The following is a 99,237-nucleotide window of genomic DNA, read 5'->3' as shown; positions in this document are numbered from 1 at the left end:
CGCCGCGTTCGGCGGGTACAAGAAGTCCGGCGTCGGCCGTGAAACCCACAAGATGATGCTTGATCACTATCAGCAGACCAAAAACCTGCTGGTGAGCTACGACATCAATCCGTTGGGCTTCTTCTAAGCAGCGGGGCGATGCACTTAACACTGCATCGCCCTTTCGATAGCCATCGCGAGCAGGCTCGCTCCCACAGTGGATCCGGGCCGGCTCCTCAATAGTGATTTCACCCCATAACCCTGTGGGAGCGAGCCTGCTCGCGATGGCGTCCTAAATGGCACAACACAAGTCCTGGCCGCTCTGGCACGGCCCTTGCGTACCCGTCATTCAGCGTTTCACCCAACCCGTCACACCCGAAAGTCCAAAAGATCGAACAATAAAAAATAGAGAGGACTTATGACTACTTCTTCCACACAGCTCAAACCCACACTCGGCACCCTGCATCTATGGGGCATTGCCGTCGGCCTGGTGATTTCCGGCGAATACTTCGGCTGGAGCTACGGCTGGGGCACCGCAGGTACCCTGGGTTTTCTCGTCACCGCATTGATGGTGGCGACGATGTACACCTGCTTCATTTTCAGCTTCACCGAACTGACGACGGCGATTCCCCACGCCGGCGGGCCATTTGCCTATAGTCGTCGGGCCTTTGGTGAAAAAGGCGGATTGATCGCCGGTATCGCTACCCTGATCGAGTTCGTCTTTGCCCCACCGGCCATCGCCATGGCCATCGGCGCCTACCTCAACGTGCAATACCCGGAACTGGACCCGAAGATCGCCGCCGTTGGCGCCTATTTCGTGTTCATGGGCCTGAATATCCTCGGCGTTAGCATCGCGGCCACCTTCGAACTTGTGGTCACCGTGCTGGCCGTCGCTGAATTGCTGGTGTTCATGGGCGTGGTCGCCCCGGGCTTCAGTTTCAGTAATTTCGTACTGAACGGCTGGTCGGGTGCCAATGAGTTCACGATGGGCTCGATTCCTGGCATCTTCGCCGCCATTCCCTTCGCGATCTGGTTCTTTCTCGCTATCGAAGGCGCAGCCATGGCCGCCGAGGAAGCCAAGGACCCGAAACGCACCATCCCCAGGGCCTACGTCAGCGGCATTCTGACCCTGGTGTTCCTCGCCATTGGTGTGATGGTGATGGCGGGCGGCGTCGGCGACTGGCGCCAACTGTCGAACATCAACGATCCGCTGCCCCAGGCAATGAAGGCCGTGGTCGGCAATAATTCGACCTGGATGCACATGCTGGTGTGGATCGGTCTGTTCGGCCTGGTGGCGAGTTTCCACGGGATCATTCTTGGCTATTCACGCCAGTTCTTCGCCCTGGCTCGCGCTGGCTACTTGCCCAAAGGCCTGGCCAAACTCTCGCGCTTCCAGACGCCGCACCGGGCCATTCTGGCCGGTGGCGTGATCGGCATTGCGGCCATCTACAGCGATGGCCTGGTCAATCTGCAAGGCATGACCCTGACGGCGGCGATGATCACCATGTCGGTATTCGGCGCCATCGTGATGTACATCATCAGTATGCTGAGCCTGTTCAGACTGCGTAAAACCGAGCCGAACCTGGAACGCACCTTCCGTGCGCCAGGCTATCCGATCGTACCGGGGATCGCGCTGTTCCTGGCAGTGGTGTGCCTGGTGGCGATGGCGTGGTTCAACACCTTGATCGGCCTGATCTTCCTCGGGTTCATGATCGCCGGTTACCTGTACTTCCAGTTGACCGCCCGGCAGCGCTCCGAAGCACCGGCGGACGCTATGCTCGAAGGTATCTAGATGCACCGGTGCCGGGCCCGCTGCCCGGCGCCTGCATGATTGAAGTGCACGCAGCTCCCACAGAAAGAGCAGATTGCAGTAATTATTGGAGGACACCGCCCCATGGCCACATTCGCCCATACCGTCGGCGCCCAGACTTACCGCTTCGACAGCCTCAAGGACGTGATGGCCAAGGCCAGCCCGGCCCGCTCCGGAGATTTTCTGGCCGGCGTCGCCGCGCTCAACGATGGCGAGCGGGTGGCCGCACAGATGGCTTTGGCCGACACTCCGCTAAGCCACTTTCTGCAGGAAGCACTGATCCCCTACGAATCCGATGAAGTCACCCGACTGATCATCGACACCCACGACAAAAATGCCTTCGCGGTCATCAGCCACCTCACCGTCGGCGGTTTTCGCGACTGGCTGCTCAGTGACGCCGCCGATGAACAGGTCCTGCGCGCCCTGGCACCCGGTCTGACGCCGGAAATGGCCGCTGCCGTATCAAAGATCATGCGTGTGCAGGATCTGGTGCTGGTGGCGCAAAAAATCCGCGTGGTCACGCAGTTTCGCGGCACCCTGGGCCTGCGCGGGCGCCTGTCCACGCGACTGCAACCGAACCACCCCACCGACGAACCGGCCGGCATCGCCGCGAGCATTCTCGACGGCCTGCTGCACGGCAATGGCGACGCGATGATCGGCATCAACCCGGCCACCGACAGTATCGCCTCGATTTGCGCGATGCTGGAGATGCTTGACGCAATCATCCAGCGCTACGAAATCCCGACCCAGGCTTGTGTTCTGACCCATGTCACCACGTCGATCGAAGCGGTCAATCGCGGCGTCCCATTGGACCTGGTGTTCCAGTCGATCGCCGGCACCGAAGCGGCCAATGCCAGTTTTGGCATCAACCTGAGTGTGTTGAAGGAAGGCTATGACGCCGGATTGAGTCTGAATCGCGGCACCCTGGGCCAGAACCTGATGTACTTCGAAACCGGCCAGGGCAGCGCTCTGTCGGCCAACGCTCACCATGGCGTCGATCAACAAACCTGCGAAACCCGCGCCTATGCTGTCGCGCGTCACTTCAACCCGTTTCTGGTCAACACCGTTGTCGGCTTTATCGGCCCGGAATACCTGTACAACGGCAAACAGATCATCCGCGCCGGCCTGGAGGACCACTTCTGCGGCAAATTGCTCGGTGTGCCCATGGGTTGCGACATCTGCTACACCAACCACGCCGAAGCTGACCAGGACGATATGGACACCCTGCTGACCCTGCTGGGTGTCGCCGGGATCAACTTCATCATGGGTATCCCGGGTTCCGACGACATCATGCTCAACTACCAGACCACCTCGTTCCACGATGCGCTCTACGCCAGGCAGACCCTGGGGTTGAAGCCCGCACCGGAGTTCGAGCAGTGGCTGGCGAAAATGGGCATCTTCACTCAATCGGACGGCAGGATTCTCTTCGGTGACAGCCTGCCGCCGGCCTTTCGGCAGGCCTTGGCGCAATTGGGATGAGTAATGACATGGATAAACTACCCTTCGATCCCCACAACCCATGGCTGGAACTGCGACGCCTGACACCGGCGCGAATTGCCCTGGGCCGAACCGGCACCAGCATTCCCACCCGCGCGCAACTGGACTTCCAGTACGCTCACGCCCAGGCACGGGATGCGGTGCACTTGCCGTTCGATCATGCGGCACTCAACTCACAACTGGCCAAACGCGGACACGAAAGCCTTTTGCTGCACAGCGCAGCGATCGACCGCAACAGTTACCTGCAACGCCCGGACCTGGGACGAAAGCTGAGTGACGCGTCGGCAAAGACCCTGCGTGATTACGCTGCGGCGCATCCTGGCGGGATCGATCTGGTGATTGTGATCGCCGACGGCCTGTCGGCACTGGCCGTTCATCGCCACACCCTGCCCTTTCTGGCACGCCTCGAAGAACAGATTGCAGCCGAAGGCTGGACTCTTGCGCCAGTGATATTGGTCGAACAGGGGCGCGTGGCGGTCGCTGACGAAATCGGTGAGTTGCTGGGTGCGAAAATGACCGTCATCCTCATCGGCGAACGCCCTGGCCTCAGCTCTCCGGACAGCCTGGGATTATATTTCACCTACAATCCCAAGGTCGGCCTTACCGATGCCTACCGTAATTGCATCTCCAACGTGCGGCTCGAAGGCCTGAGTTATGGCATGGCGGCACACCGTTTGCTGTATTTGATGCGCGAAGCCTGCCGACGGCAGTTGTCAGGGGTCAATCTGAAGGATGAAGCACAGGTTCAGACCCTGGAGTCGGATGCGGGAGCCGACATGAAAGATAATTTCCTGCTTGGGCCGCCGAATGCCTGAACCGCTTCCGCATTGCACATTCGTACCAGTTTAAGGCAGGATCGTGGCACGGCCGCCAAGGGTTTCCCATCGCCGTCAGAGACGTAAGACAGCCACTTGAAGACGAGACCTACCATGCGGATTATTCAAGCGACCCTCGAACACCTGGACCTGCTGACCCCGTTGTTCGTCAAATATCGCGAGTTTTATGGCTCCCTGCCGTATCCGGACTCGTCCCGGGCGTTCCTCGAAAAACGCCTGCGTCGCAAGGAGTCAGTGATCTACCTGGCGCTGTCCGATGACGACAGCAACAAGCTGATGGGCTTCTGTCAGCTTTATCCGAGCTTCTCCTCGCTGTCACTCAAACGCGTGTGGATCCTCAACGATATTTATGTCGCCGAGGACGCCCGCCGCCAGTTGGTGGCCGACAACCTGATCCGTACCGCGAAAAAAATGGCCAAGGAGACCAATGCCGTACGCATGCGCGTTTCCACCAGCAGCAACAACGAAATCGCGCAGAAAACCTACGAGTCCATCGGATTCAAGGTAGACACCGAATTCAAGAACTATGTGCTGCCGATCAGCGACGAGCTCTGAATCACCTGCACCCTGCTCGCGATGGCATCGCGAGCAGGCTCCCCCCGTTCGTTATCAAACATCAGCCCTGTCATGACATTCCCCGGTACAATCTCGACGCGATTTTCACCAGTCGCCTCGTATAATTCCGATATTCCCGGCTTGTAAGAAAAACTACCCCTATCCGTAGTCTTACGCGAAGTCATCCGCACAGGCCTGTAGAGTCGGGCCAATACCACAGGTGCTATCCATGGATTTCAACCCGATCGACATTGTCCTGCATCTCGACGTCTACCTCGACATGCTTGTAGCCAACTACGGGGCATGGATCTACGCCATTCTGTTCCTGGTGATCTTTTGTGAAACCGGCCTGGTGGTCATGCCCTTCCTGCCGGGCGACTCCCTGCTGTTCATCGCCGGCGCCGTGGCGGCCGGTGGCGGCATGGATCCGGTACTGCTCGGCGGCCTGCTGATGCTGGCGGCGATTCTGGGCGACAGCACCAACTACATCATCGGACGAACGGCGGGTGAAAAACTGTTCAGCAATCCAAACTCGAAGATCTTCCGCCGCGACTACCTGCAACAAACCCACGACTTCTACGACAAGCATGGCGGCAAAACCGTGACCCTGGCGCGCTTCCTGCCCATCATCCGGACCTTTGCCCCCTTCGTCGCCGGTGTGGGGAAAATGCCCTATCCGCGCTTCTTCGCCTTCAGCGTGCTGGGCACCATCCTGTGGGTCGGTGGCCTGGTGACCCTAGGTTATTTCTTCGGCAACGTACCGTTCATCAAGAAAAACCTGTCGCTGCTGATTGTGGGCATCATCCTGTTGTCGCTGGTGCCGATGATCATCGGCATGGTGCGTAGCCGCCTCGCCGGCTCGAGCTCCAAAGCCGAATCGCGCTGACACGATGTGGTCCCTGAGCGCCTGGCGTCGCCGACGCACCCTGGCCAGGCACCCGATTGCCGATGACATGTGGCAACGGGTGCGCCATCACCTGAGCTTTCTCGATGGCATCAGTGCCGCCGAAGACCAATGGCTGCGCGAAGCCTGCGTGCTGTTCCTCGAAGACAAGCACCTGAGCGCCCTGCCCGGCGTTGAACTGCATCAGGAGCAACGCTTGCTGCTCGCTGCCCAGGCGCAACTGCCGCTGCTTCACCTCGGCGACCTGAACTGGTATCAGGGCTTCCACGAAATCATTCTCTACCCCGATGACTTCCTCAGCCCCCAGCGCCATCGCGACGCCAGCGGCGTCGAGCATGAATGGGACGGTGAGCACAGCGGTGAAGCCTGGCAGCAAGGCCCGATCATCCTCGCTTGGCCCGGCGTTTTGGCCAGCGGAGGCTGGGAAGGCTACAACCTGGTGATCCACGAACTGGCGCACAAACTCGACATGCTCAATGGTGACGCCAACGGCCTGCCGCCATTGCATCCCGACATGCGGGTCAGCGACTGGGCCAAGGTCATGCAAGAGGCCTACGACGACCTTGACCGGCAACTGGAACACAATCCCGACGCTGAAACCGCCATCGACCCGTACGCCGCCGAAAACCCTGCCGAGTTCTTCGCCGTCACCAGCGAATACTTCTTTAGCGCCCCGGATTTGCTGCACGAGGCTTATCCACGGGTGTACCAGCAGCTGAAGCTGTTCTATCGCCAGGACCCGCTGGCGAGGTTGAAGCAACTTCAGGCGCATGACCCTGTCTATCAGGCACACCAGTGAGCGCCATACGACTTCTGGTACATGGCGTCGACACAGGAATATGCCTATAATCGCCGCCACTTTTTGGTCAATCCGGCCAAGTGTTTCTGGTCAACTAACGGGGGCAACGCCCAATGAGCTACAGCAAGATTCCGGCTGGCAAAGACCTGCCGAACGACATCTACGTCGCGATCGAGATTCCGGCCAACCACGCGCCGATCAAATACGAAATCGACAAAGACAGCGATTGCCTGTTCGTTGACCGTTTCATGGCCACCCCAATGTTCTACCCGGCCAACTACGGTTACATCCCGAACACCCTGGCTGACGACGGTGATCCCCTCGACGTGCTGGTCGTGACCCCTTACCCGGTTGCTCCTGGTTCGGTGATCCGCGCTCGCCCGGTCGGCATCCTGAACATGACCGACGACGGTGGCGGCGATGCCAAAGTCATCGCTGTTCCGCACGACAAGCTGTCCCAGCTGTACGTCGACGTCAAGGAATACACCGACCTGCCAGCACTGCTGATCCAGCAGATCGAGCACTTCTTCGCGAACTACAAAGATCTCGAAAAAGGCAAATGGGTGAAAATCGAAGGCTGGGCCGGTGCAGACGCCGCCCGCGACGCGATCACCAAGTCGGTTGCTGCCTATAAAGGTTAAGAGAAGCCGCGAGCTTCCAGCGACAGGCTGCAAGAAAAACCCCGGGTGATCCGGGGTTTTTTTTGGGCGCTTGATAAGGGCTTTAAACAGGACGTTTAGTTTGTCCGACCTTGGTTTTTGCCTGTTTAAAATTCCTCAAGAACGTCTTACATCCGGTCGTAAATTTCCCGCTAAATTTGAACGAGGCGTTTATTCAAACCCTTACCAGCCGCCAGTAGACTCGCGTTCATGAAAAAGAACACTAGCGGCCCACGCTTTAAAGCGCTCCTCGAAGCAGCGAACATCACGACCACCGGATTTGCCGACTTTCTGGGTACGGCTCCGCAAAATGTACATAACTGGTACACCCGCGGCGTGCCTGCCCATTGCATGGAAGAAGTCGCCAGAAAACTCTCCGTCAGCAGCGACTGGCTGAAAACCGGCGAAGGCTCGAAAGACGCCCGGCACCTGCGCCTGCTCGAGGAGTCCGGCAACACCTTCGATGCCCAGACCATCCGCGGCGTCTACACGGTCATCGAGCCTGTTGACGTCGAACTGCCTTTCTACAAAGAAGTTGTCATCGCCCCGGGATCCAACAAAACCCACGTCATAGAAGATCCCGAGACATCCATCCGCCTGCCCCGCAACCATCTCGACTCACTGGAAATCAACCACGCCGACGCCATCTGCGCCTTCATGAGCGGCAACAGCATGGGGGAGAAAATTGAAGACGGTTCGACCCTGGCGATTGATCGTGGCCTGACCCAGATTATCGATGGCGAGATTTACGCCATCGAACATGACGGCATGCTGCGCATCAAGTACCTGCACCGACTACCGGGCAACTCCCTGCGACTGCGCAGCCACAACCGCGCCGAGTACCCGGATGAAATCTTCCGGGCGGCACAAATCGAGGAACAGAACATCAGGGTACTGGGTTGGGTGTTCTGGTGGTCGACCCTGAACAAGCGGCGGCCGGCGGTGCCCTTTCTTTAATCGCTCCACAACGCCCATCGGCCACCCACCCAGGTGGCCGAACGGCTCTGCGCGGCACTTCCCGCTGGGAATTTCCGTCAAACCTGCGTATGCTGCGCCCCACATTTACGCATCGACCCGCCCTGCGGCTCAGATGCGCTGACCTGACAGATGACTTTCTCACCAGGTCCCACAGCCGGACGCAAGATCCGGGTGTACGTTTTGAAGGCTGGCGCGGTTTACCAAAAATGATCCAAGCCAGTCCCCGAGAAGCCGGCCACAAGCCGGCTTTTTAATGCCTGAAAGAAAGTGAACTGCTCAGCACATGAATTTGTAGCAGCACTGCTGCGACAAGTAAAACGAATAGTGTCAGCACTGCTATCACTATCCCCCCTCACGGATAGCTAAACGCTTTCACCAACGTCAACTCCCCCACCGCCCGCATCGGTACCAGGAACGTCTCCATCTTTTCACTCGGCGTCCCTTCCTCGGTAATCACCGTTACCTGCGCGGTGGTCAGCGCTTGCACCGTGTCTTCCTGCCCCTGTTCATCACTGCTGTAGCCGCCACCGAAGTAGTTCACATACACCAGATACTGGCCCTTGATCGGTGCGGGCATGGCGAAGATTTCCGGGCCGTAGCCGGTCGTGACGTCGACGTCGAGCGCTGCGCCGTTGGGGGCGACGCGGTCGCCGTACCAGATGTGCGCGCCGTCGGGGGTGATGAGGTGCAGGTCGAGGTCGGTGTTGTCGCTGTCCCATGCCAGTAATACACGTAACTTGGCCGGGGTCGCACCGCCGCTGCGGTTAAGGAATTGCGTGCGGTGACGGAGCTGGCCATCGGGGTTGCGAACTTCGACGCTGTTGCTGCCGTTGGGGAATGAGAACGGGCGATCGAAGCGGCCGGCCGGGTCGATTTTCAGCGGCATGCTCACCCCGTTGACGATCAGCCGGCCGGGCTCTGTGGATTTCGCTGTGGCTTTGATCTGGCCGCTGATGCGTGCGGTGTTGGCCTGCCCTACCGGGGTGTTGACCGACGAAGCCGGGTAGTTGACGACCTGCCGGAAGCTTTCTCCCTCGCCCTCGGGCGCGCCGGTGCGCCAGCCGCCTGCGGGGGTATCGAGTTTAACGCTGTCCACCGCCATCACTGATGGCAACGCCAGCAGCGAGCAGATACACAGCAAGACCTGTGGATAACGGAGTTTCATGGTCTATTCCAGCAAGAGGTGGCGGGCGAGCCCTTCGATGTAGGTTTCATCCTGGCCGTTGGGGTGTGCCTCGAAGGCCAGGTGCAGGTATTCGTGGGCCAGGTCGAGGCGGTCTTGCAGCGTCAGCACGCCACGCACGTAGATACGCTGGCGTTCGCGGTCGACATAGGGGCGTCCGAAGGTCAGGCGGCATACGGCGAAGGTGCTGACTTCGTTGTAGCCGACCTCGCCTTCCAACCGCACACGCCAGCCGCGCCGTTGTTTTTGCAGCCAGTCTTGTGCGGCGGGCAACGCTTCGCAGGACGCGACCAGGTTGTCCCAGCGACTGAGACTGGCGCGTGGGTAGGCGTGCAGCAGAATGGCGTCGTAGCGCTGGCCGGCACGGGCCTGTTCGACGGCTTGCTGCCAGGACAGTTTGTCCGGGCCGGGTTGATCGGAATGATAGGTGACGGTGCTGCCGGCCAGGACCAGGTCGCTGGTCCACGCGGCGATGTCGCGTGACCCGGACGATGCCGGACGCGGCGCGACCCGCTGACGGCTGCTGCTGTCGTCGATGCTCAGGCAATCACCACTGCGCGTGGCGTTTTGCAGCAGGTACGTGCGGATGGCCACCGCGAGGGCTTTGGCGGCCTCGACCGGCTCGGCAGTGGCTTCGCGCTGGAGCACACGGGCGACGTACTCTTCGCGATCCAGCCGGGCGACGAGCTTGTCGTCCAGCAGAAAGAGTTCGCCATCGCTGTGGATATCCAGCACATTGCCGTTGGCGAATTCGACGCGGTAGTCACCCTGTAACGCTCCGGAAGTCACCGCAGCGCCTCCTGACAAGACACGCCGAAGTGGATAGCGGGAGAACAGGTCGACCTCCACACATTTCCCTGCATCCGCAGGCCAGGCAACAGGAATCACCGTGGACAACGCCTGGGCGTAATCACGCAGTACCCGCTGACTGGTGCCCCGCCCCCCGGCCCAAACCGGTGCACCATCCGCCGTCCAGCCGGCAAACCCACCCTGGCGTGACGTGGCATCCTTATCCGCCAACCAGCTCCAGGTCTTCACCCGCAGGCGGCTGCCGAGTTCGCCGACGACTTGGCCATCAGCGGCATTGAGCACCACATCGAGCAATACACGTCGGGCTTGATCCTGTGCCGGCAGCACGGCCAACACCTTCAACAGCTGCGCCACCGAAACCCGGGTAGCCGGTTGCAGCGAAGGCAAATCCAGCAGCCATGGCGGCGCCTGCCGTGTCTGCCAATAGGCTCGCCAGTCGGCCTCGCGGATGCCCAGTCGCGCGGGTTCGAAATACAGACCGCATGACTTCACCAACGCCTGATCGCGCTCGATCCTGCCGCCCGCCGTGCAGCAATAGACTTCTTCCTTCGACTGGCCGCGACATTCGTAAGCCGGCTCACGCGCACCGGTATCGACCAGCCAGGCGTAGACGAACAACTTCCACACACTGCCCAGTGGTGTCTGCAAGGTCTGCGGCAGTGGCTCGCGGGCGATCACCTGAGTTCGGCTCAACGACAGTAAATCGCCCTTGAAGGCCAGGCGCAGCGGTTCGTCCTGTGCTGTCGCCAGCACAGGGATCAAACACAGCAGCCACCCCAGCAGCAACCTGTGCACGTCAGTGAACCGTGACCTGGCCAAGGGCTGCCTTTTGCTCCATCGCCTGATGCTGCGGCGCATACACCTGGGTGAATCGCACCGGCGGCAGGTTGAACTGCCCCTTCTGCGAGAAACGCACCAGATGCCGCAGGCGCAATTCACCACTCAAGGCATCGACCGGAACGGCATAAGCCATTTGCCCCGGCTCGAAACGCGCCTTCTCCAGCGATGTCGGTTCGGTACCAGCCTTACCCATGAGCTTGATGCCCCAGGTCGTGCGCTCGACATCGGCACCCGGTGGCAGCGGCACTTCCAGCAGGCCGTAGCGCAGCGGTTTGGCGGCTTTGCTGGTGAGGATCACCTCGTCGAGATAGAGGCTGTCGCTGGACAGCGGCGCGTTGCCGACCGCTTCGAGTTTGAAGGTAAACGCCTCATCCCCCGGCACCAATCGCGACAGGCGACGGGTGATGGTCACGGCCATCGGATCGACCGTCGGCTGCTGGCTCCGGTAGCTCAATGCAGCGCGCAGCGGACGCTCCTGCACCCCGCTCAGCGTCAATACCGTCGGCACTGGCGCAGGCCCCTGCCACGTCCAATACATCTCACCAGAAACCCCGTACTGTTTCTTCCAGCCTTCACCCGGGGCCAATGCAATGGTGGGCGATGCCTGCTCGATGCTGCGTTGCAGCCAGGTGAGCGCCAATGCCCGTTCCAGGGTCGATTGCTGCGGCAACAGGCGTTGCAGCAACGCCTGTGCGTGAGCCTGATCGAAGGGTTGCAGCGACAGGTTCAGCGCTTCGGCAAACGGCTGGGAACTGACCGCCAGACGTTGCTGCGCGTCGGCCAGTTGCCGGTTGAACGCATCCGGCAAAGCGACCTTCGCCTGCCTGGCCAGCGAGGCCGTCAGCACTCGCGCGGCAGCCAGCCCCAAGGCTGAGTCAGGATCGCTCATGACGAGGCTGTCTTCACCGCCTTCCATCAGATTCGCGGCACTGCCCTCGCCCGCTTTCGCCAGATCATCCATCAGGCCACTGAGCAAGGTGTTGACCGGCAACTGCATCTGTTTGGCGAACGACAGGATCAGCGCCCGCTGCAACAGCGGCGTGTTGTTCGCCTGTTTGGCGTAGACCTCCAGCACCCGCTGCCAGTGTTCCGGCGGCAGGCTCAAGTCCAGCACCCGGCTGGCGTGCCAGTCGGCGTAATAGGCGTAGGCGGTGAGGAACGCGTCCGGCTCGCCGTCCATGCCCCACCAGGTGAAGCTCGCCGAAGGACCGGCCATTTGTACCAGGCGCAGGCGACTGTTTTGCATGATCAGGCGCAAGCGATCGCGGATCTGCGGATTCGCCGCCAGCGTCGGGTAGGCAATGCTCAACGGCAACAGGCGGCTGGCAGTCTGCTCGACACCACCGTAGGGGTAGCTCAACAGGTCGTCGAGGGCCGAACGGAACAACGCTTGCGGACTGTCATCCAGGCGCAGGCGTATATCGGTCGCGTCTGCCGGCAGAGTCAGCGGTGTATCGCCGCTGCTCACATCGAGACTCTGGGATTGCGTTACCCGCCAGCCTTCACCGGTCGCGCTCAGGTGCACCGTCAACGCGTCAGCGGTTTTGCCGTCCTGCACCAGCTCGGCGCTCCACTCGCCATTGACCAGTTCGAACGCCGGCAACGGGATGTAATTGATGCCACTGTTCAGGGTGACAGGTACGCGCTGTTCGTTGCCGGCGTAACGGGTCACCAGTTCGGCCTTGAGCGGTTTCTCGGCCTGACTGAAGGCGAACACACCAAGGTCCGGTTTGTCGCCGGTACGGAATCGGCTCGGCCCGCTCCACTTCAGGTACAGCGGTTTTTCCGAGCGAACGAATTGCTTCTTCTGTCCGACCTGACCGTCATCGGCGATGGCCCTGGCGGTGATGCGCCAGCGGGTCAGGGAGTCGGGCATCTTGAAGGTGAAACGGGTTTTGCCGTTGGCGTCGGTCAGCAGTTCTGGCTGCCACGTCGCCGTGTCGACATCCTCGCGACGCGGCCGCTCCAGCACCTTCACGCCGCGCTCACTGCGATTGGCTTTGCCAGGTGCACCGGGGCTGCCCGGCAAGGCGACGTCATAACTGATGAACGACAAACTGGCGCTGGTGCGCACGTTGTTGCGCCGCGGGTGATAGAAGAACTGGTCGATGCTCGGCGCCACTTCCGGTTGCAGGGCGTAGACCATTTCATCGACCACGCTGACCGTCAGGTGCGCCGGGATCGGCTTACCGGCAAATTGAGTCGTCAGGTCCACCGAGACGGTTTCGCCCGGCTGGTAGGTGTCTTTATCGGTGGCAATGACCACATCGATCTGAGGTGTTACCACCTTGATGCCGGCGTTCTGGAAGCTGTACTGACCGCCCTTGGTGTACAGCACCGAGAAGGTCAGGTTCGGCGCGAAGCCGTCCTTCACCGGGATGCGCGCGCGGTATTGGGTATCGCTGAGTTTTTCCGTCTTCAGCCAGTCACCGCCTTTGGACAGCAGCGCGGTCGCCTCGACCTTGTCCCGCTCCAGCGACAAAAAGGCATCGTTGACCGGTTCCGGAAAAGTGATCAGCGCCAGCGCTTCATCGCCGGTGATGTACTCGGGCTTGTCGAGGACGATTTCCACGGTGCCGGGTACGGCTTTGACACCTTCACCGGTGACCGAATGCCCGGTGGCGCCGACCACGCGACCGTGATCATCCTTGAGTGTCAGGTTGTAGGTGCCTGGCCGGTCAAAAGCCAGGGTGAAACTTTTGTCGCTTGCCGCGAGTTTGCCTTCGCCGGTGCTCTGGTCTTCCAGACGCACCCAGCCGTAGCTGCCCGGTGTAACGGCCTGGGCCTGCTCGCCTTCGCGGGTGTAGCTGAACGCAACCTTGTCGCCCACCGCGCTGAAGCGTCGGGGCGCGCTCAAGCGGAAGTTCGCCGCGCCACGGTCGATGAGGATTTCCTTGGTGGTCTTGACGCGATACGCCGCGCCGTCGCTGGCGAACACGGTGAGCATGTAGCGACTCGGCTTGTCGGCGGCGGGCAGGTCGAGCGTTGCGTTGCCCTTGGCGTCGGTGCTCAGTTCGGTACTGGTCAGCTCCACCGGAAATTGCCCGAGGTATTGCAGTTCGTTGTCGACCATCGACAGCTGTTGGGCGCGCAGGCTCAGGCTCAATTTCGCATTGACCACCGGTTTGCCGTCCGGGTACAGCAGCACCAGGTTGCCCTTGACCGGCTCGCCGGTGCGGTAATCCTGCTTGGCCAGATTGAGCGAAATCTCGAAGTGCGGCTTGATATATTCAGCGACGCGGAAGGCGCTGCTGTAGGTCTGCTCCTTGTAGGTGAAGCGCAGTTCATAACCACCGGCCACGGCATTGTCCGGCAACTGGAAGCGGCCCTGGGTGCCAGCCTTGGAATCAAGCTTCAGATCGAGGGATTGCAGCGCCGTGCCGGTGGCATCGAGCACGCTCACATTGACGTCGGCAGCGCTTGGCTGCACCGAGTCCCGCGCGTTCTTGAATTCACGTCCGACGATTTTCAGCGACACCCAATCCCCCGGCCGATACAGCGGCCGGTCGGTGAAGGCATAGAGTTTGGTGTCGTAGATTTCGCTGTCGTAATAGAAATTCTCGGAGACGAACACCCCGCCCTCTTCGTCTTCACCGATCACGAAGGAGCGCTCGGGGCTGACGTGTTTCAGGCGCAGCAAGCCGTCGCTATCGGTGGCGCCGCTGCTCATCACACCCAGGCCGTCGGTCCACAGCACATTGACCTTCGGCACCGAGCTGCCTTCGTGTTTGCGCGCGGCCCACACCAGCAATTCGTCACCGGCAATCTTGCTCACCGCCACGGTGTTGGAGACGAACACCATGGTAGTTGCGCGGTACTTGCCGATCAGCGCTTCCACCAGATAAAGACCCGGTTTGAGAGTGCCCAACGGGATGTACACATTGCCCGGTGCGACACTGACAAACTCGCTGGAGGATCCGGCCAGGTTCACCCCCGCCGGTGGCTGGATCGGCTTGGCCTGCCACAACGGATAACGGAACTGGCTGACCACCGGCAAACCCGGTATCAACGCGAATTGCGGCTGCGCATCGTAGGGCGTTGGCGCGGCCATCGCATTGCCCATCTTCAGTTCCGGCACTTCCTCGGTGACTTGTTTACGCGACTCGTAAGAAAACGCCCGCTGCATCACCCGGCGGGATTTGCGATACCAGTTGTCCCACAGGTATGCGAGGGTGTTGGACAGACCTTCACCCTTGAACTGGCCATCGCTGACCACCCGATGCAGATTCTTCTGGCGTTTGAGGAAGTCCAGCGGCTTGTCGATGCGATACACCCGAATGTCCGCGCCGCCATAGGGTTCCATGCGAAACCGGCGATAGTCGCGACCCGGCGCTTCAAGGCGCACCATCGCCGGCTCATCGCTGGCGAAACTGCTGTCGGCCAGCAGGAAAAAACTCTCGCCGGCCACCGGCGCATAGCCGCTGGCCGGGACCGAGTCATCGGCGTTAACCACCGAGAGTGGCAGCATCCACACCAACATCAGAGACAGAAAACGCAGCATGCGGGCACCGGTCATTGGGAGAGAAAATTCAGTCGATAGACGCCGATGAAGTTGGGGTTGGCTGCGTCGGGTATCCATCGGGTGTCCTTCCATGTCATGAGTTGCTGCAGGCTTGCCGAACGCATGCCGTTGTCGGTGGGTGTGGTGGTGCCGGTGTGATAGGCGATGTAGCGGTCCATCCAGATCATCAGGTGCTGGTCGTCGCCCTGATCGAAAAACATCAGGTCGCCGGGGCGTGCCTGTGACACATCGCGGCTGACCAGATGGCTGTTGAACTGGATCAATTTGATCGCGTTGACGTACGGCCCGACCTTGCCGCCGCCCTGCTGCCACTGCTGGGCGAGACCGCGCTGGGCGTCGCTCAATTGCAGCTCCGGCGGCAGGTAGCGATTGGACAGGCCATTGCTGCGCAGCCATTTGTCGTCATGGACTTTCAGCGCTTCATTGGCGGCAAAGCGCACCAGCCCGGCGCAATCCTGCTGATACCAGCGAGGGCTCGGGCCCTGGCTCAGTTGCTCCTGGGCGATGCGCACGAACCAGGCACGAAACACCTGGGATTGCTGCGGATCGAGCGATGGTGTCTCGACAGCGCGGACACCTGCGCTCAGCAACAACGCCAGCAGACCGAGACTGCGGATCAATGCCGTCACAGCGCTTTCCACTCCAGCGGCAGCCACTGCCAGTGGCCGTCTGGCTCGCTGCCTTCAGGTAAGGTCAGAGCGTATTTGCCATAGCCACCGAGCGTGCGCAGTTTCGGAATCAGGAAGGTTTGCGCGGCGTTGTAGAACACCGGTTCCATGTCCTGGGGCAGGCTGTCGAGGGTTTCCTGCTGCATCAGTTGCGCCATGGAATCGGGACCGAAATAGACTGGCATCAGCAAATCCTTGGGCACAACGTCGGCCATCGGCGGGAAGCGTTTGTCGAGGGTGCCGAGGGCCTTGTCCACCAGCTTGTCGTCGAGGGAAAACAGCAACGTAGAACCATGGCGCGCCAGGCTGACTTTCATGAACGCCTTGCCGGTGATGGCATCGGGATCTTGAGCTTCCTTGGCCGCATAAGGTCCGAAACTGGAGCTGACCTGACGTTGCCATTGGTGGCTCTTGCCTTCCTGTTTTTCCACCACCGGGAAGGCACCGTCCTTGACATTGCTCTCGTGCGCACCGACCATCGAGCCGAACAGCTTGCCCAGATCCCCATCGAGCTTGCCGCCGTCGTCATCGTTGAGGCTGGCCACCAGCAGGGGCGTGTACAACCGCGAATCGGCATACCAGCACAGCCCCGCCGCGCCGGCCATGTGCTCGGTCAATGCCTGGGCAACCTTCTCCTCGGCACCGAGTTTCTCCAGCAGCGGTTGCTGTTGTTCGGCAGCCAGCGGCAACGCCACGCAAGCGCTGGCCCCCATGGGCATGGCTTGCCAGATCGGTTTGAAATCGAAATCCGGCTGATTCTCCAGTTCATCCATGGCCAGGAAGCTGTGCCAGCCATTGTCGTCCATGTCGAAACGCAGGCCGGCGAAGTTCGGAATGAAACGCTGGTAACCCATGGCCAGCACGCTGGCATTCACCGACAGGCGTTGTTTCACCTGCGGCGCACGAGGTGGCAGGCCGAAGGCTTCGGGAAACAGTTTTTCGCCATTGAGCAGCGCAGCAACCGCCGTGGTCGATACGCTGCCCGGTTCCTCCGTTGCACCGCTTTGCGGATCGTAGAGTTTCGCCGGATTGGACAGCACCACCAGTTTGTCGCCATGGGACGCGAACAGCAGCGCCTTGCTGGCGTTGTAATTGAGCTGATAAAGCGGCACGTCTTCGCTGCCGACCTTCACGTCAGCGACCTTGCTCAACTGCGAGTCGTCCAACGCGACTTTGGCCAGCGGTTCCAGCACCTTGGCCAGACCGCCGCGATCCATCACCAGCAGGAAATCCTTGAGCCGCCCGTCCGCCCCGCGCCACAACGCTACGTCGGCAGGCTGATCGAACAGTTGCTCGATCAGGGTGTCCTGCAACTTCAGGTCATGCTCGTAGATGATCCGCCGCAGACTGCCGATCAGGCCGAGGCGATCGGCGTGGGTTTCGTAGTAGAAGACGAAATCTTCGGTCAGGGTTTCCTTGAGGAAGGGCACCGCGAGCAGGTCTTTGGGCAATTGGCTCAAGGAATGGGTTTCCAGCAAACCATCCGGGCGACCCATACCCAGTTTGTCACTGGCCAACGCAGGCGCCGGCGCCTTGGGTTTGTGCATGAGCCATCCCAACCCACCGGCCACGCCAGCGACCAGGCATATTCCGATCAGCAGCGTCGGCCAATGCAGGGAAGGTTTGGCCGCGGATGCGCCAGCGGCCGGAGTAACAGTGCTATCACTCATGTTCACAAAACCCGATGTTCATCCGTGGAGCGGGATGCTTAATAGTTGAAAGTCTTGACCAGCAACAGGTCGCCGATTGCGCGCAGGGGCACGATGAAGGTCTCGCGTTTTTCATCGACGGTGTTTTCGTTGAGCACCAGGTTGATCTGCGAGGTAATTACCTCATTCTGGTTGCCGGTCTCATCGAAGTTATAGCCCCCGCTGCCGAAGTTGCCCCAATAGTTCACGTAAACCAGATAGGTGCCGCGCAGCGGCGCGGTCATGGTGAACATCTCCGGACCCGGGCCATCGACGCCGTCAGGGTCGAGGCCGCCGCCATTGGTCAGCGCCGAGTGCGCCCAGAAAGCGTGCTGGCCGTCGGGGGTAATGATGTGCAAATCGAGTTCGGCCTTCGGGTCGTCCCAGCCCAGCACCACACGAATCCGCGCCGGGGTCCGCAGATTGTTGGCTTCATAGAATTGAACGCGCTTGAGCGACTGGCCTTCAACGCTACGCACTTCGACGCTGTTGGAACCGGCGCCGAACGCATAGGGCCGGGCGAAACGGCCCTGGTCGTCGGTGTACAGATTCAAGGGATTGCCGTTGACCGCCAGCGTGTGCGGCCCACGCTGAGTGCCGAGGGCCTTGAGTTGGCCTTCGATCATCGTGCGATTGCGCTGCACGCCCCGGTCGATGGGCGGCGTGGGATAGGCGACTTGCGGGTTTTCCGTGCGATCCAGCAAACCGTTGTAGCGCCAGCCGCCCACCGGTTCCGACAACCCGGCATTCGGCGCGGCCAGAATCGAGGGCGCGATAGACAGCCCGATCAGCAGCAAAAGAAATAAGCGCATGCGACGCCTCCTGCCATGCATGACGAAACCTTGCGCCTGATCCTGGGCGCGTTACAGATGGGAATACTGCGTTTCGTCTGAAAGACCCCGTGACTGCCAGGTCGTATAGGGCTCGAAGGTTAGCCATTCGGGTGTTTTTTAACAATCGGATGGCCCCGAAATTGCGGTGGGAATCACGATAACGGGTGGACGGTGAGCCGAATACGCGCCATATTCGGCTCACTATATGAGCCGAATAGCCCATCTAATCGGCTCAACCCTACATAGAGCATCAAGTTCATGACACCTCAATGGATATGGCAGCAGCCTGATTGGCCGGGGTTCACCTGGAGTGCCGAACGACTGGCGCCCTTGTTACGCGAGTGCGTTCAAGCACAAGGTCGGCTAATGGGCATGGCCAGTTCCGTGGGCAGTTCGCTGAGCGCGCAAAGTGAGCTGGATACGTTGTTGCAAAACATCGTCACCTCATCGGCTATTGAAGGAGAACAGCTGAATGTCGGTTCAGTTCGCTCTTCATTGGCGCGGCGATTGGGGTTGGAGCTCAATGATGGCGACAACATCAGCAAGCGCAGTGAAGGGCTCGCGCAATTAATACTCGATGCTACCCGGCATTTCGCCGAGCCGCTGACACTTGAACGATTGCTGGATTGGCATGAGTGGCTGTTTCCGGAACAGGAAATCGGCTTGGCCGCGCAAAGCATTCGTGTAGGTGCTTTGCGCGGCGATGATCCAATGCAAGTGGTTTCCGGTCGTCTCGACAGACCGACCGTGCACTTCGAAGCACCGCCTCGCCTGGGCCTTGAGCGCCAACTCAATGCCTTCCTCGAATGGTTTGAAACCAGCCGAAGTCAGTTCGGGCCCGACCCTTTGCTTCGAGCTGGCATCGCACACATCTGGTTTGTCACACTCCACCCGTTTGACGACGGCAACGGTCGCCTGACCAGGACGATCACCGACCTTGCATTGGCTCAAGGCGAAGCTCAGGCGATCCGTTTTTATGCCATGTCGGCGAGTATTCTCGAGGATCGATCCGGCTATTATCGGGTGCTGGAAACCTGCCAGAAATCCAACATGGACATTACGGTTTGGCTCGAATGGTTCCTGCAAACTCTATTGCGCAGCCTGCAACAGGCCATGGCACGGATCGAATCCGTGCTGGGCAAAGCGCGCTTCTGGCAGGCGCACCGGGAGTCCGAGCTGTCGACCGAGCAGACCAAAGTACTGAATCGTTTGCTGGACGGCGGGGAGCGCGGATTCGAAGGCGGGATCAGTGCGGCGCAGTATCAAGCCGTTGCGAAAGTCTCCAAAGCGACCGCGACCCGGCATCTGGCCGAACTGCTGGATAAGGATTGCCTGCAACGCCTGCCGGGTGGCGGGCGCAGTACTCGCTACCAGATCAAATATCCCGACCAAGCGCATCCTGAGCGCTGAAACCCTTGCACCAAACACCCCGCTCATTTGCCCATAAACCCCCTATCTGCTAGTGTCGCGCCGGTTTAACGTCAACCGGAAATCGCCGCCATGGCCCGCAAAAAAGCTGCACTGGATTTCGAACAGTCCCTCGCCGACCTGCAAACGCTGGTGGAGCGTCTGGAGAATGGCGAATTGTCGCTGGAGGACTCGCTGGCCGCTTTCGAGCAAGGCATCGGTCTGACCCGCGATTGCCAGGCGGCGCTGGCCCAGGCCGAGCAAAAGGTTCAGGTGCTGCTCGAGCGTGATGGCGAGTTGGCCGAGGAACCCTTCGACGCGGATCAGCCAGAATGATTGCAGCGTACTCGGCCACCAGCCAGGCCCGCGTCAATGCGGCGCTGGAAACCCTGTTCACGGCACCAGGCCCCGAGTTGGCGCGGCTGTACGAAGCCATGCGCTACAGCGTGATGAATGGCGGCAAACGCGTGCGTCCCCTGCTGGCCTACGCCGCGTGTGAAGCGTTGGGCGGCAAGCCTGAGCAAGCCAACGGTGCCGCCTGTGCGGTGGAGCTGATCCACGCCTATTCACTGGTGCATGACGATTTGCCGGCCATGGACGATGACGATCTTCGCCGCGGCCAGCCCACCACCCACAAGAAATTCGATGAAGCCTGCGCGATCCTCGCCGGTGACGGCTTGCAGAGCCTGGCCTTCAGCGCCCTGCTAGACCCGCGCCTGAGCGCGTCGGATGCCGAAATCCGCCTGCAAATGGTCAGCGCCCTGGCACTGGCGGCGGGCCCGGCAGGCATGGTCGGCGGTCAGGCCATCGACCTCGGTTCGGTCGGCCTGAAGCTTGACCAGAAAGCCCTGGAATACATGCACCGGCACAAGACCGGTGCGCTGATCGAAGCCAGCGTCAAACTCGGCGCCCTGGCCAGCGGTCGTGCCGAGAAAGACGAACTCAAGTCCCTGCAGACTTATGCACAGGCCATCGGCCTGGCATTCCAGGTCCAGGACGACATTCTCGACGTCGAAAGCGATACCGCCACCCTCGGCAAACGCCAGGGCGCGGACATTGCCCGGGACAAGCCGACCTACCCGGCCCTGCTCGGCCTCGACGCCGCCAAGGCCTATGCCCTGGAGTTGCGCGACCAGGCCCTGCATGCCCTGCGACCGTTTGACGCGGCGGCCGAGCCGTTGCGGGATCTGGCCCGGTATATCGTCGATCGCCGCAGTTGAAGGCGAATCCACCAAAAAAGACCAACGCGTGGGCAGGGGGCGAAGCATCAGGTAAACTGCCGCATCTTTTATACCTATAACGATTCGCCTGATGCCCACGACGTTTCATGAGATTCCCCGCAAGCGCCCGACCACGCCCCTGCTCGACCGCGCGAACACGCCGGACGGCCTGCGCCGGTTAGGCGAAGCCGAGCTGGAAACCCTGGCCGATGAGTTGCGCCTGGAATTGCTCTACACGGTCGGCCAGACCGGTGGGCATTTCGGTGCAGGCCTGGGCGTGATCGAGCTGACCATCGCGCTGCATTACGTCTTCGACACCCCGGACGACCGGCTGGTGTGGGACGTGGGTCATCAGGCTTATCCACACAAGATCCTCACCGGTCGTCGCGAGCGCATGAGCACCCTGCGCCAGAAGGACGGTGTCGCTGCGTTCCCGCGCCGTTCCGAGAGCGAGTACGACACCTTTGGCGTCGGCCACTCCAGCACCTCGATCAGTGCCGCGCTGGGCATGGCGATTGCCGCCCGCCTGCAAAACAGCGAGCGCAAGGCGATCGCGGTGATCGGCGACGGCGCGTTGACCGCGGGCATGGCGTTCGAGGCGCTGAACCATGCGCCGGAAGTGGACGCCAACATGCTGGTGATCCTCAACGACAACGACATGTCGATCTCGCGCAACGTCGGCGGTTTGTCGAACTACCTGGCGAAGATCCTTTCCAGCCGCACCTACGCGAGCATGCGCGAAGGCAGCAAGAAAGTGCTGTCGCGCCTGCCCGGTGCCTGGGAAATCGCTCGCCGCACCGAAGAATATGCCAAAGGCATGCTGGTTCCCGGCACGCTGTTCGAAGAATTGGGCTGGAACTACATCGGCCCGATCGATGGCCACGACCTGCCGACCCTGATCGCCACCCTGCGCAACATGCGCGACCTGAAAGGTCCGCAGTTCCTGCACGTCGTCACCAAGAAAGGCAAAGGCTTCGCTCCGGCGGAAGTCGACCCGATCGGTTACCACGCCATAACCAAACTCGAACCGCTGGACGCTCCGGCCGCCGCGCCGAAGAAGGCCAGCGGACCTAAGTACTCCGGTGTGTTCGGCGAATGGCTGTGCGACATGGCGGCTGCCGATCCGCGCCTGGTCGGGATTACCCCGGCGATGAAGGAAGGCTCGGACCTGGTCGCTTTCAGCGAACGCTTCCCGCTGCGCTACTTCGACGTGGCCATTGCCGAGCAGCACGCCGTGACCCTCGCCGCCGGTATGGCCTGCGAAGGCGCCAAACCCGTAGTGGCCATCTATTCGACCTTCCTGCAGCGCGGCTACGACCAGCTTGTCCACGATGTGGCGGTGCAGAATCTCGACGTGCTGTTCGCCATCGACCGTGCAGGTCTGGTGGGCGAAGACGGTCCGACCCACGCCGGCAGCTTCGATTTGTCGTTCCTGCGCTGCATCCCCGGCATGCTGGTGATGACCCCGAGCGATGAAAACGAGCTGCGCAAGATGCTCACCACCGGTCACCTGTACGAAGGCCCGGCGGCTGTGCGTTATCCACGCGGTAATGGCCCGAACGCGACCATCGAGAAAGACCTCGAGCCGATCGAGATCGGCAAGGGCATAGTTCGCCGCCAAGGCAGCAAAGTCGCCTTGCTGGTGTTCGGCGTGCAACTGGCCGAAGCCCTGAAAGTCGCCGAGACGCTGGACGCGACCGTGGTCGACATGCGCTTCGTCAAGCCGCTGGATGAAGCGCTGGTTCGCGAAATCGCCGGCAGCCACGAGCTGCTGGTGACCGTCGAGGAAAACGCAATCATGGGCGGCGCCGGTGGCGCGGTTAGCGAATTCCTCGCCCGGGAAAACATCCTCAAGTCGATGCTGCACCTGGGCTTGCCGGACATCTACGTCGAGCACGCCAAGCCTGCGCAAATGCTGGCCGAGTGCGGGCTGGATGAAGCCGGGATCGAGGCATCGATCCGCGAGCGCCTGCAACTGCTCAACATCTAAACGCAAAACCCTGTGGGAGCGGGCTTGCCCGCGAAGAGGCCGGTATATCCAACATCAATGTTGGCTGTACCGACGCCTTCGCGAGCAAGCCCGCTCCCACATTTGATTTGTGTGCACCACGAAACACCAACGGACTACCCATGAAACTCTCTCCCCTCGCCCTGGCGCTGACCCTGCTGCCGGCTGGTCAACTGCTGGCCGACACCTTCGAACGCGATCAAGCGCTGAAGCTGCCCGACGTGCTGATCAGCGCCAACCGCCAGGTCGAAGCGCGCAACGACAGCAGCGCCGCCAACACCGTGTTCACCCGCGACGACATCGATCGCCTGCAACCCGATAGCGTCACCGACCTGCTGCGCCGCGTACCGGGCGTGCAAATCGTGCAGGCCGGCGGGCGCGGCAGTGTGCCGGGTGTCTACATCCGCGGCACGCAATCAGCCCAGAGCCTGGTACTGGTGGACGGTCAGCGCATCGGCAGCTCGACCTCCGGCGACAGCAACCTGCAGCACATCAACATCGATCAGGTCGAGCGCGTGGAAGTGCTGCGCGGCTCCCGTTCGGTGATTTATGGCAGCGATGCGATTGGCGGGGTAATCCAGATCTTCACCCGCCGTGGCGGCGAACAGGGCCTGCAACCACGCCTGCACACGGCGTTTGGCAGCAACCAGACCTGGGAGCGCAGCCTTGGCTTGTCCGGCGGGGACGAACGAACCCGTTTCAATCTCGGCGCCAGCCTCGACGAAAGCGCCGGGATCAATCGCACCCACCAGTCATACCCCAGCGACGGCGACCATGACGAGTACCGAAACCAGTCGTTCAGCCTGAGTGTTAGCCACGCACTCAGCGATGACATCGAGATCGGCGCCAACGCGCTGGATAATCGCGGCAAAAGCGAATTCGACAACCCGTTCGGGGCAGTCCAACAGCAGCCATACAACGAATTCGATGTGAGCAGTGTCAGCAGTTACATCGACGCGCGTATCAATGAAGCATGGAAAACCCGTGTTGAACTCGGCCACAGCGAAAACCGCGAGAAGACCCTCGACAAACTCAGTGACGAACGCAGCGTGTTCAACACCTACCGGGATTCGGTGAACTGGCAGAACGACCTGACGCTCAACGAGCGCAACAGTCTGCTGCTGGGAGGTGACTGGTATGAAGACCGGATCAACAGCAGCACCGCGTTCGATGAAGACAGTCGCTGGAACCGTGCGGCGTACATCCAGCATCGCTATCGGGCCGAGCGTTTCTCCACGGAGCTGGGTTTGCGTCACGACGACAACCAGCAATTTGGCAGCCAGAACACCTGGAGCGGCACCTTCACCCTGCCGCTGAACCCGAACAACGAAGTGCTGTTCACCTACAGCGAAGGCTTCCGCGCACCGACGTTCAACGATCTGTACTACCCCGACTTCAGCAACCCGGACCTCAAGCCTGAAACCTCGAAAAGCTATGAGCTGCAATGGCGCAGCCAATTGACCGAGAGCAGTCGTCTGGAAACGTCGCTGTATCGCACCGACCTTGAAGACGCGATCATCTTCGGCAGCAACTCGCGCCCCGAGAACGTTGCCTCGGCGCGGATCAACGGCTTCGAAGCAACGCTGAAGCAGGAACTGTTCGACTGGCAGAGCAATCTCGGCGTGGCGATCATCGATCCGCGCGACCGTGACACGGGCCACACCCTGGCCCGTCGCGCGCGGCGTACCTTGAGTTGGGATCTGGACCGACAGTTCGATCGCCTGGGCCTCGGCGCCAGTTGGCAAGCGGTCAGCAGCAGCTATGACGACCAGAACAATCAACAGCCCCTCGGCGGCTATGCCTTGCTGGGGCTGCGCAGCAGTTGGGAGCTCAATCGTGAAGTCCGGCTGGAACTGAAGGTCGACAACCTGCTGGACAAGGGTTACAGCCGGGCGTTGTACAGCTACCAAGGCAGCCAGTACGGGTATCGCGAGGAAGGTCGGGCGTGGATGTTCGGGGTGACATGGACGCCGGAGATCTAAAAGCTCAACTCGATCATTTGTGGCGAGGGGGCTTGCCCCCGTTGGGCTGCGAAGCGGCCCCAAAATCCTATACCCGTATTTCTCAGATACATCGCATTAATCTTATTGCGTGTGCTGCGCACCCGAACGGGGGCAAGCCCCCTCGCCACAGGGTGTGATCAATTGGCACAACTTTGCAGTCGCCTCGATCATCTGCCCACTCGGTCGCTCCAGGCCTTTGTCCGTCACCAGGCGCAATTGCCCCTGTGCTACCGCCGCCACCTGCGGCCAGGCTTTCCACGCGTCAAGCTGCGCCTGATCGCTGGCCAGAATCACCTCGGGATTACGCTGCAACACGGCTTCCACGCTGATCTGCGGTGCCGGCAGCTTCAGGTCGGCGAACACGTTTTGGGCTCCGCAGACCTCCAGCGCGTCGCTGATGATCTGCTCGCCACCAACCGTATACAGCGGCCGATCCCAGACCTGATAGAACACCTGTAGCGGCTTGTCCCGTCGATAGCGTTGGCGCAGTTCGCCCAGTCGTCGGCGCAAGTCGCTGGCCAATGAAACGCCGCGTTCGGGCCGATCGAGCCGAGCGGCAATGGCCTCGATTTGCGCGGTGAGTTGCTCCAGGCTGTGGGGTTCGGCGACGTAGGTGGGAATGTTCAGGTGCTTGAGCTGGTCGCGCTGGGCCGGGCCGATACTACCGGGCCATAGCAGCAACAGATCGGGCTTCAGGCTGAGCAGCCGCTCCATGTCCAACTGGCCATAGCGGCCAACGGAGGGCAGGTTCTTGAGTTCAGCCGGTCGCTCACCGGCGTCCAGCACACCGACCAGGAGGTCGGCAGAACCCAGTTCAACAACGATTTCAGAGAGTGACGGTGCAAGGCTGACGACCCGCTCGACCGCGATGGTCGATCGGCTGGCGGCCAGCAGCAAAACCGCCAGCCAGAGCGCGCGCATCAACCGAGCTGACGCGGAATACGGTAGAGGTAGAACAGCACGGCGGTCGACAGCGCCAACAGCATCAGCGGCACCGCTTCGAGTCCGACGAACACCGCCAGGGCACCGATCCACGCTGGCAGGCCGGCGGCAAGGAACGCTGTACGGCGTTTCGCCGCCAGGTTGATCCACGCGCCAGGTTCTTCAGGGGTATCGAGGGCTTTCTGGGTGGCGATCAGCGCGTGCTTGTAGGCGCCGAAAAACTTCAGGCTGACAAACATCGAGGCGACACCGGCGATGAACAACGGCATCGCCAGCATTGGCAGAATGGCTTCGCTCTGGCCGAACACCGCGTTGATCACAAACAGCGGCAACAGGGCCAGAGCCAGGTATTGCCACCAGTTGACGGACAGTCGCCGCCGAACCTGACCGCGGGTCACGCCCGGTCTACCTCGCCCTGATGTTCATTGCCCATCATGTGGTCGAGCTTGCTGGCCTTGGTCGCCAGGTAGAGTCGATTATGCGGGTTGTGGCCCGTGTGCAACGGCACGCGCTCGGCGACCGCGATCCCCATGTCGGTCAAGGCCTTGACCTTGCGCGGGTTGTTGGTCATCAGGCGCAATGACTTCACGCCCAGGTGCTCCAGCATCGGCAAGCACATGGCGTAGTCACGCTGGTCAGCGGCAAAGCCCAGACGCTCGTTGGCTTCGACGGTATCGGCGCCACCGTCCTGCAGCTCATAGGCGCGGATCTTGTTCAGCAGGCCAATGCCACGACCTTCCTGGCGCAAGTACAGCAACACGCCACGACCTTCGCGGGCGATGGCCTGCAAAGCGGCCTCCAGTTGCGACCCGCAGTCGCAACGCTGGCTGAACAGCGCATCGCCAGTCAGGCATTCGGAGTGCAACCGGCCGAGTACAGGGGCACCGTCGTCGAACTCACCCAGGCTCAGCACAACGTGCTCGCGGCCAGTGCCTTCATCGAGAAAGCCGTGCATGGTGAATTGCGCAAAAGGCGTTGGCAGCTTGGAAGCGGCGACAAAAACGACAGGCACCGGTGTGCTCCTGATCTAAAAGTTCTGAAGATTCGCAGAGCCGGCATTGTAACAGCAGGTTCCGAGCGACGCTTAGGCTGAATTATCGGCGATAACCATCAAAAAGTTTGATATGCGCCCCACAGGGCTCTGTGTCAGCCCTTCAGTTCGAATCAAACGGATAAGGCTGTTTCCAGCGCTCGAAGATCGGTTTGAGCTCACCGCTTTTTACCAACGTCTCCATACGGTGATCGAACAGGGTCATCAGGCTACGCGCCTTTGGGGTCTTGGCAAAGCAAAGGTACAACGGCAACTCGGCGATATGGGTATTGCGCAACCGGGAGGGATCTTTGGCCACGCTCGGCCAGGCCCAGCGAACGCAGGTAGGGCTCGGTGCGGATGTGCACTTTGACACCTGCCGGCTCGAACACTTGTCGCAGCACGTCCCAGCCCAGGCCATGACCGTCGGCGGCGGTGTAGTCTTCCCAGTCGTCGCTGGCCAGATGAATCACCGACAGCGGCGTAGCAGCTCCTCCTCCCGCTGGGGCGAAAGAGCAAAACATCGCGAAGCACTATCAATCCGCGTAGAACCATCCCTGCTCCCCCGATTAACGCCTGGCACCCCTTGATCAGGCGAAAAACCACACCAGTCCCTGCATCGCCAACCATGCGAACACCCCGGCCAGGACATCATCGAGCATGATGCCAACGCCGCCATGCACGTGCCGGTCGATCCAGCGAATCGGCCATGGCTTGAGGATATCGAAGAAGCGGAACATCAAGAAGCCTGCCAGCAACCACTGCCAACCTTCCGGCACCAGCCACAGGGTGATCCACATCCCGACCATTTCGTCCCAGACGATGCCTTCATGGTCGTGTACCCGCAAATCGTCGGCCACTTTGCCGCACAGCCAGAAGCCGAACAGCATGGTGATGCCAAGCATCAGCCAGTAACCCCAGTCGGGCAACATCTGCCACAACGGAATAAAAGGGAGCGCAACTAACGATCCCCAAGTGCCGGGCGCCTTTGGCAAGGTGCCCGAGCCGAAGCCGAACGCCAGGAAATGCCATGGATTACGCCAGACCGACGGCGGTACGAATTCCGCCGGGACCTGCTTGGGATGATCTGTCACGGTGACTCCCGAAAATGTTGATAACCCCGGGTTTGCGGGGTGATGTCCTGGCCATCGGCGTCCAGCAGCGTCACGCCTTGCCCCGTCACCACCCGCCCAATCACATGGATCGGCCAGCCGTCGGCCAGCAATAGCGGCAACTCGACGGACGGTAGGGTGAACGCCAGCACGTAATCGTCGCCACCGCTCAGGGCCGCCACCTGGGCGTCCGATCGGCCGAGAAAGTCGACCAGGCTCTGCGACAGCGGTAAACGCTCCCGCTCGACTTCGATACCGACCTTCGAGGCCAGAGCGATATGCCCGCAATCAGCGAGCAGGCCGTCGGAGATGTCCATCGCCGAAGTGGCCTTGCCCCGCAGCGCCTGCCCCAGGCCAAGCTGCGGTTGCGGCGACCAGTAGTGGGCCAGCAACGGCTCGGCAACGCTCGTCTCGGCCGTGCGTTGGCCGAGCACCAATGGCAAGGCACCGGCGGCATTGCCCAGATCGCCGCCGACACACAGCAGATCGCCCGGCTGCGCACCGCTGCGGGTCAGCGCCTGGCCACTCGGCACGCGACCGAATACGGTCATGGTCAGGCTGAGCGGCCCACGGGTGGTGTCACCGCCCACCAGTGCCACGCCGCAGCTTTGCGCCATGGTGTTCAACCCACGGGCATAGGCTTGCAGCCAATCGGCGGTCACCGTCGGCAAGGTCAGGGCAAGGGTAAAGGCGATTGGTGTGGCGCCCATGGCGGCCAGGTCGCTGACGGCCACGGCCAGCGAGCGCTGACCGAGCAGAAAGGGATCGCAGGGATCGGCGAAATGCACGCCGGCCACCAGCGTATCGGTAGAAATCGCCAACTGCTCCCCAGGAGGAACAGCCAGCAAGGCGCAGTCATCGCCGATCCCGAGGGCAACGCCTTCGCCGCCCTGCGCACAAGGCGCGGCGGCGAAGAAATTGCGGATCAGCTCAAACTCGCCCATGGCTTCGTGTCGACATTCCAAGCGCCAATCAGCGCTTGAACGCCTTCACTTCAGCTTCACGCAGACGCGGGGCCAGCTTGTCGAGCACACCGTTGACGAACTTGTGGCCGTCGGTGGAACCGAAGACCTTGGCCAGTTCGATACCTTCGTTGATCACAACGCGGTACGGCACGTCGACGCGCTTGAGCAGTTCCCAGGTGGACAGGCGCAGAACCGCCAGTTCAACCGGGTCCAGCTCTTCGATGGTCAGATCGAGGCAAGGCTTGAGTGCGGTGTCGATTTCGGTCTTGAACTGCGGAACCCCGTGCAGGATTTCGCGGAAGTACGCGCCGTCGACATCGCTGAAATCGTTATCGACCCGGAACTGCGCTTCGATCTCGTTCAGCGACTGCTTGGCCATGTGCCATTGGTACAGCGCCTGAGTCGCGAGCTGACGGGCTTCGCGGCGCTTGGCGCTTTTCGATGGCTTGCCGGCATCCGCAGGCTTTGGATCGCGCGGGTTGAAACGATCGCTATCGTCGCTAATCACTTGGCCTCCAACTGCGCCAGCAGGCTGACCATTTCCAGAGCGGACAGGGCAGCTTCAGCACCTTTGTTGCCGGCCTTGGTGCCGGAACGCTCGATGGCTTGCTCGATGGAGTCAACGGTCAGCACGCCGAATGCAACCGGTACGCCGAACTCCATGGACACCTGGGCCAGGCCCTTGGTGCATTCGCCAGCCACGTATTCGAAATGCGGAGTGCCGCCACGAATGACTGCGCCCAGGGCGATGATTGCCGCGAACTCGCCCTTTTGAGCGACTTTCTGTGCAACCAGCGGAATTTCGAAGGCGCCAGGTGCGCGGATGATGGTGATGTCGCTTTCGCTCACGCCGTGGCGAACCAGGGCATCAACGGCACCGCTGACCAGGCTTTCAACGACGAAGCTGTTGAAACGGCCCACTACCAGAGCGTAGCGGCCTTTAGGGGCGATGAAGGTACCTTCGATGGTCTTCAGGGTCATTCGTTAGATCTCTTAAAGAGCCGGGACGCGTCTCGTACGCGTCCCTCAGTGATATTTGAACCGCGAATTCAAGGCCGGGAACAACCGGTCATTATTCGGAGGGCACGTATTCTACAACTTCCAGATCGAAACCGGATATCGCATTAAATTTCATTGGTGCCGACATCAGGCGCATTTTGCGTACGCCCAGGTCACGCAGGATCTGCGAACCGGCACCGACAGTGCTGTAGGTGGTCGGTTTTTTCACCGCGGCGTGATCGGCGGTTTCGCGGATATGCGCCAGCAACACGTCGCCATCGAGCGGGTGACCGAGCAACAGCACCACGCCGCTTCCAGCCTCGGCAACCGCTGACATGGCGGCGCGCAGGCTCCAGCGGCCCGGCTGCTTGACCATCAGCAGGTCGCGCAGCGGGTCCATGTTGTGCACCCGAACCAGGGTCGGTTCTTCGGCACACACGTTGCCCAGGGTCAGTGCCATGTGCACGTCGCCTTCCACCGAATCACGATAGGTCACCAGGTTGAATTGGCCCAGTTCGCTGTCCAGCGGCTGCTCGGCAATCCGCTGAACGGTACGTTCGTGGATCATCCGGTAGTGAATCAGGTCGGCGATGGTGCCGATCTTGATGTCGTGTTCGGCAGCAAAAGCTTCCAGCTCGGCACGACGGGACATGGTGCCGTCGTCGTTCATCACTTCGCAGATCACGCCGCTCGGCTCGAAACCGGCCATGCGCGCCAGGTCGCAGGCCGCTTCGGTGTGGCCGGCACGGGCCAGGGTGCCGCCGGCCTGGGCCATCAGCGGGAAGATGTGGCCCGGGCTGACGATGTCTTCAGCCTTGGCATCACGGGCAGCAGCCGCTTGCACGGTACGCGCGCGGTCGGCGGCGGAGATGCCGGTGGTCACGCCGGTAGCGGCTTCAATGGAGACGGTGAACTTGGTGCCGAAACCGGAACCGTTGCGCGGTGCCATCAACGGCAGCTTGAGCAGTTCGCAGCGCTCGCGGCTCATCGGCATGCAGATCAGGCCACGGGCGTGCTTGGCCATGAAGTTGATGTGCTCGGGCTTGCAGCACTCGGCGGCCATGATCAGGTCGCCTTCGTTCTCGCGGTCTTCGTCATCCATGAGGATGACCATCTTGCCTTGGCGGATGTCTTCAACCAGTTCTTCGATGCTATTGAGCGCCACAAGGCACCCCCTTGAGTCAGGATTTGAGGTAGCCGTTGGCGGCCAGAAAGCTTTCGGTAATGGTGCTGCCGGCAGTCGGCTCTGCGGCCTTGTCGCCCAAAAGCAGACGCTCCAGGTAACGGGCCAGCAAGTCCACTTCCAGGTTCACCCGGCGACCAGGCTGATACGACGCCATGATGGTTTCGCTCAGGGTGTGCGGAATGATGGTCAGCAGGAACTCGGCGCCATCGACCGCGTTCACGGTCAGGCTGGTGCCATCGACGGTGATCGAGCCTTTATGGGCGATGTACTTGGCCAGGTCCTTGGGTGCGCGAATGCGGAATTCCACGGCGCGCGCGTTTTCGGTACGGGCAACCACTTCACCCACGCCATCGACGTGACCGCTCACCAGATGCCCGCCAAGGCGAGTGGTCGGGGTCAGGGCTTTTTCCAGGTTGACCGGGCTGCCGCTTTTCAGGTCGTTCATGGCGGTGCAATCGAGGGTTTCGCGACTGACGTCCGCCGCAAAACCATTGCCCGGTAATTCAACGGCAGTCAGGCACACGCCGTTGACCGCGATGCTGTCGCCCAGCTTGACGTCGCTCAGGTCGAGCTTGCCGGTTTCGACGTGTACCCGCACATCACCGCCCTTTGGGGTCAATGCACGAATACTGCCGATGGATTCGATGATGCCGGTAAACATGAGGTTCTCCTCGAGAACAAAGCCAGCGCTATAGCGATGGCCGGAAATTATACGCTCGCTGCTGGCACTGGGATGGCGATGACTCGCCAGTCATCGCCAACTGCACGAATTTCGGTGATTTTGAGTGCCGGCGCATCCTTCATTTGCGCGAGCGGCCAGTCCAGCAGCGGTCGCGCCGAAGAACCCATGAACTTGCCGGCGATGAATATCTGGAATTCGTCCACCAACCCAAGCTGAGCGAAAGCACCCGCCAGCCGTGGACCGGCCTCGACCAGCACCTCGTTGACACCACGGTTGGCGAGTTCGACCAGCAGCTGACGCAGGTCGACCTGGCCATCGTAGCCGGGCACGATCAGGCATTCCGGGCCGTTGGCGTACTGCTCTTCCACCGCCACGCAGGTGGCAACCAGCGCCGGGCCGGCCTTGAAGAACGGCGCATCCAGCGGTACGCGCAGGCGGCCATCGACCAGCACACGCAGCGGCGGCCGGCTCATGGCCAGTGCGGTTTGTTCGGCGTCCAGTCCGAGCTCATCGGCACGCACGGTCAACCGCGCGTTGTCCGCCAGCACCGTGTCGGCGCCGGTCAGCACCACGCTGGCCTGGGCGCGCAGGCGTTGCACCGCCGAGCGTGCTGCCGGACCGGTAATCCACTGGCTTTCGCCGTTTTCCATCGCCGTGCGACCGTCGAGGCTCATGGCCAGCTTGACCCGCACGAACGGCAAGCCGTGCTCCATGCGTTTGAGGAAGCCTTGGTTGAGCTTTCGCGCTTCGCCCTCCAGCACACCACTTTCGGTGGCGATACCGGCCTGGGCCAGGCGTTGCAAACCGCGACCGGCGACTTCCGGGTTCGGATCCTGCATCGCCGCGACCACGCGGGCCACACCGGCATTCACCAGCGCATCGGCACAGGGCGGCGTGCGGCCGTGGTGGCTGCACGGTTCAAGCGTCACATAAGCGGTAGCGCCACGCGCCTGCTCACCGGCCGCGCGCAAGGCGTGGACCTCGGCGTGAGGCTCGCCGGCGCGCTCGTGCCAGCCTTCGCCGACAATCTGCCCACCCTGCACGATCACGCAACCTACACGTGGGTTGGGGTGCGTTGTGTAATGCCCCTTGCGCGCCAGTTCCAGGGCACGGGCCATGAAATGGGCGTCGAGGATGGCAAGTTCTGCGGGCGTGGTCATTCTTTCACCGGTTCACGGGCCAGGCGATCGATCTCTTCGCGGAACTCATTGAGGTCCTGGAAGCGGCGATACACCGAAGCAAAGCGGATGTAGGCGACTTCGTCGAGCTTCTGCAGCTCGGCCATCACCAGCTCGCCGACCACGAGGGATTTGACCTCGCGCTCGCCCGTGGCTCGCAGTTTGTGTTTGATGTGCACCAGTGACGATTCGAGGCGCTCGACGCTCACCGGGCGCTTCTCCAGCGCACGCTGCATGCCGGCGCGGAGTTTTTCTTCGTCGAACGGCTGGCGGCTGCCGTCGGTTTTGATCAGGCGCGGCAACACCAGTTCAGCCGTCTCGAACGTCGTGAAACGCTCGCCGCAGGCCAGGCATTCACGCCGGCGGCGCACCTGTTCGCCCTCGGCGACCAGACGCGAGTCGATGACCTTGGTGTCGTTGGCACCGCAGAAGGGACAGTGCATGGTGGCAGGCAACAAAAAAAGGGAGGGCCATGGTAGCGCATCCCGGTGGCAAGACAAGCCATAGGGTTTGCGGTATACAGACGGGATGATCACTTGATCCATGGAATTCAGCTTTATGGAGCCACCAATGTCGTTACGTCCGCTCATTTTGCTCAGTGTTTTCAGCCTGCTGGTGGCTTGCAGCAGCGATGCCCCCAAACCCCAGCCGCCAACACCTGGCCCGGCGCCGCAGCAAGCGCAGAAGAAAGCCCGGGAGGCCGCCGCCCTCGGCCCCTTGCCTGCCTATCAGCGTGAGCTGAGCGGCACCCTGCAAGGCGTGCCGGCAGGCGCCGAAGTCGAGCTGGCATTGCTGGTAATCGACGAAAAAGACCGCCCGCAACAATTGCTAGCCAGTTCCAGCCTGATCGGCAACAACCAGGTATTGCCGTTTCACCTGCGCTTCAATCCGGAGTCCTTCCCGACCGGCGCCCGTGTGGAACTGCGAGGCCGCGCCAGCCAGTCCGGCCAGTTGATCCTGCACTTGCCATCGCAACTGATTACCCAGCCGACCACCCAGGCCCTGGGCCAATTGCAATTCGTCAAAGCCCCATGAGTGCACCGCTCGACCTGCAACAGGCCCTGGCTGAATTGCTCGGTGATGCACAACTGGTGGCCTGCCCGTTGCCGGAAACCGATTTGAAGCTGTGGCTGATCGACGGCGACAACATGGACCGCGCCTTCAGCCCCGAGGAAACCCGGCGCATCCTGCATGAACCACCGTACTGGAGTTTCTGCTGGGCCAGCGGCCTGGCCGTGGCCCGCTATCTGGCCGCCAACCCGCACTGGGTCGAAGGCAAGCGGGTCCTGGATTTCGGCGCGGGTTCCGGGGTGGCGGGGATCGCCGCCGCCAGGGCCGGCGCACTGGAAGTACTGGCCTGCGACCTCGACCCACTGGCGATTGTCGCGTGTCAGGCGAATGCCGAGCTCAACGACGTGCAGCTCAACTACTCGACGGATTTTTTCGCCGAGGCTGATCGCTTCGATCTGATCCTGGTGGCGGACGTGCTGTACGACCGGGCGAACCTGCCGCTGCTCGACCAGTTCCTCAGTCGCGGCCGAGAGGCGCTGGTGGCGGATTCCCGGGTACGGGATTTTCGCCATCCGTTGTACCGGCGCATCGAAATGCTCGAGGCCATGACCCTGCCGGATCTGGCCGAACCCCACGAGTTTAGGCATGTGAGCCTCTACCATGCGCAGCGCTAGTTAAAAGCTTCGCGGGCAAGGCCGCTCCCACAATGGTTGGTGTGAACCACACATCTTGTGGCGACTTCAATCCCTGTGGGAGCGGGCTTGCCCGCGAAGGCGCCCTGTCAGGCAACACACCTCTCACGGCCAACCGCTTCCGGCCGCCCCCCACCAAGCCGTATAGTTGCCCCATTCACGCTTCCAAGAGATTGCCCATGAGTCAGGAAACGCCGTACATCTTCGACGCCACGACTGCCGATTTCGACCAGTCGGTGATCGAGAACTCTTTCCACAAGCCGGTGCTGGTGGATTTCTGGGCCGAATGGTGCGCACCCTGCAAAGTGCTGATGCCGATGTTGCAGAGCATTGCCGAGAGCTACCAGGGTGAGTTGCTGCTGGCCAAGGTCAACTGCGACCTCGAGCAAGACATTGTCGCCCGCTTCGGCATCCGCAGCCTGCCGACCGTGGTGCTCTTCAAGGACGGCCAGCCTGTCGACGGTTTTGCCGGTGCCCAGCCCGAATCCGCCGTGCGCGCCCTGCTCGAACCCCATGTGCAGATGCCGCCACCGGCCGCCGCCGATCCGTTCGAACAGGCCCAGGCGTTGTTCGACGACAGCCGCTTTGCCGATGCCGAAGCATTGCTCAAGGTGATCCTGGGTGAAGACAATACCAACGCCAAGGCGCTGATCCTGTACGCCCGCTGCCTGACCGAGCGCGGTGAACTGGGCGAGGCACAAGCCGTGCTGGATGCGGTCAAGAGCGACGAGCACAAGGCCGCGCTGGCCGGCGCCAAGGCGCAGATCAAGTTTCTCGGTTTGGCCAAGGACCTGCCGGACGCCGCCGACCTGAAGGCACGGCTGGCGAAAGACCCGCTGGACGATGAAGCGGTCTATCAACTGGCGATCCAGCAACTGGCCCGTCAGCAGTACGACGCTGCGCTGGATGCTTTGCTGAAGTTGTTCATCCGCAACCGCAGCTACAGCGAAGGCTTGCCGCACAAGACCTTGCTGCAAGTGTTCGAGTTGCTGGGCAACGATCACCCGCTGGTGAGCACGTACCGTCGTAAATTGTTTGCCGCGCTGTATTGAATTGCCCTTGTAGGAGCGAGCTTGCTCGCGATGGGCGTCAACGATAATGAGGGCTACCGGTATGACCGCGGTGCCCTGAGGCTCTTCGCGAGCAAGCTCGCTCCTACAACCAGCGGTACAACGGTGTATCCCCGCCGCTTTCCACTTTCACATCCGCACAATGGCGTAAACGCACCAACAGGCGCTTGCCCGCCGCCGCACTGCCGGTCAGGCCCTCCAATTGATCGAGCAAATCCGGTCCACTCAACTGTCCGGCCTTACGCAACAAATCCCTGGCGATCTGCCACAGCGCATCATCCTGATTCAGCGGTTTCGCCACAGGGGCGCTGACCGGGGATTTTTCTTCCTGCAACTGCGCCCCTAATCGCGCCCAGTCCGCATCGTCCATCTCCAGGGTCAAATCCACCGGCCAGTCGCCAATGCTTCCGCGAATTCGCAACATAAGTCTGCTCCCGAACTTTTCTTCCCTGCATGCTCCCATGGGACTTGTGCAACGCCAAGCAGGCAGTCAAACTCTGCGCGATTACGTTATAAGATTACATAACATTTTTTTCATTTTATTTTTCGGAGACTCGCCATGCGTCGTCTGCTTCTCACTCTGCCGCTTGCCATCTTGCCGCTGGCTGTCGCCCATGCCGCCGACGAACACGATCATGAGCATGGCAGCCTGGGCGCCCACGAACATGGCGTTGGACGCCTGGACGCGGCGCTGGACGGCAAGACCCTGGCGCTGGAGCTGCAAAGCCCGGCCATGAACCTGGTGGGTTTCGAACACGCCACCACCAGCGATGCCGACAAAGCCAAAGTCGCCGCCGCCCGCGCTCTGCTTGAGCAACCGCTGGCCCTGTTCAACCTGCCGAAAGCCGCCGGCTGCGTGGTGGAAAACCAGGAACTGGAAAGCCCGTTGTTCGCAGACACACCCGATGCCGACGATGACCATGACAAAGACGCCAAGGACGAACATCATCACGACCACAGCGAAATCCACGCTCACTATCAGTTCACCTGCGCCACACCGGACGCATTGAAGACCCTGGACCTGGCGAACATTTTCAACTCGTTCCCGGCCACTCAGAAGATTCAGGTACAACTGATCGGCCCGAGCGGGCAGCAAGGCGTTGATGTGACGGCCAAGGCTGCCGCCCTCAAATTCTGAATCCACCTCGTTCCCCTTTGTAGGAGCGAGCTCGCTCGCGATGGACGTCAACGATAACGCTGGAAACCTGACTCACCTCAGTGCTCTCAGGTTTTTCGCGAGCAAGCTCGCTCCTACAGGGTTCACCATCAACCTGAACCGGTTTCACATGACCCAAGCACTCATCGAACTGTCCGACCTGCGCTTCAGCTGGCCCGGTCACCCGCCACTGCTGGACATCCCGGCGTTTCGCCTGGAGCGAGGTGAAACCCTGTTTCTCAAAGGTCCCAGCGGTAGCGGCAAGACCACCCTGCTCGGTCTGCTCGGCGGCGTGCAAAAACCCGATCGCGGCAGCATTCGCCTGCTCGGCCAGGAACTGACACAACTGTCGGCCGGCGCCCGTGACCACTTCCGCGTCGATCACACCGGCTACATCTTCCAGCAGTTCAACCTGCTGCCGTTTCTGTCGGTGCGTGAAAACGTTGAACTGCCCTGCCACTTCTCGACACTGCGTGCCGAACGGGCGAAACAGCGTCATGGCAGCGTCGACAAAGCGGCCGCGACGCTGCTCGCCCACCTGGGGCTGAAGGATGCGAACATCCTCGGTCGCCGCGCCGATTCGTTGTCCATCGGCCAGCAGCAACGGGTCGCCGCCGCCCGCGCGCTGATCGGTCAACCGGAACTGGTGATCGCCGACGAGCCGACCTCGGCCCTCGATTACGACGCCCGTGAGAACTTCATTCGCCTGCTGTTCGCCGAGTGCCGCGAAGCCGGCTCGAGCCTGTTGTTCGTCAGCCACGACCAGAGCCTGGCGCCGCTGTTCGACCACAACCTGTCGCTGGCCGAACTCAATCGCGCCGCCACCCCGTCCGAGGTCTGAGATGTATCTGTTTCGTCTAGCCATGGCCAGCCTGGCTAACCGCCGCTTCACCGCGATCCTCACGGCGCTCGCCATTGCCTTGTCGGTGTGCCTGCTGCTGGCGGTGGAGCGCGTGCGCACCGAAGCCAAGGCCAGTTTCGCCAGCACCATCAGCGGCACCGACCTGATCGTCGGCGCCCGCTCCGGCTCGGTGAACCTGTTGCTGTACTCGGTATTTCGCATCGGCAACGCCACCAACAACATCCGCTGGGACAGCTTCGAGCACTTCGCCAACAACCCGAAAGTGAAATGGGCGATCCCGATGTCCCTCGGCGATTCCCATCGCGGCTATCGGGTGATGGGCACCACCGAAGCCTACTTCGAGCATTACCAGTACGGCCGCCAGCAACACCTGGAACTGGCCAATGGCCGGGCGTTTGCGAGCGACCCGTTCGAGGTGGTGCTCGGGGCCGAAGTGGCCGAGGCACTGCACTACAAACTCGGTGACAAACTGGTGCTGGCCCACGGCGTGGCGGCGATCAGCCTGGTCAAGCACGACGACAAGCCGTTCACCGTGGTCGGCATTCTCAAACGCACCGGCACGCCGGTGGACCGCACGCTGCACATCAGCCTTGGCGGTATGGAAGCGATTCACATCGACTGGCATAACGGCGTGCCGGCCCGGGGCGAGGGCCGAATCACGGCCGATCAGGCGCGCAACATGGACCTCACGCCGCAAGCGATCACCGCGTTCATGCTCGGTCTGAACAACAAGATTTCGACCTTTGCCCTGCAACGGGAAATCAACGAATTCCGAGGTGAGCCGATGCTGGCGATCCTGCCTGGCGTGGCACTGCAAGAGCTGTGGAGCCTGATGGGCACGGCGGAAAAAGCCTTGTTCGTGGTCTCGCTGTTTGTGGTGCTGACCGGGTTGATCGGCATGCTCACGGCCATTCTCACCAGCCTCAACGAACGCCGCCGGGAAATGGCGATCCTGCGTTCGGTGGGTGCGCGACCGTGGCACATCGCGACGCTGCTGGTGCTCGAAGCCTTTGCCCTGGCGCTGTCGGGCGTGATCGCCGGTGTGGCGTTACTGTATGTGTGCATCGCGGCGGCCCAGGGATATGTTCAGGCCAACTATGGTCTGTATCTGCCGCTGTCCTGGCCGAGCGAGTATGAATGGACGCTGCTCGGTGGCATCCTGATCGCCGCGTTGCTGATGGGCAGTGTGCCGGCCTGGCGCGCCTATCGCCAATCCCTGGCCGATGGCCTGTCGATCCGTTTATGAGGACGCTGAAAATGCCCCGCGCTGTACTTGCGCTGTTGATGCTGGTCGCCCTGCCCCTGTGGGCGGCCCAGCCGCGAGATTTGACCTGGTCGGAGATGATTCCGCCGGATGCGCCGAAAGAAGTGCCGAACATGACGCCACTGCATGACCTGTCGCAGATGAGCAATGCGCTGTCGGCCGAATCGGCGCCTGCCGCCAGGCAAGACTCGCCCAACGCACCGGTGGTCAAGACCCTTGATGGCCAGAGCATTCGACTGCCGGGTTACATCGTGCCGCTGGAAGTGAGCGAGGAAGGACGCACCACGGAGTTTCTGCTGGTGCCGTATTTCGGCGCCTGCATTCACGTACCGCCACCGCCGTCGAACCAGATCGTGCACGTCAAAAGCGAAGTCGGCGTGAAGCTCGACGAGTTGTTTCAGCCGTACTGGATCGAGGGCGCATTGCAGGTCAAGGCGTCCACCAGCGAACTGGCGGATGCCGGGTATCAGATGGAGGCGGACAAGATTTACCTGTATGAATTGCCGGAGTGAGTCCGGAGTTTCCTTGTCGCCAACACAATCGCCATCGCGGGCAAGCCCGCTCCCACAGGTTCGATGCTGAAACAAAAATCTTCAGCATTGCGCAACTCCTTGTGGGAGCGAGCTTGCTCGCGATGAGGCCATCAGCAACACCACAAAAATCACGCCCTTCCCACTTTCATTGAGCTGCATCAAAAGACCGAATCGTTAGGCGCCTTACCATTGGACATCGAACATTTTTAACGTCCTCTGGAGCCCCCATGAACAAGTCCTTGCTCAGCGCTTCGCTGGTTGCCCTCGCGCTTGCAGCCCCGCTCGCCAATGCTTTCGAAGCCGGCGACATTATCCTCCGTGCCGGCGCCATCACCGTCGACCCGGAAGCCGACAGCTCCAGCGTCAAGGTTGATCAAGGCCCGCTGGCGGGTGCCGACCTGGGTGGCAAAGCGACCCTGAGCAGCGACACGCAACTGGGCTTGAACTTCGCCTACATGCTCACCAACCACCTGGGTATCGAGCTGCTGGCGGCAACCCCCTTCGAACATGATGTGAAAATCAAGGGTACCGCGCTGGCCCCTGCCAACGGCAAGCTCGGTAGCATCAAACAGCTGCCGCCAACCTTGAGCCTGGTGTATTACCCGCTGGATCCCAAGTCGGCGTTCCAACCGTACATCGGCGGTGGCATCAACTACACCTATATCTACGACGAACATGTCGGCAGCCGAGCCCAGTCCGCCGGTTTCAGCAATTTCAAGGCGGATAACTCATGGGGTCTGGCCTGGCAGGTCGGTGCTGACTACATGCTGACCGACAACGTGATGATTAACGCCCAGGTGCGCTACATCGACATCGATACCACCGCCACTGTGGAAAACAACGCCATTGCACCGGGCACCCGGGCCAAGGTCGATGTGGATGTGGACCCGTTCGTCTACATGGTCGGTCTGGGCTACAAGTTCTAAGTAACGTTCACGTGGTGGTGGATGAGGCCGTGGCGAGCAAACTCAATACTGATGACGACCGTGACGGAGTCGATCTGGAGCAAGCTCCCTCGCCATAGAAGTTGCACACGCTGTAAGTAAATTCCGGCCGTGAAAAAGGCGCCTGTAAAAGGCGCCTTTTTCATGTCTGCGAGGAAAGCGATCTATCGCCCCAGCAACCGCGCCAGCCCCACACGCATCGGTGTCTGCTCCTTGGTAGTGAAGCGCTCCAGCAGACGCTGGTTGTTCGCCCGGGAATGACGGATGTCACCGGAGCGCGCCGGGCCGTAGCTTACCGGCGGCAGCTGGCCGACCACGGCTTCAAGCGCTTCGAGCATTTGCTTGAGGGTCGTCGCCTGGTTCCAGCCAACGTTGACCGCACCGACCTCGGCCCGGGGCTTCTCGATGGCCTGCACCAGCAAGTCGACCAGGTCTTCGACGTAGACAAAATCCCGGGTCTGCTCACCATCGCCGAACACGGTGATCGGCAAGCCCTTCAGTGCGCGCTCGCTGAAAATGCTGATCACCCCGGAGTACGGCGAGGACGGATCCTGGCGCGGGCCGAAGATGTTGAAGAAGCGGAAAATCACCGGCTCCAGTGCATGCTGGCGACGGTAGAAATCGAAGTACTGCTCGCTGGCCAGTTTGTCCACCGCATACGGCGTCAGCGGCGCCTTTGGCGTGTCTTCGTCGATCGACTCACCCTCGCCATTGTTGCCATACACCGCCGCGCTGGAGGCGAACAGCACGCGCTTGACCCCGGCCTGGCGCATGGCTTCGCAGACGTTCAGCGTGCCGATGAAGTTGCTCTGGTGCGTGCGCACCGGATCGTCCACCGAGGCCTGCACCGACGCCACGGCGGCCAGGTGCGCCACGGCGCTGCAACCAGCCATCGCCTGGGCGACCACAGCCGCATCGGCCACGTCGCCGACGATCAGTTCGACCTTGGGATTATCCAGTGGCAGATTGCTGCGCTTGCCGGTGGACAGGTCATCGAGAATCCGCACCGCATAGCCCTTGGCGAGCAGGGCGTCAGTCAGGTGCGAACCAATGAAACCGGCACCACCGGTGATCAAAACGGGGCCGTCAGCCATGGCGATAGAACCTGTCCAGTAGACCGGGAAGCGCCGCACGCCAGGCGCGTGGTTTGATCCCGAAGGTGTGCAGAATTTTTTTGCAGGCCAATACCGCGTGTTGCGGCTCTTCCGCAGCATCCGGACGCGCGGCGTGGGCCTGGGCGGTCGGCGCTTCGATGGCCAGCGGATGCAGGCTGCGGGCTTCGGCCAGAATCGCCTGCCCCAGCGCCAGCGGTGTGGTCGCCTCATGCCCGGCGTAGTGGTAGGTGCCCCAAAGTGGCGCTGCGCAATCGAGTTGCTTGAGCACTGAAATGATCACGCGGGCGGCATCGTCGACCGGCGTCGGATTGCCGCGCCGGTCGTCGGCCATCAGCAGTTCCTCGGGTTGTTCGGCACGGGCGAGGAAGCGGCCAAGGGCGCCATCCGGGCTGTCGTCCAGCAGCCAGCCGAAACGCAGCAGCACGTGTTGCGGGCAGGTGGCGCGAACGCTTTGCTCGATCCGCCACAACGCCTGCCCCCGCAAGCCCAAGGGCACCGGTTCGTCTTTTTCGCTGTAGGCCGTTGCGCGGGAACCGTCGAACACGCGGTAGCTGGAAGGTTGCAGCAGAACGATGTTGTGGTGCTGGCACAGTTCCGCCAGACGCTCGATCGCGCGCTCCTGGCCGGCCAGACGCTGTTCGCTGACCGCTTCGGCCTGAAACCAGTCGAAGTAGTAGGCAAGGTTGATCAATGCATCGGGACGGGTGTCGTCGAGCAGTTGTGTCAGGCTCGCGGCATCCCAGCCGTCTTGCGGCGGGCGGGGGGCGAGGAAACCGATGTCTTCCTCCGCACCGAGGCGAATCAGCGCCTGCCCAAGGGCATTTCCGCCGCCCAGTAACATAAGGCGCATTCGCATAGAGTCAGCAGGCCCAGTCTGATTGGAACGATGGCTATATCGACATCGCCCCAAGGCGATGTCGTTGGTAATTGCCGGAATCGTTGCATTTTGCGGGTTTAGTGCGCAACCGTCATCCGTAAAGTGTAGATGTCCGGGATTTGCGGCGCTGCCACTGGCCTCATCGCGAGCAAGCTCGCTCCCACAATGGTTTTGTGAACACCGCCCCCCCTGTGGGAGCGAGCTTGCTCGCGATGGGGCCCTGTCAGTCAACAGAGATCCCCGAGCGGTACTTGCATCTTGCGCCCCCCACCCGCATAACTTGCTGCATGAACCTGCCCATCCCCGCAGACAGTGCCCTGAGCGGCTTCCACCCCGCCGTCAGTGCCTGGTTCAGCCACACGTTCGCAGCGGTCACCGCCGCCCAGGCCCGGGCGTGGCCATTGATCCGCCAGCGCCGCTCGACCCTGGTCGCCGCGCCCACCGGCTCCGGCAAGACCCTCACCGCGTTTCTCGCGGTCATCGACGACCTGGTGCACCGCGGTCTGGAAAGCCCCGAAGGCTTGCCCGACGCAACGCTGGTGGTCTACGTCTCGCCGCTCAAGGCGCTGTCCAACGACATCCGGATCAACCTGCAAACCCCGTTGGCCGGCATTACTGAGCAATTGCGTGTGATGGGGCTGCCCGAACTGCAGATCAGCACCGCCGTGCGCACCGGCGATACACCGCAAAAAGACCGCTCGGCGATGCGCAAGACGGCGCCGCACATTCTGGTGACCACACCGGAATCCCTGTACGTGCTGCTCGGTTCCGACTCCGGTCGGCAGATGCTCGGCACCACTCAAACGGTGATCATCGACGAAATCCATGCCATGGCCGCCAGCAAACGTGGCAGCCATCTGGCCCTGAGCCTTGAACGCCTGCAGGCACTCTGCCCCGAGCCGCTGCTGCGCATCGGTCTGTCGGCCACGCAAAAACCCATCGAAGCCGTGTCGCGCTTCCTGGTCGGTCGCGACCGCCCGTGCGAGATCATCGACATTGGCCACGCCCGCCCCCGCGACCTGGACATCGAAGTGCCGCCCGTGCCGCTGTCGGCCGTGATGGCCAACGATGTCTGGGAGTTGGTCTACGACCGCCTCGCCGCCCTCGCGCGGGAACACCGGACCACGCTGATTTTCGTCAACACCCGGCGTTTGGCCGAACGCCTTAGCCGTCACCTGAGCGAACGCCTGGGCAAGGACGCGGTAGCGGCCCACCACGGCAGCCTGGCCAAGGAATTTCGTCTGGACGCCGAGCAGCGGCTCAAGCGCGGCGAACTGCAGGTGCTGATCGCCACGGCGTCGCTGGAACTGGGGATCGACATCGGCGACGTCGACCTGGTGTGCCAGATCGCCTCACCGCGTTCGATTGCCGGGTTTCTGCAACGGGTCGGTCGCTCCGGGCACCAGGTCGGCGGCACGCCCAAGGGCCGCTTGTTCGCCACCACCCGCGACGACCTGATCGAATGCGCCGCGCTGCTCGACTGCGTGCGCCGGGGCGAACTCGATACCTTGTTGATACCGCAGGCGCCGCTGGATGTGCTGGCGCAGCAGATCATCGCAGAAGTCAGTTGCCAGGAATGGCCCGAGCAAGCGCTGCTGGAGATGCTGCGCCGCGCCTCGCCCTACGCCGGACTCGACGAAAAACACTACCAGGCGCTGCTGCACATGCTCGCCGAGGGCTACAACGGGCGTCAGGGCCTGCGCAGCGCCTACCTGCACCGCGACGCCGTGAGTCGCACCCTGCGCGGTCGCCGTGGCGCGAAACTGACCGCAGTGACCAGTGGCGGGACCATTCCGGATAACGCCGACTACGCCGTGCTGCTGGAGCCTCAAGGGCTGAACATCGGCACCATCAATGAAGACTTCGCGGTGGAAAGCATTGCCGGGGATGTATTCCAGTTGGGCAATACCTCCTATCGAATCCTGCGTGTGGAAACCGGCAAGGTTCGGGTCGAGGATGCCCAGGGCCAGCCGCCGACCATCCCGTTCTGGCTCGGTGAAGCGCCGGGGCGCAGTGCCGAATTGTCCTCGGCGGTGGCGCGCTTGCAGGCAAAACTCGACGACCTGCTGGGTACCGAGCCTGGCAACTTGCAGCCAGCGCTCGACTGGCTGACCGGGACCCTGGGTCTGAACCTCGCCAGCGCCGAACAACTGGTGGACTACCTGGCCCGCGCACGGCAGACGCTCGGTGCCCTGCCATCGCAAGACACGCTGCTGATGGAGCGTTTTTTCGACGAGTCCGGCGGCACCCAGCTGGTCATTCATACGCCGTTCGGCAGCCGCATCAACCGCGCCTGGGGCCTGGCCCTGCGCAAGCGTTTCTGTCGCACCTTCAACTTCGAATTGCAGGCCGCCGCCAGCGAAGACGCCATCGTGCTGTCGCTGTCCACCAGCCACAGCTTTGAACTGGAGGATGTCTGGCGCTACCTGCACAGCAACAACGCCGAGCACATCCTGATCCAGGCCGTGCTCGACGCGCCGCTGTTCGGCGTGCGCTGGCGCTGGAATGCCGGCGTGGCCCTTGCCCTTCCACGCTACAGCGGCGGGCGCAAAGTCCCGCCGCAAATCCAGCGGATGAAAAGCGAAGACCTGATCGCCAGCGTGTTTCCCGATCAGATTGCCTGCGTGGAAAACCTCGCCGGCGAACGCGAGATTCCCGAGCATCCGCTGGTGGAACAGACCCTCGACGATTGCCTGCACGAAGCCATGGACACTGAAGGCTGGCTGGCCTTGCTGCGGCGCATGGAACGCGGTGACATCCGCCTGATCAGCCGCGACTTGCCAGCGCCCTCGCCGCTGGCGGCGGAGATCCTCAGCGCCCGCCCCTACACCTTTCTCGACGATGCACCGCTGGAAGAGCGCCGCACCCAAGCGGTACTCAATCGGCGCTGGAGCGATCCGCAATCCACCGACGACCTCGGTGCACTGGACGCCGATGCGATTGCCGCCGTGCGCGACGAAGCCTGGCCGGTGCCTTGCAGTGTCGATGAAATGCACGAGGCCTTGATGAGCCTGGCATGCATCACCGATGCCGAGGCCGGCGCCAATCCGCAATGGCTCGATTGGCTCAAGACCCTGGCCGACAGCGGACGCGCGAGCCGTTTACAGATCAACGCCGGGCAATCGCTGTGGCTGGCGCTGGAGCGCCTGACCTGCCTGCGGGCCATTTATCCACAGGCCGAATTGACGCCACCGCTGCAAGCGCTGCCGGACTTCGATGAAAGCTGGGCACCCGACGAAGCCGTCCTCGAACTGATCCGCGCACGGCTCAGCGCCTTCGGCCCACTTGCCCTCGAGCACATTGCCGAACCACTCGGCTTGCCTGCAGCACAAGTGACCCAGACCCTGGCGCAACTGGAACACGAAGGCTACGTGTTGCGCGGTCGCTTCACCCCGGGCATCGCTGAAGAAGAATGGTGCGAGCGGCATTTGCTGGCGCGGATTCACCGCTATACGGTCAAGCGCCTGCGCCGGGAAATCGAACCGGTGGCGTTGCAGGATTTCATGCGATTCCTGTTCGACTGGCAGCATGTGTCGAGCGCCAGCCAGGGCCAGGGCGCGGCGGTGTTGCCAGCCATCGTCGGGCAATTCGAAGGCTACCCCGCCGCCGCTTCCGCCTGGGACAGCGACATCCTGCCCGCACGGATCAAGGACTACTCGGCGACCTGGCTGGATGAACTGTGCCGCAGCGGCAGACTGGTGTGGACGCGCCTTTCGGCGCACAACAAAAACGCCGGCACCGCGCTGCGCAGCACACCGATTGTGTTGCTGCCGCGCAACCGGGTCGGCCTCTGGAGCGGCTTGACCGAACAGACACCGGTGAGCGAACTGTCGCCGAAAACGCAAAAAGTCCACGCCGCCCTCAGTCAGCATGGCGCGCTGTTTTTCGACGAGCTGATCCATGAGGCGCACCTGCTGCGTTCGGAGCTGGAAATCGCCCTGCAAGAACTGGTGGGCGCGGGGCTGGTGAACGCCGACAGCTTTGCCGGTTTACGCGCCCTGATCACCCCGGCCAGCAAGCGCCAGCCGCGCAACAGTCGGCGTGGACGCGGCGCATTCATCGGCGGCATGGACGATGCCGGGCGCTGGGCCTTGTTGCGATGCGCGCCAACGGCCCCTGTGGTGGAAAACCAGCGTCCCGCACCGACGCCGGGCGATACCCTGGAGCACATCGCCATGACCTTGCTGCGTCGTTACGGCGTGGTGTTCTGGCGCTTGCTGGAACGCGAGGCGGACTGGCTGCCGAGCTGGCGCGAACTGCTGCGCACCTTCCATCGCCTGGAGGCACGCGGCGAGATTCGTGGGGGACGGTTTGTCAGCGGCCTGGCGGGCGAGCAATTCGCCCTGCCCGAGGCGATTCCATTGCTGCGGGAGGTGCGACGTCGGCCCCATGACGGGAGTTTGGTCGCGGTGTGCGGGGTCGATCCGCTGAACCTTGCCGGCACACTATTACCTGGTGCGAAAGTCCCGGCACTGGCGAGCAATCGGCTGGTGTATCGCGATGGTTTGCCGGTTGCTGCCGAGATTGCCGGCAAGCAACAGTTTTGGGGGGAGCTGGATCAGCAGGCGAGTGCCGAGGTGCGCAACAAACTGATCCGGCAGTAATGTCGTCTGGACCGGCCCCATCGCGAGCAAGCTCGCTCCCACAGTAATCTCTGTTGTGCCAAAAATTTGTATTCACAGAAAATCCCCTGTGGGAGCGAGCTTGCTCGCGATGGGGCCAGACCAGCCACTGAAAGCCTCAAATACAAAACCGGCTATTGAGACCGCGGCCGATCCGGCATCAACACCGCAGCATGTTCCGGCTCAGCCTCCGGTGGCGCTTCGACCGAATGCCGCGGCACCAGCGCCTGCTGTGGATAAGTTTGCGCGAAGTTCACCCACGGGCAGTTATCCACAAGCTTTTTCAATCGCTGGTTAAAGGCCCGGCTCACCGCATATTGGCCACCACTCACCGTGCGAAATTGCGCCGTCAGCACCACACCGTTGAGGTCCATCCTGTCGACGCCAAACACATCCAGCGGCCCTTGCAGGTTGTAGCGCAGGAACGGGTCGTTGCTGATGGAATGTCCGGCCTCGCGGATCAGTTCAATGGCCTTGTCGACGTCGGTGTCGTAGGTGAATTGCACCGAGAAAAACGCATAGGCGAATTGCCGCGACTGGTTGGTCACGGCCTTGATCTGCCCGAACGGTACCGAGTGCACGAAGCCCTTGCCGTCGCGCAGGCGCAAGGTGCGGATGGTCAGGCCTTCGACCGTGCCGGCATGCCCGGAATCAAGCACCACCCAATCACCGATGGACAGGGTGTCCTCGATGATGATGAAAAGCCCGGTAATCACATCCTGCACCAGTTGCTGGGAACCGAAACCGATTGCCAGGCCGATGACCCCGGCACCGGCCAGGAATGGCGCGACGTTGATGCCCAGGTTGGCCATGGTGGTGATTGCACAAATCACCACCAGGATGATTTTGATCGCATTGCGCAGCAGCGGCAGGATGGTTTTCACCCGCGTACTCGGCTGGCGTGCCGAGCGCTTGTTGGCCGGCGGTTTCAGGGCCTCCTGAATCGCCGTGTCGAGCACCACCCAGACCATCCAGGTCACCAAGAGGATCAAACCGATGTGGCTCAGGGAATCACTGATCGCCCGGCCCACGGCATTGCTCACCGCGAATTCGAACAGGGACACGCCCCAGATCCGCCCGAGGATATCGATGAACACGATGGCCATGCCGATGCGCAGCAAAGCGTGGGACAAGTTGAGAAAACGCTCCTTGTAGGCGCTGCTGCGGCGCAGGTCCGCTTCGCTGCGCGCCTTGAACAGATGATGCAGCGTGGTGCTGAGAAACACCGTGGCAATCAGCAATACCGTGGTGAACAAGGCGCTACGCAGCACCATCTGGTTGTCCGCGCCAACGCCGATCAGGTTGATGATAGAGACCAGCACCATCAACAGGATCGGCCAATACCAGAGCCCGGAAAATATCCGCAGGGTCTCACGCAATGCTGGCTGACTTTGGCGCTGGGCCAGCGGCAGGATGCGGATCACGTGAGCGACCGGGCGGCGCGTGCGGATCACCAGCAAGCCGAAGGAAATCGATGCCGCCAAGCCAGTGAAAACGGCAATGCTGCTGGTGAGATTGCTGCCCAGTTGATGGGCGATTTGCGGACTGGTCAGGGCATCGCTCAAGGCCACCAGAAAACCGATGCCGAACAATGGCCGGGCACTCTTCTCGCGGAGAATCTGCACCGCCCGGCGCTTGTGGCCAGCATTGAACACCACCACCAGCGACAGCACCAAGGACGCGGAAAATATCCCCGCGCTTGTGGCATAAGCCAGGCACAACGCAAGCGCCCGACCGGCGGATATCGGCAAAAACTGGCTGGCATAAATCGTCAGGGGCAGGCTGGCCACCGCTGGAAGGGTATAGGGCAATACATAACCGAGCAGGGCTTGGCCGCGTTCGCGGCTGAGCAACAGGCGATGTTCGCACAGGCGTTTGGCCAACAATCGCCCCAGCAGCCAAAGAGAGGCAAACACGGCGGCCCACACGCAGGTCAGTATCAGGAGATCGCCGGTGACGCCCCAGGGCGAGCGGGCCGAAGGCTGATTGACCAACTGATCCACCTCGTCGGCCGCGCGGTCGGCACGCAAGCGCCAGGCGTCCACGAGGTTTTCGTTGAGATCGAGTTTGGCCTGGACCTCGTCGATGCTTGAACTGATGGCCCCCAGTAACCCGCCTTGCACCAGCGGTTCGGGGTGCGCCGGCGGCGTCGCAGCGGTCGCGGCGGCCGGCAGCCCCGGTATCGCGGCGGCTTCCAGTTGCTCGCTGCCCACAAACAGCAACGCCCCCAGCAGTATCGCGGTCTTGAGCCTGATCAAAACACCCGCTCCTTTGGCTGTGTCGGTAAGGAACTGATCGAAAAATGCCGGGCAAGTTCGGACATTGCCTCTAGATAGCCGAATGGCGACGCCATTTGTGGCGAGGGGGCTTGCCCCCGTCGGGGTGCGAAGCGCCCCCAAAACCTACAGTTCGGATTCATCTGAAGCACCGCACACTAAGGATTTACGACTGCTGCGCAGCCGAGCGGGGGCAAGCCCCCTCGCCACAAGTATGCACCCGCCTTCGCGATATTTGATCTGCACGCAAATATCAAATGCTCGTCCCTGTATTTTTCCGCACAACCCGAACCCCGACACTGCGCTCCATCGAATCATCTTCCGGAGTTGCAGCCATGCCCATTGCCTTGCTCGCGCTGACCCTCAGCGCCTTTGCCATCGGGACGACAGAGTTCGTCATCGTTGGCCTGTTACCCACTATTGGCGCCGACCTCGGCGTCAGTCTGCCATCCGCCGGTCTGCTGGTCAGCCTGTATGCCCTTGGCGTCGCTGTCGGCGCCCCGGTGCTGACCGCCCTCACCGGCAAGGTGCCGCGCAAGTTGCTGCTGTTGTCGCTGATGGTGCTGTTCACCCTCGGCAACCTGCTGGCATGGCAAGCACCGGGCTACGAGTCGCTGATCCTCGCTCGGATCGTCACTGGCCTGGCCCACGGGGTGTTTTTCTCGATCGGTTCGACCATCGCCACCAATCTAGTGCCGAAGGAAAAAGCCGCCAGCGCGATTGCCATCATGTTCACCGGCCTGACCGTAGCACTGGTCACTGGCGTGCCGCTGGGAACCTTCATCGGCCAGCATTTCGGCTGGCGTGAAACCTTCCTCGCCGTTTCGACACTGGGCGTCATCGCCTTCATCGGCAGCCTGATCTACGTACCGAAAAATATCGCCCACAGCAAGCCCGCGTCGTTCTTGCAGCAATTGCAGGTGCTCAGGCAACCTCGCCTGTTGCTGGTGTATGCGATGACGGCCGTCGGCTACGGCGGCACGTTCACCGCCTTTACCTTCCTCGCGCCAATACTTCAGGACCTCTCCGGCTTCAGCGCAAGCGCCGTCAGCCTGGTGTTGCTGGTCTACGGCATCTCCGTGGCCGTCGGCAATATCTGGGGCGGCAAACTGGCGGACAAACGCGGTCCGATCAGCGCCCTGAAAATCATTTTTGCCCTGCTCGCCGCCGTGTTGTTCGCGCTGACCTTCACGGCCGGCAATCCCTGGCTGGCACTGGCTACCGTTCTGGTCTGGGGTGCCGTGGCATTCGGCAACGTGCCGGGGTTGCAGGTGTATGTGGTGCGCCAGGCCGAACATCACACGCCCCATGCCGTGGACGTGGCATCCGGCCTGAACATCGCCGCGTTCAACCTCGGCATTGCCGGTGGCGCCTGGGGCGGTGGCCTGATCGTCGCCCACATGGGGTTGATCCATACCGCGTGGATCGGTGGTCTGGTGGTGCTGGTGGCGCTGGCATTGACTGCCTGGAGTGGACGTCTTGATCGCCTTGGCCCGGCCTATGCCGAGCCGGCCGACGGTTCTGCCCGCATAATCACGGGCCACTGATAAACCCTGTAGGAGCGAGCTTGCTCGCGATGGAGGAGTGTCAGTCGACATCATAGGCGTCCGACACACCGCCATCGCGAGCAGGCTGGCTCCCACATTGAATCTGTTGTGATGTGATAACTGTGTACCGTCCGTAGCCCCATCGAAACTTTCGCCGCCGCCTCAGAGTCATCCAAAAACAGGGGCCGTCAGGCGGGAGGCGACATGACAGCGAATCACACCGATATTCCCGCACACTCAAATGCAACCGACATGCGGGTACAGGATCCGTCCGTGACTTATCGCTTCAAGGTGCTGACGGTCAACACCCATAAAGGTTTCACCGCGCTCAACCGGCGTTTCATCCTGCCGGAACTGCGTGAAGCGGTGCGCAGCGTGTCTGCCGATGTGGTGTTTTTGCAGGAAGTCCACGGCACCCACGAGCACCACCCCAAGCGCTACACCAACTGGCCGGCGATGCCGCAATACGAATTCCTCGCCGACACCCTGTGGCCGCAGTTCGCCTATGGCCGCAATGCTGTGTACCCGGCGGGTGATCACGGCAACGCGCTGTTGTCGAAATTCCAGATCATCCGCCACGACAATCTCGACGTGTCCATCAGCGGTCACGAGAACCGCGGGATCCTGCATTGTGTGTTGCGCCTGCCAGGCGACGCCCAGGAAGTGCATGCCATTTGCGTGCACTTGGGGCTGCGCGAAAGTCACCGCACGGCGCAATTGAAGCTGCTCGCCCAGCGTCTGGACGCCCTGCCCGCCGATGCCCCGGTGATCGTCGCCGGGGACTTCAACGACTGGCGTCAGCGCGCCGATGCGTTGCTCAAACCCTGCGGTCTGCGCGAAGCCTTCGCCGCGCACCACGGCAAACCGGCGCGCAGTTTCCCCGCGCGCCTGCCGGCATTGCGTCTGGACCGCATCTACCTGCGCAACCTCAAGGCCAGCCATCCGCAAGTGCTGACCACCCGCCCCTGGTCGCACCTTTCCGACCACGTCCCGCTGTCGGTGGAGATCGAGTTATGAGCAGCCAGTCGATGGAAAAAACCACGCTGGATAACATCCCCGCTCCGCCGATCCGTGAGCCGACAGCGGTCGACGTTGAATACGGCTGGCAAGGCAGCAATCGCGTCGAGTTGCTGGAAAACGGTGAAGCGTATTTTCCCCGGGTATTTGACGCCCTTCGCCGGGCGCAAAGTGAAATCCTGCTGGAAACCTTCATTGTGTTCGAGGACAAGGTTGGCAATGAGCTGCAACAGATCCTGATCGAAGCTGCCCAGCGCGGTGTACGCACCACCGTCAGCCTCGACGGCTTTGGCTGCGGCGAATTGAGTACCGGGTTCCTTACCGCCCTGACCGCCGCCGGCGTGCACCTGCAAATGTTCGATCCGGCACCAAAACGCCTGGGCATCCGCACCAACTGGTTCCGGCGCCTGCACCGCAAGATAGTGGTGGTGGACGGCAGCATTGCCTTCATCGGCGGGATCAACTTTTCTGCCGATCACCTTGCCGACTTCGGGCCCGAGGCCAAGCAGGACTATTCCGTGGAGGTGCAAGGCCCGGCGGTGGCCGACATTCATCACTTCACTCTGCTGCAATGCGGTCGCCCGGCGCACGCCAAATACTGGTGGCAACGCCGTCGGCAGCGGCGTTCGGAGCTGGCCCTCAGCGATCACGATGGCCAGGTACGTCTGGTGTACCGCGACAACGGTGAACACCCGACCGACATTGAAGAGGTTTACCGCCAAGTGTTACGCCAGGCCAAGCGCCGGGTGGTGATCGCCAATGCCTACTTCTTTCCCGGCTTGCGCCTGCTGCGCGATATCCGCAACGCGGCCCGCCGGGGTGTGGATGTGCGGCTGATCCTGCAAGGGCAACCGGACATGCTGGTGGCCAAACTCGCCGCACGCATGACCTACGATTACCTGCTCAGGTCCGGGGTGAAGATCTACGAATATTGCGACCGCCCGTTGCATGGCAAGGTTGCATTGGTGGATGAAGACTGGAGCACCGTCGGCTCCAGTAACCTCGACCCGTTGAGCCTGTCGATGAATCTGGAAGCCAACGTGCTGATCCGCGACCGTGGCTTCAATCGAGTTCTGTTCGATCGCCTGGAAGACCTCAGCGACAACCATTGCAAGGCCATGTCTCACGACATCGCGCCGCGCGGGCGTGTCTGGCACATGACCATAGGTTTTCTGGTGTTTCACTTCCTGCGGCATTTCCCGGCTTGGGCCGGTTGGTTGCCGGCGCACAAACCTCGCCTGAAACCCATCCCCCCTCCTACCGGGAGCGCTGACAATGAACCGCGCTGAGCCTCACATGGAAACTGACGCCAAAAGCCCGGGCAAGTCGCACTGGAGCCGCTGGAAACGACCGCTGACGATGCTGTTTTTCCTGATGCTGATCGTGTTGTTCACGATGCTCGCCCAGCGCCTTGAGTGGAACGAAGTGTTCGATAACCTGGCCGATTTCAAGGTGCGCACGCTGATCATTGCGTCGGGGCTGACCCTGGTGAGTTTTCTGGTGTACGCCTGCTTCGACCTGATCGGCCGCACCTACATCCGCCAGAACCTGACGTGGAAGCAGATCCTGCCCGTGGGGATCATCAGCTACGCCTTCAACCTGAACCTGAGCGCCTGGGTCGGCGGCATCGCCATGCGTTACCGGTTGTATTCGCGGCTCGGGGTCAGCAAGAGCAACATCGCGAAGATCCTTGGCCTGAGCCTGGCGACCAACTGGTTCGGCTACATGGTCATTGCCGGCGCCGTGTTCAGCAGCGGGCTGGTGCGCATGCCACCGGGCTGGAAGCTCAGCAGCAGTGCGCTGCAAGGCGTAGGGGTCTTGTTGTTGCTGTTGAGCGCCGGCTACCTGGTGGCGTGCCAGTTTGCCAAACGTCGGGAGTGGGAGATTCGCGGTATCGAAATCGACCTCCCGTCCTTGCGCATGGCGGTGCTGCAACTGACCCTCGGAGCGCTGAACTGGTCGCTGATGGCGGCGGTGATCTTCACCCTGCTGCCGAGCAAACTGGACTATCCACTGGTACTGGGCGTGCTGTTGATCAGCGCCATCGCCGGGGTCATCACTCACATCCCGGCCGGGCTCGGCGTGCTCGAGGCGGTGTTCGTGGCGCTGCTGCAACACGAGGTTTCGCGCGGCAGCCTGGTGGCCGGGCTGCTGGCCTATCGGGCGATTTATTTCATCCTGCCGTTGTTGATTACCCTGGTGATGTACCTGTTGGTGGAGGCCAAGGCCAAGTCGTTGCGGATTGCCAGGAAACCCAAATGATTTGGGGTGTGTTTGCGGACGCCTTCGCGAGCAGGCTCGCTCCCACCTTTGATCTGCGCAAGTCATACATGTTGAGTTCACCCTGGCCCACTGTGGGAGCGAGCCTGCTCGCGATTGGTCGCAAGATCACCGCAAATCACTGGGATTGAATAATGCTCAACCGCTCCCCGACCACCATCTCGGTAATCCAGTCGACAAGGATCGAGGTATAGGCCTGCTGGGAAACCGGGTCGCTCAAGGCGTGGTCGGCACCGTCGATGATGCGGTGGGTCATTGAGTGCGTCTGCTGACAGGCCGCACGGTAGCTCATGATCGTCGCGTGCGGCACATAATCGTCGGTTTCCGACTGCACCAGCAGGACATCCCCGCGAAATTGCGAGCAGGCATGCAAGGCCCGGTTGCTGTCGGCACGCACCAGGGTGCCTCGGTAATCACGCAGATCCAGCTTGTCCAGGTCACGTTTCGGCGTGTGCCATTGCTCGTCGCGGTACAGCGCCGGCACCCGCAGCGCCAGCCAGCGCACCGGCCGCAGCGAAGTCAGAATCGAGGCCAGATAACCGCCATAACTGGTGCCGACCACGGCAATCGCCGAGGTATCGAGGGCCGGATGCGCGAGCAAGCGGTCATAGGCTGCCAGCAGGTCGCGCAGATTGTCCTCCCGGGTCACCCGGGACAATGGAATTCCGGTACCGCCGGTGTGCCCGCGCAGGTCGAAGGTCAGGCATACGCACCCCAAACCGGCGATGCCTTTGGCGCGCTCCAGGTCCCGCTCCTGACTGCCGCCCCAACCGTGCACGAAGAGTACGCCGGGGACTTTCGATTTGGGGCTCAGAAAAGTCCCGCTCATCTGTTCGTTATCGATGTCGATCTGAATGGATTCGCTTCTAGCCGTCATAGGATTTAACCGTTACGTACTTGAGGAGAAATTCACTGCTTTGCGCCGGCCCGCGATACACCTCGATGGCATCTGCCGGCAGCGGCTGATCGATGTAGGTTTCCACCGAAGACACACGAATCGCGCGCATCCCCGGATCGTTGACGAAACTCTGCAAGGCCGCCACCTCGGCACTGCTGGCACCGCCCATGCGCCAGGATTGTTCGAGCACGCCGCTGCGCTGTTTGCCGTCGCTATCAATGCCCTGAGCGATGTCGTAGTTGCGCCGTGACGCATAGAAACGCGGATAGGCTTCATCCGCGGCGCTGTCGAACACCTGCGCCTGCTTGATAGCCACCCGCACGTCATCGGCAAGGTCCAGCTTCAACAAATCGTCGTAGCTGCCCTGCACCACCAACAGGTTCGAGCCGCCATACACCTCCTCGCCCTCAGCGTCTTTGGTCAAGTATTGATCACCGCAGTAACTCAGCACCTTGTCGCCGATGAAGCTCTGGCCGACGCTGTGGGTAATCACCTGATCAAGATCCTGCTCCAGCACCACACCTTCGGTGAAGGTCGCGTCAGCTTCTGGCCTGGCCAGAATTTCGTCGAACTCGTCGAGGCTCTGGATCACTTCCTGACCACGTCCGGCACAAGCGTGTATCGGCTTCAGGCGGATTGGCCCGGTGTACAACAGGTGTTCCGCCGCCGGGCGGGCATCCTTTAGGCAGAACACACTGAGACCGTCGAGTACGACGTTGCGTACCCGCTGGGAAAACAAAGGAGCCCAGCCTGGCGGTGCATGGGCATGGTGGTTGAGCAGCCCATGACTGATGGCTTTGGTGCAGATGAAATCATGGTCGACATAACCACCCCACAAATCCTCCGGTCCCTTGACCCCCAGTTGCCGGGCAGCCTCAGCGCCCACCAGTGTCTGGGTCGGCAACAGGTAGAGATCCCGACCGTCGTGCAATTGCGGATCGTAACTGCCGCCGTACTTGAGTCCCAATATCTGCGCCAGCCAGCGCGCCAGCGCACGGTTGGTCTCGACTTCGTGCCGCGGCGCGTCGGGGAGTACCGAATGGGCAACCACCAGTTTCTTGCGGTTTGTTGGGGTCATGCATCCCCCTTCAATCAACGCTTGATGAATGTAGCTGAAGGGGTGCAGGGATCAGGCCAAGGCCCGTTACGCAAAGAGGGGTTTTAAATCAGCCCGTTGCGTATAAAGTGATGGCATGGGGCCTGTTTTATTCTGCACGACGCCCTTTGATACTCCGGCATTTTGCACGACTCCAGCCCACACACCCGACCCTGTGGGAGCGAGCTTGCTCGCGATAGCGGTGTTCCAGACACATCAATGTTGAATGTCATGCCCTCATCGCGAGCAAGCTCGCTCCCACAGGAGATCGGGGGTGATGCGACTACCGTGCAACCGATCCAGGGCTCACACCGAACCGTATCCGATAATCACTCGGCGCCAGTCCGGTGATTTTCTTGAATGTCGCGCGAAACGCGCCGGGGTCCTGATAACCAACCGTCCAGGCAATATGGTCGATGGTGCCGTTGGTGAATTCGAGCATTTCCCGGGCCTTGCCGACTCGCAGATGCTGACAGTATTCGGTAGGTTTGAGCCCGGTGGCCGTGCGGAAGCGTCGCAGGAAAGTGCGCTCTTCCAACCCTGCCTTTTCGGCCATCGCCGCCAGCGACACATCGGTCGCCCCGGTGCTTTGCAGCCAGTGTTGCACCTTGAGAATCGCCGCATCGCCATGACTGAGGATCGGCGCAAAATTGCTGCCGCACTCGCTGGCGCTATCGCTGTGTTCCACCACCAGAAAACGCGCGGTATTGCTGGCAATGCTCGGTCCCAGCAGCCGGTTGACCAGGCGCAAACCCAGTTCAGACCACGCCATCAGTCCGGCGGTGGTGATCAGATCGCCGTCATCGACAATCGGCGTATCGGCCTTGAGCCGTATCGCCGGATAACGTTCGGCAAAGGTCTTGGCCGAAGTCCAGTGAGTGGTGGCGCTGCGACCGTCGAGCAAGCCGCTTTCAGCCAACAGGATCGAGCCCACGCAAACCCCGCCCAGTGTCGCGCCGCCGGCATGTTGCTCGCGCAACCAGCGGATCAAGCCTTGTGGCGCCTGGCCCTCGGAAAAGCCGGCAATCGATGGCGGGATCAACACGGCCACCAGGGCACGCTCCGGGCCGGGATGGCTGTCGAAGACCCGGACCGGCGGCTGATCACCCTCGACCTGCCAATGGCTGACCCGCAGCAGGGGCAGCTGCGCAGCCTGATGCTCGACGGCGATCCGGTTCGCCACCCCGAACAGGTCCGTCAAGCCATGCACCGCCGCCATCTGCGCGCCAGGATAGATCAGCACACCGAGCTCGGCGATTGCCCTTTCTGCGTCCATTGTCAGTTTTCCCCCTCTTATTGTCGGTGCGGCCAATCCCCGGACCGCCTGCCAGCGCCAATACTTCATTCCACACCAAACACACTTCGAGGAAACAGTCATGGCCAAGCAAGCGCTCATCGTAGTCGATATCCAGAACGACTACTTCCCTCAAGGCAAGTGGCCACTGGTCGGCGCCGATGCCGCCGCCGACAACGCCGTCCGCCTGATCAAGGCCTTCCGTGATGCCGGTGATCCGGTGGTGCATATCCGCCACGAATTCACCTCCGCAGAGGCACCGTTCTTCACCCCGAACTCCGAAGGCGCGAAGTTGCACCCCAAAGTGATCAACCGCGCTGACGAACCGGTGGTGCTCAAGCACTTCGTCAACTCATTCCGCGAAACCGAGCTGAAATCGATCCTCGACGAGCACGGCATCAAAGAACTGGTGGTTGTGGGCAGCATGAGCCATATGTGCGTCGATGGCATCACCCGTGCAGCGGCGGACTTCGGCTACACGGTGACCGTGATCCACGACGCCTGCGCCACCCGTGACCTGGAATTCAATGGCGTGTCGGTTCCGGCGGCCCAGGTTCATGCGGCGTTCATGGCGGCCCTGGCGTTTGCCTATGCCAGCGTGGTGTCGGCCGACGAGTTCCTCGCAGCCTGAGTCTGCACCAAATTTCACTGCCCATAAAAAACCCGCACTTCAGACCGAAGTGCGGGTTTTGTTTTATCAGCTTGCTGCTTGTAGCTTGAGGCTTGCAGCTGCCTTAGAACGGAATATCGTCATCAAAGCTGTCGAAATCCGGCGCCGGTTGCGGTGCGGCCTGTTGAGGGGCCGGACGCTGTGGCTGCTGTTGCGGAGCAGGACGTTGAGCCTGCTGGCGCGGCGCGGATTGCTGGTAGTTACCGCCGCCCTGGCCCTGCTGGTCGCCCTGTGGACGGCCACCCAGCAGTTGCATGGTGCCTTGCATGTCGACCACGATTTCGGTGGTGTAACGCTTGATACCGTCTTTTTCCCACTCGCGGGTCTGCAGCTTGCCTTCGATGTACACCTGCGAACCTTTACGCAGGTATTCGCCGGCGATTTCTGCCACTTTGCCGAACATCGATACACGGTGCCATTCGGTCTTTTCGACTTTCTGGCCGGTTTGCTTGTCGGTCCACTGTTCGCTGGTCGCCAGACTCAGGTTGGTCACGGCGTTACCGTTAGGCAAGTAGCGAACTTCGGGATCCTGGCCGCAAGTGCCGACCAATATGACTTTGTTAACCCCACGGGCCATAACGTTCTCCTAGGCTACGCACGCTGCCCCGGCCGGGTTGTTCACCAGGCGCTCAAGGGTGGTGCGATCCAATAGTTCGGTGTCCAGTTTGATGTAAATCGCCGCCTCTTCCGCGACGATGACTGCATCTGTTACCCCTACGACCGCCTTCAGGCGCTCGACCAGACCCGCTTCGCGGATCGCCTCGGGCGACAACGGCAAGCGCAGGCTTGTGACGTAGGGAGGTTCGCGCATGGTAACAGCAAAGGCCAGCCAGAGGGCAGCCAGACCGGCGCATCCGAGGAATACAACCGACAGACCGCCATGCTGGAACAGCCAGCCACCGAGGATTCCCCCCAGTGCCGAGCCGAGGAACTGGCTGGTGGAATAAACCCCCATCGCCGTGCCCTTGCCACCTGCCGGTGAAACCTTGCTGATCAGCGACGGCAATGAAGCCTCCAGCAGATTGAACGCGGTGAAGAACACCACCGTACCGATCACCAGAGACCGCAAGCTGTCGCCGAACTGCCAGAAGAATAGCTCAGTGAGCATCAACGTCACGACGGCGCCGAGTAAAACTCGTTTCATTTTGCGTTTCTTCTCGCCGTAGATAATGAACGGAATCATGGCGAAGAAAGAAATCAGCAGCGCGGTCAGGTACACCCACCAGTGCTGCTCTTTGGGCAACCCGGCTTTCTCGACCAGCGCCAGGGGCAAGGCGACGAAGCTGGACATCAACATCGCGTGCAAGACAAAAATGCCCAGGTCCAGGCGCAGCAGGTCCGGATGCTTGAGGGTCGGCATCAACGCCTGGCGCGCGACACCGGACTCACGGTGCTGCAACGGGCCGGTGGAGCGCGGCACCATGAACATCACGATCACGATGCCGAACAGCGCCATGCCGCCCGTGGCGAGGAACAGCCCGGACAACCCGAAGGCGCGGGTCAACAGCGGGCCGGCCACCATGGCCACCGCAAACGACAGGCCGATGGTCATGCCGATCATGGCCATGGCCTTGGTCCGGTGCTGCTCGCGGGTCAGGTCGGACAGCAAGGCCATGACCGCGGCGGAAATCGCCCCGGCACCCTGCAGGATTCGCCCGGCGATCACGCCCCAGATCGAATCGGCATTGGCGGCGAGCAGACTGCCGAGGGCAAAGACGATCAAGCCCAGGTAAATCACCGGGCGACGGCCGATGCGGTCGGAAATGAAACCGAACGGAATCTGGAAAACTGCCTGGGTCAGGCCATAAGCACCAATCGCCAGACCGATCAGGGCCGGCGTGGCTCCGGCCAGATCCATCCCATAGGTCGCCAGTACCGGCAACACCATGAACATGCCAAGCATACGGAAGGCGAACACCAGGGCCAGACCGCTTGCCGCGCGGGTCTCGCTACCACTCATGCGCTCGCTGTGGGGATCGTGCATGGAAAAACCTCATGTGAACCGGCGGCGATTCTACCAGTCCGATCGATTGGCGGGGTATATCGCGACGCTTTGACGCGCATTGCTGACACACTCTTCATGTAAGACAGTAGCCCTCTCGTTTGATAGTGTGCATCCATCCAGTATTTGGCCGTATACTCCTACGTTTTCGACGCCCGCCGAGCGAGGCCACCTTGGACAAGATCCTGATTCGTGGGGCTCGAACCCACAACCTGAAGAACATCGACCTGACCCTGCCACGGGACAAGCTGATCGTCATCACCGGCCTGTCCGGCTCCGGCAAGTCATCCCTGGCTTTCGACACCTTGTACGCCGAAGGCCAGCGCCGCTACGTCGAATCGCTGTCGGCTTATGCCCGGCAGTTCCTGTCGATGATGGAAAAACCCGACGTCGACACCATCGAAGGCCTGTCGCCGGCGATCTCCATCGAACAGAAGTCCACCTCGCACAACCCGCGTTCGACAGTCGGCACCATTACCGAAATCTACGATTACCTGCGCCTGCTGTATGCCCGCGTGGGCATCCCCCGTTGCCCGGACCACGACATTCCGCTGGAAGCGCAGACCGTCAGCCAGATGGTCGACCTGGTCCTCGCCGAACCGGAGGGCAGCAAACTGATGCTGTTGGCCCCGGTCATCCGCGAGCGCAAAGGCGAGCACCTGTCGGTTTTCGAAGAACTGCGCGCACAGGGTTTTGTCCGCGCCCGAATCAACGGCAAGCTTTACGAGCTGGACGAAGCCCCCAAGCTCGACAAGCAGAAAAAACACACCATCGATGTCGTGGTCGACCGTTTCAAGGTTCGCGCCGACCTGCAACAACGCCTGGCCGAATCCTTTGAAACCGCGCTGAAACTGGCGGACGGCATCGCCCTGGTAGCGCCGATGGACAACGAACCGGGTGAAGAGATGATCTTCTCCGCACGCTTCGCCTGCCCGATCTGCGGCCACGCCATCAGCGAGCTTGAACCCAAGCTGTTCTCCTTCAACAACCCGGCCGGCGCCTGTCCGACCTGTGATGGTCTGGGGGTAAAGCAGTTCTTCGACATCAAGCGCCTGGTCAACGGCGAACTGACCCTGGCCGAAGGGGCGATTCGTGGCTGGGACCGGCGTAACGTCTATTACTTCCAGATGCTCGGCTCACTGGCCGCGCACTACAAGTTCAGCCTGGAAGTGCCGTTCAACGAACTGCCCGCCGACCAGCAGAAATTCATCCTGCATGGCAGCGGTTCGCAAAACGTCGATTTCAAATACCTGAACGACCGCGGCGACATCGTCAAACGCTCGCACCCGTTCGAAGGCATCGTGCCGAACCTGGAGCGCCGTTACCGCGAAACAGAATCGGCATCGGTGCGCGAGGAGCTGGCCAAATTCCTCAGCACCCAGTCGTGCCCGGATTGCCGTGGCACCCGTCTGCGGCGTGAAGCGCGGCACGTCTGGGTCGGCGAGAAAACCCTGCCGGCGGTGACCAACCTGCCGATCGGCGATGCGTCCGATTATTTTGGCGGGCTCAAGCTCACCGGTCGGCGTGGCGAAATTGCCGACAAGATCCTCAAGGAAATCCGCGAACGCCTGCAGTTTCTGGTCAACGTCGGCCTCGACTATCTGTCGCTGGACCGCAGTGCCGACACCTTGTCCGGTGGCGAGGCCCAGCGCATTCGCCTGGCCAGCCAGATTGGCGCCGGCCTGGTGGGTGTCCTGTACATCCTCGACGAACCCTCCATCGGCCTGCATCAGCGCGATAACGACCGGCTGCTGGGCACCCTCAAGCACCTGCGCGATATCGGCAACACGGTGATCGTGGTTGAGCACGACGAAGACGCGATCCGCCTGGCCGACTACGTGGTCGACATCGGCCCGGGCGCCGGCGTGCACGGCGGGCATATCGTCGCCGAAGGCACACCGGCCGAGGTCATGGCGCACCCGGACTCGCTGACGGGCAAATACCTGTCGGGCCGGGTGAAAATCGAAGTCCCGGCCAAACGTACGCCGCGCAACAAGAAGCTGACGCTGTCGCTCAAGGGCGCGCGCGGCAACAACCTGCGCAATGTCGACCTGGAGATTCCGATCGGCTTGCTGACCTGTGTGACCGGCGTGTCCGGCTCGGGTAAATCGACGCTGATCAACAACACGCTGTTCCCGTTGAGCGCCACCGCGCTGAACGGCGCAACGACGCTTGAGGCGGCCGCCCACGACAGCATCAAGGGCCTGGAGCACCTGGACAAGGTCGTCGACATCGACCAGAGCCCGATCGGCCGCACACCGCGCTCCAACCCGGCGACCTATACCGGACTGTTCACGCCGATCCGCGAGTTGTTCGCCGGCGTGCCGGAGTCCCGCTCCCGGGGCTACGGCCCGGGGCGCTTCTCCTTCAACGTCAAGGGCGGGCGTTGCGAAGCCTGCCAGGGCGACGGCCTGATCAAGGTCGAAATGCACTTCCTGCCGGACATCTACGTGCCGTGCGACGTGTGCAAGAGCAAGCGCTACAACCGTGAAACCCTGGAGATCAAGTACAAGGGCAAGAGCATCCACGAAACCCTCGAGATGACCATCGAGGAAGCGCGGGTGTTCTTCGATGCCGTACCGGCCCTGGCGCGCAAGCTGCAAACGTTGATGGATGTCGGCCTGTCGTACATCAAGCTGGGGCAATCGGCGACCACGCTCTCCGGAGGTGAAGCCCAGCGGGTGAAGCTGTCTCGCGAATTGTCCAAGCGTGATACCGGCAAGACCCTGTACATCCTCGATGAACCGACCACCGGGCTGCACTTCGCGGATATCCAGCAACTGCTGGACGTGCTGCATCGCCTGCGCGACCACGGCAACACCGTGGTGGTCATCGAGCACAACCTGGACGTGATCAAGACCGCCGACTGGCTGGTGGACCTCGGTCCGGAAGGTGGTTCCAAAGGCGGTCAGATCATCGCCGTCGGTACACCGGAGGAAGTGTCAGAGATGAAGCAATCTCATACCGGCTATTACCTCAAGCCGCTGCTGGAGCGGGACCGGGCTTAACCGGGCGCCATGAAAAAGCCCCTGTCACTTCATCGGTGTCAGGGGCTTTTTTGTATTCGCTGAATCAGGCGTGGGATTGCAGGTAGTTCTCAAGCCCGATCAACTTGATCAGACCCAGCTGCTTTTCGAGCCAGTAAGTGTGATCTTCTTCGGTGTCATGCAATTGAACCCGCAGCATTTCGCGGCTGACGTAGTCCTTGTGCTGCTCGCAGAGCTTGATGCCTTTGCACAGCGCAGCCCGCACCTTGTATTCCAGGCGCAAATCCGCCTCGAGCATCTCGGTCACCGTGGTGCCGACATCGAGATCGTCCGGACGCATGCGCGGAGTACCTTCGAGCATCAGGATCCGGCGCATCAAGGCATCAGCGTGCCCTGCTTCCTCTTCCATCTCGTGGTTGATTCGTTCGTAGAGCTTGGTGAAACCCCAGTCCTCATACATCCGCGAATGGACGAAATATTGATCACGCGCGGCCAGTTCGCCGGTCAGCAACGTGTTGAGGTAATCGATCACATCTGGGTGGCCTTGCATCGCCCTACATCTCCCTGCTTGAAAGTTGTAGTTTGAACCAACATGCCCCTATCGTCACTCGCAAGACGCAATAAAAGCGAAGATATTCTGAGAAAACCAGCTGAAATAACGCAAAAACCGCCCAAACAAGGGCGGTTCTGCTTCTCATTTAGACTTCGTTAAGCTGTACGTTGAGCAGCTTTGCGATTGCTTCTCCATACGCCGGGTCAGCTTTGTAGAAATGTTGCAGCTGGCGATCAACCACATCACTCGTCACCCCCGCCATCGCACCGGCGATGTTGCTGACCAGCAGTGATTTCTGCTCTTCAGACATCAAGCGGAACAACGCGCCGGCGTGACTGTAGTAATCAGTATCTTCGCGGTGGTCGTAACGATCGGCGGCACCACTGAGGGCCAATGCAGGCTCTGCATAACGAGGTGCCTGCTTCGGCGATTCCACGTAGCTGTTTGGCTCGTAGTTCGGCGCCGCACCGCCATTGCTGCCAAAGGCCATCGATCCATCGCGCTGATAAGTGTTGACCGGACTGCGCGGAGCGTTGACTGGCAACTGTTGGTGATTGGTGCCGACACGGTAGCGGTGAGCATCCGCGTAGGCAAAGACCCGACCTTGCAGCATACGATCCGGCGACAAACCAACGCCTGGAACCATGTTGCTGGGACCGAACGCCGCCTGCTCGACTTCCGCGAAGTAGTTCTGCGGATTGCGATTGAGCTCCAACTCTCCGACTTCAATCAGTGGAAACTCTTTTTGCGACCAGGTTTTGGTGACATCAAACGGGTTCTCGTAGTGCGCTGCCGCCTGAGACTCGCTCATGATCTGAATGCACACGCGCCATTTCGGGAAGTCGCCCTGCTCGATGGCATTGAACAAGTCGCGCTGGGCGTAATCCGGATCTGTACCCGCCAGGCGCGCAGCCTCAGCGGGAGCAAGGTTCTTGATTCCCTGCCGGGTCTTGTAGTGCCACTTCACCCAGTGGCGCTCGCCTTGAGCGTTGATGAGGCTGTACGTGTGGCTGCCAAAACCGTGCATGTGGCGGTACCCGTCAGGGATACCCCGGTCGGAGAACAGGATGGTGACCTGGTGCAACGCCTCGGGCGAATGCGACCAGAAGTCCCACATCGCCTGGGCACTTTTCAGGTTGCTTTGCGGCAAACGCTTCTGGGTGTGGATAAAGTCTGGAAACTTCAATGGGTCACGAATGAAGAACACTGGCGTGTTATTGCCGACAATGTCCCAGTTGCCTTCCTCGGTGTAGAACTTCAAGGCAAACCCGCGTGGATCGCGCTCGGTATCGGCCGAACCGCGCTCACCACCCACGGTGGAAAACCGCAGGAAAGTCGGGGTCTGCTTGCCGACCGCCTCAAACAGTTTCGCACTGGTGTATTGAGTGATATCACGCGTCACTGTGAACGTACCGTAGGCACCCGAGCCTTTGGCGTGCACACGGCGCTCGGGGATGTTTTCACGGTTGAAATGGGCAAGCTTCTCGATCAGATGAAAGTCGTCGAGCAGCAGCGGGCCACGAGGGCCAGCAGAACGGGAATTCTGGTTATCGGCAACAGGAGCGCCACTGGCGGTGGTAAGCGTTTTGTTTTGGCTCATGCGATCTTCCTTCCTCTGTCGGTCTTGAACTGCCGGCTATCGGCTGAGAAGGAGTATTGATCATCAATACGACAGCTACAAATTCATTAGCTTGCAGACATCGATAGATAAAAACTAATGATCATCCCCATCACATCATGACGATGTGGACGATGTGGACGATGTGGACGATGTGGACGATGAAGACGCTTGTACAAACGGCGCGTTTCTTACAGGCACAAAAAACCGGGCACTAGGCCCGGTTCCTTGTTTCAGACTGACGTCTTACTCGGCGGATACAGCTTCGCCAGCAGTAGCACGATCAACCAACTCGACGTACGCCATAGGCGCGTTGTCGCCAGCGCGGAAACCGCACTTGAGGATGCGCAGGTAGCCACCCTCACGGGTAGCGTAACGCTTGCCCAGGTCGTTGAAGAGCTTACCAACGATAGCTTTCGAACGAGTACGGTCGAAAGCCAGACGACGGTTAGCAACGCTGTCTGTCTTGGCCAGAGTGATCAGCGGCTCGGCAACGCGGCGCAGTTCTTTGGCTTTTGGCAGAGTCGTTTTGATCAGCTCGTGCTCGAACAGCGACACCGCCATGTTTTGGAACATGGCCTTGCGGTGCGAGCTGGTGCGGCTCAGGTGACGACCACTTTTACGATGACGCATGGTTCATTCCTTACCAAACACTACGTTCGGTGATTACGACGATCAGGCAGTCGCCTTGTCGTCCTTCTTAAGACTTGCAGGCGGCCAGTTGTCGAGGCGCATGCCGAGGGACAGACCGCGGGAGGCCAGAACGTCCTTGATTTCAGTCAAGGATTTCTTGCCCAGGTTCGGAGTCTTCAACAGTTCCACTTCGGTACGCTGAATCAGGTCACCGATGTAGTAAATGTTTTCCGCCTTAAGGCAGTTAGCCGAACGTACAGTCAGTTCCAGATCGTCAACCGGGCGAAGCAGGATCGGATCGATCTCGTCTTCCTGCTCGACAACCACTGGCTCACTGTCACCCTTGAGGTCGACGAACGCAGCCAACTGCTGTTGCAGGATGGTTGCAGCGCGGCGAATAGCCTCTTCAGGATCCAGAGTACCGTTGGTTTCCAGATCAATAACCAGCTTGTCCAGGTTAGTACGCTGCTCGACACGGGCGTTTTCCACCACGTATGCGATACGGCGAACCGGGCTGAACGAAGAGTCAAGCTGCAAGCGACCGATGCTGCGGCTTTCGTCTTCATCGCTCTGACGCGAGTCTGCCGGTTCATAACCACGACCACGAGCTACTACGAGCTTCATGTTCAGGGCGCCGTTAGACGCCAGGTTAGCGATTACGTGATCGGGATTAACGATCTCGACATCATGATCCAGCTGAATATCGGCAGCGGTAACCACCCCCGAACCCTTCTTCGACAAGGTCAGCGTAACTTCGTCACGACCGTGCAGCTTGATAGCCAGACCTTTAAGGTTCAACAGGATTTCAATGACGTCTTCCTGTACACCTTCGATGGCGCTGTACTCGTGGAGCACACCGTCAATCTCGGCCTCGACTACTGCACAGCCGGGCATTGAGGACAACAGGATGCGGCGCAGCGCGTTGCCCAGGGTATGGCCGAAACCACGCTCGAGAGGCTCGAGAGTGATCTTGGCGCGGGTTGGACTGACAACCTGCACATCAATGTGGCGGGGTGTCAGGAACTCATTTACCGAAATCTGCATGGATGCACCTATTTTCTAGCCCTTACTTGGAGTAGAGCTCGACAATCAGGCTTTCGTTGATGTCGGCGGACAGATCACTGCGAGCTGGAACGTTCTTGAAAACGCCCGACTTCTTCTCAGTGTCTACTTCTACCCATTCTACGCGGCCACGTTGGGCACACAGATCGAGAGCTTGGACAATGCGAAGTTGATTTTTTGCTTTCTCGCGAACAGCAACCACGTCACCAGCACGAACCTGGTAGGACGGTACGTTAACGGTCTGACCGTTTACGCTGATCGACTTGTGCGATACCAGCTGACGGGATTCGGCACGAGTCGAACCAAAGCCCATACGGTATACAACGTTGTCCAGACGGCATTCGAGCAGTTGCAGCAGGTTCTCACCGGTTGCACCTTTCTTGCCAGCAGCTTCTTTGTAGTAGCCGCTGAATTGACGCTCGAGAACGCCGTAGATACGACGGACCTTCTGCTTTTCACGCAGTTGGGTGCCGTAGTCGGACTGGCGACCGCGGCGTTGGCCGTGGATACCAGGTGCTGCTTCAATGTTGCACTTCGATTCGATCGCGCGCACGCCGCTCTTCAGGAAGAGATCGGTGCCTTCGCGACGAGCGAGTTTGCATTTTGGACCAATGTAACGAGCCATTCTTTACAATCTCCTGGATTACACGCGGCGCTTCTTCGGCGGACGGCACCCGTTGTGCGGGATTGGCGTCACGTCGGTGATGCTGGCGATCTTGTAGCCACAGCCGTTCAAAGCGCGGACTGCGGATTCACGACCTGGACCTGGACCTTTGACGTTGACGTCGAGGTTTTTCAGGCCGTATTCCAGCGCAGCTTGACCAGCACGTTCAGCAGCTACCTGAGCAGCAAACGGGGTGGACTTGCGGGAACCGCGGAAACCCGAACCACCGGAGGTAGCCCAGGAAAGAGCGTTACCTTGACGGTCGGTGATGGTCACGATGGTGTTGTTAAAAGATGCATGGATGTGGGCGATGCCATCAACCACTGTCTTTTTAACTTTTTTACGAGGACGAGCAGCAGGTTTTGCCATGATTAAATTCCTGTCGATTCGCTGGGGCGATTACTTGCGGATCGGCTTACGCGGACCTTTACGGGTACGCGCGTTGGTCTTGGTACGCTGACCGCGCACTGGAAGACCGCGACGATGACGCAGACCGCGATAGCAACCGAGGTCCATCAAGCGCTTGATTTTCATGTTGATTTCGCGACGCAGGTCACCTTCAGTGGTGAACTTCGCCACTTCGCCACGCAGCTGTTCAATCTGCTCGTCGCTCAGATCTTTGATCTTTGCTGCTGGGTTTACCCCAGTCTCTGCACAAATTTTCTGTGCAGTAGTGCGACCAACACCATAGATGTAGGTCAGCGAGATAACAGTATGCTTGTTATCTGGAATGTTAACGCCTGCAATACGGGCCATTCAGTGGGACTCCAATTGACAGCTACCTACGCCCCGGAAGCCAAGAAATAGGGCGCGAGATAATATCGCTGTAATAACAAATAATCAACCCGGCAGCGCACTAGCTGCCGGGCTTGAAGCACAATCACACTCAGCCTTGGCGCTGTTTGTGACGCGGTTCCGCGCTGCAAATTACTCGAACAACACCTTCGCGGCGAATAATCTTGCAGTTACGGCACAGCTTTTTCACCGATGCACGAACTTTCATCACCAACTCCTCGAACCTTATGGGTCAGCGCAGCATGCCGCTGCCGTAACCCTTCAGGTTGGCTTTCTTCATCAGGGATTCGTACTGGTGCGAAACGAGGTGCGATTGTACTTGGGACATGAAGTCCATCACAACCACGACGACGATCAGCAACGAGGTCCCGCCAAGGTAGAACGGTACGTTCGCTGCAACCACCAGGAACTGGGGCAACAGGCAGACGGCCGTCATGTAAAGAGCACCGAACATGGTCAAGCGAGTCAGAACGCCATCAATGTAGCGCGCAGACTGCTCACCTGGACGGATACCCGGAATAAAGGCACCGGACTTCTTCAGGTTTTCCGCTACGTCTTTCGGATTGAACATCAACGCCGTATAGAAGAAGCAGAAGAAAATAATCCCTGCACTAAACAGCAGAATATTCAACGGCTGACCAGGAGCGATCGACTGCGAGATGTCCTGCAACCAGCCCATACCTTCAGACTGACCGAACCAGGCACCCAACGAAGCCGGGAACAGCAAAATGCTGCTCGCGAAAATAGCCGGAATAACACCGGCCATGTTCACCTTCAGCGGCAAGTGGCTGGTCTGCGCAGCGAAGACCTTGCGGCCCTGCTGACGCTTGGCGTAGTGAACAGCAATACGACGCTGACCACGCTCAATGAACACCACGAAACCGATAATCGCTACTGCCAGCAAACCGATGGCAACCAGGGCGAAGATGTTGATATCACCCTGACGTGCAGACTCGAAAGACTGCCCGATCGCTCTCGGAAGACCGGCGACGATACCTGCGAAGATCAACATCGAGATACCGTTGCCTACACCACGCTCAGTGATCTGCTCACCCAGCCACATCATGAACATCGCGCCTGCCACAAATGTGGTTACCGCAACGAAATGAAAGCTGAAGTCAGCAGTGAACGAAACGCCCTGCCCCGCCAGACCAATGGACATGCCAATGGCCTGGACGAGAGCGAGGACGACAGTGCCGTAGCGGGTGTACTGGCTTATCTTGCGACGGCCAGCTTCACCTTCCTTCTTCAACTGCTCCAGCTGCGGGCTGACGGCGGTCATCAGTTGCATGATGATCGATGCCGAGATGTACGGCATGATCCCCAGTGCAAAGATGCTCATCCGCTCCAGCGCGCCGCCGGAAAACATGTTGAACAAGCTAAGAATGGTCCCCTCATTCTGTCGAAACAGGTCCGCGAGTCGGTCCGGGTTGATACCTGGAACCGGGATGTGTGCGCCTATTCGGTAGACGATAATCGCCAGGAACAGAAAACGCAGACGAGCCCAGAGTTCAGACATACCGCCTTTGCCGAGCGCAGAGAGAGCACCTTGCTTAGCCATTTATTCCTCGAACTTGCCGCCAGCTGCTTCGATAGCCGCACGCGCACCTTTGGTGGCGCCGATTCCCTTGCCGATAGTGACAGCGCGAGTCACTTCACCGGACAGCATGATTTTCACACGCTGTACGTTGACGTTGATCACGTTGGCATCTTTCAGGGACTGCACGGTGACGATGTCGCCATCCACTTTGGCCAGCTCGGACAGACGCACTTCTGCGCGATCCATGGCTTTCAGGGAAACGAAACCGAACTTCGGCAGGCGACGATGCAGCGGCTGTTGACCGCCTTCAAAGCCTGGAGCAATGGTGCCACCGGAGCGAGAGGTCTGACCTTTGTGACCACGGCCACCAGTCTTACCCAAACCGCTACCGATACCACGGCCCGGACGATGCTTTTCGCGACGGGAACCCGGCGCTGGACTCAGATCATTGAGTTTCATCGATTAACCCTCGACACGCAGCATGTAGTAAGCCTTGTTGATCATCCCGCGATTCTCGGGAGTATCCTGGACTTCTACAGTGTGACCGATGCGACGCAGACCCAGACCCTTAACGCACAGCTTGTGGTTAGGGATGCGGCCGGTCATGCTTTTGATCAGCGTAACTTTAACGGTAGCCATGATCAGAAGATCTCCTTGACGCTTTTGCCACGCTTGGCGGCAATGGATTCAGGAGACTGCATTGCTTTCAAACCCTTGAAAGTGGCGTGAACCACGTTTACCGGGTTAGTCGAGCCGTAGCACTTGGCCAGAACGTTCTGAACGCCAGCAACTTCGAGGACAGCACGCATAGCGCCGCCAGCGATGATACCGGTACCTTCAGAAGCAGGCTGCATGTACACCTTCGAAGCGCCGTGAGCGGACTTCATTGCGTACTGCAGGGTGGTGCCGTTCAGATCAACCTGGATCATGTTGCGGCGAGCAGCTTCCATTGCCTTCTGGATCGCAGCAGGCACTTCACGCGACTTGCCACGGCCGAAGCCAACACGGCCCTTACCATCACCAACCACGGTCAACGCGGTGAAAGTGAAGATACGGCCGCCTTTAACGGTTTTGGCTACGCGGTTAACTTGAACCAGCTTCTCGATGTAGCCTTCGTCGCGCTTTTGGTCGTTATTTGACATAACTTAGAACTCCAGCCCAGCTTCACGAGCAGCATCAGCCAGCGCTTTAACGCGGCCGTGGTACTTGAAGCCAGAGCGGTCGAAAGCCACCTGCGAGACGCCAGCGGCCTTAGCACGCGTAGCGACCAGCTGGCCAACCTTAGTGGCCGCGTCGATGTTGCCGGTGGCACCATCACGCAGTTCTTTATCCAAAGTCGAGGCGCTTGCCAGGACTTTGTTGCCGTCGGCCGAAATGACCTGGGCGTAGATGTGCTGCGAAGAGCGGAACACGCAGAGACGCACGACTTCGAGTTCGTGCATTTTCAGGCGTGCTTTGCGAGCGCGACGCAGTCGAGTAACTTTTTTGTCGGTCATTTGCTATGCCCTACTTCTTCTTGGCTTCTTTACGACGGACGACTTCGTCCGCGTAGCGCACACCTTTGCCTTTGTACGGCTCTGGTGGACGGAAGTCGCGGATCTCGGCGGCCACTTGACCTACCAGCTGCTTGTCGATGCCCTTGATCAGGATATCGGTCTGGCTAGGAGTCTCAGCGGTGATGCCTTCCGGCAGTTCGTAATCCACTGGGTGCGAGAAGCCAAGAGCCAGGTTCAGCACTGTGCCTTTTGCTTGCGCTTTGTAACCAACACCGACCAGCTGGAGCTTGCGCTCGAAGCCTTGGCTTACGCCTTGGACCATGTTGTTTACCAACGCACGAGTGGTACCAGCCATTGCGCGAGTCTGTTGATCGCCATTGCGAGCAGCGAAACGCAGCTCACCAGCTTCTTCAACGATCTCAACGGACGAATGGATGTTCAGTTCGAGAGTGCCCTTGGCACCCTTCACCGAAAGCTGTTGGCCTGCGAATTTTACTTCGACACCGGCTGGCAGCTTAACGGGGTTCTTAGCGACGCGAGACATGCTTATCCCCCCTTAGAACACAGTGCAAAGAACTTCGCCGCCGACACCGGCAGCGCGCGCAGCACGATCAGTCATCACACCCTTGTTGGTGGAGACGATAGACACACCGAGACCGCCACGAACTTTTGGCAGATCATCGACGGACTTGTACTGACGCAGGCCTGGACGGCTAACGCGCTTCACTTCTTCGATAACCGGACGGCCTTCGAAGTACTTCAGCTCGATGGACAGCAGTGGTTTGATTTCGCTGCTGATCTGATAACCCGCAATGTAACCTTCGTCCTTCAGGACTTTGGCAACAGCTACCTTCAACGTGGAAGATGGCATGCTTACGACGGACTTTTCAGCCATCTGGGCATTACGGATACGAGTTAGCATGTCCGCTAACGGGTCCTGCATACTCATGGGCTAGACGCTCCTAATACAAAAAAATTAGCCTTGCGGCTATTACGTGTCGCCGAGAATCTCCGGGCATGAAAAACACGGGCTCAGGCGAGCCGGGTATTCTAGACACACCCCAGAAATGAATCAAGCCCCAAAAGGGGCTTGATCCAGATTCAAGGCCACCGGTGGTCAGGATCTTGCGATCCTGGACACCGAGACTTTGACAGTACTTACCAGCTGGCTTTAACCAGACCCGGTACGTCACCACGCATGGCAGCTTCACGCAGCTTGTTACGGCCGAGGCCGAACTTGCGGTAAACGCCGTGTGGACGACCGGTCAGGCGGCAGCGGTTACGCATGCGCGAAGCGCTTGCGTCACGTGGCTGCTTCTGCAGGGCTACTGTAGCTTCCCAACGCGCTTCTGGACTTGCGTTCAGATCAACGATGATAGCTTTCAGTGCTGCACGCTTCTTGGCGTACTTGGCAACCGTGAGCTGACGCTTCAGCTCGCGGTTTTTCATGCTCATCTTGGCCATGGTCCTACTCCAATCAGTTGCGGAACGGGAATTTGAACGCACGCAGCAGAGCGCGGCCTTCATCATCGTTCTTGGCAGTGGTGGTCAGGGTGATGTCCAGACCGCGGAGAGCATCGATCTTGTCGTAGTCGATTTCCGGGAAGATGATCTGCTCTTTCACGCCCATGCTGTAGTTGCCACGACCATCGAAGGACTTGGCATTCAGGCCGCGGAAGTCGCGAACCCGAGGCAGGGAGATCGACAGCAGACGATCCAGGAACTCGTACATACGCTCACGGCGCAGGGTCACTTTGACGCCGATCGGCCAACCTTCACGGACTTTAAAGCCAGCGATGGATTTGCGAGCGTAGGTCACAACGACTTTCTGGCCGGTGATCTTTTCCAGGTCAGCAACAGCGTGCTCGATGACTTTTTTGTCGCCGATCGCTTCGCCCAGACCCATGTTCAGGGTGATTTTGGTAACGCGCGGAACTTCCATCACGTTCGAAAGCTTAAGTTCTTCCTTAAGTTTCGGAGCAATTTCCTTCCGGTAAATCTCTTTTAGTCGTGCCATGGTCTCATCTACCTAGCAGTGTTCAAGCATCAACCGCTTTTTGGGTCGACTTGAAGACACGAATTTTCTTGCCGTCTTCTACTTTGAAACCAACGCGGTCAGCCTTGTTGGTTTCGCTGTTGAAAATGGCGACGTTAGAAGCATCCAGTGGAGCTTCTTTTTCGACGATACCGCCCTGCACGCCCGACATCGGGTTAGGCTTGGTATGACGCTTGACCAGGTTCAGACCACCAATAACCAAACGGTTGTTAGCGAGAACCTTAAGCACCTTACCGCGCTTACCTTTGTCTTTGCCGGCGATCACGATGATCTCGTCGTCACGACGAATCTTTTGCATGTCGGATCTCCTTACAGCACTTCTGGGGCGAGCGAGACGATCTTCATGAACTTCTCAGTACGAAGTTCACGGGTCACTGGCCCAAAGATACGGGTGCCGATCGGCTCTTGCTTGTTGTTCAACAGAACAGCAGCGTTGCCATCAAAGCGGATAATGGAGCCATCAGCACGACGTACGCCGTGACGAGTGCGGACTACAACAGCAGTCATCACTTGGCCTTTTTTCACCTTACCGCGAGGAATTGCTTCCTTGACGGTAACTTTGATGATGTCACCGATACCAGCGTAACGACGATGGGAGCCACCCAGCACCTTGATGCACATAACGCGGCGAGCGCCGCTGTTATCGGCCACATCGAGCATGGATTGAGTCTGAATCATATAATTTCTCCGACCCCTAGTCCTTAGACTTCCACAGCGCGTTCGAGAACATCAACCAGCGCCCAAGACTTGGTCTTGGCCAAAGGACGAGTTTCACGAATAGTGACTTTGTCGCCGATGTGGCACTGATTGGTTTCGTCGTGCGCGTGCAGCTTAGTCGAACGCTTAACGTATTTACCGTAGATCGGGTGCTTAACGCGACGCTCGATCAGAACGGTGATGGTTTTGTCCATCTTGTCGCTGACAACACGGCCAGTCAGCGTACGGACAGTTTTTTCGGCTTCAGCCATGATTACTTACCTGCCTGCTGGTTGAGCACAGTCTTCACGCGAGCGATGTCACGCTTAACTTGCGAGAGCAGATGAGACTGCCCCAACTGGCCAGTTGCTTTCTGCATACGCAGATTGAACTGGTCGCGCAGCAGGCCGAGCAGTTGCTCGTTCAGCTGCTGTGCGGATTTTTCACGAAGTTCATTCGCTTTCATCACATCACCGTCCGTTTAACAAAGGAGGTGGCGAGCGGCAGCTTTGCAGCAGCCAGGGCGAAAGCCTCACGCGCCAGCTCTTCAGAAACACCCTCGATTTCATACAGGACTTTGCCTGGCTGAATCTGGGCAACCCAGTATTCCACGTTACCCTTACCTTTACCCATCCGAACCTCGAGAGGCTTTTTGGAGATCGGCTTGTCCGGGAATACACGGATCCAGATCTTGCCACCACGTTTTACGTGACGGGTCAGTGCACGACGCGCTGACTCGATCTGACGAGCGGTGAGACGACCACGAGCAACAGACTTCAGCGCGAACTCGCCGAAGCTGACTTTGCTACCGCGCAATGCCAGGCCACGGTTGTGACCAGTCATTTGCTTGCGGAACTTCGTACGCTTTGGTTGCAACATTTGGCGTACCCCTTACTTAGCAGCTTTTTTACGAGGCGCTGGTGCTTGTGGTTTCAGTTCTTCTTGGCGACCACCAATTACTTCGCCTTTGAAGATCCAAACCTTTACACCGATCACACCGTAAGTGGTGTGAGCTTCGTAGTTGGCATAGTCGATGTCGGCACGCAGGGTGTGCAATGGCACACGACCTTCGCGATACCATTCAGTACGTGCGATTTCAGCACCGCCGAGACGACCGCTCACTTGGATTTTGATGCCTTTGGCACCAATGCGCATGGCGTTCTGTACGGCGCGCTTCATAGCACGACGGAACATTACGCGACGCTCCAGCTGCTGAGCTACGCTCTGCGCAACCAGCATACCGTCGAGCTCCGGCTTGCGGATCTCTTCGATATTGATGTGCACAGGCACACCCATTTGCTTGGTCAGGTCCTGACGCAGTTTCTCAACATCTTCACCTTTCTTCCCGATAACGATACCTGGACGAGCGGTGTGGATGGTGATGCGTGCAGTTTGGGCCGGACGATGGATATCGATACGGCTTACGGACGCGCTTTTTAGTTTGTCTTGGAGGTACTCACGCACATTCAGATCTGCGAGCAAATAGTCCGCATAAGTCCGACCGTCTGCGTACCAGACGGAGGTGTGCTCCTTGACGATTCCCAGGCGAATGCCAATGGGATGTACTTTCTGACCCATCTCTTCGACTCCGTTACTTGTCAGCAACCTTGACAGTGATATGGCAAGACCGCTTGACGATGCGATCAGCACGGCCTTTGGCACGTGGCATGATGCGCTTCAGCGAACGCCCTTCGTTGACGAAAACGGTGCTGACCTTCAGGTCATCAACGTCTGCGCCTTCGTTATGCTCGGCGTTGGCTACGGCCGACTCCAGCACTTTCTTCATGATCTCGGCGGCTTTCTTACTGCTGAAAGCCAACAGGTTGAGCGCTTCGCCCACCTTCTTCCCGCGGATCTGGTCGGCGACCAAGCGGGCTTTCTGGGCGGAGATTCGAGCGCCCGACAACTTAGCGGCTACTTCCATTTCCTAACCCCTTAACGCTTGGCTTTCTTGTCTGCCACGTGCCCGCGATAAGTGCGGGTACCGGCGAACTCGCCCAGTTTGTGGCCGACCATGTCTTCGTTCACGAGAACTGGGACGTGCTGACGACCGTTGTGTACTGCGATGGTCAGACCGACCATTTGTGGCAGGATCATCGAACGACGCGACCAGGTTTTCACCGGTTTGCGATCGTTCTTTTCCGCCGCCACTTCGATCTTCTTCAGTAGGTGAAGATCGATAAAAGGACCTTTTTTCAGAGAACGTGGCACTGTCGTATCCCTCTATTTACTTGCGACGACGGACGATCATTTTGTCGGTACGCTTATTACCACGAGTCTTCGCGCCCTTAGTCGGGAAGCCCCATGGCGATACCGGATGACGACCACCAGAGGTACGACCTTCACCACCACCATGTGGGTGGTCAACCGGGTTCATGGCAACACCACGAACGGTTGGGCGAACGCCACGCCAGCGTTTGGCACCGGCTTTACCCAGCGAACGCAGGCTGTGCTCGGAGTTCGAGACTTCGCCCAGGGTCGCACGGCATTCAGCCAGGACTTTACGCATTTCACCGGAACGCAGACGCAGGGTAACGTACACGCCTTCACGAGCGATCAGCTGAGCCGAAGCACCAGCGGAACGAGCGATCTGTGCGCCTTTACCTGGCTTCAGTTCGATGCCGTGTACGGTAGAACCGACTGGAATGTTGCGCAGTTGCAGAGCGTTGCCTGGCTTGATTGGAGCCAGAGCGCCTGCGATCAGCTGGTCGCCAGCACTCACGCCTTTAGGGGCGATGATGTAGCGGCGCTCGCCGTCTGCGTAGCAGAGCAGTGCGATGTGAGCAGTACGGTTTGGATCGTATTCGATACGCTCGACAGTGGCGACGATGCCATCTTTGTCGTTGCGACGGAAATCGACCATACGGTAATGCTGCTTATGACCACCACCGATGTGACGAGTGGTAATACGGCCATTGTTGTTACGACCACCAGTCTTCGATTTCTTCTCGAGCAGCGGTGCGTGAGGAGCGCCTTTATGCAGCTCCTGGTTGACCACCTTGACCACAAAACGGCGGCCAGGGGAAGTCGGTTTGCATTTAACGATTGCCATGATGCACCCCTTCCTTACTCAGCACTGCTGCTGAAATCGAGATCTTGGCCTGGCTGAAGGGAGATAACTGCCTTCTTCCAGTCATTACGCTTGCCCAGACCGCGAGCAGTGCGCTTGCTCTTACCCAGAACATTCAGGGTAGTTACACGCTCTACTTTCACGCTGAACAGGCTTTCGACGGCCTTCTTGATTTCCAGCTTGGTTGCGTCAGTAGCAACCTTGAAAACGAACTGGCCTTTCTTGTCTGCCAGAACCGTAGCCTTCTCGGAAACGTGCGGGCCAAGCAGAACTTTAAATACGCGTTCCTGGTTCATCCCAGCAGCTCCTCGAATTTCTTCACGGCCGACACGGTGATCAACACCTTGTCGTATGCGATCAGACTAACTGGATCGGAACCTTGCACGTCACGTACATCTACGTGTGGCAGGTTACGAGCAGCCAGGTACAGGTTCTGATCAACAGCGTCCGACACGATCAGAACGTCGGTCAGGCTCATGTTGTTCAGCTTGCCCAGCAGGTCTTTGGTTTTCGGCGTTTCAACGGCGAAATCCTGAACCACGACCAGACGATCAGTACGCACCAGCTCAGCAAGGATGGAACGCATTGCTGCGCGATACATCTTCTTGTTCAGCTTCTGGGAGTGATCCTGAGGACGAGCTGCGAAAGTGGTACCGCCGCCACGCCAGATTGGGCTACGGATAGTACCGGCACGAGCACGGCCAGTACCTTTCTGACGCCATGGGCGCTTGCCGCCACCACGAACGTCGGAACGGGTCTTTTGCTGCTTGGAACCCTGACGGCCGCCGGCCATGTAGGCCACGACTGCTTGGTGAACCAGCGTCTCGTTGAATTCGCCGCCAAATGTCAGTTCGGAAACTTCGATCGCTTGAGCGTCATTTACATTTAATTGCATGTCAGCTTCCCCTTAACCGCGAGCCTTGGCTGCTGGACGTACAACCAAGTTGCCGCCAGTAGCGCCAGGAACAGCGCCCTTGACCAACAACAGATTGCGTTCAGCGTCCACGCGCACTACTTCGAGGGACTGCACGGTCACGCGCTCAGCGCCCATATGACCGGACATTTTTTTGCCCTTGAATACACGACCAGGAGTCTGGCACTGGCCGATAGAGCCTGGAACGCGGTGGGATACGGAGTTACCGTGGGTGTTATCTTGCCCGCGGAAATTCCAACGCTTGATCGTACCCTGGAAGCCTTTACCCTTGGACTGACCGGTTACATCAACCAGTTGACCAGCGGCGAAGATTTCAGCGTTGATCAGATCGCCGGCCTGGTACTCGCCTTCTTCAAGGCGGAATTCCATTACGGTACGACCAGCGGCAACGTTCGCTTTAGCGAAGTGGCCAGCCTGAGCTGCTGTTACACGCGAAGCACGACGCTCGCCGACAGTGACTTGCACTGCACGATAGCCATCGGTCTCTTCAGTTTTGAACTGGGTGACGCGATTCGGCTCGATCTCAATGACCGTGACCGGAATGGAGACACCTTCTTCGGTGAAAATACGGGTCATACCGCATTTACGACCGACTACACCAATAGTCATGTTGTAAACCTCATGAGTGTACGGGGCTTTCACCCGCTATGGCCGCCCATTTCAGAGCGTTACACGACTAAGACCGAGTCTTAGCCGAGGCTGATCTGCACTTCCACACCGGCCGCAAGATCAAGCTTCATAAGAGCATCAACGGTTTTATCCGTTGGCTGGACGATGTCCAGAACGCGCTTATGAGTACGGATCTCGTACTGGTCACGCGCGTCTTTGTTGACGTGCGGGGAGACCAGAACGGTGAACCGCTCTTTACGGGTAGGCAGTGGAATTGGACCACGCACTTGAGCACCAGTACGTTTCGCGGTTTCCACGATTTCCTGGGTTGATTGGTCGATCAGGCGATGGTCGAAAGCCTTCAACCTGATACGGATTTGCTGATTTTGCATTGGATTTCAGACTCCGGCTGCTATTCCCACCGGGCGCAATACGCCCGTTAAAAGGAGGCGCAATTCTATAGACGCCCCAGATAGGTGTCAACCCAATAAAAAAGCCCCCGCTGAGCGGGGGCTTTTCAAAGCATCGAAGCTATCTCAAAAGAGATGCTTACTCGATGATTTTGGCTACGACGCCAGCGCCGACGGTACGACCGCCTTCACGGATAGCGAAACGCAGACCGTCTTCCATTGCGATGGTCTTGATCAGGGTAACTTCCATCTGGATGTTGTCACCTGGCATTACCATTTCAACGCCTTCTGGCAGCTGGCAGTTACCAGTCACGTCAGTAGTACGGAAGTAGAACTGTGGACGGTAGCCTTTGAAGAACGGAGTGTGACGACCGCCTTCTTCCTTGCTCAGAACGTAAACTTCTGCGGTGAACTTGGTGTGCGGCTTAACCGAACCTGGCTTAACCAGAACCTGGCCACGCTCAACGTCGTCACGCTTGGTACCACGCAGCAGAACGCCGCAGTTCTCGCCAGCACGACCTTCGTCGAGCAGCTTGCGGAACATCTCAACACCGGTGCAGGTGGTGGTGGTGGTGTCACGCAGACCAACGATTTCCAGTGCATCTTGAACGCGAACGATACCGCGCTCGATACGACCAGTCACAACAGTACCACGACCCGAGATCGAGAATACGTCTTCGATTGGCATCAGGAATGGCTTGTCGATAGCGCGCTCTGGTTCTGGGATGTAGCTGTCCAGAGTTTCAACCAGTTTACGAACGGCAGTGGTGCCCATTTCGTTGTCGTCTTTGCCTTCCAGCGCCATACGAGCCGAACCGATGATGATTGGAGTGTCATCGCCCGGGAAGTCGTAGGTGGACAGCAGGTCGCGAACTTCCATCTCGACCAGTTCCAGCAGCTCAGCGTCGTCTACCAGGTCAGCCTTGTTCAGGAAAACCACGATGTACGGAACGCCTACCTGACGGGACAGCAGGATGTGCTCACGGGTTTGTGGCATCGGACCATCAGCGGCCGAGCAAACCAGGATCGCGCCGTCCATCTGGGCAGCACCGGTGATCATGTTCTTCACATAGTCAGCGTGACCTGGGCAGTCAACGTGAGCGTAGTGACGGATCTTCGAGTTGTACTCGACGTGCGCGGTGTTGATGGTGATACCACGAGCTTTTTCTTCTGGAGCGCTGTCGATTTTATCGAAATCAACGATTGCGGAACCGAAAACTTCGGAGCAAACGCGAGTCAGAGCTGCGGTCAGAGTGGTTTTACCGTGGTCAACGTGACCGATGGTGCCAACGTTGACGTGCGGTAGGGAACGATCAAATTTTTCTTTAGCCACGACAATTAACTCCTTGCCTAAAGGACTGAATCAGCCTTGTTTTTTGGTAACGGTTTCGACGATGTGCGACGGAGCCGTATTGTATTTTTTGAATTCCATAGAGTAGCTTGCGCGACCCTGGGACATCGAACGAACGTCGGTCGCATAACCGAACATCTCGCCCAACGGAACTTCAGCACGGATCACCTTACCGGAAACCGTGTCTTCCATACCCAGAATCATGCCGCGACGACGGTTAAGGTCGCCCATCACGTCACCCATATAGTCTTCAGGCGTAACAACCTCTACCGCCATGATCGGCTCGAGCAACTCACCACCGCCCTTCTGGGCCAGTTGCTTGGTCGCCATGGAAGCAGCCACCTTAAACGCCATCTCGTTCGAGTCGACGTCGTGGTAAGAACCATCAAACACGGTAGCCTTCAGGCCGATCAGCGGATAGCCGGCAACTACGCCGTTCTTCATCTGCTCTTCGATACCCTTCTGGATAGCCGGGATGTATTCCTTAGGAACCACACCACCCACTACTTCGTTCACGAATTGCAGACCTTCCTGACCTTCGTCAGCAGGAGCAAAACGAATCCAGCAATGACCGAACTGGCCACGACCACCGGACTGACGAACGAACTTGCCTTCGATTTCGCAATTCTTCGTGATGCGCTCACGATACGAAACCTGAGGCTTACCGATGTTGGCTTCGACGTTGAACTCACGGCGCATCCGGTCAACCAGGATGTCCAGGTGCAACTCGCCCATGCCAGAGATGATCGTCTGACCAGTCTCTTCATCAGTCTTGACGCGGAAAGACGGGTCTTCCTGAGCAAGTTTGCCCAGAGCGATACCCATTTTTTCCTGGTCATCCTTGGTCTTAGGCTCTACGGCAACCGAAATAACCGGCTCCGGGAAGTCCATGCGAACCAGGATGATTGGCTTGTCAGCGTTGCACAAGGTTTCACCAGTGGTGACGTCCTTCATGCCGATCAAGGCCGCGATGTCGCCAGCGCGTACTTCCTTGATCTCCTCACGGGCGTTTGCGTGCATCTGCACCATACGACCCACACGCTCTTTCTTGCCCTTGACCGAGTTGATCACGCCGTCGCCGGAGGCCAACACGCCCGAGTAAACACGGACGAAGGTCAGGGTACCCACGAATGGGTCGGTAGCGATTTTGAACGCCAGAGCCGAGAACGGCTCGTTGTCGTCTGCATGACGCTCCATCTGCTTTTCCTCGTCATCCGGGTCAGTACCCTTGATGGCAGGAATGTCAGTTGGCGCAGGCAGGTAGTCGATAACGGCGTCGAGAACCAGGGGAACACCCTTGTTCTTGAAGGAAGAACCGCAAACAGCCAGAACGATCTCACCAGCGATAGTACGCTGACGCAGAGCACCCTTGATTTCCTCGATGGAGAGCTCTTCGCCTTCGAGGTACTTGTTCATCAGCTCTTCGCTGGCTTCGGCCGCAGCCTCAACCATGTTGTTGCGCCACTCTTCAGCCAGCTCCTGCAGTTCAGCAGGGATGGCTTCACGACGAGGAGTCATACCCTTGTCGGCATCGTTCCAGTAAACGGCTTCCATGGTCATCAGATCGATCTGACCCTGGAAGTTGTCTTCGGAACCGATAGCCAACTGGATAGGCACCGGAGTGTGACCCAGACGCTGCTTGATCTGAGCGATCACGCGCAGGAAGTTCGCACCGGCACGGTCCATCTTGTTCACGTAAACGATACGTGGAACGCCGTACTTGTTGGCTTGACGCCATACGGTTTCGGACTGAGGCTCAACGCCGGAGGTGCCGCAGAACACAACGACCGCGCCGTCGAGTACACGCAGGGAACGTTCAACTTCAATGGTGAAGTCTACGTGACCCGGGGTATCGATGACGTTGAAGCGGTATTGGTCTTTGTGCTGCTTGGCCGAACCCTGCCAGAAGGCGGTAATGGCAGCAGAAGTAATGGTAATACCACGCTCCTGCTCCTGAACCATCCAGTCAGTGGTCGCAGCGCCGTCATGCACTTCGCCCATCTTGTGGCTTTTGCCAGTGTAAAAAAGGACGCGCTCGGTGGTGGTGGTTTTACCAGCATCCACGTGAGCAACGATACCGATGTTACGGTAGCGATTAATCGGTGTAGTACGAGCCATAAAGCCCTCGCAAAATGAGTGACGCTAGAATTAGAAGCGGTAGTGCGAGAAAGCCTTGTTGGCTTCAGCCATACGGTGCACGTCTTCACGCTTCTTAACTGCAGCACCTTTACCTTCGGCGGCGTCCAACAGTTCGCCAGCCAAACGCAGAGCCATAGACTTCTCGCCGCGCTTGCGGGCGAAGTCTACCAACCAGCGCATTGCCAGAGCGTTACGACGGGAAGGACGAACCTCGACCGGAACCTGGTAAGTAGCACCACCAACGCGGCGCGACTTCACTTCGACCAGCGGAGCGATGGCGTCGAGTGCTTTTTCGAAGAGTTCCAGGGGATCGGTGCCGGCCTTACGAGCCTTCACGGTATCCAGGGCACCATAAACGATACGCTCGGCAACGGCTTTCTTGCCGCTTTCCATTACGTGGTTCATGAATTTGGCGAGGATTTGGCTTCCGTATTTCGGATCGTCCAGAATCTCACGCTTGGCTGCTACGCGACGTCTTGGCATTGATAAGCCCTCAAACGGTCTTCAGGTTAGCCCGGGACAGATCCTGTGGATACGTGCCCGACCTTACTCTTATCGACTCAATAAAATGAATAACTGCAAAACGGCCGATTACTTCGGACGCTTGGTACCGTACTTCGAACGACCCTGGTTACGACCTTTAACACCGGAAGTATCCAACGAACCGCGAACGGTGTGGTAACGAACACCTGGCAAGTCTTTTACACGACCGCCGCGGATCAGTACCACGCTGTGCTCTTGCAGGTTGTGGCCTTCACCACCGATGTACGAGGAAACCTCGAAACCGTTGGTCAGACGCACACGGCATACTTTACGCAGTGCCGAGTTAGGTTTTTTCGGCGTGGTGGTGTACACACGGGTGCACACGCCACGGCGTTGCGGGCAGTTCTGCAGCGCAGGCACGTCGGATTTCTCGACGATACGCTTACGCGGCTGACGTACCAGCTGGTTGATAGTTGCCATCTACTAGCTCCACTGTTGTCTTGCGACGCTATTGTCTTGCAAGAAAAGCAAAATGGCAGGAACGAGTTCCCGCCAAATTTAGGGGTACAAGAGTCTAAAGAGGATCTTGTCCCCAGTCAAGGCAAGGCCCCGCCCTCCCCGCTCATCCAATCTCGACAATTTGTCTCGATTCGATGAACGGAGTGACCAGGGCCTCACACTCATTTACCGCAGAACTCAGTTACCGCTCGAGTTCAGCGCTTCGGTCAGTGCAGCTTCCACTTCACTGGCGCTTACGCGCAACGGCTTGTCTGCATCACGGCGACGCTTACGCTCGCTGTGATAAGCCAGACCGGTACCGGCCGGGATCAGACGACCCACGACCACGTTTTCTTTCAGGCCGCGCAGGTAATCGCGCTTGCCGGTTACCGCCGCTTCGGTCAGTACGCGGGTGGTTTCCTGGAAGGAAGCCGCCGAGATGAACGATTCGGTGGACAACGACGCCTTGGTGATACCCAGCAGTACACGAGTGAACTTGGAGACAAACTTGTCTTCAGTCGCCAGGCGCTCGTTCTCTACCAGTACGTGAGTCAGTTCCATCTGGTCGCCCTTGATGAAACTGGAATCGCCGGATTCAGCGATTTCAACTTTACGCAGCATCTGACGCAGGATGGTCTCGATGTGCTTGTCGTTGATCTTCACGCCTTGCAGACGGTAAACGTCCTGGATCTCGTTAACGATGTACTTGGCCAGCGCACTCACACCCAGCAGACGCAGGATGTCGTGTGGATCGCTCGGACCGTCGGAGATAACTTCGCCGCGGTTTACCTGTTCGCCTTCGAACACGTTCAGGTGACGCCACTTCGGAATCAGCTCTTCGTACGGATCGCTACCGTCGTTCGGCGTAATGACCAGACGGCGCTTGCCCTTGGTCTCTTTACCGAACGCGATGGTGCCGCTGACTTCAGCCAGAATCGACGCTTCTTTCGGACGACGGGCTTCGAACAGGTCGGCAACACGCGGCAGACCACCGGTGATGTCACGGGTCTTCGAAGTTTCTTGCGGAATACGAGCGATAACATCACCGATCGCAATCTTCGCACCGTCCGCTACACCGACCAGGGCGTTGGCTGGCAGGAAGTACTGAGCGATAACGTCAGTGCCTGGCAGCAACAGATCCTTGCCGTTGTCGTCGACCATCTTAACGGCTGGACGGATGTCCTTACCGGCAGCTGGACGATCTTTGGCGTCGAGTACTTCAATGTTGGTCATACCGGTCAATTCGTCAGTCTGACGCTTGATCGTGATGCCTTCTTCCATGCCCACGTAGGTCACGGTACCTTTCATTTCGGTAACGATCGGGTGAGTGTGCGGATCCCACTTGGCCACGATGGCGCCAGCGTCGACCTTGTCACCTTCTTTAACCGAAATCACGGCACCGTACGGCAGCTTGTAACGCTCACGCTCACGACCGAAGTCATCAGCGATGGCCAGCTCACCGGAACGGGACACGGCAACCAGGTGACCGTCCACTCGCTCAACGTGCTTCAGGTTATGCAGACGGACGGTACCGCCATTCTTCACCTGAACGCTGTCGGCTGCGGAGGTCCGGCTTGCCGCACCACCGATGTGGAACGTACGCATCGTCAGCTGGGTACCCGGCTCACCGATGGACTGGGCAGCGATTACGCCGACCGCTTCACCGATGTTCACCTGGTGACCACGAGCCAGGTCACGGCCGTAGCACTTGGCGCAAATGCCGTAGCGGGTTTCGCAGCTGATCGGCGAGCGCACGATCACTTCGTCGATGCTGTTCAGCTCGATGAACTCGACCCACTTCTCGTCTACCAGGGTGCCAGCAGGAACGATGACGTCCTCGGTACCCGGCTTGAATACGTCACGGGCAATAACACGACCCAATACGCGCTCACCCAACGGCTCTACAACGTCACCGCCTTCAATGTGCGGAGTCATCAGCAGGCCGTGCTCGGTGCCGCAATCGATCTCGGTTACAACCAGATCCTGCGCCACGTCTACCAGACGACGAGTCAGGTAACCCGAGTTCGCCGTTTTCAACGCGGTATCCGCCAGACCTTTACGAGCACCGTGAGTGGAGATGAAGTACTGAAGTACGCTCAAACCTTCACGGAAGTTCGCAGTAATCGGCGTTTCAATGATGGAGCCGTCCGGCTTGGCCATCAGGCCACGCATACCGGCGAGCTGACGAATCTGTGCTGCGGAACCCCGCGCACCCGAGTCGGCCATCATGTACATCGAGTTGAACGATTCCTGGTCGACTTCGACGCCATGGCGGTCGATGACTTTCTCTTTCGAGAGGTTGGCCATCATCGCCTTGGAAACTTCGTCGTTCGCCTTGGACCAAAGGTCGATCACTTTGTTGTACTTCTCGCCCTGGGTTACCAGGCCGGAGGCGTACTGGCTCTCGATCTCTTTCACTTCGTCGGTGGCTGCACCGATGATGCGGGCTTTTTCATCCGGGATAACGAAGTCGTTAACACCGATGGAAACGCCGGAGATGGTCGAGTAGGCAAAACCGGTGTACATCAACTGGTCAGCGAAGATAACGGTCTCTTTCAGACCAACCACGCGGTAGCACTGGTTGATCAGCTTGGAGATCGCCTTTTTCTTCATCGGCAGGTTGACGACGTCGTACGACAGACCTTTTGGCACAACCTGGAACAACAGCGCACGGCCGACAGTGGTGTCGACGATACGGGTGTTGGTCACGCTGCCGCCGTCACGGTCGTTGACGGTTTCGTTGATCCGGACTTTGACCTTGGCGTGCAGTGCGGCTTCGCCGGCACGGAACACACGGTCAACTTCCTGCAGATCCGCGAATACACGACCTTCGCCCTTGGCGTTGATCGCTTCACGCGTCATGTAGTACAGACCCAATACAACGTCCTGCGACGGAACGATGATTGGCTCACCGTTGGCTGGCGACAGAATGTTGTTGGTCGACATCATCAACGCACGCGCTTCCAGCTGGGCTTCCAGCGTCAGCGGTACGTGCACGGCCATTTGGTCGCCGTCGAAGTCGGCGTTGTACGCGGCGCAGACCAGAGGGTGCAGCTGGATAGCCTTACCTTCGATCAGTACCGGTTCAAACGCCTGGATACCCAGACGGTGAAGGGTCGGTGCACGGTTGAGAAGAACCGGGTGTTCGCGAATCACTTCAGCGAGAACATCCCAAACTTCCGGCAGCTCGCGCTCGACCATCTTCTTGGCAGCTTTGATGGTGGTTGCGAGACCACGCATTTCCAGCTTGCCGAAAATGAACGGTTTGAACAGCTCGAGAGCCATCTTCTTCGGCAGACCGCACTGGTGCAGACGCAGGGTCGGACCTACGGTAATTACCGAACGGCCGGAGTAGTCAACACGCTTACCGAGCAAGTTCTGACGGAAACGACCCTGCTTACCCTTGATCATGTCAGCCAGGGATTTCAGAGGACGCTTGTTGGAACCTGTGATAGCGCGGCCACGACGACCGTTGTCGAGCAGTGCGTCGACGGCTTCCTGCAACATACGCTTTTCGTTGCGCACGATGATGTCCGGAGCGGACAGATCCAGCAGGCGCTTCAAACGGTTGTTACGGTTGATCACTCGACGATACAGATCGTTGAGGTCGGAAGTCGCGAAGCGACCGCCATCCAGCGGGACCAGTGGACGCAGATCTGGCGGCAGAACCGGCAGAACGGTCAACACCATCCACTCTGGCAGGTTGCCGGAACCCTGGAAGGCTTCCATCAACTTCAGACGCTTGGACAGCTTCTTGATCTTGGTTTCCGAGTTGGTTTGCGGAATTTCTTCACGCAGGCGGCCAATCTCGTGCTCCAGGTCGATAGCGTGCAGCAGTTCGCGGACAGCTTCGGCACCCATGCGGGCATCGAAATCGTCGCCGAACTCTTCCAGCGCTTCGAAGTACTGCTCGTCGTTCAGCAGCTGACCTTTTTCAAGGGTGGTCATGCCTGGATCGATAACGACGTAGCTCTCGAAGTAGAGAACGCGTTCGATATCACGCAGGGTCATATCCATCAGCAAGCCGATACGGGACGGCAGCGATTTCAGGAACCAGATGTGGGCAACCGGCGAGGCCAGTTCGATGTGCGCCATGCGCTCACGACGAACTTTTGCCAGCGCGACTTCAACGCCGCACTTCTCGCAGATCACACCGCGGTGCTTCAAGCGCTTGTACTTACCGCACAGGCACTCGTAATCCTTTACCGGGCCAAAGATCTTGGCGCAGAACAGGCCGTCACGCTCAGGTTTGAACGTACGGTAGTTGATGGTTTCCGGCTTTTTAACTTCACCGAACGACCACGAACGGATCATCTCAGGCGATGCCAATCCGATACGGATGGCGTCGAACTCTTCGACTTGACCCTGGTTTTTCAGCAAATTCAGTAGGTCTTTCAAGGCCTTTCCTCCTGGCGGAGCAGAGAGCGGGCAATCCTGCCCCGCTCTCGATTCGCGTCACGTGTTATTCGGTTTCCAGATCGATATCGATGCCGAGGGAACGAATTTCCTTGATCAACACGTTGAAGGACTCGGGCATGCCCGGCTCCATACGGTGATCGCCATCCACGATGTTTTTGTACATCTTGGTACGGCCGTTCACATCGTCCGACTTCACTGTGAGCATTTCTTGCAGAGTGTAAGCGGCACCGTATGCTTCCAGTGCCCAGACCTCCATCTCCCCGAAACGCTGACCACCGAACTGCGCCTTACCACCCAGCGGCTGCTGGGTAACCAGGCTGTACGAACCGGTAGAACGCGCGTGCATCTTGTCGTCTACCAAGTGGTTCAGCTTCAGCATGTACATGTAGCCAACGGTGACCGGGCGCTCGAACTTGTTGCCGGTACGGCCGTCGGTCAGCTGCATCTGGCCGCTTTCTGGCAGGTCCGCCAGTTTCAGCATGGCCTTGATTTCGCTTTCCTTGGCGCCGTCGAACACTGGAGTGGCCATTGGAACGCCGCCACGCAGGTTTTGAGCCAGATCCAGGATTTCCTGGTCCGAGAAGTCATCGAGGCTTTCCTGACGACCGCCGATCTCGTTGTAGATCTCGTGCAGGAACTTACGCAGCTCGGCAACCTTGCGCTGCTCTTCAATCATGCGGTTGATCTTCTCGCCCAGACCTTTGGCCGCGAGGCCCAGGTGGGTTTCAAGGATCTGACCAACGTTCATACGCGAAGGTACGCCCAACGGGTTGAGGACGACGTCGACCGGGGTGCCATTGGCATCGTGCGGCATGTCTTCAACCGGCATGATCACGGAGACCACACCCTTGTTACCGTGACGACCGGCCATCTTGTCGCCCGGCTGGATGCGACGACGGATTGCCAGGTAGACCTTGACGATTTTCAGCACGCCTGGAGCCAGGTCATCACCTTGCTGCAGTTTGCGCTTCTTGTCTTCGAACTTGTCGTCCAGCAGACGGCGACGATCAACGATGTAGGCCTGGGCCTTCTCGAGCTGCTCGTTCAGAGCATCTTCAGCCATGCGCAGTTTGAACCACTGGCCGTGCTCAAGACCGTCGAGAACTTCGTCGGTGATGTCCTGGCCTTTCTTCAGACCGGCGCCGCCTTCGGCTTTGTGGCCGACCAGAGCGGAACGCAGACGTTCGAAAGTAGCACCTTCAACGATACGGAACTCTTCGTTCAGGTCCTTGCGGATCTCGTCCAGCTGGGACTTCTCGATCGACAGGGCACGAGCATCACGCTCAACGCCGTCGCGGGTGAAGACCTGTACGTCGATGACAGTACCTTTGGTACCGGTAGGTACACGCAGGGAGGTGTCTTTAACGTCGCTGGCTTTTTCACCGAAGATCGCACGCAGCAGTTTTTCTTCCGGAGTCAGCTGGGTCTCGCCTTTCGGAGTGACCTTACCGACCAGGATATCGCCTGCGCCAACTTCAGCACCTACGTAAACGATACCGGCTTCGTCCAGCTTGTTCAGTGCCGCTTCACCCACGTTCGGGATGTCGGCAGTGATTTCCTCTGGGCCAAGCTTGGTGTCACGAGCCACACAGGTCAGTTCCTGGATGTGGATCGTGGTGAAACGGTCTTCCTGAACAACACGCTCGGACAGGCAGATGGAGTCTTCGAAGTTGAAGCCGTTCCATGCCATGAACGCGATGCGCATGTTCTGACCCAGAGCCAGTTCACCCATGTCGGTGGACGGACCGTCGGCCATGATGTCGCTACGCTGAACCCGATCACCTTTACGCACCAGCGGACGCTGGTTGATGCAGGTGTTCTGGTTGGAGCGGGTGTACTTGGTCAGGTTGTAGATGTCGACACCGGCCTCACCGGTTTCAACTTCGTCATCGGCAACACGAACCACGATACGGCTGGCGTCGACGGAGTCGATCACGCCGCCACGACGAGCCACGACGCAAACGCCGGAGTCACGGGCTACGTTACGCTCCATGCCGGTACCGACCAGCGGCTTGTCAGCGCGCAGGGTTGGTACAGCTTGACGCTGCATGTTCGAGCCCATCAACGCACGGTTGGCGTCGTCGTGCTCGAGGAACGGAATCAGCGACGCAGCAACCGAAACTACCTGCTTCGGCGATACGTCCATCAAGGTGACGTCTTCCGGCGCCTTGACGGTGAATTCGTTCAAGTGACGAACAGCTACCAGCTCGTCGATCAGGACTTTCTTGTCGTTCATCGTGGCCGAAGCCTGAGCGATCACGTGATCAGCTTCTTCGATGGCGGACAGGAACACGATCTCGTCGGTGACCAGAGCGTCTTTCACCACGCGGTACGGGCTCTCGAGGAAGCCGTACTGGTTGGTGCGCGCATAAGCGGCCAGGGAGTTGATCAGACCGATGTTCGGACCTTCCGGCGTTTCGATCGGGCAGACACGACCGTAGTGAGTCGGGTGTACGTCACGAACTTCAAAGCCGGCACGCTCACGAGTCAGACCGCCAGGGCCGAGTGCAGAAACACGGCGCTTGTGGGTGATCTCGGACAGCGGGTTGTTCTGGTCCATGAACTGGGACAGCTGGCTGGAACCGAAGAACTCTTTCACCGCCGCAGCCACTGGCTTGGCGTTGATCAGGTCTTGCGGCATCAGGCCTTCGCTTTCAGCCATCGACAGACGCTCTTTGACCGCACGCTCAACACGTACCAGGCCAACGCGGAACTGGTTCTCGGCCATTTCGCCTACGCAGCGAACACGACGGTTACCCAGGTGGTCGATGTCATCGACGATGCCTTTACCGTTACGGATGTCGACCAGGGTCTTCAGTACCGCGACGATGTCTTCCTTGCACAGCACGCCCGAACCTTCGATCTCGGTGCGACCGATACGACGGTTGAACTTCATCCGGCCGACCGCAGACAGGTCATAGCGCTCAGGGCTGAAGAACAGGTTGTTGAACAGGGTCTCGGCAGCGTCTTTGGTTGGCGGCTCGCCAGGACGCATCATGCGATAGATCTCGACCAGCGCTTCCAGTTGGTTGCTGGTGGAGTCGATCTTCAAGGTGTCGGAGACGAACGGACCGCAGTCGATATCGTTGGTGTACAGAGTTTCGATGCGAACAACGCCGGCCTTGGCGATTTTTGCCAGGATCTCGGTGTTCAGCTCGGTGTTGCACTCTGCCAGGATTTCGCCGGTTGCCGGATGCACGATGACCTTGGCGGTTGTGCGGCCCAGGACGTAGTCCAGAGGCACATCCAGCTCTTTGATACCGGCTTTTTCCAGCTGGTTGATGTGGCGAGCGGTGATACGACGACCCTGCTCGACAATAACCTTGCCTTTGTCATCCTGAATATCGAGGACAGCGATTTCACCGCGCAGGCGCTGAGGCACCAGCTCCAGGCTCAGGGTCTCGCCCTTCACGTGGAATACGTTGGTGGTGTAGAACGCGTCCAGCACTTCTTCGGTGGTATAGCCGAGCGCGCGCAGCAGTACCGATGCAGGCAGCTTGCGACGACGGTCGATACGCACGAATACGCAGTCTTTCGGGTCGAACTCGAAGTCCAGCCACGAACCGCGGTAAGGAATGATGCGCGCGGAGTACAGCAGTTTACCGGAGCTGTGCGTCTTGCCACGGTCGTGGTCGAAGAACACGCCCGGGGAACGGTGCAGCTGGGAAACGATTACACGCTCGGTACCGTTGATTACGAAGGTACCGTTTTCAGTCATCAGGGGGATTTCACCCATGTAGACTTCTTGCTCTTTGATGTCCTTGATCGCTTTGTTCGACGATTCTTTGTCGAAAATGATCAGGCGCACTTTTACCCGCAAAGGTACGGCGTAAGTTACACCGCGCAATACGCATTCTTTGACATCAAATGCCGGTTCGCCCAGACGATATCCGACGTACTCCAGCGCAGCATTGCCGGAGTAGCTGATGATCGGGAAAACGGATTTGAAGGCCGCATGCAGGCCCACGTCGCGGAACTGATCTTTAGTCGCTCCCGCTTGCAAGAATTCACGATACGAATCCAGCTGGATGGCCAGGAGGTACGGCACATCCATGACGTCCGGCAACTTGCTAAAGTCCTTGCGGATACGTTTTTTCTCAGTATATGAGTAAGCCATCAGCGTTCCCCAGCTTGGTCACCTGCTTGTTTGGCCCCTCCCGACGGGAGCAGCCAGAAAATCGTGCAAACCCCATGGTTTGCGCCACCGCATCGGGTGGTTACAGCACGTTATCGGCACCGACCCAGTCGGCTGCCAATAACGGAAAAAGGCCGGTGGCAAGAGCCACCAGCCATCAGCCTGTCGCTTAACGCTCGGGCTGGAGGAGCAAAGTCGATGCTTACTTCAGCTCGACTTTAGCGCCTGCTTCTTCCAGAGCTGCTTTGGCTTTGTCAGCTGCGTCTTTGGCAACAGCTTCCAGAACCATGGCAGGTGCGCCGTCAACTACAGCCTTGGCTTCTTTCAAGCCCAGACCGGTCAGTTCACGTACAGCCTTGATCACGTTAACTTTCTTCTCGCCAGCTTCGGTCAGCATGACGTTGAATTCGGTTTGCTCTTCAGCAACGGCAGCAGCAACAGCTGGACCAGCCGATGCAGCAGCAGCGGTAACACCGAATTTTTCTTCGAAAGCTTTGATCAGCTCAACAACTTCCATTACGGACATGTTGCCAACTGCTTCAAGGATATCGTTCTGAGAGATAGACATGAATCTAATTCCTGATATTGGGGACGGCCTACGCGACCATCGAAAAAAACAAAAAACGCGAGAAGTTGACGAGCCTTAGGCTGCAGCAGCTTCTTTCTGGTCGCGAATTGCCGCCAGAGTACGAGCCAATTTGCTGGTAGCGCCTTGAATCACGCTCATCAGCTGAGAAATTGCTTCGTCACGGGTCGGCAGAGTTGCCAGTACGTCGATTTGGTTAGCTGCGAGGAACTTGCCCTCGAACGCAGCTGCCTTGATCTCGAACTTGTCCTGACCCTTTGCGAATTCCTTGAAGATCCGGGCAGCAGCGCCTGGATGTTCCTTGGAGAACGCAATCAGGGTAGGGCCGGTGAACACGTCGTTGAGGACACTGAATTCAGTGTCAGCAACAGCGCGCTTGAGCAGGGTGTTACGTACAACACGTACGTAAACGCCAGCTTCACGAGCCTCTTTACGGAGTCCGGTCATCGCGCCTACTGTTACGCCACGGGCATCAGCCACGACAGCGGACAGAGCGACTTTGGCAGCCTCGTTGACTTCAGCGACGATGGCCTTCTTGTCTTCGAGTTTAATTGCCACGGGTTTAACTCCTGCTTGTTACCGTTTCATCTGGTCGAAACCGGATGTCGTTTTGGTGTCTGATTCGGTAAGGAACCGGGAGCACCATCTGCGTAGGCTTGTGGTTTAAGACTTGCGTCGCCTACGGTCTTGGATAGCCCCCGCCAGGCAGGGACCCCAATTTTTCAATTGGCGCAATCGCTTGCGCCAATCTGTGTCTTACGCGTCGAGCGAGCTCTGGTCGATAACCAGACCTGGGCCCATGGTGGTGCTCAGGGTAACGCGCTTGACGTAGATGCCTTTCGAGGAAGCTGGCTTGATACGCTTCAGATCAGCGATCAGGGCTTCAACGTTTTCCTTCAGCTTGACGGCGTCGAAGCCGATCTTGCCAACGGAAGTGTGGATGATGCCGTTTTTGTCGGTGCGATAACGAACCTGACCAGCCTTGGCGTTTTTAACCGCGGTAGCTACGTCTGGAGTCACGGTGCCGACTTTAGGGTTAGGCATCAGGCCACGTGGACCGAGGATCTGACCCAACTGACCTACAACGCGCATGGCATCCGGGGATGCGATCACTACGTCATAGTTCAGGTCGCCGCCTTTCATTTCGGCAGCCAGGTCGTCCATGCCTACACGGTCAGCGCCGGCAGCCAGAGCGGCTTCAGCAGCTGGACCCTGGGTGAACACGGCAACGCGAACGGTCTTGCCAGTGCCGTGTGGCAGCACGGTAGCGCTACGAACGACCTGGTCGGATTTACGCGGGTCAACACCCAGGTTTACAGCTACGTCGAACGACTCGCTGAACTTGACAGTCGACAGCTCGGCCAGCAGGGCAGCAGCGTCTACAAAGTTGTAGGCCTTGCCTGCTTCGATTTTGCCGGCGATAGCCTTTTGACGCTTGGTCAGCTTAGCCATTACACACCCTCCACGTTAAGGCCCATGCTACGAGCAGAACCGGCGATGGTACGCACGGCTGCTTCCATATCAGCTGCAGTCAGATCCGCGTTTTTGGTTTTCGCGATTTCTTCCAGCTGAGCACGAGTTACGGTGCCAACCTTAACGGTGTTCGGACGAGCGGAACCGCTGGTCAGACCGGCCGCCTTCTTCAGCAGAACCGAAGCAGGGGTGGATTTGGTTTCGAAAGTGAAGCTACGGTCGCTGTAGACAGTGATGATCACTGGAGTCGGCAGACCTGGCTCAAGACCCTGGGTACGGGCGTTGAAAGCCTTGCAGAATTCCATGATGTTCACGCCGTGCTGACCCAGAGCAGGACCAACAGGTGGGCTTGGGTTAGCCTGAGCGGCCTTCACTTGCAGCTTGATGTAAGCGGTAATCTTCTTGGCCATGAGGCACTCCAATTACGGGTTCGAACGCCTCGAGAGGCTCCCCGGTTACTTGCGCGTTTATCCCAGTGACGACAAAACCCCACAGCCTACGGCTGCGGGGTTGGGATTTTTGCTCAGCTAGACCTTTTCGACCTGACTGAACTCGAGCTCCACCGGAGTAGAGCGACCGAAAATGAGCACTGCGACCTGAATCCGGCTCTTTTCGTAGTTAACTTCTTCAACAACACCGGTAAAGTCCGCGAATGGACCGTCATTGACACGCACCGACTCGCCCGGCTCGAACAACGTCTTCGGCTTCGGCTTGTCGCTACCGTCAGCAACGCGGCGCAGAATCGCTTCTGCTTCCTTATCGGTGATCGGTGCAGGCTTGTCGGCGGTACCGCCAATGAAACCCATCACCCGAGGAGTATCCTTGACCAAGTGCCAAGTACCCTCGTTCATATCCATCTGCACCAGCACGTAGCCAGGGAAGAATTTGCGTTCGCTTTTGCGCTTCTGGCCATTGCGCATTTCAACCACTTCTTCAGTGGGAACCAGAATCTCGCCGAAGCCATCTTCCATACCGGCCAGCTTTACGCGCTCGATCAGCGAGCGCATTACATGCTTCTCGTAACCGGAGTAAGCATGCACAACATACCAACGCTTAGCCACGGGACACCCTTAGCCGACAATCAAGGAAACAAGCCAGCCGAGCAGGGAATCAAGCCCCCACAACAGCAACGCCATAACCAGAACAACAGCCACCACAATAAGGGTGGTCTGCGTGGTTTCTTGGCGAGTTGGCCAAACGACTTTACGAATCTCGGTGCGAGCCTCCTTAACCAGTACAAAGAAAGACTTGCCCTTGGCCGTCTGCAGGCCTACAAAGGCAGCTACAGCAGCAATGGCAAGCAATGCGAGTACGCGGTACAGGATCGGCGAAGCAGAAAAGTACTGATTGCCAACAACGCCAACAACCACCAGAGCGACTACTACAAGCCACTTGAGGAGGTCGAAACGAGAGCCTTGAGCTTCAGCTTTAGGAGTCATCTATGAAGATCCTGTGAAAAGAAAGCCAGACACACCAGGTGAATCTGGCAGGTCAGGAGGGAATCGAACCCCCAACCTACGGTTTTGGAGACCGTCGCTCTGCCAATTGAGCTACTGACCTAAAACAAAATCAGGCCGACCATTATGCCGACCCGAAAAAGACTTTACAACACTTACCAGGCAATCCCGACTGCAACACCAGCATCTGCGACACCGGCAACCCCGAAAACACAACGAGGCGCAACCACAACCACCTAAAACAAAGGCAGATATTTTCATATCTGCCTTGTTATATGGAGCTCTTGAGCGGATTTGAACCGCTGACCTCACCCTTACCAAGGGTGTGCTCTACCAACTGAGCTACAAGAGCCTAACACTGTGCAAAACCCGTAAACTTGGAGCGGGTAGCGGGAATCGAACCCGCATCATCAGCTTGGAAGGCTGAGGTTCTACCACTAAACTATACCCGCGAGGCTTACAGCTCTCGCTAAAAATGGTGGAGGGGGAAGGATTCGAACCTTCGAAGTCGTAGACGTCAGATTTACAGTCTGATCCCTTTGGCCGCTCGGGAACCCCTCCTAAGCGAGCCGGCATTCTACATCATGCCAGCCTTCTGTCAAGCATTTTCTCAATTAAATCTTGAGGTTAGCTGCGTTGACCTCGCTTCACATCGCTAACCGTTTCCGGTGTTCGCTGTGGAGCGGGCGCCATTCTATGCAAACTATTCGGTGGGCGCAACCCCCTCGCACGGCATTATTTTATGTTTTAACTCATTGAATTCTTTAGAAAGGTTTTGCAGCTGCAGATCGTCCAGCCAACGCCGGCTTTCCGGTGCAATACGCACCCAATACCCTGCGCTTTCCGAGCCCCTGGACAGGGGCTGGTATTTGACCTCCATCCCGCTCAACCGACGCTCAACCGCCTGCGCGGCGTCCTGGCGCGTATACCCCCCCAGGTAAAGGCAGCCATTGCCTGGCGAGACAGCTTTAGCCTTGTCTTTGGAGGCGTCACCCGCTTCGCTCAACAGGCGTATATCCTGCTGGGACCCGCGATACAGACTCAAAGGCGTGACATCCTTCGCGCGCAGCGGAGCCTCTTGTTGATGCCAGATGTAGTAAAAGCCATTGAGGACAAGCAGCAGCAGAAACAACCAACGCATAAAAACCTCAGGACAAGGGACAGGCCATGGCCAATCCGACAAACACCAAGTCCGGAACCACCCTGGCCCGAGGCACGACCTCAGAAACCAGGCTCGCATCCCCCCCGGTGAGGAATACGACAAAGTCCTCACCCCAGTAGCTGCGCGCCAACTCGAGCTGAGTCATTACGAAGCCGCGCAACATCAACAAACAACCACGCTCGACAGCCTCGACAGTCGCACGACCCGGAACAAGACTTTCCAGAGCCTGCTCCGCCGCCAGATCCCCGTAACGAATTTTGCGCGTATGGGTACGCAACTGGTTGCGCATCAACGGCATGCCCGGACAGATGAAACCACCCAGGTGCTCTCCATCAGAAGCGATAAAGTCTGCAGTCACAGCCGTACCGAAGTCGAGCACCAGGCACGCACCTGAAGCCAGATGAAAGCCTCCCAGCATTGCAAGCCACCGATCCAGGCCCAGCCGCTCAAACTCTTCATAACCGTTGCGCACGCCTGACATTTCGCGAGCAGGCGCTGCGCACACTATCGGCACATCAAAGGTATCCTTCAGCAAAGACGTCAGCGCACCGGTCTCTTCCGCAGTCCTGACGCTCACCAGCCGGCAAAACGTGAGGGCAAGCCCTTTGAGCTCCCCCAACCCCTCAAGCAATGCGAGATTGGAATCGACAACCCCCTCACCAAGCACCCGCCCGGCATTCGCCGCAAGCACGCGCCACTTGATGAAACTATTCCCACAATCGAGCTCAAGAATCATTACGCAACCTCAGGCTCAATTCACCACCACTGAAGACTTTCTCCACACCATCCACCTTCAGGCGCAGGGCGCCCTGGCCATCAATACCAAGCACCTCACCATCAATTTGATTGACACCGGCAATCAACGACACGCTTCGCCCCTGCCACAGGTGATTTTGCTCCCACTCTGACTGAATGGCCAAAAAGCCACCCGCCTGATGACGAGCCAGGTATCGCTGCAGCATCTCCCCCAACATAGCGACCAATTGGTTGCGATCAAACGATTTGCCTGATTCGAGCCACATGGATGTCCATTGCTGATCCACCTCGTCAGCGGACTGCATGTTCACATTGATTCCCACCCCCAGAACCACATGGCACACATCAGCAGGGTCACCAACCAGCTCGAGCAGTATTCCAGCGATCTTTTTCTGCCCCACCAGAACATCGTTGGGCCACTTCAATCCAGCGGCTGCAATACCCAGCTCACGCAACGTCTGCAAAACAGCGAGCCCGACGACGAGACTCAAGCCCTCCAACTGGCGCATCCCACCATCAATGCGCAGCACCAGGCTGTAATAGACGTTTTCTGCGAAGGGACTGACCCATTTACGACCCCGTCGCCCGCGCCCGGCTGTCTGCCGCTCCGAAAGCACAAGAAATGGCGCAGCCTGCCCCCGCTCTATAGCACGCAGCGCCTCGGCGTTCGTGGAGTCGATTGAATCGTAAACCTGGACGGGCCAGTCGCAAGAAATCGCCCGGGCACTGATCTCGGAAGGATCGAGCAGCGCTAATGGCGCGGACAATTGATAGCCGCGCCCACGAACTTTATGAATGGACAATCCCAGCTCAGCTTCTAAATGCTGAAGCTGCTTCCACACGGCGCTACGACTGACGCCCAGGGCAGCACCCAATGCTTGACCCGAATGGAATCGGCCATCTTTAAGAAGCTTTAACAACGTCAGCATGCAGGTCTCGCCTCACAATGAGGCCCGCATGATAGCCACGCGCCGAGCTATTGCATAGAAATCCAGTAGCCGTGACTTTTCTGCGGACAAAAACAAAACCCCAACTGCTTTCGCAATTGGGGTTTCGGAATTTAATCTTGACGATGACCTACTCTCACATGGGGAAACCCCACACTACCATCGGCGATGCATCGTTTCACTGCTGAG

General features: G+C 59.4%; 100 protein-coding genes, 4 tRNA genes and 1 pseudogene. 29 read left to right on the top strand and 76 right to left on the bottom strand.

The window, feature by feature from the left end; translation table 11 throughout:
- The 9 genes from Q8X48_RS27775 to Q8X48_RS27735 all read left to right on the top strand — a co-directional run.
- The coding region (locus Q8X48_RS27775; RefSeq protein ID WP_003137649.1) for an aldehyde dehydrogenase family protein at positions 1 to 127 on the top strand (127 nt) is incomplete at its 5' end.
- Positions 128 to 397: 270 nt separating this feature from the next.
- The gene (eat, locus tag Q8X48_RS27770) at positions 398 to 1,771 is read left to right on the top strand and encodes an ethanolamine permease (RefSeq protein ID WP_015096992.1); all 1,374 of its coding nucleotides are present in this window, start codon (positions 398 to 400) and stop codon (positions 1,769 to 1,771) included.
- 102 nt (positions 1,772 to 1,873) lie between these two features.
- A complete protein-coding gene (locus Q8X48_RS27765) occupies positions 1,874 to 3,268 on the top strand; it encodes an ethanolamine ammonia-lyase subunit EutB (protein WP_407800952.1) in 1,395 nt (464 codons plus the stop codon).
- Positions 3,265 to 4,101, top strand: coding sequence for an ethanolamine ammonia-lyase subunit EutC (gene eutC, locus Q8X48_RS27760; RefSeq protein WP_407800950.1), 837 nt, complete (start codon positions 3,265 to 3,267; stop codon positions 4,099 to 4,101). The genes Q8X48_RS27765 and eutC overlap by 4 nt, the downstream gene beginning before the upstream one ends.
- A 114-nt stretch (positions 4,102 to 4,215) precedes the next feature.
- Positions 4,216 to 4,677, top strand: coding sequence for a GNAT family N-acetyltransferase (locus Q8X48_RS27755; protein WP_015096995.1), 462 nt, complete (start codon positions 4,216 to 4,218; stop codon positions 4,675 to 4,677).
- Positions 4,678 to 4,906: 229 nt separating this feature from the next.
- Positions 4,907 to 5,563 carry a DedA family protein gene (locus tag Q8X48_RS27750; RefSeq protein ID WP_007970195.1) on the top strand — a complete coding sequence of 219 codons (657 nt, stop codon included), beginning with the start codon at positions 4,907 to 4,909 and terminating at the stop codon, positions 5,561 to 5,563.
- Between the two features lie 4 nt (positions 5,564 to 5,567).
- Positions 5,568 to 6,380 carry a zinc-dependent peptidase gene (locus tag Q8X48_RS27745; RefSeq protein WP_407800948.1) on the top strand — a complete coding sequence of 271 codons (813 nt, stop codon included), beginning with the start codon at positions 5,568 to 5,570 and terminating at the stop codon, positions 6,378 to 6,380.
- A gap of 113 nt (positions 6,381 to 6,493) precedes the next feature.
- A complete protein-coding gene (ppa, locus tag Q8X48_RS27740; RefSeq protein ID WP_007894323.1) occupies positions 6,494 to 7,021 on the top strand; it encodes an inorganic diphosphatase in 528 nt (175 codons plus the stop codon).
- A 228-nt stretch (positions 7,022 to 7,249) separates the two neighbouring features.
- Complete coding sequence (locus Q8X48_RS27735; protein WP_407800946.1) at positions 7,250 to 7,996, top strand: S24 family peptidase; 747 nt, start codon at positions 7,250 to 7,252, stop codon at positions 7,994 to 7,996.
- A 373-nt stretch (positions 7,997 to 8,369) separates the two neighbouring features.
- On the opposite strand, the gene Q8X48_RS27730 is transcribed toward Q8X48_RS27735, so the two are convergent.
- From Q8X48_RS27730 to Q8X48_RS27705, 6 genes are read right to left on the bottom strand one after another with little or no spacing between them, the layout of a single operon-like run.
- Positions 8,370 to 9,182, bottom strand: coding sequence for a YfaP family protein (locus Q8X48_RS27730; protein WP_407800945.1), 813 nt, complete (start codon positions 9,180 to 9,182; stop codon positions 8,370 to 8,372).
- Between the two features lie 3 nt (positions 9,183 to 9,185).
- Positions 9,186 to 10,805, bottom strand: coding sequence for a DUF2300 domain-containing protein (locus Q8X48_RS27725; protein WP_407800942.1), 1,620 nt, complete (start codon positions 10,803 to 10,805; stop codon positions 9,186 to 9,188).
- Between the two features lies 1 nt (position 10,806).
- Positions 10,807 to 15,366 carry an alpha-2-macroglobulin family protein gene (locus Q8X48_RS27720; protein WP_407800940.1) on the bottom strand — a complete coding sequence of 1,520 codons (4,560 nt, stop codon included), beginning with the start codon at positions 15,364 to 15,366 and terminating at the stop codon, positions 10,807 to 10,809.
- Positions 15,363 to 16,001, bottom strand: a complete 639-nt coding sequence (locus Q8X48_RS27715) for a DUF1175 domain-containing protein (RefSeq protein WP_407800939.1) — start codon at positions 15,999 to 16,001, stop codon at positions 15,363 to 15,365. The genes Q8X48_RS27720 and Q8X48_RS27715 overlap by 4 nt, the downstream gene beginning before the upstream one ends.
- Entirely contained in the window at positions 15,998 to 17,710 is a 1,713-nt protein-coding gene (locus Q8X48_RS27710) for a DUF2138 domain-containing protein (RefSeq protein WP_407800938.1), read from the bottom strand. Before Q8X48_RS27710 ends, Q8X48_RS27715 begins: the two co-directional genes overlap by 4 nt.
- Positions 17,711 to 17,748: 38 nt before the next feature.
- Positions 17,749 to 18,540, bottom strand: a complete 792-nt coding sequence (locus Q8X48_RS27705) for a YfaP family protein (protein WP_126047769.1) — start codon at positions 18,538 to 18,540, stop codon at positions 17,749 to 17,751.
- A gap of 279 nt (positions 18,541 to 18,819) precedes the next feature.
- Here Q8X48_RS27705 and Q8X48_RS27700 point away from each other — a divergent pair, with 279 nt between their 5' ends.
- The 5 genes from Q8X48_RS27700 (at position 18,820) to Q8X48_RS27680 (ending at position 25,178) form a co-directional block, all read left to right on the top strand.
- The gene (locus Q8X48_RS27700) at positions 18,820 to 19,971 is read left to right on the top strand and encodes a Fic family protein (protein ID WP_407800936.1); all 1,152 of its coding nucleotides are present in this window, start codon (positions 18,820 to 18,822) and stop codon (positions 19,969 to 19,971) included.
- 90 nt (positions 19,972 to 20,061) lie between these two features.
- Complete coding sequence (locus tag Q8X48_RS27695; protein WP_007970180.1) at positions 20,062 to 20,304, top strand: exodeoxyribonuclease VII small subunit; 243 nt, start codon at positions 20,062 to 20,064, stop codon at positions 20,302 to 20,304.
- Positions 20,301 to 21,188 (top strand): (2E,6E)-farnesyl diphosphate synthase, encoded by an 888-nt coding sequence (gene ispA / locus Q8X48_RS27690; protein WP_407800934.1) that lies wholly within the window; start codon positions 20,301 to 20,303, stop codon positions 21,186 to 21,188. The genes Q8X48_RS27695 and ispA overlap by 4 nt, the downstream gene beginning before the upstream one ends.
- A gap of 91 nt (positions 21,189 to 21,279) precedes the next feature.
- A complete protein-coding gene (gene dxs, locus Q8X48_RS27685; protein ID WP_126047775.1) occupies positions 21,280 to 23,178 on the top strand; it encodes a 1-deoxy-D-xylulose-5-phosphate synthase in 1,899 nt (632 codons plus the stop codon).
- 140 nt (positions 23,179 to 23,318) lie between these two features.
- Positions 23,319 to 25,178: a TonB-dependent receptor domain-containing protein gene (locus Q8X48_RS27680; RefSeq protein ID WP_407800932.1), complete on the top strand. Its 1,860-nt coding sequence runs from the start codon at positions 23,319 to 23,321 to the stop codon at positions 25,176 to 25,178.
- A 102-nt stretch (positions 25,179 to 25,280) separates the two neighbouring features.
- On the opposite strand, the gene Q8X48_RS27675 is transcribed toward Q8X48_RS27680, so the two are convergent.
- The 12 genes and pseudogenes from Q8X48_RS27675 to nrdR all read right to left on the bottom strand — a co-directional run bounded on the left by Q8X48_RS27675 (position 25,281) and on the right by nrdR (position 33,736).
- On the bottom strand, positions 25,281 to 26,120 hold the full coding sequence (locus Q8X48_RS27675) for a cobalamin-binding protein (protein ID WP_407800930.1): 840 nt from the start codon (positions 26,118 to 26,120) through the stop codon (positions 25,281 to 25,283).
- A complete protein-coding gene (locus Q8X48_RS27670; RefSeq protein ID WP_407800928.1) occupies positions 26,120 to 26,539 on the bottom strand; it encodes an MFS transporter in 420 nt (139 codons plus the stop codon). The genes Q8X48_RS27675 and Q8X48_RS27670 overlap by 1 nt, the downstream gene beginning before the upstream one ends.
- Positions 26,536 to 27,153 carry a GTP cyclohydrolase II gene (gene ribA / locus Q8X48_RS27665; RefSeq protein WP_007970170.1) on the bottom strand — a complete coding sequence of 206 codons (618 nt, stop codon included), beginning with the start codon at positions 27,151 to 27,153 and terminating at the stop codon, positions 26,536 to 26,538. The genes Q8X48_RS27670 and ribA overlap by 4 nt, the downstream gene beginning before the upstream one ends.
- A gap of 142 nt (positions 27,154 to 27,295) precedes the next feature.
- Positions 27,296 to 27,695 (bottom strand): annotated as a pseudogene (locus Q8X48_RS27660) (hypothetical protein).
- Between the two features lie 66 nt (positions 27,696 to 27,761).
- On the bottom strand, positions 27,762 to 28,265 hold the full coding sequence (locus Q8X48_RS27655) for a phosphatidylglycerophosphatase A family protein (protein ID WP_007970166.1): 504 nt from the start codon (positions 28,263 to 28,265) through the stop codon (positions 27,762 to 27,764).
- Positions 28,262 to 29,227, bottom strand: coding sequence for a thiamine-phosphate kinase (gene thiL, locus Q8X48_RS27650; RefSeq protein ID WP_407800927.1), 966 nt, complete (start codon positions 29,225 to 29,227; stop codon positions 28,262 to 28,264). Before thiL ends, Q8X48_RS27655 begins: the two co-directional genes overlap by 4 nt.
- A gap of 28 nt (positions 29,228 to 29,255) precedes the next feature.
- Entirely contained in the window at positions 29,256 to 29,756 is a 501-nt protein-coding gene (gene nusB, locus Q8X48_RS27645) for a transcription antitermination factor NusB (RefSeq protein WP_007970164.1), read from the bottom strand.
- Positions 29,753 to 30,229 carry a 6,7-dimethyl-8-ribityllumazine synthase gene (gene ribH / locus Q8X48_RS27640; protein ID WP_003228649.1) on the bottom strand — a complete coding sequence of 159 codons (477 nt, stop codon included), beginning with the start codon at positions 30,227 to 30,229 and terminating at the stop codon, positions 29,753 to 29,755. Before ribH ends, nusB begins: the two co-directional genes overlap by 4 nt.
- A 91-nt stretch (positions 30,230 to 30,320) precedes the next feature.
- Complete coding sequence (gene ribBA / locus Q8X48_RS27635; protein ID WP_007970163.1) at positions 30,321 to 31,412, bottom strand: bifunctional 3,4-dihydroxy-2-butanone-4-phosphate synthase/GTP cyclohydrolase II; 1,092 nt, start codon at positions 31,410 to 31,412, stop codon at positions 30,321 to 30,323.
- 16 nt (positions 31,413 to 31,428) lie between these two features.
- Positions 31,429 to 32,094 carry a riboflavin synthase gene (locus Q8X48_RS27630; protein WP_008018158.1) on the bottom strand — a complete coding sequence of 222 codons (666 nt, stop codon included), beginning with the start codon at positions 32,092 to 32,094 and terminating at the stop codon, positions 31,429 to 31,431.
- Positions 32,095 to 32,141: 47 nt separating this feature from the next.
- Entirely contained in the window at positions 32,142 to 33,275 is a 1,134-nt protein-coding gene (gene ribD / locus Q8X48_RS27625; RefSeq protein ID WP_407800926.1) for a bifunctional diaminohydroxyphosphoribosylaminopyrimidine deaminase/5-amino-6-(5-phosphoribosylamino)uracil reductase RibD, read from the bottom strand.
- Entirely contained in the window at positions 33,272 to 33,736 is a 465-nt protein-coding gene (gene nrdR, locus Q8X48_RS27620) for a transcriptional regulator NrdR (RefSeq protein WP_003228656.1), read from the bottom strand. Before nrdR ends, ribD begins: the two co-directional genes overlap by 4 nt.
- Before the next feature lie 127 nt (positions 33,737 to 33,863).
- Here nrdR and Q8X48_RS27615 point away from each other — a divergent pair, with 127 nt between their 5' ends.
- From Q8X48_RS27615 to trxA, 3 genes are all read left to right on the top strand, one after another.
- Positions 33,864 to 34,328, top strand: a complete 465-nt coding sequence (locus Q8X48_RS27615) for a YbaY family lipoprotein (RefSeq protein ID WP_126047787.1) — start codon at positions 33,864 to 33,866, stop codon at positions 34,326 to 34,328.
- Entirely contained in the window at positions 34,325 to 34,978 is a 654-nt protein-coding gene (locus tag Q8X48_RS27610) for a class I SAM-dependent methyltransferase (protein ID WP_407800925.1), read from the top strand. Before Q8X48_RS27615 ends, Q8X48_RS27610 begins: the two co-directional genes overlap by 4 nt.
- Before the next feature lie 197 nt (positions 34,979 to 35,175).
- Entirely contained in the window at positions 35,176 to 36,048 is an 873-nt protein-coding gene (trxA, locus tag Q8X48_RS27605) for a thioredoxin (protein WP_007970158.1), read from the top strand.
- A 103-nt stretch (positions 36,049 to 36,151) separates the two neighbouring features.
- Here the strand turns inward: trxA and Q8X48_RS27600 are convergent, their stop codons facing one another.
- Positions 36,152 to 36,490: a hypothetical protein gene (locus tag Q8X48_RS27600; protein WP_407800924.1), complete on the bottom strand. Its 339-nt coding sequence runs from the start codon at positions 36,488 to 36,490 to the stop codon at positions 36,152 to 36,154.
- A gap of 135 nt (positions 36,491 to 36,625) precedes the next feature.
- Between Q8X48_RS27600 and Q8X48_RS27595 the strand changes: the two genes are divergently transcribed.
- The 5 genes from Q8X48_RS27595 (at position 36,626) to Q8X48_RS27575 (ending at position 40,807) form a co-directional block, all read left to right on the top strand.
- Positions 36,626 to 37,204, top strand: coding sequence for a DUF2796 domain-containing protein (locus tag Q8X48_RS27595; protein ID WP_407800923.1), 579 nt, complete (start codon positions 36,626 to 36,628; stop codon positions 37,202 to 37,204).
- 148 nt (positions 37,205 to 37,352) lie between these two features.
- Positions 37,353 to 38,063: an ABC transporter ATP-binding protein gene (locus Q8X48_RS27590; RefSeq protein ID WP_407800922.1), complete on the top strand. Its 711-nt coding sequence runs from the start codon at positions 37,353 to 37,355 to the stop codon at positions 38,061 to 38,063.
- A 1-nt stretch (position 38,064) separates the two neighbouring features.
- Positions 38,065 to 39,330 carry an ABC transporter permease gene (locus Q8X48_RS27585; protein ID WP_407800921.1) on the top strand — a complete coding sequence of 422 codons (1,266 nt, stop codon included), beginning with the start codon at positions 38,065 to 38,067 and terminating at the stop codon, positions 39,328 to 39,330.
- Positions 39,331 to 39,341: 11 nt separating this feature from the next.
- The gene (locus tag Q8X48_RS27580; protein WP_407800919.1) at positions 39,342 to 39,860 is read left to right on the top strand and encodes a DUF3299 domain-containing protein; all 519 of its coding nucleotides are present in this window, start codon (positions 39,342 to 39,344) and stop codon (positions 39,858 to 39,860) included.
- 248 nt (positions 39,861 to 40,108) lie between these two features.
- The gene (locus tag Q8X48_RS27575; RefSeq protein ID WP_095965761.1) at positions 40,109 to 40,807 is read left to right on the top strand and encodes an OmpW/AlkL family protein; all 699 of its coding nucleotides are present in this window, start codon (positions 40,109 to 40,111) and stop codon (positions 40,805 to 40,807) included.
- A gap of 182 nt (positions 40,808 to 40,989) precedes the next feature.
- Here Q8X48_RS27575 and Q8X48_RS27570 read toward each other — a convergent pair whose 3' ends face one another.
- Positions 40,990 to 41,919, bottom strand: coding sequence for an NAD-dependent epimerase/dehydratase family protein (locus Q8X48_RS27570; RefSeq protein ID WP_407800916.1), 930 nt, complete (start codon positions 41,917 to 41,919; stop codon positions 40,990 to 40,992).
- Positions 41,912 to 42,796 (bottom strand): sugar nucleotide-binding protein, encoded by an 885-nt coding sequence (locus tag Q8X48_RS27565; protein WP_015097021.1) that lies wholly within the window; start codon positions 42,794 to 42,796, stop codon positions 41,912 to 41,914. The genes Q8X48_RS27570 and Q8X48_RS27565 overlap by 8 nt, the downstream gene beginning before the upstream one ends.
- A 308-nt stretch (positions 42,797 to 43,104) precedes the next feature.
- Between Q8X48_RS27565 and Q8X48_RS27560 the strand changes: the two genes are divergently transcribed.
- A complete protein-coding gene (locus Q8X48_RS27560; protein ID WP_407800915.1) occupies positions 43,105 to 47,421 on the top strand; it encodes a DNA glycosylase AlkZ-like family protein in 4,317 nt (1,438 codons plus the stop codon).
- A 152-nt stretch (positions 47,422 to 47,573) separates the two neighbouring features.
- Here Q8X48_RS27560 and Q8X48_RS27555 read toward each other — a convergent pair whose 3' ends face one another.
- Positions 47,574 to 49,697, bottom strand: a complete 2,124-nt coding sequence (locus tag Q8X48_RS27555) for a mechanosensitive ion channel family protein (protein WP_407800913.1) — start codon at positions 49,695 to 49,697, stop codon at positions 47,574 to 47,576.
- Between the two features lie 353 nt (positions 49,698 to 50,050).
- Between Q8X48_RS27555 and Q8X48_RS27550 the strand changes: the two genes are divergently transcribed.
- The 4 genes from Q8X48_RS27550 (at position 50,051) to Q8X48_RS27535 (ending at position 54,541) form a co-directional block, all read left to right on the top strand.
- Entirely contained in the window at positions 50,051 to 51,262 is a 1,212-nt protein-coding gene (locus Q8X48_RS27550; RefSeq protein ID WP_407800911.1) for an MFS transporter, read from the top strand.
- 252 nt (positions 51,263 to 51,514) lie between these two features.
- Positions 51,515 to 52,279: an endonuclease/exonuclease/phosphatase family protein gene (locus Q8X48_RS27545; RefSeq protein WP_225923777.1), complete on the top strand. Its 765-nt coding sequence runs from the start codon at positions 51,515 to 51,517 to the stop codon at positions 52,277 to 52,279.
- Positions 52,276 to 53,568, top strand: a complete 1,293-nt coding sequence (gene clsB / locus Q8X48_RS27540; RefSeq protein WP_407800909.1) for a cardiolipin synthase ClsB — start codon at positions 52,276 to 52,278, stop codon at positions 53,566 to 53,568. Before Q8X48_RS27545 ends, clsB begins: the two co-directional genes overlap by 4 nt.
- Positions 53,555 to 54,541, top strand: coding sequence for a lysylphosphatidylglycerol synthase domain-containing protein (locus Q8X48_RS27535; protein ID WP_407800907.1), 987 nt, complete (start codon positions 53,555 to 53,557; stop codon positions 54,539 to 54,541). Before clsB ends, Q8X48_RS27535 begins: the two co-directional genes overlap by 14 nt.
- A gap of 136 nt (positions 54,542 to 54,677) precedes the next feature.
- Here the strand turns inward: Q8X48_RS27535 and Q8X48_RS27530 are convergent, their stop codons facing one another.
- The 3 genes from Q8X48_RS27530 to Q8X48_RS27520 form a co-directional block, all read right to left on the bottom strand.
- Positions 54,678 to 55,436 carry an alpha/beta hydrolase family protein gene (locus Q8X48_RS27530; RefSeq protein WP_007970134.1) on the bottom strand — a complete coding sequence of 253 codons (759 nt, stop codon included), beginning with the start codon at positions 55,434 to 55,436 and terminating at the stop codon, positions 54,678 to 54,680.
- Complete coding sequence (locus tag Q8X48_RS27525) at positions 55,426 to 56,535, bottom strand: DUF3182 family protein (RefSeq protein WP_407800905.1); 1,110 nt, start codon at positions 56,533 to 56,535, stop codon at positions 55,426 to 55,428. The genes Q8X48_RS27530 and Q8X48_RS27525 overlap by 11 nt, the downstream gene beginning before the upstream one ends.
- A 301-nt stretch (positions 56,536 to 56,836) precedes the next feature.
- Positions 56,837 to 57,829 (bottom strand): GlxA family transcriptional regulator, encoded by a 993-nt coding sequence (locus tag Q8X48_RS27520; protein WP_407800903.1) that lies wholly within the window; start codon positions 57,827 to 57,829, stop codon positions 56,837 to 56,839.
- 100 nt (positions 57,830 to 57,929) lie between these two features.
- Between Q8X48_RS27520 and Q8X48_RS27515 the strand changes: the two genes are divergently transcribed.
- A complete protein-coding gene (locus Q8X48_RS27515) occupies positions 57,930 to 58,478 on the top strand; it encodes a cysteine hydrolase family protein (RefSeq protein ID WP_407800901.1) in 549 nt (182 codons plus the stop codon).
- A gap of 103 nt (positions 58,479 to 58,581) precedes the next feature.
- On the opposite strand, the gene Q8X48_RS27510 is transcribed toward Q8X48_RS27515, so the two are convergent.
- Both Q8X48_RS27510 and Q8X48_RS27505 read right to left on the bottom strand, forming a co-directional pair.
- Positions 58,582 to 59,094 carry a single-stranded DNA-binding protein gene (locus Q8X48_RS27510; protein ID WP_095965774.1) on the bottom strand — a complete coding sequence of 171 codons (513 nt, stop codon included), beginning with the start codon at positions 59,092 to 59,094 and terminating at the stop codon, positions 58,582 to 58,584.
- A gap of 9 nt (positions 59,095 to 59,103) precedes the next feature.
- Entirely contained in the window at positions 59,104 to 60,501 is a 1,398-nt protein-coding gene (locus Q8X48_RS27505; RefSeq protein WP_015097032.1) for an MFS transporter, read from the bottom strand.
- Positions 60,502 to 60,692: 191 nt separating this feature from the next.
- Between Q8X48_RS27505 and uvrA the strand changes: the two genes are divergently transcribed.
- Entirely contained in the window at positions 60,693 to 63,527 is a 2,835-nt protein-coding gene (gene uvrA / locus Q8X48_RS27500; RefSeq protein WP_095965776.1) for an excinuclease ABC subunit UvrA, read from the top strand.
- A gap of 64 nt (positions 63,528 to 63,591) precedes the next feature.
- On the opposite strand, the gene bfr is transcribed toward uvrA, so the two are convergent.
- From bfr to birA, 49 genes are all read right to left on the bottom strand, one after another.
- Positions 63,592 to 64,056 (bottom strand): bacterioferritin, encoded by a 465-nt coding sequence (bfr, locus tag Q8X48_RS27495; protein ID WP_007970123.1) that lies wholly within the window; start codon positions 64,054 to 64,056, stop codon positions 63,592 to 63,594.
- Between the two features lie 148 nt (positions 64,057 to 64,204).
- Positions 64,205 to 65,659 carry a catalase gene (locus Q8X48_RS27490; RefSeq protein WP_407800899.1) on the bottom strand — a complete coding sequence of 485 codons (1,455 nt, stop codon included), beginning with the start codon at positions 65,657 to 65,659 and terminating at the stop codon, positions 64,205 to 64,207.
- Positions 65,660 to 65,923: 264 nt separating this feature from the next.
- A complete protein-coding gene (gene rplQ / locus Q8X48_RS27485) occupies positions 65,924 to 66,310 on the bottom strand; it encodes a 50S ribosomal protein L17 (protein ID WP_007970429.1) in 387 nt (128 codons plus the stop codon).
- A gap of 42 nt (positions 66,311 to 66,352) precedes the next feature.
- Complete coding sequence (locus Q8X48_RS27480; protein WP_007970428.1) at positions 66,353 to 67,354, bottom strand: DNA-directed RNA polymerase subunit alpha; 1,002 nt, start codon at positions 67,352 to 67,354, stop codon at positions 66,353 to 66,355.
- A gap of 22 nt (positions 67,355 to 67,376) precedes the next feature.
- Positions 67,377 to 67,997 carry a 30S ribosomal protein S4 gene (gene rpsD / locus Q8X48_RS27475; RefSeq protein WP_003176404.1) on the bottom strand — a complete coding sequence of 207 codons (621 nt, stop codon included), beginning with the start codon at positions 67,995 to 67,997 and terminating at the stop codon, positions 67,377 to 67,379.
- Between the two features lie 18 nt (positions 67,998 to 68,015).
- On the bottom strand, positions 68,016 to 68,405 hold the full coding sequence (gene rpsK / locus Q8X48_RS27470) for a 30S ribosomal protein S11 (RefSeq protein ID WP_002555466.1): 390 nt from the start codon (positions 68,403 to 68,405) through the stop codon (positions 68,016 to 68,018).
- A 30-nt stretch (positions 68,406 to 68,435) separates the two neighbouring features.
- Complete coding sequence (rpsM, locus tag Q8X48_RS27465; RefSeq protein ID WP_009045849.1) at positions 68,436 to 68,792, bottom strand: 30S ribosomal protein S13; 357 nt, start codon at positions 68,790 to 68,792, stop codon at positions 68,436 to 68,438.
- A 130-nt stretch (positions 68,793 to 68,922) separates the two neighbouring features.
- Entirely contained in the window at positions 68,923 to 69,039 is a 117-nt protein-coding gene (rpmJ, locus tag Q8X48_RS27460; RefSeq protein WP_002555468.1) for a 50S ribosomal protein L36, read from the bottom strand.
- Between the two features lie 24 nt (positions 69,040 to 69,063).
- Positions 69,064 to 70,392, bottom strand: coding sequence for a preprotein translocase subunit SecY (secY, locus tag Q8X48_RS27455; protein ID WP_015097035.1), 1,329 nt, complete (start codon positions 70,390 to 70,392; stop codon positions 69,064 to 69,066).
- A complete protein-coding gene (gene rplO / locus Q8X48_RS27450) occupies positions 70,393 to 70,830 on the bottom strand; it encodes a 50S ribosomal protein L15 (RefSeq protein WP_407800896.1) in 438 nt (145 codons plus the stop codon). It lies immediately after the preceding gene.
- A gap of 3 nt (positions 70,831 to 70,833) precedes the next feature.
- The gene (gene rpmD / locus Q8X48_RS27445; protein ID WP_003176408.1) at positions 70,834 to 71,010 is read right to left on the bottom strand and encodes a 50S ribosomal protein L30; all 177 of its coding nucleotides are present in this window, start codon (positions 71,008 to 71,010) and stop codon (positions 70,834 to 70,836) included.
- A gap of 2 nt (positions 71,011 to 71,012) precedes the next feature.
- Entirely contained in the window at positions 71,013 to 71,513 is a 501-nt protein-coding gene (gene rpsE, locus Q8X48_RS27440) for a 30S ribosomal protein S5 (protein ID WP_003186035.1), read from the bottom strand.
- A 3-nt stretch (positions 71,514 to 71,516) separates the two neighbouring features.
- On the bottom strand, positions 71,517 to 71,867 hold the full coding sequence (rplR, locus tag Q8X48_RS27435; RefSeq protein ID WP_003186037.1) for a 50S ribosomal protein L18: 351 nt from the start codon (positions 71,865 to 71,867) through the stop codon (positions 71,517 to 71,519).
- A gap of 10 nt (positions 71,868 to 71,877) precedes the next feature.
- Positions 71,878 to 72,411 carry a 50S ribosomal protein L6 gene (rplF, locus tag Q8X48_RS27430; RefSeq protein WP_003176412.1) on the bottom strand — a complete coding sequence of 178 codons (534 nt, stop codon included), beginning with the start codon at positions 72,409 to 72,411 and terminating at the stop codon, positions 71,878 to 71,880.
- Positions 72,412 to 72,423: 12 nt separating this feature from the next.
- Positions 72,424 to 72,816 carry a 30S ribosomal protein S8 gene (rpsH, locus tag Q8X48_RS27425; protein ID WP_003186040.1) on the bottom strand — a complete coding sequence of 131 codons (393 nt, stop codon included), beginning with the start codon at positions 72,814 to 72,816 and terminating at the stop codon, positions 72,424 to 72,426.
- 209 nt (positions 72,817 to 73,025) lie between these two features.
- Positions 73,026 to 73,331: a 30S ribosomal protein S14 gene (gene rpsN, locus Q8X48_RS27420; RefSeq protein ID WP_003176414.1), complete on the bottom strand. Its 306-nt coding sequence runs from the start codon at positions 73,329 to 73,331 to the stop codon at positions 73,026 to 73,028.
- Positions 73,332 to 73,344: 13 nt separating this feature from the next.
- Positions 73,345 to 73,884 (bottom strand): 50S ribosomal protein L5, encoded by a 540-nt coding sequence (gene rplE, locus Q8X48_RS27415; protein ID WP_003210069.1) that lies wholly within the window; start codon positions 73,882 to 73,884, stop codon positions 73,345 to 73,347.
- 22 nt (positions 73,885 to 73,906) lie between these two features.
- Positions 73,907 to 74,221 carry a 50S ribosomal protein L24 gene (gene rplX, locus Q8X48_RS27410; RefSeq protein ID WP_095059509.1) on the bottom strand — a complete coding sequence of 105 codons (315 nt, stop codon included), beginning with the start codon at positions 74,219 to 74,221 and terminating at the stop codon, positions 73,907 to 73,909.
- Between the two features lie 11 nt (positions 74,222 to 74,232).
- A complete protein-coding gene (gene rplN, locus Q8X48_RS27405; RefSeq protein ID WP_002555479.1) occupies positions 74,233 to 74,601 on the bottom strand; it encodes a 50S ribosomal protein L14 in 369 nt (122 codons plus the stop codon).
- Between the two features lie 23 nt (positions 74,602 to 74,624).
- On the bottom strand, positions 74,625 to 74,891 hold the full coding sequence (gene rpsQ, locus Q8X48_RS27400) for a 30S ribosomal protein S17 (RefSeq protein ID WP_003176419.1): 267 nt from the start codon (positions 74,889 to 74,891) through the stop codon (positions 74,625 to 74,627).
- A gap of 2 nt (positions 74,892 to 74,893) precedes the next feature.
- The gene (rpmC, locus tag Q8X48_RS27395) at positions 74,894 to 75,085 is read right to left on the bottom strand and encodes a 50S ribosomal protein L29 (protein WP_002555481.1); all 192 of its coding nucleotides are present in this window, start codon (positions 75,083 to 75,085) and stop codon (positions 74,894 to 74,896) included.
- Positions 75,085 to 75,498, bottom strand: coding sequence for a 50S ribosomal protein L16 (gene rplP, locus Q8X48_RS27390; RefSeq protein WP_003228729.1), 414 nt, complete (start codon positions 75,496 to 75,498; stop codon positions 75,085 to 75,087). The genes rpmC and rplP overlap by 1 nt, the downstream gene beginning before the upstream one ends.
- A gap of 12 nt (positions 75,499 to 75,510) precedes the next feature.
- The gene (gene rpsC / locus Q8X48_RS27385) at positions 75,511 to 76,197 is read right to left on the bottom strand and encodes a 30S ribosomal protein S3 (RefSeq protein ID WP_007970424.1); all 687 of its coding nucleotides are present in this window, start codon (positions 76,195 to 76,197) and stop codon (positions 75,511 to 75,513) included.
- A 13-nt stretch (positions 76,198 to 76,210) separates the two neighbouring features.
- Positions 76,211 to 76,543 (bottom strand): 50S ribosomal protein L22, encoded by a 333-nt coding sequence (rplV, locus tag Q8X48_RS27380; protein ID WP_003103908.1) that lies wholly within the window; start codon positions 76,541 to 76,543, stop codon positions 76,211 to 76,213.
- Between the two features lie 11 nt (positions 76,544 to 76,554).
- Positions 76,555 to 76,830, bottom strand: coding sequence for a 30S ribosomal protein S19 (gene rpsS / locus Q8X48_RS27375; protein ID WP_002555486.1), 276 nt, complete (start codon positions 76,828 to 76,830; stop codon positions 76,555 to 76,557).
- Between the two features lie 16 nt (positions 76,831 to 76,846).
- Positions 76,847 to 77,671, bottom strand: coding sequence for a 50S ribosomal protein L2 (rplB, locus tag Q8X48_RS27370; protein WP_003228734.1), 825 nt, complete (start codon positions 77,669 to 77,671; stop codon positions 76,847 to 76,849).
- Positions 77,672 to 77,685: 14 nt separating this feature from the next.
- A complete protein-coding gene (gene rplW, locus Q8X48_RS27365; protein WP_002555488.1) occupies positions 77,686 to 77,985 on the bottom strand; it encodes a 50S ribosomal protein L23 in 300 nt (99 codons plus the stop codon).
- Positions 77,982 to 78,584: a 50S ribosomal protein L4 gene (rplD, locus tag Q8X48_RS27360; protein WP_003228735.1), complete on the bottom strand. Its 603-nt coding sequence runs from the start codon at positions 78,582 to 78,584 to the stop codon at positions 77,982 to 77,984. Before rplD ends, rplW begins: the two co-directional genes overlap by 4 nt.
- Positions 78,585 to 78,596: 12 nt before the next feature.
- Positions 78,597 to 79,232, bottom strand: a complete 636-nt coding sequence (rplC, locus tag Q8X48_RS27355; RefSeq protein ID WP_003186059.1) for a 50S ribosomal protein L3 — start codon at positions 79,230 to 79,232, stop codon at positions 78,597 to 78,599.
- Positions 79,233 to 79,312: 80 nt separating this feature from the next.
- Complete coding sequence (rpsJ, locus tag Q8X48_RS27350; RefSeq protein ID WP_003186070.1) at positions 79,313 to 79,624, bottom strand: 30S ribosomal protein S10; 312 nt, start codon at positions 79,622 to 79,624, stop codon at positions 79,313 to 79,315.
- A gap of 157 nt (positions 79,625 to 79,781) precedes the next feature.
- Positions 79,782 to 80,975: an elongation factor Tu gene (tuf, locus tag Q8X48_RS27345; protein ID WP_008053875.1), complete on the bottom strand. Its 1,194-nt coding sequence runs from the start codon at positions 80,973 to 80,975 to the stop codon at positions 79,782 to 79,784.
- Positions 80,976 to 81,005: 30 nt separating this feature from the next.
- Positions 81,006 to 83,111, bottom strand: coding sequence for an elongation factor G (gene fusA / locus Q8X48_RS27340; protein WP_057400627.1), 2,106 nt, complete (start codon positions 83,109 to 83,111; stop codon positions 81,006 to 81,008).
- Positions 83,112 to 83,141: 30 nt separating this feature from the next.
- The gene (gene rpsG / locus Q8X48_RS27335; RefSeq protein ID WP_007970418.1) at positions 83,142 to 83,615 is read right to left on the bottom strand and encodes a 30S ribosomal protein S7; all 474 of its coding nucleotides are present in this window, start codon (positions 83,613 to 83,615) and stop codon (positions 83,142 to 83,144) included.
- A 108-nt stretch (positions 83,616 to 83,723) separates the two neighbouring features.
- Positions 83,724 to 84,095, bottom strand: a complete 372-nt coding sequence (gene rpsL / locus Q8X48_RS27330) for a 30S ribosomal protein S12 (RefSeq protein ID WP_003186084.1) — start codon at positions 84,093 to 84,095, stop codon at positions 83,724 to 83,726.
- Between the two features lie 216 nt (positions 84,096 to 84,311).
- Positions 84,312 to 88,511, bottom strand: a complete 4,200-nt coding sequence (gene rpoC, locus Q8X48_RS27325; protein WP_007970416.1) for a DNA-directed RNA polymerase subunit beta' — start codon at positions 88,509 to 88,511, stop codon at positions 84,312 to 84,314.
- Positions 88,512 to 88,575: 64 nt separating this feature from the next.
- Positions 88,576 to 92,649, bottom strand: coding sequence for a DNA-directed RNA polymerase subunit beta (gene rpoB, locus Q8X48_RS27320; protein WP_007970415.1), 4,074 nt, complete (start codon positions 92,647 to 92,649; stop codon positions 88,576 to 88,578).
- A gap of 220 nt (positions 92,650 to 92,869) precedes the next feature.
- Complete coding sequence (gene rplL / locus Q8X48_RS27315) at positions 92,870 to 93,235, bottom strand: 50S ribosomal protein L7/L12 (protein ID WP_007970414.1); 366 nt, start codon at positions 93,233 to 93,235, stop codon at positions 92,870 to 92,872.
- A 75-nt stretch (positions 93,236 to 93,310) separates the two neighbouring features.
- Complete coding sequence (rplJ, locus tag Q8X48_RS27310) at positions 93,311 to 93,811, bottom strand: 50S ribosomal protein L10 (protein ID WP_007970413.1); 501 nt, start codon at positions 93,809 to 93,811, stop codon at positions 93,311 to 93,313.
- A gap of 198 nt (positions 93,812 to 94,009) precedes the next feature.
- Positions 94,010 to 94,705: a 50S ribosomal protein L1 gene (gene rplA / locus Q8X48_RS27305; protein WP_003186095.1), complete on the bottom strand. Its 696-nt coding sequence runs from the start codon at positions 94,703 to 94,705 to the stop codon at positions 94,010 to 94,012.
- Complete coding sequence (gene rplK / locus Q8X48_RS27300) at positions 94,705 to 95,136, bottom strand: 50S ribosomal protein L11 (protein ID WP_007933726.1); 432 nt, start codon at positions 95,134 to 95,136, stop codon at positions 94,705 to 94,707. Before rplK ends, rplA begins: the two co-directional genes overlap by 1 nt.
- A 117-nt stretch (positions 95,137 to 95,253) precedes the next feature.
- Entirely contained in the window at positions 95,254 to 95,787 is a 534-nt protein-coding gene (gene nusG / locus Q8X48_RS27295) for a transcription termination/antitermination protein NusG (protein WP_007984405.1), read from the bottom strand.
- A 9-nt stretch (positions 95,788 to 95,796) separates the two neighbouring features.
- Complete coding sequence (gene secE / locus Q8X48_RS27290; protein ID WP_102673697.1) at positions 95,797 to 96,165, bottom strand: preprotein translocase subunit SecE; 369 nt, start codon at positions 96,163 to 96,165, stop codon at positions 95,797 to 95,799.
- Positions 96,166 to 96,210: 45 nt separating this feature from the next.
- Positions 96,211 to 96,286, bottom strand: a tRNA-Trp gene (locus Q8X48_RS27285).
- A 173-nt stretch (positions 96,287 to 96,459) separates the two neighbouring features.
- Positions 96,460 to 96,535: transfer RNA gene (locus Q8X48_RS27280), tRNA-Thr, on the bottom strand.
- A 26-nt stretch (positions 96,536 to 96,561) separates the two neighbouring features.
- Positions 96,562 to 96,635: transfer RNA gene (locus tag Q8X48_RS27275), tRNA-Gly, on the bottom strand.
- Between the two features lie 24 nt (positions 96,636 to 96,659).
- Positions 96,660 to 96,744 (bottom strand) — tRNA-Tyr (locus tag Q8X48_RS27270).
- A gap of 142 nt (positions 96,745 to 96,886) precedes the next feature.
- Complete coding sequence (locus tag Q8X48_RS27265; RefSeq protein ID WP_126047828.1) at positions 96,887 to 97,324, bottom strand: hypothetical protein; 438 nt, start codon at positions 97,322 to 97,324, stop codon at positions 96,887 to 96,889.
- 7 nt (positions 97,325 to 97,331) lie between these two features.
- Positions 97,332 to 98,081 (bottom strand): pantothenate kinase, encoded by a 750-nt coding sequence (locus Q8X48_RS27260; protein WP_407800895.1) that lies wholly within the window; start codon positions 98,079 to 98,081, stop codon positions 97,332 to 97,334.
- The gene (birA, locus tag Q8X48_RS27255; RefSeq protein WP_407800894.1) at positions 98,071 to 99,030 is read right to left on the bottom strand and encodes a bifunctional biotin--[acetyl-CoA-carboxylase] ligase/biotin operon repressor BirA; all 960 of its coding nucleotides are present in this window, start codon (positions 99,028 to 99,030) and stop codon (positions 98,071 to 98,073) included. The genes Q8X48_RS27260 and birA overlap by 11 nt, the downstream gene beginning before the upstream one ends.
- Positions 99,031 to 99,237 lie beyond the last annotated feature (207 nt).

Origin of the sequence: Pseudomonas sp. QLc11A (assembly GCF_052112305.1) — a bacterium.
In the GTDB taxonomy this organism is placed as follows: domain Bacteria; phylum Pseudomonadota; class Gammaproteobacteria; order Pseudomonadales; family Pseudomonadaceae; genus Aquipseudomonas; species Aquipseudomonas laurylsulfatiphila.
The sequence above is the reverse complement of the archived record's forward strand: the minus strand, read 5'-3'. Positions and strand labels throughout refer to the sequence as shown.

Excerpts from the sequence above, each read along its gene's own strand:
- Q8X48_RS27545 (WP_225923777.1), top strand. The coding sequence starts at position 51,515 with ATGCGGGTACAGGATCCGTCCGTGACTTATCGCTTCAAGGTGCTGACG.
- secE (WP_102673697.1), bottom strand. The coding sequence starts at position 96,165 with ATGACTCCTAAAGCTGAAGCTCAAGGCTCTCGTTTCGACCTCCTCAAG.
- Q8X48_RS27265 (WP_126047828.1), bottom strand. The coding sequence starts at position 97,324 with ATGCGTTGGTTGTTTCTGCTGCTGCTTGTCCTCAATGGCTTTTACTAC.
- Q8X48_RS27750 (WP_007970195.1), top strand. The coding sequence starts at position 4,907 with ATGGATTTCAACCCGATCGACATTGTCCTGCATCTCGACGTCTACCTC.
- Q8X48_RS27570 (WP_407800916.1), bottom strand. The coding sequence starts at position 41,919 with ATGGCTGACGGCCCCGTTTTGATCACCGGTGGTGCCGGTTTCATTGGT.
- rplF (WP_003176412.1), bottom strand. The coding sequence starts at position 72,411 with ATGTCTCGCGTCGCTAAGAACCCCGTTAAGCTGCCAGCCGGTGTCGAA.
- nrdR (WP_003228656.1), bottom strand. The coding sequence starts at position 33,736 with ATGCACTGTCCCTTCTGCGGTGCCAACGACACCAAGGTCATCGACTCG.
- rpsK (WP_002555466.1), bottom strand. The coding sequence starts at position 68,405 with ATGGCAAAACCTGCTGCTCGTCCTCGTAAAAAAGTTAAAAAGACAGTG.
- Q8X48_RS27680 (WP_407800932.1), top strand. The coding sequence starts at position 23,319 with ATGAAACTCTCTCCCCTCGCCCTGGCGCTGACCCTGCTGCCGGCTGGT.
- Q8X48_RS27515 (WP_407800901.1), top strand. The coding sequence starts at position 57,930 with ATGGCCAAGCAAGCGCTCATCGTAGTCGATATCCAGAACGACTACTTC.
- rpsH (WP_003186040.1), bottom strand. The coding sequence starts at position 72,816 with ATGAGTATGCAGGACCCGTTAGCGGACATGCTAACTCGTATCCGTAAT.
- Q8X48_RS27565 (WP_015097021.1), bottom strand. The coding sequence starts at position 42,796 with ATGCGAATGCGCCTTATGTTACTGGGCGGCGGAAATGCCCTTGGGCAG.
- ppa (WP_007894323.1), top strand. The coding sequence starts at position 6,494 with ATGAGCTACAGCAAGATTCCGGCTGGCAAAGACCTGCCGAACGACATC.
- Q8X48_RS27765 (WP_407800952.1), top strand. The coding sequence starts at position 1,874 with ATGGCCACATTCGCCCATACCGTCGGCGCCCAGACTTACCGCTTCGAC.
- rpsC (WP_007970424.1), bottom strand. The coding sequence starts at position 76,197 with ATGGGTCAGAAAGTACATCCCATTGGCATTCGCCTGGGAATCGTCAAG.
- Q8X48_RS27675 (WP_407800930.1), bottom strand. The coding sequence starts at position 26,120 with ATGCGCGCGCTCTGGCTGGCGGTTTTGCTGCTGGCCGCCAGCCGATCG.
- rplW (WP_002555488.1), bottom strand. The coding sequence starts at position 77,985 with ATGAACCAGGAACGCGTATTTAAAGTTCTGCTTGGCCCGCACGTTTCC.
- Q8X48_RS27480 (WP_007970428.1), bottom strand. The coding sequence starts at position 67,354 with ATGCAGATTTCGGTAAATGAGTTCCTGACACCCCGCCACATTGATGTG.
- rpsD (WP_003176404.1), bottom strand. The coding sequence starts at position 67,997 with ATGGCTCGTTACATTGGTCCAAAATGCAAACTCGCTCGTCGCGAAGGC.
- rplE (WP_003210069.1), bottom strand. The coding sequence starts at position 73,884 with ATGGCACGACTAAAAGAGATTTACCGGAAGGAAATTGCTCCGAAACTT.
- rpsJ (WP_003186070.1), bottom strand. The coding sequence starts at position 79,624 with ATGCAAAATCAGCAAATCCGTATCAGGTTGAAGGCTTTCGACCATCGC.
- ispA (WP_407800934.1), top strand. The coding sequence starts at position 20,301 with ATGATTGCAGCGTACTCGGCCACCAGCCAGGCCCGCGTCAATGCGGCG.
- Q8X48_RS27550 (WP_407800911.1), top strand. The coding sequence starts at position 50,051 with ATGCCCATTGCCTTGCTCGCGCTGACCCTCAGCGCCTTTGCCATCGGG.
- rpoB (WP_007970415.1), bottom strand. The coding sequence starts at position 92,649 with ATGGCTTACTCATATACTGAGAAAAAACGTATCCGCAAGGACTTTAGC.
- Q8X48_RS27730 (WP_407800945.1), bottom strand. The coding sequence starts at position 9,182 with ATGAAACTCCGTTATCCACAGGTCTTGCTGTGTATCTGCTCGCTGCTG.
- rpsM (WP_009045849.1), bottom strand. The coding sequence starts at position 68,792 with ATGGCCCGTATTGCAGGCGTTAACATTCCAGATAACAAGCATACTGTT.
- rplL (WP_007970414.1), bottom strand. The coding sequence starts at position 93,235 with ATGTCTATCTCTCAGAACGATATCCTTGAAGCAGTTGGCAACATGTCC.
- Q8X48_RS27525 (WP_407800905.1), bottom strand. The coding sequence starts at position 56,535 with ATGACCCCAACAAACCGCAAGAAACTGGTGGTTGCCCATTCGGTACTC.
- Q8X48_RS27260 (WP_407800895.1), bottom strand. The coding sequence starts at position 98,081 with ATGATTCTTGAGCTCGATTGTGGGAATAGTTTCATCAAGTGGCGCGTG.
- rplO (WP_407800896.1), bottom strand. The coding sequence starts at position 70,830 with ATGAAACTCAATGATCTGAGTCCAGCGCCGGGTTCCCGTCGCGAAAAG.
- rpsL (WP_003186084.1), bottom strand. The coding sequence starts at position 84,095 with ATGGCAACTATCAACCAGCTGGTACGTCAGCCGCGTAAGCGTATCGTC.
- rpsE (WP_003186035.1), bottom strand. The coding sequence starts at position 71,513 with ATGTCAAATAACGACCAAAAGCGCGACGAAGGCTACATCGAGAAGCTG.
- Q8X48_RS27720 (WP_407800940.1), bottom strand. The coding sequence starts at position 15,366 with ATGACCGGTGCCCGCATGCTGCGTTTTCTGTCTCTGATGTTGGTGTGG.
- rplD (WP_003228735.1), bottom strand. The coding sequence starts at position 78,584 with ATGCAATTAAATGTAAATGACGCTCAAGCGATCGAAGTTTCCGAACTG.
- rpsN (WP_003176414.1), bottom strand. The coding sequence starts at position 73,331 with ATGGCCAAGATGAGCATGAAAAACCGCGAGCTGAAGCGTCAGCTCACG.
- Q8X48_RS27520 (WP_407800903.1), bottom strand. The coding sequence starts at position 57,829 with ATGGACGCAGAAAGGGCAATCGCCGAGCTCGGTGTGCTGATCTATCCT.
- rplP (WP_003228729.1), bottom strand. The coding sequence starts at position 75,498 with ATGTTGCAACCAAAGCGTACGAAGTTCCGCAAGCAAATGACTGGTCAC.
- Q8X48_RS27700 (WP_407800936.1), top strand. The coding sequence starts at position 18,820 with ATGACACCTCAATGGATATGGCAGCAGCCTGATTGGCCGGGGTTCACC.
- ribH (WP_003228649.1), bottom strand. The coding sequence starts at position 30,229 with ATGACCCTGAAGACCATCGAAGGTACCTTCATCGCCCCTAAAGGCCGC.
- rpmC (WP_002555481.1), bottom strand. The coding sequence starts at position 75,085 with ATGAAAGCGAATGAACTTCGTGAAAAATCCGCACAGCAGCTGAACGAG.
- Q8X48_RS27535 (WP_407800907.1), top strand. The coding sequence starts at position 53,555 with ATGAACCGCGCTGAGCCTCACATGGAAACTGACGCCAAAAGCCCGGGC.
- dxs (WP_126047775.1), top strand. The coding sequence starts at position 21,280 with ATGCCCACGACGTTTCATGAGATTCCCCGCAAGCGCCCGACCACGCCC.
- rpsQ (WP_003176419.1), bottom strand. The coding sequence starts at position 74,891 with ATGGCTGAAGCCGAAAAAACTGTCCGTACGCTGACTGGCCGTGTTGTC.
- Q8X48_RS27705 (WP_126047769.1), bottom strand. The coding sequence starts at position 18,540 with ATGCGCTTATTTCTTTTGCTGCTGATCGGGCTGTCTATCGCGCCCTCG.
- Q8X48_RS27590 (WP_407800922.1), top strand. The coding sequence starts at position 37,353 with ATGACCCAAGCACTCATCGAACTGTCCGACCTGCGCTTCAGCTGGCCC.
- Q8X48_RS27755 (WP_015096995.1), top strand. The coding sequence starts at position 4,216 with ATGCGGATTATTCAAGCGACCCTCGAACACCTGGACCTGCTGACCCCG.
- fusA (WP_057400627.1), bottom strand. The coding sequence starts at position 83,111 with ATGGCTCGTACTACACCGATTAATCGCTACCGTAACATCGGTATCGTT.
- Q8X48_RS27595 (WP_407800923.1), top strand. The coding sequence starts at position 36,626 with ATGCGTCGTCTGCTTCTCACTCTGCCGCTTGCCATCTTGCCGCTGGCT.
- secY (WP_015097035.1), bottom strand. The coding sequence starts at position 70,392 with ATGGCTAAGCAAGGTGCTCTCTCTGCGCTCGGCAAAGGCGGTATGTCT.
- eat (WP_015096992.1), top strand. The coding sequence starts at position 398 with ATGACTACTTCTTCCACACAGCTCAAACCCACACTCGGCACCCTGCAT.
- rplQ (WP_007970429.1), bottom strand. The coding sequence starts at position 66,310 with ATGCGTCATCGTAAAAGTGGTCGTCACCTGAGCCGCACCAGCTCGCAC.
- Q8X48_RS27600 (WP_407800924.1), bottom strand. The coding sequence starts at position 36,490 with ATGTTGCGAATTCGCGGAAGCATTGGCGACTGGCCGGTGGATTTGACC.
- Q8X48_RS27630 (WP_008018158.1), bottom strand. The coding sequence starts at position 32,094 with ATGTTTACCGGCATCATCGAATCCATCGGCAGTATTCGTGCATTGACC.
- Q8X48_RS27745 (WP_407800948.1), top strand. The coding sequence starts at position 5,568 with ATGTGGTCCCTGAGCGCCTGGCGTCGCCGACGCACCCTGGCCAGGCAC.
- Q8X48_RS27585 (WP_407800921.1), top strand. The coding sequence starts at position 38,065 with ATGTATCTGTTTCGTCTAGCCATGGCCAGCCTGGCTAACCGCCGCTTC.
- rplB (WP_003228734.1), bottom strand. The coding sequence starts at position 77,671 with ATGGCAATCGTTAAATGCAAACCGACTTCCCCTGGCCGCCGTTTTGTG.
- eutC (WP_407800950.1), top strand. The coding sequence starts at position 3,265 with ATGAGTAATGACATGGATAAACTACCCTTCGATCCCCACAACCCATGG.
- Q8X48_RS27575 (WP_095965761.1), top strand. The coding sequence starts at position 40,109 with ATGAACAAGTCCTTGCTCAGCGCTTCGCTGGTTGCCCTCGCGCTTGCA.
- Q8X48_RS27610 (WP_407800925.1), top strand. The coding sequence starts at position 34,325 with ATGAGTGCACCGCTCGACCTGCAACAGGCCCTGGCTGAATTGCTCGGT.
- Q8X48_RS27510 (WP_095965774.1), bottom strand. The coding sequence starts at position 59,094 with ATGGCCCGTGGGGTTAACAAAGTCATATTGGTCGGCACTTGCGGCCAG.
- Q8X48_RS27735 (WP_407800946.1), top strand. The coding sequence starts at position 7,250 with ATGAAAAAGAACACTAGCGGCCCACGCTTTAAAGCGCTCCTCGAAGCA.
- rplN (WP_002555479.1), bottom strand. The coding sequence starts at position 74,601 with ATGATTCAGACTCAATCCATGCTCGATGTGGCCGATAACAGCGGCGCT.
- rpmJ (WP_002555468.1), bottom strand. The coding sequence starts at position 69,039 with ATGAAAGTTCGTGCATCGGTGAAAAAGCTGTGCCGTAACTGCAAGATT.
- rplV (WP_003103908.1), bottom strand. The coding sequence starts at position 76,543 with ATGGAAGTAGCCGCTAAGTTGTCGGGCGCTCGAATCTCCGCCCAGAAA.
- ribD (WP_407800926.1), bottom strand. The coding sequence starts at position 33,275 with ATGACCACGCCCGCAGAACTTGCCATCCTCGACGCCCATTTCATGGCC.
- rpmD (WP_003176408.1), bottom strand. The coding sequence starts at position 71,010 with ATGGCTACCGTTAAAGTTACGCTGATCAAAAGCATGACCGGCCGCATC.
- clsB (WP_407800909.1), top strand. The coding sequence starts at position 52,276 with ATGAGCAGCCAGTCGATGGAAAAAACCACGCTGGATAACATCCCCGCT.
- Q8X48_RS27530 (WP_007970134.1), bottom strand. The coding sequence starts at position 55,436 with ATGACGGCTAGAAGCGAATCCATTCAGATCGACATCGATAACGAACAG.
- rplR (WP_003186037.1), bottom strand. The coding sequence starts at position 71,867 with ATGACCGACAAAAAAGTTACTCGACTGCGTCGCGCTCGCAAAGCACGC.
- Q8X48_RS27695 (WP_007970180.1), top strand. The coding sequence starts at position 20,062 with ATGGCCCGCAAAAAAGCTGCACTGGATTTCGAACAGTCCCTCGCCGAC.
- Q8X48_RS27490 (WP_407800899.1), bottom strand. The coding sequence starts at position 65,659 with ATGAGCCAAAACAAAACGCTTACCACCGCCAGTGGCGCTCCTGTTGCC.
- bfr (WP_007970123.1), bottom strand. The coding sequence starts at position 64,056 with ATGCAAGGCCACCCAGATGTGATCGATTACCTCAACACGTTGCTGACC.
- thiL (WP_407800927.1), bottom strand. The coding sequence starts at position 29,227 with ATGGGCGAGTTTGAGCTGATCCGCAATTTCTTCGCCGCCGCGCCTTGT.
- rplX (WP_095059509.1), bottom strand. The coding sequence starts at position 74,221 with ATGCAAAAGATTCGTCGTGACGACGAGATCATCGTGATCGCCGGCAAA.
- birA (WP_407800894.1), bottom strand. The coding sequence starts at position 99,030 with ATGCTGACGTTGTTAAAGCTTCTTAAAGATGGCCGATTCCATTCGGGT.
- Q8X48_RS27580 (WP_407800919.1), top strand. The coding sequence starts at position 39,342 with ATGCCCCGCGCTGTACTTGCGCTGTTGATGCTGGTCGCCCTGCCCCTG.
- Q8X48_RS27710 (WP_407800938.1), bottom strand. The coding sequence starts at position 17,710 with ATGAGTGATAGCACTGTTACTCCGGCCGCTGGCGCATCCGCGGCCAAA.
- rplK (WP_007933726.1), bottom strand. The coding sequence starts at position 95,136 with ATGGCCAAGAAGATTACCGCTTACATCAAGCTGCAAGTGAAGGCCGCT.
- Q8X48_RS27615 (WP_126047787.1), top strand. The coding sequence starts at position 33,864 with ATGTCGTTACGTCCGCTCATTTTGCTCAGTGTTTTCAGCCTGCTGGTG.
- Q8X48_RS27560 (WP_407800915.1), top strand. The coding sequence starts at position 43,105 with ATGAACCTGCCCATCCCCGCAGACAGTGCCCTGAGCGGCTTCCACCCC.
- rplC (WP_003186059.1), bottom strand. The coding sequence starts at position 79,232 with ATGACTATTGGTGTAGTCGGTCGTAAATGCGGTATGACCCGTATTTTC.
- rplA (WP_003186095.1), bottom strand. The coding sequence starts at position 94,705 with ATGGCTAAGCTGACCAAGCGTCAAAAGGCTATCGCCGGCAAAATCGAA.
- trxA (WP_007970158.1), top strand. The coding sequence starts at position 35,176 with ATGAGTCAGGAAACGCCGTACATCTTCGACGCCACGACTGCCGATTTC.
- rpsG (WP_007970418.1), bottom strand. The coding sequence starts at position 83,615 with ATGCCAAGACGTCGCGTAGCAGCCAAGCGTGAGATTCTGGACGATCCG.
- Q8X48_RS27505 (WP_015097032.1), bottom strand. The coding sequence starts at position 60,501 with ATGCACGATCCCCACAGCGAGCGCATGAGTGGTAGCGAGACCCGCGCG.